Source organism: Paraburkholderia sp. SIMBA_053, from assembly GCF_046534895.1.
Taxonomy (GTDB): Bacteria; Pseudomonadota; Gammaproteobacteria; order Burkholderiales; family Burkholderiaceae; genus Paraburkholderia; species Paraburkholderia caledonica.
The window spans coordinates 400677-516019 of sequence record NZ_JAWRXU010000004.1 but is presented as its reverse complement, the minus strand read 5'-3'; the positions used below and the strand labels follow the sequence as shown (position 1 = coordinate 516019).

The following is a 115343-nucleotide window of genomic DNA, read 5'->3' as shown; positions in this document are numbered from 1 at the left end:
CAGCTTTCGCCGTTGGGCTTGCGGAAGCCTTGGCTGCCAGACTCGCGCCGCCGTCTTCACCGCCGCCACCACAGGCGCTCAAAAGATAGCTACCGGCAAGGGCCGTCAGGCCTCCAAGAAATTGTCGTCGTTTTACCATGTTTGTTTTTCCCACTGTCGAGAAAGTCTCGATAAAAAAGCCGAAGATGAGTTTTTGAAGTTCAGCAGAGTTGTTTTTAACAGCTCTTATTAATTCGTTGTGCTTAACGATCCAGAATGACGTGTCATATCGCCAGCAACCGCTGTAATTGCAATCACATTGCCAAAGACAACGTGGACTAACATGCTCAGGCAAACAGACAAAGCTGCGCCTATCGCGATGCGCTCGACGCCGCGATACTTAATGAACCATCTGGAACGACCCTGCGGCACATTCGCCGCTGGAACACGTCGCATTGCCGCGCAAACGTTTAACCAGGAGAACGCAACTGACTGCATTGCTCGGAAAGTTGTTCGCTTCCATGCCGCGACAGGGGTAAATCGTACCCGCTTATGTCGGGTAGGTCACACGGAAAATAGTCGTTTTCGGCCAAAAAGCACGATCCTTTCCGTGAACTTCGCATTTCGCAAAAATTTCTGCTTTCTGATGATGATCGGAAGATTAGATGGATAGCACGTCGGGCAAGCTGACCCCGGTAAGAAGTTTCGTTTTCCATCTTCCTTGCAGTAATACTTTCCCAATCAACCGAGCGACGCGAGAGAGACGGGAAATTTGTTCTTAAATCAGACGATTACAGCCCGAAGAACATCATGGTTCGGTTTGCACACGGATGGAAATTTCCTCTTTCAATCTTCGTAAGAAATTTCCTTTCTCGTGGTTTACGCTATTCCGCTTTGATTTCCGGGCGCTCGGGACGAAACGGCCGCCCAAGGCAATGCTTAGCCGGGAGGTGTGGCGACTCACTTTACGAAGGATCTGACGCAGCCAAAATATCCCCGATGTCCAGTCACCGCGCCGCGATTTAGATTTAACGCAGTAGTAATCCAGATTAATTCATCAAGCGTCTAGTTTTAATCTCGGACACTGATCCGCGCGAAATCAAATCATGACGATCCCTGCCCTGACCTTTTCGAAATCGCGCTGATCTTTAGCGCATCGTCACGTGTAAACAGCGTGTAGACACCACGGCGATGTCAGCCCAGGCGCTGTACCGCGCCTCGCGAACTTTGTGCAGGGGAAAGCACGCTGCATATAAAGGCCGGGCTCGTCCGCTGGCCCGCCGTTCAACGACATTGCAGAGCGCACAGGCTGGCGCGTGAACATGCTGGTGGCGAGCACGACCCAGAAAGAGTAGCCAGACAAGACACGTTAGCCGGTTCGCCAAGTTCGCGAAATTGAATGTGCGCGCAACCAGCCGTCAGACGCAGCAACTACTCGGCTACAAGCCAACAAGAGCCAACTTGCCCGCCGAGATAAATCTCGCAGAAGATTTCACAAGCCACGACAATGCAGCGCGAAGCCTTGCGACACAGCCGACAGCACGCGGCTAAAGCTCTGCAATGAATGGCAGACGAGCACTACACGAGGCCTGTCTTTGAGTGCGCCACCACACGTAGAGGGCCATCACGCAGCGGTAGTGTTGAGCGTCCGGAGCGGATGAGACCGGACACCTCGATCGCCGCGACCATTTCTCCTTGCACCGCGGCTGATCACAAGCTACCTTCCTTGTAAGTACTCTGCTGACTATCGGATAGTGTCCGCGAATCGATACCGCAAGCATCACCTTGCTCCGTTGTCGGCGATTCTGTTCAGCGCCCTGGCGGGCCTGTCGCCGCACGCGCACGCACAGGAATTCTCGCTGCTGGCCGGACCGCTCTTTAGTGCGGGCACGAATACCTATTCATGGAGCGCCAATTATCGCGAGGGCTTGGGACGATACGCGGCATGGAGTTTTTCATGGCTCAACGAAGGCCATCTGCCCAACCATCATCGCGACGGACAGGCACTCCAGGCGTGGGGACGCCTGCCGTTATGGAACGACCGGCTCGAGCTGTCGGCGGGCGCCGGGCCATACCGGTACTTCGACACGACCGCGGCGAGCGCCGGAGGCGACTATTCAAACACTCACGGCTGGGGCGTATTGGGGAGTCTGCGCGCCGCCTACTACTTCGACCGACGCTGGATCGCCCAGGCGCAATTGAACTACGTGCATGCGTTCGGCGGCCCGGACACCACCGCGTTAATGTTCGGCGTCGGTTATCAACTCGAGGCGTCGGGTGAGCCGGGGCCGCGTCAACGGCCGGTGTCGCGGACGTCGAATGTCACCGGTAATGAACTCACCATCCTGTTTGGCAGAACGATCCTCAACAGCAACGAGTCGGAATCGAGCAGCGCAGGAAGTCTTGAATATCGGCGGGGATTGTGGCGCTATGTCGACGTGAGCGCGTCATACATCCACGAAGGCGGGCATATTCAATCGCGCCGCGACGGTGTAGCGGCGCAACTGTGGGCTACTCGCGCATTCTTTGGCGACCGCCTCGCATTGTCGGCCGGCGTTGGTCCGTACGTCGCGATCAAGCAGACCGACAACGTCCCGCAAGACCGCACGGGCGACGGTCGCGTATCGGCGCTCTTCGCCGTGTCGGCGAGCTATCGCTTCGGATCTCGCTGGCTCGCTCGTGTCAGCTGGAACCGCATAGTGACTCGTTACAACCGCGATACGGATCTGATCGAGGGCGGTATCGGCGTGCGGTTTTGAGGGCTTGTACGAAGCAGTCAGCGAAGCCAGGCCGCTTCATACATGGATGCGCAATCCCGACGGACTACCGCGACATCATGTTCATGCTGACGTTATGCATGACCCACATCGTGCCGCCGATCAGGAACAATGCGGCTAATGCCGTATAACCGAGCGCCATGACGTTCCAGCGTTGTCCGGCCGACATGTCGATGTGCAGGAAAAACACCAGGTGCACGACGATCTGCACGAAGGCGAGAATCGATAACGCGATCATTGCCGTCTGCGCCGGGAAAGTGCCGCGCATTACGAGCCCGAAGGCAGCGGCGGTCAACACCACGGACAGCAGGAATCCGCCAACATAGCCGCGCATGCTGCCGTTGCCGTGCTGCGCCGGAACTGATTGCATATGAGCCATTTACAGCACGCTCCCGAGGTAGACAAAGGAAAAGACGCAGATCCACACGATGTCGAGGAAATGCCAAAAAAGACTTAGGCACGTGAGACGCGTGATCTGGCGTTCCGACATTTTCGGACTCCGCATGATCTGCACGGCCAGCACCGCCATCCATACGAGGCCCACCGTAACGTGCAGTCCGTGCGTGCCCACCAGCGTGAAGAACGACGACAGAAACGCACTGCGGGAAGGTCCTGCGCCTTCGGCGATCAGGTGCGAGAACTCGCGCATTTCCAGAAAGAGAAACGCAAGACCGAGCACGAAGGTCACCGCAAGCCAGCCCAGGACGGAGGCGGACTTACCGCGCCGGGCGCCTAGCATGGCGAAGCCGTAGCTGATGCTGCTCAACAGCAGCGCGGCAGTCTCCACCGCGACGCCGCCGATGTCGAACAGATCCTTGCCCGACGGGCCGCCCGCGAACTGATGCGACATAACCGCAAACACGGCGAATAGCGATGCGAACAGCACGCAGTCGGTCATCAGATACAGCCAGAAGCCGAACACCGTATCCGACGAACCGTGGTCATCGTGTGCGCCGTGGTGCGTCACGGAGATTGTTTTCTGCGACATCGATCAGGCCTCCACAGCTTCGAATTCGCGGCTCTGCACCGCAGCGGCCGCAGGGCCACGCTTACTTTCGATTTCCCGCACGGTGTCGGCGGAGATGTAATAGCCGTCGTTGTCGCCAAAGCTGCGTGCAATCAGCGTGGCCACAATAGCCAGCAGTGCCGCGACAGCGAGCCAGGTGATGTGCCAGACGCCGGCAAAGCCAAGCACGAGACTGAACAAACCGATGAGCAACCCTGCACTGGTATTGGACGGCATGTGAATGTCCTGATATGCCTGATTGGCCGGCGCTTTCGCGAGTCCGCTTGTCGTCTCCTTCATGTGAGCGTATGCGTCGAGTTCGCGCACCGTCGGAATGATGGCGAAGTTATAGACCGGCGGCGGCGACGCGGTCGCCCATTCGAGAGTACGGCCGTTCCAGGGGTCGCCCGTTACGTCGCGGTACTCGGGTTTATTGCGGTTCGCCACGCTGACCCATACTTGCGCTACCTGGAAAACCACGCCGACCGCGATCAGAGCTACTCCGCATGCAGCGGCAATCATCCACGGATGCCACGCCGGGTTGTCGTAGTGGTTCAGACGTCGAGTCACACCCATGAAGCCCAGCACGTAGAGCGGCATGAACGAAGCATAGAAGCCCACGAACCAGCACCAGAACGCGCACTTGCCGAGCTTCTCGTTCAGCTTGAAACCGAACGCTTTCGGGAACCAGTAGTGGAACCCTGCGAGGTAGCCGAAAACCACGCCGCCAATGATCGCGTTGTGAAAGTGTGCAATCAGAAAGAGGCTGTTATGCAGCACGAAGTCCGCGCCGGGAATCGCCATCATCACACCGGTCATGCCGCCGATAGTGAAAGTGATCATGAAACCGATCGTCCACAACACAGGCGCGGAAAACTCGAGTCGCCCGCGGTAGATCGTGAACAGCCAGTTGAAGATCTTCACACCGGTTGGAATGGCAATGACCATTGTCATAATGCCGAAGAATGCATTGACGTCCGCACCCGAGCCCATCGTGAAGAAGTGATGCAGCCAGACGAGAAACGCGAGGACCATGATTGCGCACGTTGCATAGACCATCGTCCGGTAGCCGAACAACGGCTTCTTCGAAAAGGTGGCAATGACTTCCGAATAAATGCCGAATGCGGGCAACACCAGAATGTAGACCTCGGGGTGGCCCCATGCCCAGATCAGATTCAGGTACAGCATTGCGTTGCCGCCTGCTTCGTTCGTGAAGAAGTGCATGCCCATGTAGCGGTCGAGCCCGAGCAGCGCCAAGGCCACCGTGAGAATCGGGAACGTGGCCATGATCAGCACGTTCGAACAGAGCGCCGTCCACGTGAACACCGGCATTTTCATCAGCGTCATGCCGGGCGCGCGCATCCGCACAATCGTCACGAAGAAGTTGATGGCCGTAATCAGTGTGCCCACACCTGACAGTTGCAAACTCCATATGTAGTAGTCCACCCCGACGCCCGGACTGAATTTCAACTCCGACAATGGCGGATACGCGAGCCAGCCGACCTGCGCGAATTCGCCGATCACGAGCGACAGATTCATCAGGATCGCGCTAATCGCGGTCATCCAGAAACTGAGCGAATTGAGGAATGGAAACGCGACATCGCGCGCTCCGATCTGCAGCGGCACCACCAGATTGAACAGGCCGACCATCAGCGCCATTGCCATGAAAAAGATCATGATGACGCCGTGAGCCGTAAAGATCTGATCGTAATGGTGCGGCGGAAGATAGCCTGGAGAGTGATACGCCAGAGCGAGCTGAAGACGCATCATGACCGCGTCGACGAAGCCGCGCACGAGCATCAGCACCGCGACCACGATATACATGACGCCGATCTTCTTGTGATCGACGCTAGTCAGCCACTCGTGCCAGAGCCATTTCCATTTGTGGAGCCGGGTCAGTGTCGCGACCACGGCGAGCACCATGACGATCATGAGAGCGCCCGCCCCCATGATGATGGGCCGATCGAACGGGATCGCGGAGAGTGTCAGATTTCCGAGCATATGCTAACCCCTTGTGCGGCAATTGCTGTTCTGCAAATCGAGAACATTGCCGTTGTTGTACTTTGCAATGATGTTCGTGAAGACCTTCGGGTCCACCGTCGAGAAATAGCCGACCGGCTCCTTCTCGCTCGGTTGCGCCACCGAGTTGTACTCGTTCATATCGAGCCGGCGCGGCGAGGCCTTCACTTTTTCCACCCACGCATCGAACTGAGCGGGCGTGACGGCGAGCGCGCGGAACTTCATGTCGGAAAAACCTTTACCGCTGAAGTTGGCGGAGATACCGGCGTAATCGCCGGCATGGTCGGCTATCAGATGAAGTTGCGTCTGCATGCCCGCCATTGCGTAGATCTGGCTTCCGAGTTGCGGAATGAAAAACGAATTCATCACGGAATCGGATGTGACCTTGAAATCAACCGGTGTACCCACGGGGAACGCAAGCTGGTTGACCGAAGCAACGCCGAGTTCCGGGTAGATGAAAAGCCACTTCCAGTCGAGCGCCACGACCTCGACCTTGATCGGCTTGACCGCCGATTCGATGGGCCGGTATGGGTCGAGTTCGTGCGTGGTATTCCACGTCAGAATTCCGAGGAACAGAATAATCAGAGTAGGAACGGTCCACACCACCGTTTCGATCGCGGTGGAATGCGCCCACTTTGGTGCATAGGTCGCGCTACGGTTGCTTGCGCGGTAACGCCAGGCAAACACCAGGATCATGACGATCACCGGCACGACGACGATCAGCATGGCCATCGTCGCCGTACTGATCAGCGACTTTTCGGCCACACCCACGCTGCCCTTTGGATCGAGCACGTCGAGATTGCTGCACCCCGCAAGACACGCGACGAGTCCAGCCCCCACGGGTACCAACACCCGTTCAATGGTTTTCTTATTCACCATATCTGCCTGATTTCCATGGACCGATCTGGAACGCTACACAATGTTATCGCCATGAAGACCAGACCAATTACTTCATGCGCGGTCGGATTTTAAGAGCGCCCACCGGCCTGGAACATGATCTCGGACAAGCTAAATCAAACAATGTCCGCATCGGCATTCGATGCACGTGCGCATGCACATGCGCAATAGTCGCGAGTGAATGTATTTCTGATCTGCGTCAAGTATTACGCGCCCGCGGCGGCTCGATTCGCCGCGTCGTCAATCGCAAAGACACCAAGGGAAAGAGGCCATGACGGCCTGACAGGCGCCGCTTATTCAACGGCGTGATGGAGATATTGCCGAAGCCGGATCAGGTCGTTGCGCGCTCCACGATCTGGAAGCCCACGTCGGTTACTTTGTTCTGCTCGGTGCCGGCCAGCCGGTCCAGCAGGCAGCGCGCCGCGGTGAGCCCGATCCGTGTGCCGTCGACGTGCACGGAGGTGAGCTCGGGCGTCGTCTCGGTCGCGAACTCCAGATCGCCGAAGCCGCAGATCGCGAGCTGCGACGGCACGCTTAGTCCCAATTGTCTGGCCGCGCTCAACGTTCCAATGGCGAGCAGGTCCGACCCGCAAAAGACCGCGTCGATATCGGGGGACTGCTCGACGAGCCGAGGCAATGCCGCCTTGCCGAGTGCAACCGAACTAGGCGGCGCGACGAGTACTTCTGCGATGTCGCGAATGCCCCCCTGCGCGAGCCGCTCACAAAAGCCACGGCGACGCGCGAGCGCCCGTTGGTCGTTTGCCGACACGAGCCCGGGCTTGCGCACGTTCCTTTGCAGGAAGTGCTCGGCCACCGCGACGCCGATCCGGTAATGCGAGAAACCGACCAGCATGTCGATAGGCTGATCCGTCATGTCCCATGTTTCGACGATCGGAATGCCGACGTTCGCAAGCCGCTCGCGCAAGGAGTCGGTGTGCGCGACGCCGGTCAGCAGCACGCCTTCGGGCCGCCGGCTCAGCACTGCGTCGAGCAACGCCTCTTCACTCGAATCGTCGTAGCCGCTCAAGGCGAGCAGCACCTGGTAGCCCGCGCGCGACATCGTCTCGCTGAAGACCTGAATCGTTTCCGAGAACAGCGAGTGGGCGATGGTCGGCACGATCGCGGCAATCAGCCGGGAGCGCGACGACGACAAGCCGCCCGCAAGCCGGTTCGGCACATAGCCGAGCTTTTGCACGACCTGGCGCACGCGTTCGAGTGTTTCGGGCGCGACCGTCGCAGGACTGTTGAAGACGCGCGATACCGTGATCGGGGAGACACCCGCTTGCGCCGCGACGTCGGTGATTCGCAGGCCTTTCGGGCCGCCGCGCATGCGTCTGGCGGGCGCCACCGCGTCGGGCAGATCGGCGTCGGCGGCAGCGGCAGCGGGCGGTTTCTGATTCGGCATGAGTGCTGACGGAAGTTAATGGATCGCGCGCCGTATTCTAAACTGGCTGAACCACGCCGACTTTCGCTAAATGTCGGCTGCCCGAACGCGGCTCGGTCAGACGCGCCGCATGTCAAAGCGTCGTCGCACAGCCTACTCGGTCACGGGGACAGCATGCTGCGCCCCGCGTGCGCCTCTTTCGCGGCGCAAGATCAACAGCGTAATGACGGCGAACACGAGCAGACAGGTCGCGGGAATCAGCATCGGCGCCTTCACGCTGCCCGTTGTCTGCCGAACCCACGGCACGAGATTCTGCGCGATGAAGCCGCCGATATTGCCGAGCGAATTGATCGCAGCGATGCCGGCTGCAGCACGCGCGCCGAACAGGAATTTGGGCGGCAAGGTCCAGAAGCACGGAATCAGCAGATACATGCACGGCGCGCCAAAGCACAACGCGATGAATCGCAGCGTGTTGGTCGGCAGAAACACCGCGCTCAGAAAACACACGACACCCAGCAGAGCCGAAACCAGCATCGCGACGATTGCGCGATTGCCGGCACCGCGCAACCTGGAAGGCAGCCACGCGAGCACGATGGTCGCCATCAGCCATGGAATGATGTTCAGCAGCCCGTTCGTCGTATTACTCACGCCGAAGCCTTTCACCAGCGTCGGCAACCAGTAACTCACGCCGTAAACCGAGATGGACAGCATCATGTAGTAGAGCGCCATGCCGATCACGCGCGGCTCGGTCAGCACGCTGAGCAGCGAGCCGTGCGTCGCGACGCCCGATTTGATCTGCGCGCTTTCGGCGTCGAGCGTGTGCGTGAGCCACTCTTTCTCGTCGGCGGAAAGAAACTTCGCTTGTTTCGGCGACGACGGCAGCAGGTACAGCACGACGACCGTCAATAGAACCGACGGCAGCCCCGTGACGATGAACACCAGTTGCCAGCCATGCAGCCCTGCAATCCCGCCCTTGTCGAGCAGCCAGCCGCAGATCGGCGCGCCGACCATATTGCCGAGACTGCTGCCCACCGTGAAATAGCCGAGCATACGCACACGATGCCGCGCCGGAAACCACAGCGTGAGGTAATAGATCACACCAGGATACAAACCGGCTTCCGATGCGCCGAGCAGAAAGCGCAGCACGTAGAACATCGTGGCGTTCTGCGTGAAAGCGAGCAGTATCGTCACGACGCCCCACGTGAACATGATGCGCGCCATCCAGCGCGGCGCGCCGTACTTGTGCAGCATCACGTTGCTCGGCACTTCGAAAATGAGGTAGCCGATAAAGAACAGCGACGCGCCGAGCCCATAAGCAACCTCGGAAAGTCCGAGGCTTCCGAGCATTTGCAGCTTGGCAAAGCTGATATTGGAGCGGTCGATATAAGCGACCAGATAGAGCAGCCCCAGCAGCGGCATCAGGCGCAGCGCAAGGCGGTTGATCAGGCGCGATTCGGCGATTGCCAGTGTCGTGGTGCTCACAGCGTCTCCTCCGGCCGCGTTCGATGCGCGGACCTGTGTCCTGCGATAGATCAAGCGTGAATGACGTGTACTCAGGCGTCGCAGCGGCTCATTGGCGTTGTGCGCGCCATTGCGCATAAGCGGCCATGGTCTCTTCATTGGGCGGGTACGTGCCGCGCAACGGCCGGCCTTCGTCGATCCGTTGAGCGATGAACGCCTCGAGCTGTTCCTGCTCGGCCGCATCGCGCGCGACATCGGCGGCCATCTCGCGCGGCACGATAACGACGCCGTCCACATCCGCGACGACGATATCGCCCGGATAAACCGGCACGCCGCCACAGGCAATCGGCACATTCATATCGACCGCATGATGTTTCGCGAGATTCAGCGGCGCGCTCGCGCCCGCGCACCAGATCGGCAAGCCCAATGCCGCGATGGTCCCGCTATCGCGCACCGGGCCGTCCGACACCATGCCCGCGACGCCGCGCTTAGCGAGGCGCAGCGCGAGAATCGAGCCCACCGACGCCACCGAGCGCTCGCCGCGGCAGTCCTGCACGAGCACGCTGCCGACAGGCGCGGTCTCGACTGCCTTGCGTTGCGGATGGTCCGGGTCCTGAAACACGCCGACGTGATCGAGGTCTTCGCGCGCCGGGATATTGCGCAACGTGAACGCGGGCCCCACCAGATTCGGCGTGCCTGGCGCCGGCTTGGCGAGCGGCGCGACACCTTGCAAAAACACGTTGCGCAAACCGCGCTTGAAGAGTTGCGTGGTCAACGTGGCCGTGCTCACGTGTCTCAGTTGTTCGAGCGTCGCTTCGCTCACGACGATTTCGGATGCGGTCATCTCAGGGCTCCGGTTTGATTAGTGAATTTCGGGTTCGCTGCTCTTCGCACCCGGCGCATCGTGTGTGGTCGGCGCGCTTGGCGCGGCCGCTGTTTTCACCGGCTCTTCGAGAAAGTCGAAATCGCAACCCTTATTCGCCTGCAATACATGCAGTTGATGCATCACGCCGAAGCCGCGTTCGAAGGGAAGCTTCGGCGGCTGCCATGCGGCCTTGCGAGCACTCAGTTCTTCATCGCTCACTTCCAGATGCAGACGCCGCGCGGCCACGTCGAGTTGGATCATGTCGCCGTCCTTCACGAGAGCAAGCGGGCCGCCGACAAACGACTCCGGCGCCACATGCAACACACACGCGCCATAACTGGTGCCGCTCATGCGCGCGTCGGAAATACGCACCATGTCGCGCACGCCCTGCTTCAACAGCTTCTGCGGAATCGGCAGTTGGCCCCATTCGGGCATGCCGGGCGCGCCGACGGGACCCGCGTGCTGAAGCACGATCACCGAATCGGCGGTGATGTCGAGGTCCTCCATGTCGATGCGCGCCGCCATATCCGCGTAGTCCTTGAACACCACGGCGCGGCCGCGATGATTCAGCAGATGTGCCTCCATCGCCGCGGGCTTGATGACGGCGCCGTCCGGCGCAAGGTTGCCGGTCAATACCGCGAGGCCGTCGCTCGCCACCACAGGATTGCCGCGCTTGCGGATCACGTCGTCATTGAAAATTTCAGCACCCGCGATGTTCTCGCCGAGGGTCGAACCGTTGACGGTCATCTGCGAGCCGTCGATCAGATCGCCGAGTTCCAGCAGCAACGCGCGCAGGCCGCCGGCATAGAAGAAGTCTTCCATCAGATACTGACCCGACGGGCGCAGATTGCCGATCACCGGCGTGATGCGCGAAAGCTCGTCGAACCTTGCCGTCGTCAGGTCGATACCGGCGCGGCGCGCGACCGCCACGAGATGCACGATCGCGTTGGTCGAACCCGACATGGCCAGCACGGTGGTCACGGCGTTATCGAATGATTTCGCGGTGAGAATGTCCGACGGCTTCACATCGGTCCACACCATTTCGACGATGCGCTGGCCCGTTAGCGACGCGAACTGCGCATGCCGCGAATCGACCGCGGGAATCGACGAAAATCCGGGCAACGTAAGGCCGAGTGCTTCGGCAGCGCTCGTCATGGTCGACGCGGTGCCCATCGTCATGCAGTGCCCAGGCGAGCGCGCGATGCCGCTCTCAATGCCCTTCCACTCGTCTTCCGTGATCTTGCCCGCGCGCAATTCGGCCCAGTACTTCCACGTGTCCGACCCGCTGCCGAGCGTGCGGCCGTTCCAGTTGCCTCGCAGCATCGGGCCGGCGGGCAGAAAGATCGACGGCAGGTTCATGCTGATTGCGCCCATCAACAGGCCGGGCGTGGTCTTGTCGCAGCCGCCCATCAGCACGCAGCCGTCGAACGGATACGACTTCAGGATTTCCTCGGTCTCCATCGCGAGGAAGTTGCGGTACAGCATCGTGGTCGGTTTCTGGAACGGCTCGGCGAGCGTCATGACCGGCATCTCGACCGGGAAGCCGCCGGCCTGCCAGATGCCGCGCTTGACCTCCTCCACGCGTTGCTTGAAATGCGTGTGACACGAGTTGATCTCGCTCCACGTGTTGACGACGGCGATCACCGGCTTGCCCATGTAATCGGACGCGTGATAGCCCATTTGCGCAGTGCGCGACCGATGGCCGAACGACCGAAGGTCGTTGACGCCATACCAGCGATAGCTGCGCAGCTGTTCCGAGGTTTTGCGGTTCGCCACTGATGTCTCCATGGTAACGCTACCATCACGCCACACGCACTGCCGACGGGTGGAGCTTTTCGGGATGAATGCGATGGTAGCGATACCATCGTCGCCTGTCGCTCAGGGATATCACCGACACGACGCACGGCTCAGTGATTGACGGCGAAAAGCGATCGGAATAGCATTGTTCCATCGGACGAGTATCAGTTCTATCTGATAGAACCCAACGGAGACGGACATATGCCTCGCAATAGTGAAACTGTGCGCGCGCCGCAAGGCGTCACGGCCAGTGGAATCGACGTTCTGGATCGTGCGGCGTCGATTCTCTTCGCCTTTCGCCGCGACGACGAACCGCTCACGCTAACGCAGCTGTCCGAGCGCACGGGACTCTACAAGAGCACCCTCTCGCGGCTTGCGCAGGCGCTTTGCCATCACCAGCTTCTGATTCGCCGCGACGACGGCCGCTTCTGGATCGGGTCCGCGGCAATACATCTAAGCGCCGTCTACGAGGCCGGCTTCGATCTGCGCGACGTCCTGCTGCCCGCGATGAAGGAACTCAGCGCGGAAACCGGCGAGGCCGTTTCGTTTCATGTGCGCGAGCGCGATCACCGCGTGTGCCTCTACCGCATCGCATCGCGTCATTCGATTCGCGCGGAAGTGCAGCAAGGCGACACTCAGCCGCTCGAACGCGGCGCGGGCGGACGCGTGCTGCTTGCGTTCGCAGGCGAACCGGGCGAGCCGTACGAAACGGTCCGCTCCCGCTACGTCTATCTGTCGATGGGCGAACGCGATCGCGAAACGTCGGGCATCTCGGCCCCCGTGTTCCGCGTCGGTCAGGAACTGGTCGGCGCGCTCGGCATTGTCGGGCCGTCCGCGCGCATGGGCATGGAGCAAATGGAGCGCTACCGCCCGCGCCTGCTGGAATTCGCGGCGCGCGTGACGAAGGCGCTAGGCGGCGACCCCGAGCCTTTGCTCGAAGCGGCTTCACTTGACGCGGCCCCTGCAAACGCGCCACTTGAGCAACAGTCATTCGACGACGGGCATTCCGGCGCCTCGGGACGGACTCAGGCGAACGAGAAGGCCTAGGTAGTCACGCGAAAAATCCCGTCATACCGCATTTTATTTCGGAGTACATAGATGATCATCGACATTCACGGTCATTACACGACCGCGCCGAAAGCGCTCGAGGCGTGGCGTAACCGCCAGATCGCCGCGCTGGGCAACCCCACCGACGCGCCCAAGCCGTCCGAGTTGCAGATCAGCGACGACGAGTTGCGCGAGTCGATTGAGACGAACCAGTTGCGCCTGATGCGCGAACGCGGGCTCGACCTCACAGTGTTCAGCCCGCGCGCCAGTTTCATGGCGCATCACATCGGCAACTTCGACGTGTCGAGCACGTGGGCCGCGATCTGCAACGAACTGTGCTATCGCGTAAGCCAGTTGTTCCCCGAGCATTTCATTCCCGCCGCGATGCTGCCGCAGAGTCCCGGCGTGGACGTGGCCACCTGCATTCCCGAACTTGTGAAGTGCGTCGAACAGTACGGCAATGTCGCGATCAATCTGAATCCTGACCCGTCAGGCGGCCACTGGACGAGCCCGCCGCTCTCCGATCGCTACTGGTATCCGATCTACGAGAAGATGGTCGAATACGACATCCCGGCGATGGTCCACGTGAGCACGAGCTGCAACGCGTGCTTTCACACCACGGGCGCGCACTACCTGAACGCGGACACCACGGCTTTCATGCAGTGCCTCACATCGGACCTGTTCCGCGATTTCCCGACGTTGCGTTTCGTGATTCCCCACGGCGGCGGCGCGGTGCCGTACCACTGGGGACGCTTTCGCGGCCTCGCGCAGGAAATGAAGAAGCCGCTGCTCGAAGAGCATCTGCTCAAGAACATTTTCTTCGACACCTGCGTGTATCACCAGCCGGGCATCGACCTGCTCACGAACGTAATTCCCGTCGACAACATTCTGTTCGCGAGCGAGATGATCGGCGCGGTGCGCGGCATCGACCCGCAAACGGGCCACTACTTCGACGACACGAAGCGCTACGTCGAGGCAGCGGCCATGAATCCGGAACAGCGCCACCAGATCTACGAAGGCAACGCGCGGCGCGTCTATCCGCGCCTCGATGCCGCACTCAAAGCACAAGGACGTTGAACATGTACGAACTCGGAGTGGTTTATCGCAACATCGCGCGTGCGGACAGCAGCGTCGCCGACGGCCTCGGCGCTCTCGGCAGCGCCACCGTTCACGAAGCCATGGGACGCGTGGGTCTGATGAAGCCGTACATGCGCCCGATCTATGCAGGCGCGCCGGTGAGCGGCACCGCCGTCACGGTGCTGCTGCATCCCGGCGACAACTGGATGATGCACGTTGCAGCCGAGCAGATTCAACCCGGCGACATCGTAGTGGCAGCCGTCACGGCCGACTGCACCGACGGCTATTTCGGCGACCTTCTGGCAACGAGCTTCAAGGCACGCGGCGCACGGGCGCTCATCATCGATGCGGGCGTGCGCGACGTGAGCGTGCTTACCGAAATGGGCTTTCCCGTGTGGAGCAAGGCGATCTCGGCGAAGGGCACCATCAAGGCGACGCTTGGCTCGGTCAACATTCCGGTGATTTGCGCGGGCGCGCTCGTCACACCGGGCGACGTGGTCGTCGCGGATCAGGACGGCGTGGTCGTGGTGCCGTCGGCGAAAGCACAAGACACGCTCGATAAAGCCACCGCACGCGAGGCTAACGAAGGGCAGAAGCGGGAAAAGCTTGCCTCGGGCGTGCTCGGCCTCGACATGTATCAGATGCGCGAGCCGTTGAAACAGTTGGGTTTGCGCTACGTCGACTGAGTATGACGTTGGGCTTTCGCCGGCCCAACGCGGCGAGGGAGCGGTCAATTCTTGCTCCCACGTATTTTCACGGTTCACTTCGCACAGGCTGTTTTCCGCAGTCGACGATGACAGCCTGCCTGTGCTGCTGCTCATGTCATTGCTGACCGGCTTCGCGCTCGTGAAATTCGCGAGGCTCTTTCCGGAGTTCCTGTATGCCTCAGTCATTCCAACAATTCACCGGCCGCATCGCGATTATCGGCTTCGGCGAAGTCGGCCCCATCTTTGCGCGCGCATTCACGGAAGCGGGCCATACGGTTCGCGCGTTCGACGTCAAGCTGCAAGACGCGGCCACGCGCGGCGCAATCATCGAGCGCGGTGAGAAAAGCGGCGCCCAGATCGCTGACGATCTTGCGTCCGCACTGCGCGATGCGCAGCTCGTGTTCTCCGCAGTCACCGCGAGCCAGGCCGAAGCCGTCGCCAGCGCCGCCGCCGCGCATCTCAAGGCGGGCCAGGTGTTCATCGACCTCAATTCGGTGTCGCCCGCGGTCAAGCAGCGCAATAGCGTGGCGATTCAGCAAAGCGGCGCCGATTACGTGGAAGCCGCGGTCATGGCGCCCGTGCCGCCGCAAGGCATCCGGGTGCCGATGCTGCTCGGCGGACGCGTCGCCGCGCAAACGGCCGAGCTTCTCAACGGACTAGGCATGCGCTCCGAAGCAGTGGCTGAGGAAGTCGGGCTCGCGTCGGCAATCAAGCTGTGCCGCAGCATCATGATCAAGGGCATGGAAGCACTGTGCGTTCAGTCGATGCTCGCCGCGCATCAATTCGATGTAGACGGGCGCGTGCTGGCTTCGCTAGCGGCCACTTTTCCGGGTGTGGGCTGGGACAACGGCTACGAAGCGTATCTGATCGGACGAGTGGTCGAGCACGGTCAGCGGCGCTCGGAGGAAATGCGTGAAGCCGCGCTGATGCTGGACGGTCTCGGCATGTCGAGCGCGCTCGCAACCGCCGTCGCTGATGTGCAGGAGCAACTCGCCGCGCGCGCCGCGCCGCTCGTCGAGGCAATCGACAAGAAAGGCAGCCTGTCGGAATGGCGGACACTGTTGAAGCCCGCGTAAGCAGTCGCGGTTGACCTGAAGCTGCCCGCTCGTTGCCCTGCCCTCGCCGCTCTTTTCTTTTAGTGTCGCGGCGCCGGACCGGGCTTTAATCGCTGTCGACAGAGCGAGCCATTCGTCCAACCCGACGCTTAGTTGTCGGGATGGCTCGCAACAAAACTGACAAACGCGTTGTAAGGCAGATTGAGTGTCACGCCGTCTATCATCAGGCCATATGTCGCGTTGCCGCTATCGAGCACGTAGTACATCACCGACTGGACGTTCTTCGTTTTTCTCGCCTGATAGTAGGTCGCATAGCGCGAGCTGATGTAATCCGCGCGATAGGCCTGAGTCTTCTCCGGTCCGGTGTTCCACTCCGTGAGCAGAAACGGCGCACCGTACCGCGCTTTACAGTACGCGGGCAGATCGAAGCCGGGGCCGGATCCGTCGGAGCCGATATCGAAGATGTCGCCGTACACCTCGTAGTTGTGCCACGTCGTGAGGTCCCAGCGTACCGTCGGATAACCGCTTGTGCCGTCCGGCTGCGTGCCGTCCCACAACGCGTCGGCCGCGCCGACGTCGGCGACGCAGAAGTTGATTCCACACTTCGCCGAGGGCTGCGCCGATTTCACGCCGTCTATCATGCCGCGCATGACACCGCGCATGATCGGCCAGTTGCCGTTGTTGAAGTCGACGGCCTTCGTCCCCGCATTGGTCGAGTCGAGAATGATCGCGGGATCTCGGGTCAACTCGTTGCCGCACTCGTACATGACCACGCCATACGGCGCGAGCGCGGCAGCGACCGTCGCGCCGCACGAATGTCCCCGGGCGTACGCCACTGACTCGCTTGCAAAGAGCACGTTGCTCCAGTCCCGCACACCGATGTCGATCAGCACGAACAGCGTCAACCCTGCTGCCTGAAAAGCCTGCGCGAGACTGACCACCGCGCCGAGCTGCGTCGGGTCGTCGGTGGCGCCGACGCGATAGGTCGAACATCCCATGTTCGTCATGATCGACACGACTTGCGCGGGCGTGTAGCGATAATCGTAATGCCCGTTAATGCCATGGAACGTGCCGCTAGTAGCCGCCACGGAAATGCGCGGATCGGTACAAGGCAGCCATTGCTCAATGTCGTTGCACACATAGAACTGGCCGCCCGTTGCCCTGTACCACAGCTTGCCGCCGTACCACAGCAACAGCGAGACATTCGATGTCACGCCGACCGCTGCGTTGTTGCGCAGCACGACACCATTTGCGACGCTCCAGACCGCGCCCACTTTGTCGATGATGTACGACGCGCCGGGAATCGTCGTACCGTCAGCCGAGGTGCCGCCAAGGCGCGGATCGTTGCACGCGAACCAGTTGGAGCCGTTCCAGCCGTAGAACTGGCCGCCGGTTCCCTCGTGATAGATGCCGCCGCCGTACCAGAGCAGCAAAGACACGTTGTACGTATTGCCGGCGCGTACGCTATTCCGGAAGACCGATCCGCCGACGAGCGTCCAGACCGCCGCCTGGTTGTCGGTGATCGACACGGCGGGTGGGACCAACGTGCCGTCCGCCGATGCAGGCGTGCCGTGGTTCGACGCGCCACCGTTGCTGTTCGACCCCGACGACCCGCCCTTCGAGCCCGTCGACGTCGCGCTGGTCTGCGTGCTCGGGCTCCCTGTTGTCGCCGGCGCTCCGTTGCTGCCTGTGCCGCTCGAACCGGGCGTCGCGCTGCTGGTCACCCCGGCATTGGCTGTGCCCCCGGCACTTCCGCCCGAGCCACCGCCGCAGGCGCTCAACATATAACTGCTGCCGACAGCCGTCAGCAAGCCGAGAAACTCACGTCGTTTAACCATGGCAAGGCAATCCAGCGCCGGGGCGCGCCCAAAAAAATCCGCGATCAGGGGATGTGGGATGCGTGTCCGGGAGGAGCGCCGATTTCCTTCGACATCCTTATCTATGGCGTTCGCGCCAATAAGGGAACGCCACGAGAAATGGGGCTCGGTAATTTCTTCCCGTCGCCTGCTTCAGGCGATGCAACTCATGTCTGGATGTCGGCAATAAATAGCCGCTTGCGTAGGGTGCGTATGAAAAAAACGTTGAGCGTGAGAGGCATGCCAAAGCGGCAGGCATTTGCCACCTGCCGACACATCCGCCAAAAGCGGCATCGTCAGGCGCAAATTGATGTGATTATTACGGCGTGTCAGCCAAGCGCGCTGCTAAGCTGATTTCAGCCAGTTACGTCAGACGATGCGTCGTTAGCCAGCCGCAACTGTTTACCGCCGCAGACGAATATCGGACTGATACCGAGGAGGCATCCATGTCGTTTCGGTTACCGCTATCGCCGGTTGAAAATTCGACTTGCCGAGTCATTGGCCCATCGCATCGCTCGATCGCGATCGCCATCGCACTCGCACTTGTGGGAGTCTCTTCGGCTACCGTCGCCCTCGCAGGTGGCGTATTACCGCAAGGTGGTCAATTCGTCAGCGGGCAAGGCTCCATTAACGCAAGCGGCAATAACCTGGTCGTGACGCAGCCCGGCTCGACGCGCGGCGTGATCGACTGGCGCAGCTTTTCAATCGGCAAGGACAATGCCGTCACGTTCCAGAACGGCTCGGGCGCAACGCTCAATCGCGTGACGGGCGGCTCGCTCTCCGTAATCCTTGGAAAGCTCAGCGCGACAGGCGACCTCTATCTGATCAACCCGCAAGGAATCGTCGTTGGGCCGTCCGGCGTCGTGAGCACGGGTGGACGCTTTCTCGCATCGACGCTGGATGTCTGCAACTGCGCGTTCATGAACGGCGGCTCGCTGACGTTCTCCGGCGACTCGAATGCGAGCGTCGTCAATCTGGGCAAAATCAGTTCGATTGGCGGCGACGTATTTCTGATCGCCCGGCAAGCTGTCGTCAACGCAGGCACCGTCGAAGCACCGAACGGGACAGCGGAATTCGGTGTAGGCGCAAAACTGTTGCTGCAGGATTCGTCGAGCAGCAAGCAGCTTTTCGTGCAAACCGGCAGCAACGGCACGATTGCGAACGTGGGGCCTGTGCAGGCCGCGCAGATCAACCTGCAGGCCGCGGATGGCAACATCTACGCGCTCGCGGGCGGCGGCACACGCACACGCGCAACCGGCACCGCAACACGCGACGGCCACGTCTGGCTGGTCGCCGATACGGGCGGGGTCACGCAGGGCGGCACGATCTCCGCCTTCAATGCGAATGGCAGCGGCGGCATTGTCGATACACAGGCGCGTGTGCTTTCGTTCGTCCCCGGCGCACAAGTGCTAGCGTCGCAATGGAACGTAACGGCTCCCGCTTTTACGATCGACCAGCCGGCCGCCGGAGCACTTCGGCGCAGCCTCGACGCGGGGACATCGGTGAACGTAACGACGACGGGCGCGAACGGCGCATCCGGCGATCTAAGCGTCGCTTCGGGCATCAGTTGGCAAGGCCCTGCCGCCCTATCGCTCGCGGCCTACCGCGATGTGTCGATTGCTCCCGGCGTCATCCTCAAGAACTCGGGCTCCGGCAATCTGACGTTGCGCGCGGACGCGTCGGGCATCGACAACAGCGGCAGCGTCGTCAATCACGGCACGCTCGACTGGTCCGCGAGTACCGGCATCGTCAGCGTGCTATACGACATGAACGGCAGTTACAGCCCCGGCACAGTACTTACCAACAGCGCGTGGACGGCCGCGCCATACAGCGGTCTATTGACCCAGGCGACAGCCTATAGACTGATCAATTCGCTGAGCGACCTGCAGCAGATCTCGACGGATCTCGCCGGCAACTACGCGCTTGGCAAAGACATCGACGCAAGCGCGACCTCGGGCTTCCCGCCTCCGTTCCCGTTTACACCGATCGGCGACGGCGCGACGCCGTTCTCCGGTCAGTTCGACGGCATGGGGCATGCAATCAATGGACTCTCACTGTCGAGCACGGTGCTCGTCACGCCCGGCTCCATGACCGGCGGTCCCGATCAGCGCGCAGCCGGCCTGTTCGGTGTGATCGGCGCGGCGGGCGTCGTGCGTCATGTGGACGTGAATGGGAAGATCAATAATCAGCAGGGCTACGGTTCGTACGGCATGCTGGCCGGGTTCAACTACGGACTCGTCACTTACGTACGCACTAGCGGATCCGCTTCCGCGTTTGGAGGCTACAGCTACACCTCCAGCACCGGCGGGCTGGTCGGGTACAACTATGGCACGATCACGCGCTCGGGCAGCAACGTGGATGTCTCCGCCGAAGGCACGCTCGGCGGACTGGTCGGAATCAACGCGGGGACGATCCGGCAGTCGTATGCAACGGGAGCAGTGGCCGCGCAGGCGCATACGGGCGGAGGCGGAGGACTGGTCGGCAGCAACTCGGGACTCATCTCGCAGTCATACGCGACCGGACAGGTGTCGTTCCAGCCGAACTATTGCGGCGGCGGAAACGGCTCGCAGTGTTCGGACGGCAGTGCCGCGCTGGTTCAAAGAAACGACGGCACGATCGAGCAGTCGTTCGCCACCGGCAAAGTCGTACAGAACATAAATCCGACGCTCGGCCCGCCTCCGCTCGGCGTTGCAAGCACCAACAACGGCACCATTGCGGGCGACGTTTACTGGGACACTCAGACCACCCTGGCAACGCGCGATGTTTATAGCGGGACGGGCACCTCGGCAGCGAAGGGGTTGACCACGGCACAGATGAGCATGCCGTCGAGCTTCGGTCCCACCTACGACTTCAGCTCCACTGGCGCGTGGGCGATGCCTGCGGGCGCGACGCATCCGGTGTTGCGATGGCAGGGTGCCCAGTAGTTGCCCAGTAGATAGCGTCTGTCATTTGTGAACCACGATTCGCAAGCGGATTAAGCGCAATGACAAATACGCCCACTAGTGCAAACGCTATTCTGGTTTCGGATCGTCTCATCGCGCTTCCGGTTCGTTAGCTTCACGAACGATCTGGCGTGCTCACTGTTCGCGGCGCGTCTTGCTCTACCCTCGCACCCGTCGGGACGTCCCGAGGATAGAACAGGACGACAAGCCGCGCTATTGGACCAAAGGCTCATTGTTTGCCGCGGTGCCGCCGCATACTCTAGTGAATCATCAACCGAGGCTGTGGCGGCGCGCGCGGAGAGATTGCAATGACGAAGCACCAAAGCAAACAGGACGACCCGGTTAAGCGTGAGAAGTTATCCAACAAGGAATATCTGCGCGAACTCACGCCAATGCAGGTCGAACTGGTGAAGCTGCAGGAATGGGTCGTACAAACGGGGCAAAAGATCTGCATCGTTTTTGAGGGGCGCGACGGCGCCGGCAAGGGCGGCACGATCAAGGCAATCACCGAAAGAGTGAGTCCGCGTGTATTCCGCGTGGTCGCATTGCCCGCACCCACGGACCGCGAGAAAAGCCAGATGTACGTGCAACGCTACCTGCCTCACCTGCCTGCAGCCGGAGAAATAGTGATCTTCGATCGCAGCTGGTACAACCGTGCAGGCGTTGAGCGGGTAATGGGTTTTTGCACCGAAAACGAAGCCGTGAGCTTTCTCAAGGCGGTGCCGCTCGTGGAACGTGCAATCGTTCATTCGGGGATTATTCTGCTTAAATACTGGCTCGAAGTCAGTGAAGAAGAACAGACTCGCCGTCTGCAAGCTCGCATCACCGACGGGCGTAAAGTCTGGAAACTCTCCGGCATGGATTTGAAGTCTTATAGCCGGTGGTACGACTATTCGCGTGCGCGCGACGCAATGTTCGAAGCGTCCGACACCGATTTCGCCCCATGGTTTGTCGCGGTATCCAACGACAAGCGGCGTGCGCGACTCAATATTATTAGCGATCTGCTACAAAAGATTCCCTATAAGGCGATTGCGCGCGAAAAGGTCACCCTACCGGCCCGGCAAAAGCCGAACGGTTACAAGGAGCCCGACTATCCATTCAAATACGTGGCCGAACGATTCTGACCGCGCCGATTGCGTTGCTCTTCTTGCGCATCAAAGCGCGGTGCTGTCACTGAAATTGAACAACTCGCCGGACGCGGCGCGCAGATACCTGCGTATCGTCACGCCCGGGTGCGTTCGATCCGCTATTTCCTGAGTATTTTCCACGGTCCGCTGCCAGTCTTGCAGACAGTTGGTGTCCAACTTTGTGTCTGCCCTTTCGCATTTGCGACGAGCGTCGTGGTGCGGCACGTCCGGTCCCCTTTCGTCGACGTGTCGTGCGGCGTAATGGTGCCATTGATCACAACCGGGTTACCGGTTCCTGCGTTACTCCACGGAACAACCTCGCCGTCTTTCTTTTCCAGCGCCTTTTGCGCGGCGTCGTTGAGCGCCTTGCGATCAGCTTCTCTCATGAAGCTGATCGGCGTGTTTTTCAGGAAGTTCAAATTCGAAGCGACGCTGCCCGCGCTCACGGCAAGCAGCGCAACTCCAGTCAGGCAACGTACGAACAGGTGAGCAAGCGAACGCGACGGTCGCATCCGGGCAAGTGCGGGGCGCCCGGTTACTGAAGGAGACGGCTCGAAACGCACCGGCTGAAAGAAACAGGCAACCGCAGCCGGAACCGGATCCGCGGCGATCGCACGAACCCGCGAGTCGCCGCTCATCTGTCTGTTCATCTCGTTCTCCTCGTTGCTGCCAAACTGCATTGAGTGGATATCATGTACTGACTTGCTGAAGCGGCGATGTCGCGGCACACCAGAATATGCAGCGCCAATAGCCTGCGTCGCTCGAGTACTTTTTGGCGCCTTTTCCGTTACGAACCTTGCCGCTTCAGTCCGGTTTACTCACGACCGTCTTGACCGCTTGTTCCGTGTCGCGGTGGGGATCTTTCGAGTCTGCCGCGCGGCCTGATTCGAATTCGTCTACAACGTCTGCCACCGAATACCGGCGTCCAATCGGACCAACGCGTGCCTCCAGATTCTCGGCGCGGAGTATGTCGCGCGCCTCAGCGTGCGCGCCGACTATCCGCAGATCTATCCCTTCAGCCTTTAGTGCGCCATGCAGCGCGGCCAGCATGCGCGCTCCTGAAAGATCGACCACGGGCGACGTCGACAGATCGCATATCACGAGCTTGATCGGCTCGCTGACTTCGTGGACTTTTGCCCATACGGTCTGACGCACGTGCTCGATATTGAAGTACAGCAGCGACGCCGCAACCCGAAACACAAGCACATGCGCAATAGATTCGTTGTCGGCATGACGCTGGATATCCGAAAAGCGCCGGGTTCCGCGAATGCGGCCAAGAAACGCAACATGCGGGCGTGCGGCCCGCCTGATAATCAGCAGCATCGATACGAGAACGGCGACGATCACGCCCTTCAGAATGCCGAGCATCAGAACCGCTGCAAATGCGACAAACGAGACGGCAAACTCATAGCGACTCACGCGCCAGAGATGACGAATCTCTTTCACGTCGACCAGTCCCTTGACCGCGACCATCACAATTGCCGCGAGAACCACGGTCGGCAAGTTCCTGAGCAGTTCGGTCAGAAACATCAGACACAAGGCGATCGTCAACGATGCAAATACGAGCGCCAGCGGTGTTCGTGCACCGGCCTTGTCGTTCACGGAAGACTGGGACAGTCCACCGGCAACCGGATAGCCCTGAAACAGCCCGGCGGCCAGATTCGCCGCGCCGAGGCCCAGCAATTCCTGACGGGCGTCGATCTCATAACCATGGGCTTGTGCGAGCGCACGCGCAGCAGAGACGCTCTCGACGTAAGACAGCAGCAAGCAGGCAAATGCGAGCGAAACGATGCCGTCGACGTCTCGCACGCGCAGCGTCGGCAGATGGAATTCGGGCAGTCCTCGCGGCAAGGCGCCTACCACAGAGAAGCTGTGCGCCGCCAATGAAGTAACGGAAACAATAATGGTCGACACGATAACGACCGCGAGGGCGACCGGCCTGCCCGGCAGGTATTTTTCGCCCAACACTAGAACGGCGATGCAGACGAGACCGAAAATCAGCACCGTCAGCGAAGTAGTAGGCATCTGCCCAACGAGAACAATGAGACGTTCGAAAAATGACTCACCCCCTCCTTTCGTGCCCAAAAGTTTCGGAAGCTGGGTCAACGCGATGGTTAGCGCAGCGCCCGCCTTGAAGCCCACGAGTATTGTTTCGCTGATGAAGTTGACAAGCGAACTCAGACGCAGCAGCCACGCAATGCAGCACATGCCTGCAATCAATAAGGCAGTCAGCGCGGCGATCGACGCCCAGCGAGCGGGATCGCCATCCGCCATGCCTGCAATGGTCAGACCGACCAGCATCGAAATAGCCGACGTCGGGCCGATGGCGAGTTGCCGCGACGACCCGAAAAGCGCGTAGCACACGCCGCCCACGAGATAGCAATAGATGCCGAATTGCGGCGGCAAGCCGGCAAGCGACGCATAAGCCAATGACACGGGAATGCCATACGCGGCTAACGTGACGCCGGCAATCGCGTCCTTCTTTAGCCACTTTGGCTGATAGGAAGCGAGCCATTGTGCAGGCGGAAAGACCGAGCGCCAACCGCTGGGCGCGGCCGCATCCGTCGCCCGGCCAGCGGCGCGCACTTTATTGGTCACGAAAGTTTTCCTCCAGTGCGAGAGCCGGCGAGCAGCACGTCTCACGCAACTGAGAAAGCTGCATTAGCGCTACTGGCAGCGCGCATGACCGTACTCACAATCAAGCGTAAGCCGCTGATCAAAGACCTGGAATCGGACTTTGGTCCTAAGCGAATTGCGGGTTCTGCTACCTGACATTGCGGTCACGGTGGCCGCGTGCGAACGGGGCGTAAATGCAACATCACGGCGAATGCATGACCAGAGGCTGATGGCGGGCCGATGTGGCGTCGAAACCTGGCCGAATAGGACCATGGTCTCATTGTGTGCGCCGGCATCTGAACGCAATCATCAAGAGACGCGCCGCTACCGGCACATAGCCCGACAGAGGAGGTGCTGTGAACACACTAAGGAAGTGCTCCGTGTACGGTTTCGCCGTTTGCATACTACTAGGCTCCGGCGCGCCGCAGGCCAAACCGATTGCCTATCCAGCCAAAGGACAAAGCGCCCAGAAGCAGCAGGAGGACGACGGTGCCTGCTATTCCTGGGCGAAGAACAACACGGGTGTCGACCCCACTGCGGTCGCCAACGCTCCGCCGCCGCCATCGGGCCCCGCAGTGGGCGGTGGCGAGCGCGTTCAGGGTGCCGCGCGGGGCGCCGCCGGTGGCGCAGTGATCGGTGCGATTGGCGGAGATGCCGGGAAAGGCGCGGCCGTCGGCGCAGCGGCGGGCACCATGGTCGGCGGTGCCAGAGCGCGGCAGAACAGGCGTGCAGCGCAAGCTTCCGGCCAGGCGCAATCTCAAGGCGCCATGGATACATTCAACCGCGCATATGCCGCATGTATGGAAGGGCGAGGCTACACCATCAAATGAATCGCGCCTGGTGATCGCGCTGCGCACATGCCTGTGCGTGACGCCGTCGCCGCGCGATTCGCGCGGCGGCCCCCGGTCGGACACTCGAGGAGATCAGCAATGAACACCACAAAGCTCGTAATCGTCGCGCTGGCTGCGGCCTTTTCACATGGAGTACTCGCCGATACGACGCCGAAGTACGACGTGACGAGAGAGCCGGGCAAGGTTTCCGTGACTGGAACAGTCAAGACAAAATCGACCATCGTCGGCATTGAAGCCGATACCCGGACTGTCTGGCTAAAAGACTCCAAAGGGAAGATCGTGCAAGTCACAGTTGGAGAAGAAGCGAAGAACTTCGACCAGTTGAAGCTCGGCGATACGGTCGCAGCCGAGTACACGCAAGCACTCACCTTGAGCCTGAAGAAGAGTACCGGACCCGCGACAGTCAGCCAGAGTGAAACGCTCAACCGCGCACCAGAAGGCGCAAAACCCGGAGGCTCGGCCGCCCGTGCAATCACGGTGATGGCCAATGTGGTCGCCCTGAACCCGCAGACCAGAACGGTGACGCTGAAGGGTCCGCAGGGCAATTCGGTCGATATCGTGGTAGAAGATCCTGAACAGTTCAAGCGCGTCAAGAAAGGGGATCAGGTAGAAGTCGTCTACAACGAAGCCGTCGCCATATCGGTGGAGCCGCAGCAGATTAGCAAATAAGGCTGGCTCAAAGTCACGAGAACGAATGTGCGCGCTCCGCCGTGTTGCGGAGCTGCGCGCGCTGATTGATTGAGGGGACCGCACTAGCCTCAGGTCGGCGACGCCTAGATTTTATTTCGGATTACCGATAGAAATAAGAACCGACGCCTCTCACTGTTTTTCGTGCATCGGAGAAGCTTCTCCTAAACCCCGACAGATCGGACATGTGCGCCGACATTGTCCGCTCACGCCATGGTGCGCCCGTTAGTTACTGCGCAGCGCCGATCCCATTTGCCTTTGCATCGCGGCATGACCCGCACGCCGCGTCAGGCGGCATTCATGACTACGTCAATCGGGTCCGCCTGTGCAAAGTGCTAGGATGCATTATCGAGCTTACAAACCACGGTACGCATATGGCGCATTACGCACGCAAAGCAACGTTGGCGGCATCCATCGACGAGCTTCGGCCAGCACCCGGCGAGACGGCTGCGCTCACCGACGTTTTGCGCCATTGGCGAGCCTTTGCGAGAATGACAGAGGCGTTGCAAGACAATGCCCCTCTCGCAACCATCCTCGACGAGGCGGCCAAATGCGCCGCCCTCGGCTGCAATGCGCCAATGTCAAAGGTGCTCGAAGTCGAAGGAGACGGCGACACGCTGGTCGTCAGGGGACAATACGGCATGGGCGCAGACGTGATTGGCCGCTCTGCGGGGGCCGTTCAAGCGTGGAATCCAGCCGGCGAGGCACTCACCAATGCGAAGCCGGTGGTCGAGCCAGACGTTCGGCTACGTCCCCAGGATAAGGTCCCGGCCATTCTTATCGAGCACCAGGTCGTTACGTCCGTCAACCTTCCTCTCATCAATCGCAGCGGCGCCTACGGGATTCTCGAGGTGGACTTTCGCGAGCCGACGCACATCGGGGCATTGGAGATGTCGTTTCTCGCGTCGGTGGCGAGTGCACTTTCGGAGAGTATCGAGAAGTACCGGACGCGCTCCATGCTCACCGCCGATCGCGATGCCAAGGTAGACCTGTTAAGGGAGCAGCAGCACCGCATACGTAACAACTTTCAACTCATCGTTGCAATGCTTCAACGCAATGGCGCGCTAGCCAAAGATCCGCATGTGCGCGATAGCTTCAAGCAAGTCGAGCGCCGCGTCTTCGCCATGGCTTCGCTGTACAACCATCTGCTCGGGCTAGGCGATCATGGCGAACTGGTCGATCTCGGGCGATACCTTGCGTCGATGGCCGACAGCTTCCACGACTTTTACGGCTTGCGCGAGAGCGGTATCACGCTTGAGATCAATCTCGTATCGGGCATCTCCGTGACTCTGGACACGTGTACCGCAATCGGAACGGTGGTGAACGAACTCGTTGCAAACGCGGTAGAACATGCTTTCGCCGGGACTTCCGGGCAGCTGACAATAAGTTTGACGCGAAACCCGTCGGGCGGGTACACCATCTGCGTAGCCGATAATGGACGCGGCTTGCTCCCGAGCGCTCTTGAACACATCGGCCTGCGTACGAGTCGCAGGATACTGTCGAGCATCGGCGGGCAACTTCACCACCGCTCGCAACCCGCTCCCGGAACTGCGTGGGATTTAACGCTTCCGGAATAGGTGCTAACTGCAGGCGCATTGGTAAATATGCCGGTCACGCGGACGGCGCTGCAGCGAATGGTCTCACTGCACAGGGCTTACTCCACGCGCGCGCCGCACCGTATGAATGGCGAAGAATGCCCGATCAGGACTTTCCGCGGCCGGTCTTGCCCTGAAGTTCGTCAATGCGTCGAGACGCTTCTGCCTTCGTCAGCGAGCCGTCGAACGGCTCTTTTGCTTCTTCGCACAGCGTCTTCAAGTACGAGGCCTGAGCGCCCGTCATCGGTTCTTCGCCCGTGACCCAGTCGTCCGGATCTTTCTCGGCATTGGACGTGGGATGCACCTTCGGATTGTCGTCGCCAGACCCGGCGTTCAACGTCGATTCATCTTCCGTTTGTGCGATTTTCTTTTCCGTCATATTGAATTGCTCCGTCATGTTGCGCGACGCCGACGTGGCCCGCCTGCAATCGCGACCGTCGTAACGGTCTCAAGACCTGAGCAATTCGCATGCCTTTTAGAGTGGCCGCAGCATTTTTGACGACGCGGCGCCGGTCGCGCGCCATGCCGCGACGGCCCCCCGAAACGCAGGCTGCGCGAACGCGGCAGCGTCAGCCGCGTGCCGGACGGTCAGCTGCGACTGCGGAGAATATTTCGTCGAGGTTGGCGTTTGCGATCTGCCGAGCGATGGTCGGCAAGTCGCCCGAGTCAGGCGTGCCGATTAACGCATACGCAAGTTCGTTCTGCCGCCAGGACACAACGGTCATGCCGTCTACCTTCTTCTGCGCAATCGACTCGTCGGGCCGCGGATCCTTGATTACGCAAAGGGCGACGGGCACGCCGCGCTCGGGCAGGTACACAATCTGCACAAGCGGCTTGCCGTCATAACGCAAGCGCTCAACCGACTTGAACGCCAGTCCTGCCGGCCGCAGATCCGGAACGCGCAAGCGAATGCCGTCGACGTTGCGAATTGCGTCGATCTTGTCGACCGCCGCCGTTCGATCCGGCGCGACACTCTCAACGGTGTCACGCGTGTACATCCGTTGATAATCCGCGGCGACGCTGACCCACGACCGCCTGTCGACGCTCGCAGTCGTCGCCGCGCCGTTGCTGAACGCGCCCGGCAGGCGCGCGTTCAATTGTTGTACGAGGCCCACGCAGAACGCTCCAGCAACGAAAGCCGCGGCAAGCCACAAAAGGCTTGGAGAGCGTCGTGCCGGCTGTCTCGCCGCGAAACCGGTTCTTTCTTGTGCGGCACTGGCCATTGCCTCGACGCGTCGCCGAAGTTCATCCGGCACCGGTGGCAGCTTCTGCCTCGCGAATGCCTCCCGATAAGGAAGCCGCGACGCACGCAGCAATTCCACGGTGCGTCTCAGATCGACCGATTCGGCCAGCGCCTGCTCGACCGATGCAGCATCGGCAGCGCTCAGTTCGCCGTCGGCATATGCGATCAGTAGGCTGTCGTCGAGCTTCATTGGACGGTACGCAAAGGGAGGAAATGAGGATTGAGCAGGCTCGGGATCACGAAACTTACGTTTTCAAGCGGACATCTATGATAACCGCAGCAGGAAGGCCCATCGATCACGACCGTTAAGGCATAGATCCACTCATGCAAAATCAATGCGCGCCTGCGTGCGCTGCCGACTCTTCCTTCATGCGGCGGCCAAACGACTCGGCATAGGTAGCCGAGCGCGCTGCAAGCAGCGGATCCGACGACGGCGCGATGCCGTTGGGCAGGATCGTCGGGTCGAAAATGATATCGCGGCACGGGCCGTCTATCTGCGCTTGCGCTCGATCGATCACGAGAGTGCCCACGTCGATTCGCATTCGATCGGGCGACTGCGCCCATTGCCGTGTGGAGTCGTCGGTCGTGTCACCCGGCAACGCGACGTTCAGCATCAGGTGCCAGCGCAACGGACCGCTGCGCAGATGCTTCATCAGATCGTACGCGAGGAAGTCGGGATCGCGCAGACGGCCTGCATCAGCGGGACGATATAGATTTTCCGGCACCACTTCCCAACGCACGAAGCGGTGCACGCCCTCTCCATTTACAGCCTCGAACGCGCTAATGCCGTAGTACGTCGCGTTGTCGTAGCCTGACGAGGGCGGATGCCGCTCGAGATACCGGCCGAACGCGCGGGCCTCCGGATGGCTATCGAGAAACGCCTGCATCTTCGCAGGGTTAGCGCGGCCCGTCCCCGGATCGCGCGCATCCGCCTCAAGCTGCTCGAACAAAGCCTGAGGCGTGCGTACGGCGAATACAGGGACTGAATTCATCGCAAGACGCCATTCTTCGCCGTGCGGTAGGAGGACGCGCAGCGCGAAACTGCGCACCTGGGCGGCGCCATCGCTCTGCCCGGGATCGCTGCCAGGTATCGATAGCCGACCGACAACTGGATACTGGCCGTGCGCGAACACGCTCGCGCGCGACAGTAGTGTCCCTGCCCCGTCGCTCACGAAATGCCCCGTCACGCAAACGCCCTTCGCGTGGTTTCGCCGGAAACCGGGATGCGGTGTGGTTGTCGCCTGGAATGCATCGACGATGCGCGCCGGGCCGAGCCGCGGTGAAAACCATCCGGCGCACCAGACGAACAGCGCAGCGAGCGTCGCCGGTATGGCGAGTACGGCGAACCAGCGCAATGCATACAGGACATGCCGGTGGCGGTGCCGCCACTCGTGCAAGCGATCATCGTTCATTGGCATCGGAGAGTGCCCGAAGCCGCGGCACCATGCCCGGTAGTGAAACGGGCAAACCCTCGACATCTGCTGTTGACATGATTGACTGGCGAAAAGCTGAGGCCTGCCGGGCGGCGCGCGAACCGCAAACTGCGCGCTTATTGCCAGCAGACGAAAGTTCGCGGATTGTACAGCGTAGGCCAGACGTTCGCTCACAGGCGCTGCGCACCTTGCGCCGTGTTTCCGAAATCGGTACGGCACCACTAGCCTACGTTGCAGAGCCTCGCCACGCGCTACTTATAGAACACATACTCGGCTAGATAAGGCGAGCTACCAGCCTCACCCGCCGCCGAACACGGCGCGGCAGGCGCCACGCCACCCACGGTCTTGACGCGCTGCACGTACCGCACCGCGGACAGCATGCCGCTCCCCGCCGTGCTATGCGTTTCCAGCAGGAGTTGCGGCACGCTCGCTTTCGTATCGCTCGGCAACTGTGCGATTGCATGCCCAACGATACGGCTGCCGTCGCTCGCTTGCCATGAAGGCCCCGCTGCGTGATTGACTACGGCGTGGCCACTCTTGTCGTATAGCGTCGCCAGCGGGCTTTTGAATACCCATTGCAGACGATGCTGCGCGTCGAACTCGCACGTGTACGTCTGCACTCCCGATGCAGTCAACGCCATGAGACGCTCGCCGGCTGGGGGATCGATGGAAGACGACGAACGGCTTGCAGGCGTCGACGCGCAGGCGGTCAGTGTCAGCACACCCACAAATGTCACGCCGCCCCATTGCAGAACTTTTCTGAACATGGATCTTCCTCGAACAAACGCCAGGACGCTCGCACCGCGGCAAATGCAAGGTGAATCTCGCGCTGAACACTCGCAGAGCCGGATGCTCCGGTCAAATAAAGCGGAACGGTCGCTCCAACTTGCCGATCATGACCGTCCATTCATAACAGTCGACGCAGCACGACTATTCCACAACACGCTGAAATTCCTTAAACGGACGATCTATAAACTTGTTGTCATGCAATGGAATAAAACTGTCGCCTCAGGTGTCGCGCCGAGCCATACCGCTCGTCGGTGTCTCCCGGAAAATCGGATCGGACCTAACGAACATGTTGAAAGCGATTCATATTGGTATCCTTCAATACCGACCGTCTTGCACATGATTCATGCCTCGCCCCAAAAACAGCACGGGTGTGCACGCCGCGCTATCAGGCGAGGGCTAAGATTGCAGCCGTAGTACCCGCGCGGCGGACCTTTCGCGTGGGCTTGTCAAGCCGTTCGAACCGGCGGCAGCCGTTCCGCATAACGCCGCCGTACGTCATGGCCCCGCATTCAGGAGTTTTTCTTCCATCATTGGAGGTAGTAAGTGAAGAAGCTAACGACTGCTTTTGGCGCACCTGTTGTAGACAATCAGAATGTTCAAACAGCCGGGCCGCGCGGCCCCGCATTGCTTCAAGATGTGTGGTTCCTCGAAAAGCTCGCGCATTTCGACCGCGAAGTGATTCCCGAGCGGCGTATGCACGCCAAGGGGTCGGGCGCATATGGCACCTTCACTGTTACGCATGACATCACCAGATATACACGCGCGAAGATCTTCTCGCAGATCGGCAAGAAGACCGACCTGTTCGCGCGTTTTTCAACGGTTGCCGGCGAGCGCGGTGCCGCCGACGCCGAACGCGATATTCGCGGCTTTGCAGTGAAGTTCTATACCGACGAAGGCAACTGGGATCTGGTCGGCAACAATACGCCGGTTTTCTTCTTGCGCGATCCGCTCAAGTTCCCCGACCTGAATCACGCGATCAAACGCGATCCGCGTTCGGGCCTGCGCAGCGCCGAAAGCAATTGGGACTTCTGGACGCAATTGCCCGAAGCGCTGCATCAGATCACGATCGTGATGAGCGATCGCGGCATTCCCAAGTCTTTCCGACATATGCACGGCTTCGGCAGCCACACGTTCAGCTTCATTAACGCGGACAAGGAACGCTTCTGGGTCAAGTTTCATCTGTACACACAACAAGGCATCCAGAACCTGACCGACGCCGAAGCGACCGCCCTTGTGGGCGTGGATCGGGAAAGCTCGCATCGCGACCTGTACGAAGCAATAGAGCGCAATGAACACCCGAAGTGGACAATGTTCGTGCAGGTCATGCCCGAGCAGGATGCCGCAAAGACGTCATTCAACCCGTTCGATCTCACCAAGGTCTGGTCGAAAAAAGAGTATCCGCTGATCGAAGTGGGCGTGATGGAATTGAACCGCAATGCGGACAATCATTTCGCCGAAGTCGAACAGTCCGCGTTCAACCCCGCGAACGTCGTTCCGGGCATCAGCTTTTCTCCGGACAAGATGCTGCAAGGCCGCCTGTTCTCATACGGCGACGCGCAGCGCTATCGGCTCGGCGTGAATCACAGCCTGATTCCGGTCAATGCGCCGAGGTGCCCGACACACAGCTACCATCGCGATGGATCGATGCGCGTGGACAACAACATGGGCGGCACGACGCCGTACAACCCGAATACGCGCGGCGAATGGCTCGATCAGCCGGATTTCAGCGAGCCGCCGCTTTCGCTTGAAGGAGCCGCGGATCACTGGAACCATCGGGTCGACGAAGACTACTTCTCGCAGCCAGGCGCGCTTTTCCGTCTGATGTCGCCGGAGCAGAAGCAGGCGCTCTTCGACAACACTGCACGCGCAATGGCGGGCGTGTCAGACCCGATTCAAAAGCTGCACATCGAGCACTGCACGAAAGCCGATCCGGCATACGGTCAGGGAGTCGCGGCGGCTATCGAGTCGGCAAGCAGAGCGAGTCCGACGCCTAATCGCGGGTTGTGATGTAACGTCACGCTAACTAGCAGTCGGCAAACCGGTTGTTATGCGATCGCTGCGAGCCTTTACGAAAAGCTCGCAGCGATCGATCATGGAATCAAGCCTCGTCATTCTTCCGCGCAATGGCAAGCTCGATCGAATCGAGCAGCACTTCCTCAGCGAAAGGCTTTCGAAGAAATCCCACCGCACCGTCGCGCATAGCCCGTTCGACCGTCTGCCCGTCGCCATGCGCCGACATGAATACCACGGGTATTGATCGGTGGTCCGCATTCAATCGACGTTGGACTTCCAGTCCCGGCATGCCACGCATCCTGACGTCCAGCAATACGCAAAGTGCATCGTCAATCAGCGGCGACGCGAGAAACTCCTCGCCGGAAGAGAAAGCCAACGTGCTGTAACCCACGGCTTTAAGAAGATTGCCGACGCCGCTCCGTATGGAGGCGTCATCGTCAACGATGCACACAAAACTCATAGCTGCCACCACTCCAATGCCGTTACCAGGAGGCCACGGCTTCAACCACAGTCAGACTGCGTCGTGCGACCACACCCAAACCGCGCTCGGGCACGGTTTCCGATTTCGCGAGAAACGCCGCCTTGCGCGACAACGCCTCGTTCGCCTCCCGGGATGCGTACAGCTTGCGCAGCGCGTATTCCCGGGTACTTTCGAGCAAAAAATATTCCTTCGTGTTGCTGCCGCCAGTGGTGTTCACGAAGCTCTTCGACGCGAGGCCGACGATCGCTTCCGTGACCTCGTTGCACGACAGTTGACCGAAGGCGGCGACAGCGCATGCCGCTTCCAGTGAAAAACGCGCTGGAAAAACACCAAGCCGTTGCAACACGAGTTTCTCGAAGTCACTCAGCAATTCATGACCCCAATCGAGCGATGCCTCCAGGGTCTGCTGACGGCGCGGCGCGGTACGGCGCCCACCGGTCAGAAACTGGAACCGGTCGTCGAGTTCGAATATGAGCCTGCCGATGCCGAACACTGCTGCGCGCGCCGCCGCCAGTTCGATAGCGAGCGGTACACCGTCGAGCCGACGGCAGATTGTAGCGATCATCTCGAGACTGCAACGGTCGCTGATTGCGGCGGCATTGAACGCGCTCAATTGCGCAAGGAAGAGCTTCACCGAACTGCATGCGAGGATGGCATGCAGCCCCGCGCCCACTGCGGGCGTCTCCATTGGATCGACCCAATGCGTAATTTCGCCTCTCGTTCGGAGCGGCTCGCGACTGGTCGCAAGAAGCCGCACATCGGCGCTTGCCTGCACCAGTACGTCACAAACGGTCGCTGCCGACTCAATGACATGCTCGCAGTTATCCAGCAGAACGAGCAGCTTGCGGCCCTGGACGGCCGCAGCCAGATCTTTTAACTCAGGAGCGTCGCCATTGACGGCTGCTATACCCAACGCTTCTGCCACCCTGCTGACGATGCTCTGCGCCCTTGCGACCGATGCCAAAGGCACGAAACACACTTCCATGCCAGCTGCATCCGCGATTGACCGCGCGACTGCGATACCCAGTTGCGTCTTGCCGATGCCGCCCGGGCCCACCAGCGTAACGATAGGCCCCGCAGTAAGCGCCCGCGCGAGTTCCGCGGTCGTGCTGTCGCGGCCAATCAAAGGCCCGTGCATCGCCGGCAAACTGTTCAGACGACCGGCCTCAACGCGAGGCGTCGGCGCAGACGCGGGCACTTCCACAGATTCGTCTGTCTCGACCGCGAGGGTCAGGCGATAACCTCTTCCGGGAATCGTGCGGATAGCCTGCCTGTCTTCGCCGAAAATCTTGCGCAAGGCGGACAGTTGCACATGGATGTTATTTTCCCCAACCACCGACTTCGACCACACGTGCTCGAAGATCTCGTCTTTCGTAACGGTTGCGCCGCGGGCCCGGATCAGCAGTTCGAGAATGCCGAACGCGCGCGCTCCCAGCGGTACCAATTCTGCACCGAGATAGACCTCGCGCATTTCCAGCGACACTGTTATTCGACCGATTTTGATCATGCGGGATTCACGTCTGGTTGATTAGCGGGACGGCGAAGCCATAGCTTTCATAGCTTTCGCAACCTTGCCCACGAGGCCGTGACGAGGCCAGCGCCGGTTAAGTCATGGTAATGGGAGGCGTCAGCCGAAACCACTATCCATAGGGATACGGCAGTCACCGCTTCGGCAGGCTGCCGCATCCTTCCCGCTGCCCGACTGCGCGCCACGGGCTCTTTCACGTGGCTCGTCATGGTTTACGCGCGCTTACTCACACCTTCGTATGAGACCGTCATGCTTGCGGATGCTCGACGCGAGTCGTGGCCGCGCGAAACAGAAAGCCGGCGCCACGCATCGGCCGCCCACGTGCAAATAAACAATTGGCCGTGCAGGAACGAAAGCCCGCATGTGCGACGGTCGACATACTGGCCACCATCATCCGACTTGCTGCTCTGGCCACACGGCCTGTTGCGGCTTCCTTTTGGGGAGAACACGACATGGCCGCCCGCCGAGCAATGCAAATTCGTCCCGGCTATCGCCTTGCAGCCGTTGCGGCGGGCCTTCTGATTTCGGCGTGGTGTGTCACGAGTAGCCACTGCGCACCGGACTTGCGCAAAGCGCTCGAACAGACTGACCGAGACACCCGGCTGCCGCTCGAACGCATCGCGCTCGAAGCCGCCGGATCGGACACACCGCAGCGAGCGTCCGTGATGCAGGCGCACTCCCCGTTTCCAACATCGGGATCGTTGGCCGCTTCGAGCCGCCTGCCAGTCGCGTGCGACGCAGGCAAGCGGGAGACTGGCGTGCGAATCTGAAACGGACGGGCGTTTGCACAATTGCCGCGTCAGGCGGCGTGCCATGCTGCGCCCATGCCCTCTACAAAAATGGCGGGAACTGGTGATGGCAAAGAAGAAGCAGATCCGTATCTACAGCGAACCCGCCGGCGGCTGGGGTGCGCTCAAAGCAACCGGCGAGGCATTGGCATTGCAGGGCGTCGCGATATCGGGCGCGAAGACGTTGCTGCGAATGAATCAGCCCGAAGGCTTCGACTGCCCCGGCTGCGCGTGGCCCGATCCCAAGCACACATCGTCGTTCGAGTTCTGTGAAAACGGCGCGAAAGCAGTGGCGTGGGAAGCCACCGTAAATCGCTGCACACCGGCGTTCTTCGCAGCGCATAGCGTTTCGGAGCTGAGCGCCTGGGACGATTACGACCTCGAAATGGCCGGCCGCCTGACACATCCAATGGTGTACGACCGGGCGTCTGACCGTTATGTGCCGATCGAATGGAGCGACGCATTCGCGCTCGTCGCGAAGCATCTGAACGGTCTCGACCATCCCGATCAGGCGGACTTCTATACGTCGGGGCGTGCGTCCAACGAAGCGGCGTTTCTCTATCAGATCTTCGTGCGCGAATTCGGCACGAACAATTTCCCCGACTGCTCGAACATGTGCCACGAAGCAACGAGCGTCGGGTTGCCTCAATCGATCGGCGTCGGCAAAGGCACTGTGCTGCTCGAGGACTTCGAGCATGCGGATGCGATCTTTATCTTCGGTCAGAATCCCGGCACCAACAGCCCGCGCATGATGAGCGATCTGCATAGCGCCTCGCGGCGCGGCGCGAAAATCGTCTCGTTCAATCCGTTCCGCGAACGGGCGCTGGAGCGCTTCGCGGCGCCCCAGGATCCCGTGGAAATGGCGACGCTCGGCTCCACGCAGATCAGTTCGTTTCTCTATCAGGTCCGCGTGGGCGGCGACGTCGCCGCGCTCAAAGGCATGATGAAAGCGCTCATCGAGGCCGACGATGTAGCGCTCGCCGCGGACCGGCCCCGTGTACTCGACATTGAGTTCATCGAAGGACACACACACGGCTTCGACGACCTCGCCGCCGATCTGCGCGCCACCGGGTGGGATCTCATCGTCCAGCAAAGCGGTCTGTCGCGCGACGATATTCAGAACGCCGCCAACATCTACATGAGCGCGAAGAATGTGATCCTCGTGTATGGCATGGGGCTGACACAGCATCATCGCGGCACGGAGAATGTCCAGCAGGTCGCGAATCTCGCGCTGTTGCGCGGCAATATCGGCCGCCCCGGCGCGGGCGTGTGCCCGGTGCGCGGACATTCGAACGTGCAGGGCAATCGCACCGTCGGGATCACGGAGAAGCCGTCGGCGGCGTTGATCGACGGCGTCGAGCGAGCGTTCGGTTTCCGGCCGCCCGCAGACCACGGCCACGACGTGATCGCCACGATCGATTCGATGATGCGCGGCGACGCGAAAGTCTTCGTCGCACTGGGTGGAAACTTCGCCGCGGCGGTGCCCGATTGGGTGCGCGTGCAGGCCGCGATGCGCAAACTCGACCTGACCGTACACATCGCGACGAAACTCAATCGCAGCCATCTCGTGCATGGCAAGGAAGCGTTGATCCTGCCGTGCCTTGGCCGCACCGAGATCGATATTCAGGCAGACGGACCGCAGTCGATTACCGTCGAAGACTCCATGTCGATGGTGCATGCTTCAGGTGGCCGGAACGAGCCAGCCTCGCCGCATCTGAAAAGCGAACCGGCGATTGTCGCGGGCATTGCACGCGCGACTCTCGGGTCCGGCTCACACGTCGACTGGGAACACCTTGTCGCGAGCTATGACCGCATCCGCGAGAAGATCGAGATCGTCTATCCGATGTTCCAGGCATACAACGAACGCATTCGCGTGCCAGGCGGTTTTCATCTTGCATCGACTGCCCGGGAGCGGGTCTGGGCGACGCCCAACGGCCGGGCCAACTTCCTGGTTTTCAAAGGACTCGACGAAGATCCGGCACACCACGATCCCGACGCGCTATGGCTCACCACGATGCGCAGTCACGATCAGTACAACACCACGCTCTATTCGCACTCGGACCGCTATCGCGGCGTCTTCGGGCAACGCGATGTCGTCTTCATGAACCCGCGTGAATTGCGCAAGCGCAACCTGCATCCGGGCGAACGCGTCGATGTATGGGCCTTGTCGACCGACGGAATCGAGCGCGTGATTCGAAGCTTCAAGGTCGTCGAATACTCGCTGCCCGACGGCTGCTGCGGCGCCTATTATCCGGAGGCGAACCCTCTCGTTCCACTGTACGCATTCGACCCGCAAAGCCGTACGCCGTCCTACAAGTCCGTGCCGGTGAAGATCTCGCGCGCCGCGGCCGTTGGCGGCGACTCTTCCCACCATGCGGCCGTTCTCGATACTGCGAGGGTTCATCATGCATCTGAGTGACGTGCTCGATCTGTCACGTGCGCAGTTCGCGATGACAGCCATCTTTCACATCCTGTGGCCGATTCTCACCATCAGCCTGTCCGCATTCCTGGTCCTGATCGAGGCACTGTGGCTGCGCACCGGCAAATTCTCCTATTACCGCCAGGCGCGCTTCTGGAGCAAGCTTCTGGTGCTCAACTTTGCGGTCGGCGTGGTCAGCGGCATTCCGATGGAGTTTCAGTTCGGCACGAACTGGGCGGGCTTTTCGCGCTATAGCGGACAGTTCTTCGGCAACATTCTCGGCTTCGAGGGCGCGATGGCCTTCATGCTCGAAGCGGGCTTCATCGGCGTGATGGTGCTCGGATGGGGACGCGTGCCGCGCGGCGTGCATCTGTTCGCTACCTCGATGGTCGCGCTCGGTTCGAGTATCTCGGCGTTCTGGATCATGGTTGCCAATTCGTGGATGCAGACACCCGCGGGCGTAACGGTCGAGAACGGCAAGATCATCGTCACCGACTATGCCGCCGCGATCTTCAATCCGGATATGGTTTGGGGCGTCACCCACATGTGGGTCGCGGCGATCGAAACCGGCATGTTCGTGATCGCGGGCATTTCCGCATGGAATCTGTTCAAGCGCCGCCATCCGGAATTCTTCGCGCAATCGTTCAAGATCGCATTGCTCGTGCTCGTATTTGCAGCGCCGATCCAGATCTGGCTAGGCGATTCGAGCGGCGGCAGCGTGTTCAAGACTCAGCCGGCCAAGGGCGCGGCAATCGAAGGACATTGGGTCACCAATGCGCCCGGCACCGGCGCGTCGTGGTCGCTGCTCGCGTGGCCGAACAAGGCGGCACAGCGCAATGACTGGTCGATTGAAATTCCGGGCATGTTGAGCATTCTCGGCACCCATTCGCTGCACGGCCAGGTGAAGGGGCTCAAGGACTTCGCGCCCGACGACCAGCCGCCGATGCTTCCGCTGCTTTACTACGCGTTCCGAGTGATGGCGGGCATCGGCTTCCTCTTCATGGTGCTCGCATTCTGGACCGCGTACGTTCTGCGCAAGACGCGCGGCAATCTCGAACAGTTGCTCGCGCGACGCAAACTGTTGCTTGCATGGGTGCTATGTATCCCGCTGCCTTACGTGGCCGTCGAGGCCGGCTGGATCGTGCGCGAAGTGGGACGCCAGCCTTGGGTCGTCTACGGTCTGCTGCGCACGAAAGACGCCGTTTCCACCGTGTCGGCTTCGTCGGTAACGTTGAGCATGGTTATGTTCTTCGCCTTCTACGTGGTTCTGCTGCTGACTTTTTTCGTACTGGCGCGCAACTGGCTGCGAACCGGCCCCGATCTCAGCGTGAATCCGCAGTCCGCTGCGCCAGCAGAGCGCGACACGGCAGTCACCGAGTACTAAACCACTTCATTGCGAGGCCCTCCAATGGACAGCTCGACTCACACGATGCTCGCGATCACATGGTTCGGCGTGATCGGTCTCATGCTCGTGTTCTATGTCATCGCCGACGGCTTCGACCTCGGCATCGGAATACTCAGCCTGCTGCGCAAGCGGCGCGAAGATCACGATGTGATGGTGCAGACAATCGGCTCGGTATGGGACGCCAACGAGACCTGGCTCGTCGTGCTGGGCGGCGCACTGTTTGGCGCTTTTCCCGAGGCCTATGCGCTTCTTCTGCAGGATCTCTATTTGCCCATCATGCTGCTGATCGCGGGTCTCATCATGCGCGGCGCGGCAATCGAATTCAGGCACAGCGTGAGCCACGGTCCGCTCTGGGACAAGGTATTCGGAGTCGGCAGCCTCGTCGCCGCTATCGCGCAGGGCATCGTGCTCGGCAAAGTCATTACGGGTCTCACGCCCGGCGGTTTGAGCGACGTGTTCGTCGTGGTGTCGGCAGTCGGCGTGGTGGCCGGCTATTCGTTGCTCGGCTCGACCTATCTGGTCAACAAGACGGTCGGCACGATCGAACAATGGTCGCGCCGGCTTGCATTGCTCAGCGCGTTCGTCACTGTGGCAGCCGCCGTGATTCTGACCGTTGCCACCTGGTTTGTCAGCGACGTGGGGCACGTCCGCTGGAGTCAACCAGGCGTGTTCCACGTACTCGTCATGCTGGGGCTCGCTGCCGCCGTTGCCTTCGCGTTCATCGTGGCCGCGCTGTATCTGGGCAGTTCGCGCGGACCGTTCCGCGGCGCTGTCGTGCTGTTCGTACTGTCATTCACCGGTCTCGCAATCAGCCTCTTTCCCGACTTCGTGCCAGGCAAGCTCGGCATCGTGGAAAGCGCCTCGAACACGTCGACGCTGGTATTCATGCTGATCGGGATTGGCTTTCTGTTCCCGGTGATGATTGGCTATAACCTCTACCAGTACTATATTTTCCGGGGCAAGGTCGTGACCGGATCACATGCGGGCGACTAGCGCAACTTGCTTCGCCTGATACCTCGCCGATGCGAGGAAACTGAGCCGGCTTCGTGCCGGCTTTGTTGCATGCGATCACGCCTCAAGGGCAGTGTTCAGGACGGTACACAGAATCATCGCGCCAGCGTTGAGCGGCGCGGGCCGGCACGGACGCGGCTTGTAAATTGCATCGCCGCGCTTGATCGCCCGTCCGCTCATCGCACACACGCCGGCAACGCGTGCATGGCTCATGTGCCAGACCTGGTCGCCATATGAGCAGTGCGTCGAGTCGCGCCACGCCAGCGTCGCGGTGGACGGCGAAGGCCGGTCGATCACGCGGACCTGGACTTCGCGGTGGTGTCCCTTGACCGACGCGCGGCGATCCCACTGTGCGTTGTGCGTAAGAGCCGCCACGAACTCGTGGTCGTCCAAATCCGTGTCGCCCGACAGCGCGGACAGCAAGCCGAGTGTGCGCAGCCACGGGTCCGTGTAGTTCGCTTTGTCCAGCATGATGACACTCCTCTATCAGGTGAATCAGCCGATCAGCGGGCACCGTTCTTCGTTCGATATCGCAGCGCCCGAACCTGCCAGCACGTCATTCAAAATTCTCATGTCGCTATGCGCGTACGCTCTGCTGCCGTCGCTGCACGCAACCTCATTGCCATCAGCGTCAACTGCCTCAAGAGCTTGTTGGTTGTAAGGCATCGCGAAGAAATGCATGGGCGTGCCTGACTGCCGCAAGAAGGCTTCACTGACTTCCAGAAACGCATGGATCTGCTTAGCGATCGACATTCTTTTTCATCCTCCAGCAATACGGGGTCTCTCCAACCAGCCGTTTGAATACGGTCGTAAAGTGAGCTTGCGAGCGGAAACCACAGCTGAGCGCCACGTCGAGAACGTTGTGGCGCGAGTTGAGAAGAAGCTGCTGTGCGTGTTCGATCCGCCGACGCAACAGATATTCGTGAGGTCGCATGCCGGTCGCACGGCGGAATTGCGAGGCGAAATGCATGCGGGTGAGGCCCGTGCTGTTGGCAATGTCCGCGAGTCCGATGGGCTCCGACAAATGGGCGTCGACGTATTCGATCGCGCGACTCAGCCGCCACGGCGGCAGTGCGCTTGCTTCCCGCGATTTGCGTTCCACCACAGTGAAGTGACGCGCAATGACACGGGAAACGATCGCGAGACTGACGCTGTCGGTAAAAAGCTTGCCGAGCGTTGCGTCGTCCGACTGCGATACGGCTAGCGCCTGTGCGAGACGTTCAAGAGCGGGATCGCGCACCAGCTTCGGATCGTCGATGCGTAATTCGCCTTTGTGCGGACGGCCGAACGTGTCCTCGAAACACTCGCCCAGAACCTGCTGGGAGACGAATAGGTGCAGCACGTCTGCGGCAGAGTCGAACACCGCGCCGCATGGCACGTCGGGAGCGGTAATCTGAATGGCCCCAGCAGTGACGCGTCCGCGAACCAAGATTTGCCCCGCGTGAGAGAAAGTCAGCGACGTGCATTTCAGATTCATCGCAATACAATGATGCGCGGTATTGCCGTGATTGACTACCTCGATCCGCTCGCTGTCGTTACGTATCCACCGCGATACGACAATAGCGTTTTTCTGCGGCGTGTTCTCGTCGCATTCATCGCCGGGACAGCGCCATTGACGCTCGCTGCCGATCGAACTCACCCTTCTTTTATGGATGACATCCACGGCGGACAAAGACATCGAACTGGTCATGATCGGTCATCCAGAATAAGTGATGTGATAGTGCGAATTGGAATGAATGCTGCAGTGACGACAAGGTAACGCACCGCAAATACGCCCACTAGCCCTACATAAGGTTGAGTCAAATGACCAATGGTTCGGTCGACTCATCTGCAGGTTTAATTGCGCAACGGGCGTGCGGGCGCGGCCCTGGGCCGTGCGTCGCGTGCACCGGGGTTCTGGCGTGTCAGGAAAGAAAGCATTGCCGCGCTTTTTTCTAAAGCGAAGCGGATATATGACCTATACGCGCGTATAACGCGGATCGTCTTCGGGGCGAAACAGCGCTCCGTGACGAATAAAGTCGAAAGCGCTGCCTGTTCAGTTACGCGAGCCGCGCGCCGCCGGACTAGCGGTACTTTGCGGCGCTTTTACGCCGAGTGCTTCGGCCTTCAAGACGAACTCCGCAAGCGAACGTGCACCCATTTTGCGCATGGCTTGCCCGCGATGGATCTTCACAGTGATCTCGCTCAGGTTCATCTCGCCCGCTATTTGCTTGTTCATCAGCCCGGCCGCGACGAACGCCATCACTTCGCGTTCTCGCGCGGTCAGCGATTCATAAGAACGGCGCAGATCGTCGACGACCCGGTTGGCTTCGCGCCGCTCCTGATCGCGCGCGAGCGCGTGCGTGACCGCATCGAGCATGTCCTGGTCGCGAAACGGCTTCGCCAGAAAATCCATTGCGCCAGCCTTCATGGCTTTCACGGTCATTGCAATGTCGCCGTGCGCCGTCATGAAAACGATCGGCAAGCCCAGTTTGCTCGCCGCGATCTGCTCCTGGACCGCGAGTCCGCTTTGGCCTTTGAGGCGAACATCGAGAATCAGGCAACTGGGCACGTCGGGCATCTCGAAGGCAAGGAATTCCTGCGCGCTGGCGAAGGTTTGCACGGCTAGCCCCACCGAACGCAGCAACATGCTGACAGCGCCGCGCATCGACTCGTCGTCGTCCACGACGTAGACCATCGTTGCGGCGGCACCGTCGGGCTGATCCCGGCTCGTATTGCTACTGCTCATGACATCTCCCATCGTCGATCGGCAGGATGAACTGCAGCAGCGCGCCGCCTGTCGCCGGCGACTCCGCCCAGATACGGCCGCCGTGAGCCTCGACTATCGAGCGGCAAATCGACAGTCCCATGCCCATGCCTTCGGACTTCGTCGTAAAGAACGTGCTGAACATGCGGTCCGCATTGTCCTCGCTGATGCCCGTACCCGAATCCTGCACGCTCACGAGCGCATGGCCGGGGTCGAACATACCTGTGGCGATACGGAGCTTTCGCGGGCCGCTCACGTCGGCCATTGCCTGCACGCTGTTCATTAGCAGGTTGATCAAGACCTGCTGCAATTCCACGCGGTCGCAACACGCTTCCGGTGACGGCTCGTCCAGGTCCCATTGCACTTCGACTGCATGCCACTCGAACTCGCGCCGCATCAATTCCGCGGATTCCGTGACGATGGCGTTCAGCGCGACCGGTGCAGGAACACTGTCGCGCTTTTTGGCCATTGCCCGGATTCGCTGGATGATCTCACCGGCACGTTTTGCGTCCCGGACAATCTGCGTGACGGATCGCGTGGCTTCGTCCAGTTCGGGCGTCGGTCTGTTCAGCCACCGCAACGCTGCGCCGCCGCATGCCACGACGGCCGCAATCGGCTGCGTGACTTCGTGTGCAATCGACGCCGCGAGTTCGCCGAGCATGGTGATCCGGGTCACGTGGGCAAGTTCGGCGCTCGAGCGCGCGAGTGCTTCCTGAGCGAGCGTGGTTTCGGTGATATCCATCAGCGCACCGACATATTCCGTGCCGCCGGATTGCGGCCTGGTCAAATGAGCAACGTAGTGCACATATTTGACGGAGCCGTCGGGCATTGCAAGGCGGTACTTGACATCGACTAGTGCCGCGCCGACTTTCGCCTGTTCAAAAGCGCCACGAACCGTCGCGACGTCGGCGGGATGGGTCCGTGCGAGGATCGCGTCGAAGGACGGGACGACCTCCCGGCTGTATTCGAAGATCCGGTAGGACTCGTCCGACCACCACATCGACGCGTCGGGAAAATGCGTGGCAATACTGCCTGTGCGGCTCAAACGCTGGGTGTCGGCGAGGAATGCCTCACTGCGTTCCAGTGCCTGCTCGGCCTGCTTGCGGTCCTCGATGTCGGTATTGACGCCATACCAGCGCAAGATCGCACCGGCTTCGTCGCGCAGCGGCTCCGCACCGAGGTGCATCCACCGATAGGCGCCGGTGCCGGTGCGGATCCGGGACACGTTCTCGAACGACGCTCCGGTTGCGATTGCCGAGCGCCAGGCGCTCTGCATCTGCGGCAAATCGGCCGGATGCACGATCGCCGACCAGACATCCGCGCCGCTCCCGCCCTCTTCCAGCGTCACGCCCATGTCGGTCCAGCGGCGGTTGATGAACGTGAGCGTGCCGTCGCCGGATGAACTCCAGACCATGCCGGGAATCGCGTCGATGGTGGCGCGCAGCTCTTCCTGCTGACGCTGGACCCGTGCCTCCATCTCCTTGCGGCGGGTTATGTCGTTGTTCGTGGCGAGCACTGCACGAGGTGTGCCGGTCGCGTCGCGCCAGAGCGCCGCGCGGGTCGAAACGGCGACCACTCGGCCGTCGCGTCGAACGCGCTGAAGCTCGCCATGCCAGCGATTGGTGCGCAGCAGTTCGTCCTTGATGTCTTCGGGCGAAACCGGAAAAGAAGTCTGTGTCAGTTGATGAATCGACTGGCCGAGCGCCTGTTGCGCAGTCCAGCCATACAAGGCTTCCGCGCCGTGGTTCCAGAACGTGATGCGGTCGTTCATGTCGTGAACGACGATCGCGTCATGAGCGAGGTTGAGCAGCTGGATCTGCTCCTGCAGCGTCGTTGCGGCGGCCTGGTTCCTCAGACTGAGGACCGACGTGGTGCCGATCGCGACCAGGCTCACGAGGCAGCGCGCGGCCGCACCGTTCAGATAGCCGCCTTCATGCGACATCACGAATCCGAGCAGCGTGAGCGCCACGCAGCCCCAGGTGGTCGCGACAGTGACCGCGCGATTGTTGGTCGACGCGACGAGCAGCACCACCACCACGTAAAGGACGGCGATGGCGATATCGAGCGGGGTGAGCGCGTCGATCAGGAACACGACCAGCGCTATGAGCGCGGCGAGCGCCATGGGGATGCTGGTGTCGCGGTTCGCGGCGAGTAGAACGCTTGGGTAAGTTTTCATGGCGGCGGATCAACGCGCTACCAGGTGAAAACCAGGCGTGACGAGGCTGACAACCATGGACATAGGACTTTTTGGAACGGGCGTTCGTGAACGAATACCGGCAGCCTGTCCGTCACCGGTCAGCCGGCGCGGCTGTCCGGGCACATGATACTCAGATCTACCGGAACCAATACCTTTCAAATCTGATGGCATCATGCGCGAGCCCGCGTCAAAGGTGCTACTTATTTTTCCTTAAACGTTGCACGACGAGTTGCCGTCGTAGAACCGCAAACCGTCGTGGAAGCCATATTCCACGGCGGTTTGCGGGCATCATGCCAAGGCGGGAGGACGCCTCAATGGTGGCCGAAGTCCTTGCGCGCGATCGGCACAGTACGGACCTTCGTGTACTGGAAGACAGGCATCGCCTTGACGGCGTCGCGGGTCGCGCCCGCCCACACCAGCTTGCCGTTCACGTAGTCCAGTTGCGACATGGGAATCGCGACATCGTGCACCGACACGCCAAGGAACTGATGTGCCGCAACGATTGCAAACGACGCGGCGTTATCAGGCGCGATGATGATGTCGTGCAGCGCGCCCACTTTCTCGCCGTTGTCGTTGTAGATGCTCTTGCCCAGCAAACTCTTCTTGGCGCTCCAGCCTTCAATGATCAATTGAGCCTGCTCGACGCTGATGCCGATGGGTTGCGCGCCCGCCACCTGTGCGCTCGCGGATTGACACATAGCACCGAAGGTCGATGCCGCCACGAATACCAGTGCCCACTTGAGCTTCATATTGTTTCTCCAAAAGACCAACCGGTTGAAAATGCCCGCTCGCTGCCTACCCATTCGCACGCTCGCAGCCGCGTGACGGCTCGAATGCATTGCGCTGTCCCGGAGTTTGGCGTCATTTCGGCCGGCCTGTTTTCGAATTCGCACGGCGTCGGCTGCATAGTCGCTCAACCGCCCCTGCGGGCGCCCCTTCTCCCGGTCAATCCACGCTTCGTGGCTGCAGCGTCACGGTGCAGGTCATTCCCATGGCAAGCTTGATATCCGCAGGAATCCGGTCGAGATGTACCCGCACTGGAACCCGCTGTGCGAGCCGCACCCAGGTGAAGATCGGGTTGACGTCGGCAAGCAGATCGCTGCCGGTCGGGTTGTCGCGGTCGGCTATACCGCTTGCCAGACTTTCCACATGGCCCTGGATCTCCTTTCCGCCCGACATCAGTCGCACCAACGCCCGGTCGCCGACATGGACCTTCGGCAGCTTGGTTTCTTCGAAATAGCCGTACACCCAGAAGGAATGCGAGTCGATCAGCGCCATGCGCGCCGTACCGGCTGTGGCGAAGTCGCCGGGATACAGATTCAGATTGGTGATGAAGCCATCCGAAGGCGCTCGAACCTCGCTGCGCGCGAGGTTCAACGCCGCCGTCTGCCGCGCGACCCCGGCTGCCTTATACGCGGCCTGAGCGGCGTCATACGCGGCTGCGTCGGCGGCGAAAGACGAGCCCGACTGCCTCGCAAGCGAAGCCGAATCGGCCCGGCTTTCGTCGGAGATGACATCGCCGGCCAGATTAGCCCGGCGCGCGGCCTGCGCACGCTTCATCGCAAAACTGGATTCGCTGGCGGCCATCTGCGCCTTCGCTTGCGCGACCTGAGCCTCGGCTCTCAGCAGGTCGGCGTCGGCTTGCGCCAGCGCATAGTGGAATCGCGCCGGATCCAGAATGAACAGAATGTCGCCTTTGCGTACCCACTGATTGTCCTTGACCCGCACCTCGGCGACGAGGCCGGAGACGTCGGTGGCGACCTGCACCACGTTCGCCCGTACCCTGCCGTCGCGCGTCCACGGAGAAAACATGTAGTCGAGCCATAACAGGCGGACCAGCACGACCGCCACGGCGAGAGCCGTGAGCGTAAACACCGCGCGTAAGATCGATTGCTTGTTTATCGTCATTTGTAGGGGTCGGCGGTCGTTGATTTCATGGTCTCTCCCAGGCTAGCGTTCATCGCCATAAAAGCAGCGACGCGCCGCTGAACATGGCGGCGAACAGCGCGACGCGGAACAGGCTGGGGTGCCACGTATAGCGATATAGCCCCAGCTTCGCCAGAATCAGGTCGATCACGACGAAGCTCACCGCGCACACCGCGAGGATCGGCAGCAGTCCGGGCAGCAGCAGGGAAAAGAAATCAATCTCGCCCGGCACGTTGCGCTCCTTCAAAAGCGGAACCGGTCTGCTCCGGCGTGTATCCGCCGCCTAGCTCCTTCATCAGCAGCGCCCAGGCGTCGAGTTGCCCGGCCTGGATGTTCGCGAGGTTTTCTTCCTGCTGTAGCTGAACGTTCTGTGCCGCCAGCACGTTCAGGAATTCGGAGATGCCGCTGCGATAGCCGGCGTCGGCGAGCCGGAACGAGCGACGCGACGACTCCAGCGTGCTTTGAATCGATGCCTGCTGCTGCGCCAGCGAGCGCAACGCCACGACCTGCACGGCGACAGCCTGCATCGCGTTCACGACACTCTGGTTGTAGGCGTCGACTGCGGCGTCGCGAGACGCGACGGCCACGCCATACTGGCCCCGCCGGCGTCCACCGTCGAAGATCGGCAGTGAGATTGCCGCTCCGACGCCATGGCCGACACCGTTGCTGTCGATGAAATTGAAGAAGCCGCCGAAGGTCGCAGCCGAGCCGAGCGACGCGGTCGCTATCAGGTTGATGTCCGGATAGAAGTCGGCATGGGCGGCGTCGATGCCTTTGTCCGCGCCCAACACTCGCCAGCGCGCGGCAACGACGTCCGGCCGGTGCCCGATCAGTTCGGCCGGCAGCGATGCCGGCAGCGCAACCGGTACGCTCAGCGCCAGCGCGGGCCGGCGCAGTGCCTCGCCGTAGCCGGGGCCCTTGCCCGCCAGACCGGCAATCTGGATGCGACTCAACGCGAGTTGCTGCTCCGCCTGCTGTACCCGCGTGGTGCTGGTCTGGAACTGCGTCGCAGCCTGGCTCACTTCCAGCTGGCTGCCGACGCCCGCGCGCCAGCGGCGGGTCGCAATGTCGAGCGTGCGCTGCTGTTCCTCCTGGACCGCGCGATAAACGTCGAGCAGCGCGTATTGCAGCGATAGATGCACATAACTGCGTACCACCGCGGTCTGCAATTCGATTTCGGCGAAGCGCGCGTCCGCGGCAGCAGCCCGCACGTTGTCGAGCGCGCCCTCGCGCAACGCCCGTGTCTTGCCCCATAGATCGAGGTCGAACGACAGGTCCGCCTGAACGCTGTTGCTCCACACGGTTGTTCCGCCGGGCGGCGCAGGCGTCGTGTAGCGCGCGTAACGCCTGCGCTCGAAAGTGCCGCCAGCGTTGAGTTGTGGCAGTTCGTCGGCACCGGCGATCTGCGCCTGATAGCGCGCCGCCTCGGCCCGCTCTTCGACCGTGCGCAAGCCGGGGTTGCCGGCGGTGGCGTCTCGCACGAGCGCGTCGAGTTGCGGGTCGTTCCAGCGCTGCCACCAGCGATCGGTTGGCCAGTTCGCGTCATGTTGCGTAGCGCTCAGCGCGGCGCCCGGATCGAGTGATGCGGGATCGATCATCGACTCGCGCGTATGGATGCCGCCGCTGTTGATGCATCCGCTCAGCAGCAGCGCAGACGCAAGCGCCACGACCGGCGAGCGGCATGCCGCGCCAAACGACAGGCAGCGCGCCGTCATGCTGGCTTACCCACGTTGTGCCAGAAGGACAACGTACCGTCCTGCAAGGTCAGTTCGGTGATATGCAGCAGTGCGCGCATCCGGCAGCGCGTGAGCATCGCCGCATCGACCGTGATGTTCGGCACAAGCGGGAGCGCTTCGAGCGCTTCCACGGTCGCGGCGAGCGCGGCATCTGCGGCCTGCGGCGAGCACTGCGCGAATACATTGGCGGTTGCCGTTAGCCACGCCTGCTGGACAGCGGGCCACTTCGCCGGCAGCGTTTCGCCGAGTTTGGCCGTGTCGAGCCGCACTTGAATCATCGCCCGGCCGATTTCGAGCGCTGCGAACGCCCAGCCGATCAGCCGGCTGCGATCCACACGGGCATCCGCGGGCGCCGACGCGATCTCGACGATGAAATCGCGCAGGTTCAATTCAAAAGTGAAAAGCAGGTCGTCCAGTGCACCGTCGCGCGCGCCCGTCGCGACCAGCGCGCGTATCTGCTTCAGATACTGAGCCGTGATCCAGTCTCCCGCACGCGGCACAATGACTGAGAACGCAACAGCCGCAGTGCCGATGCCGACGAGCAACGCAAACCCGGTGTCGAGATAAGCGCTCGGGTTATAAACGGTGGGATTCGAAATATTCACGATGAAGCAGAAATACAGACTGAAGCCGAGCCCGAGAATCGCGGTTTTTGGAAACGTATTCAGGTAACTGCCCACCATCACGAAAATCGCAATCGACAGGGCGAGCAATTCAAAAGTGTCGAAGTGCGGTAACAGAAGGAAGTTGAATGCGAAGCCGGCCGCCCAGCCGAGCAGGCAACCGACGAAAATCTGCCGACTCGCAATCGTCGGATTGGGCACTAGCGCGAACAGCGAACTGGTGATGGCGACCGCGACAATCGCGCTCGATCCGCCGAGCCAGCCGGACGCGAGCCACGCCGCCGCGACCACCGACACCGCAGCGGCAGCGCGCACGCCGGCAATCAGCGCGGCGACGCGATTAGCGGTTGCACGTGTGCGGCCAAAACCGCCGAGCGCCTGAATTACCGATTGCGGCCACGGGCGCCCGTCCGTCGTGCGTATCTGCAGATAGCTGCTGCACAACACACGAAGGTCGGCAATCGAGAAAAACAACGCGGCCCCAGTGGTCGCAACGAACTGCCGTTGATGCGGCGACAGGTCCGCCAGCGACGCGAGCGTCCCGCTCAGCCGCGCGGGCAGAGCCTGCTCGAACGCGGCGAGCCGGCTGCACAATGCCTGCACCTGGTCGAGCGTGACGATCTGCGGTTGAACCGGGTCCGGCACGATGGCGAGCAACGCGTCGATCAGTTCGTCGACCGCGGCCACGGCTCGCGGATGCGCGTTAGCCGAAGCGCGCGTTTTCAGTTGATGCAGCGCGTGAATCCACGCGACCATGTCGAGAAAGCTTCGATCGAGCGCCAGCAAGACTTGGTGTTGGAGCCGGATCGACGGATCCTCGAATAACGCGCCGCTGCGCAGGCTTTCGATACCGGCCCGCTCGCCGATCAGATCGACAAACGGTTTGAACCCGGCGCTTGCGGACGCCCGTCCAAGCATTGTGTGCAGCGCTTCGAACAATTCGGAAAAGTTTTTGCTGCCCGCCGCAAGGAGCGCCGGCGTGACCCGCCGGGGGAACACGAGCGCGCTCACCAGGCAGGCACTGATTACGCCGATCACGACTTCGCTGACCGTGAACACGACGTTGTCGAACACGCCATACGGGTTGGACCAGGCCGGCATCGCCGTGATGGCCGTGCCGTATCCCGTCAGGACGAAACCGTACGACTGGAAGTTGCGATAGTACGACGCACCGAAAACGCAGACGCCGATCCACGTTGCCAACGCAAGAAAGAACAGCAGCGGCTGCTGCGGAAACAGCGCGACGATCACGAGGCCGGCAAAGCTGCCGCACACCATACCGAGGCCGCGATAAAAGCCTCGCGCGATGACCATGCCGCTCTGCTGATGCATCATGACGATGACGCACGAGACCATTGCCGTGCCGGGCGCGCGAAGCTCGAGTCGCATGCATAGCCCCATTGCAAGCGTCACCGCGACCGCAACCTTGGCGATATGCAAGAAGCGCGGCCCGTCGTCTTTCAAGTACGCCGTCAACTCGTCCCGCCATCGCGGGAGAACGACGCTGTCCGTCTGCACATTCATGGCTTGTTCTTCGGGCGTGGGCTTCGGGAGCGTTGATTTTCCGCGCGGCCCTGACTAGCGCCGCGCCGGGCCATATCACGCATCTAGCTTGCGATAGACGGACCGCCGCGATTTGCGCAAATGCACTCTTTTTGTCTATGCGACGTTCAAGAGAAAGCGGCCGGTAGCGGCCGCTTTCATGTGACGCCTGTTACGCGTACGGCTAGCGCAGATTGGTCCGTGCCAGCTCGACGATCTCGTCGCCCCGGCCGTTCAGGATCGCGCGCATCATGTACAGACTGAAGCCCTTTGCCTGCGCGAGCTCGATTGTTGGCGGCATGGCGAGTTCGTGTTTGGAGACGACGACGTCGACCAACGCCGGCCCAGGATGCGCAAACGCCTGCCGCAACGCGCCCGCTACGTCTTCCGATTCCTCGACGCGAATGCTGAAGATGCCGGCGCCCTTCGCGATTGCCGCGAAATCGGTCTTGCTCAGATCGACGTTCGTGTCGAGATAACCGCTCGCCTTGAGTTCCATCGAAACGAATCCAAGCAGGCTATTGTTGAACACCACGACCTTGATCGGCAGATCGAGCTGGCGGGCGGTGAGCAGATCGCCCAGCATCATGGACAATCCGCCGTCGCCCGAGAGCGAGACCACCTGCCGCCCAGGGTTCGCGCCTTGCGCGCCCAGCGCCTGCGGCATGGCGTTCGCCATGGACCCGTGGTTGAACGAACCGTGCAACTGGCGCTTGCCGTTCATGGTCAGGTAGCGGGCGGACCAGACCGTGGGCGTGCCGACGTCGGCTGTGAAGATGGCGTCGTCGCTCGCGGTCTCGTCGATCATCTTCGCCAGGTATTGCGGATGGATCGGGCGGCCCGCGCCGGAAGGCGTCGCCAGATCGTCGAGACCCTTGCGTGCCGACGCATAGTGCTTGCGGGCGTTTTCCAGGAAGCCACGGTCCGCTTTACGTTGCAGCCTGGGTAGCGTGGCGGCTACGGTTTCCTTCACGGTACCAACGAGTCCGAGTGCAAGCGGCGCCCGGTGTCCGAGTTGCGAGCCCTTCCAGTCGATCTGGATGACCTTCGCGTCAGCCGGATAGAACGGACGATAGGGAAAGTCGCAGCCAAGCAACAGTAGCGTGTCGCACGACATCATCGCGTGATAGCCCGAACTGAAGCCGATCAGCCCCGTCATGCCGACATCGTAGGGATTGTCGTATTCGATGAACTGCTTGCCGCGCAGCGCATGAACCACCGGGGCGCCGAGCGTGTCGGCCAGTGCGACGACTTCGTCGTGCGCACCTTGCACGCCGCTGCCGCACATGATCGTCACCGCGTCGGAATCATTAAGCATTTGCGCAAGCCGGTCCAGATCCGCCTCGGCCGGGAGGATGCGCGCCGGTGCACTGTCGACCCACGCAGGTGTTTCCGTCGGCCCTTCGCTCAGCGCGACATCGCCGGGCAAGACGATGACGGCCACGCCGCGTTCCTCGATCGCGGTGCGCATTGCGCGCGCCAGCACACGCGGAAACTGGGACGCGGACGAGACCAGCTCGACGTAATGGCTGCATTCCTTGAACAATTCCTGCGGATGGGTCTCCTGGAAGTAGCCAGTGCCGATTTCCGTCGACGGAATGTGCGCCGCAATGGCGAGCACCGGCTGATGATTGCGATGGCAATCGAACAAACCGTTGATCAGATGCAGGTTGCCCGGTCCGCAACTGCCCGCGCATACGGCGAGACGCCCGCTCGAAGCCGCGTCCGCGCCGGCCGCGAAGGCGGCCGCTTCCTCGTGACGCGTGTGCATCCAGCGGATCGAGCCAATCTGGTCGAGGCTGTAGGCCAGCCCATTCAGACTGTCGCCGGTCACGCCCCAAATCCGCTCGACGCCTGCCGCGGCGAGACTGCCCGCAAGATATGCGGCGATCGTGTTGCTAGCCATATTTGACTCCTTTCTCGCAAGATGAAGATCGACTGGGCGCCGAACTCGAACGCGCGTCCGGACCGACGCGAATGCGCCCCCGCGTGCGGAGGCAAATGCTTTCAGACCTGTCCAACATTATGTGAGTTACGGCCAGATGTCCTGAAACGCATCTAAAAACTACTTAATTACCCGGGCAGAATTGTGTCTGCCGCCCGGCGGCACGAGGCCCCACCTATACCTCCGGATTAGATGGCTGAATGCATTGATGATCCTGGCACCCGTTTGTGGTGATGGTGCGCGCTTGCTGCCAAACGTATTGTTCTCTCAACGGGCGACATTGAATGCCCGGCTCAATCTGATCGGGAGGCGAAGCGGTTATGGACAGAATCTTCAGCATGCGCGTGTTCTCGCGAGTCGCGGAGACCGGCAACTTCAGCGCAGTGGCAAAACATATGGACTGCAGCGCCGGCAACATTTCGCGCGCGGTGGTATCGCTCGAAGAACATCTGCACACGCGGCTCCTGCAAAGAACGACACGCAGCGTGTCGCTGACGGAATGCGGCGAACGCTACTACCACCGTTGCAAGAAGATTCTGGCGGATCTCGACGCGGCCGAGGCGGAAGCGAGCAATGCGCACACCCTGCCACGCGGCAGATTGCGCGTTCACGCCGTTCCGGATATTGGGCTGAAACAACTGACGTCGACGATCGTCGAATATCGCGAGGCATTCCCGGCTGTCTCCGTGGACCTGAAACTGCTGCCGCGCATGGCCAATTTGATCGAAGACGATTTCGACGTGTCGATCGTATCGGCGTCGACGTTGCCGGACTCTCGCAATATCAGCAAGCTGATCGGGCAGTGCGAACGCATTCTCGTGGCCGCGCCCGAATATCTCGCACGGCATCCCATCGCCGCAGAGAAAGACCTCGCAAATCACACGCTCATGCAAGTCAGCTCCGCGTTCGACGCGCCGCCGGAGTGGCCAGCGGACACGGCCGGCAATGCAGTCGGTACGGAGCTGGCCGGGCATTTCATCGTCAACAATATGCAGGCGCTTCGGATCGCATTGCTCGAAGGCGCGGGCGTGGGTGCGGTGCCGACTTATTCGGTCGCGGAAGACATCAAGGAAGGCAAGCTCGTTCAACTCTTCCCCGGTTATCCACTGGAAAACGTGAATGTGTTCGCTATTTATCCGTCGCGCCAGTACGTCGATGCGAAGGTCAAAACGTTCGTTGAATTTCTCACCACCTCGTTGCGGCAGAAACTGGATGTGCAGGCTGCACGCTTGCAGCCGGGGCGGCCGGTGCAGACCGTTAGCGGGCAACAATACGCCGCGTTGCAGTAAGTCGGCGTGATGCCGACAACCTGCGCCTGAAGTATCGAAGCGGACGTATCGAAGCGGACGTATCGAAGGCGAGGCGGAATCCAGACTTCAACCGGAAGCGGCCTACACGTTCGCGCGCTCTCCTTTCGCGGACAAGTCCGGGCGGCGCGCCGGGTCGAATACCTGGCGAACGTAGCTCGACATGGCGACCGATCCGGCAACTGCGATCAATACTGGAATCATGAACTCTGGCGACGGCCGGGTGAACTCGAAGATCAATGCGATTGCCGTCAACGGAACGCGCATCGACGTCGCAAGAAACGCCGCCGCTCCGATCACAGCGAACGCGCCCAACGGCGCACCAGGCCACCACGCCGACCAGACACTGCCCAGCACGATGGCGAACAATGCGCCGTTGCACAAGCCGGGCGTCAGCAGTCCGCCTGCCGCGCCGGCGCGCAGACTCGTCCACGTTATCAGCACGCGAAGCACGAGCAGAACAGCGGCGAACTGCAACGTGAGCGAGCCGTCGAACCCTACCTGCGCCGGTCCCTTGCCGTTACCCAGCAACAGCGGGAACTTGATGGCGAGCAACCCGATGCAGAGAAAGTTAACCGCGCACAGCAGCACCAGTCTGCTATCGCGCGGCGCGCGGACGCGCGCATGGTCGGTGAGCTTTGTGAACTGCCAGGCCGCGAGGCCAATAAGCGGTCCCGCCAGCGCCGACCAGACGATCAACGAAGCGGTGCACGCGTAATGCGGCACGTCGTATTGTGGAAAGTCGCCGAGACCGGCTCGCGCGATGAACCCCGCGATCGCCGAAGTGACGACAGCCGGCACAACGGCTCGCCAGCCGATAGTGAAAAGCAAGCCTTCCAGCACATAAACCGCACCCGCGACCGGCACGTTGTAGACGGCGGCCAGGCCCGCGCCGGCGCCACACGCGACCATGATTCTGGATTCGGCCACCGTGAGTCCGGCGAACGACGTCAGTCTGCCCGCCAGCATCGCGCCGATTTCGCGAGGCGCGACTTCCCGCCCCAACGGCGAGCCCAGCGCGACGGTCACAATCTGCAGCAATGCGTGGCAGACAGTCGCAAAAACGGGCATGCGCGGATCGTCGCTCCTCACCGCTCGCGCGATGCTCACCAACGGTCTGCACCAGCGATAGACCGCCCACCAGCCGACACCCGCGACCAGCCCGCAGAGCGCGAGCATTTCCACTCGCCGTGAGCGGCTCGCAGCCGTCACGCCCTGTTGAAAGCTCTCCTTGCTGAAGATCGTTTCGACGCTGTAGCCGTAGGCGACATGCTGAACCGTATGCAACAGCGCGGCGAGACCCAGCCCGGCCACGCCGCCGGCTACCCCGATCAGAACCACTACTGCGGCCCAGCGCAACGAATGCCCCATGGAGCGCGATTCAGGTAGTGGATGCATGTGGATGGTTCGAGATAAAGGATTCAGAAACCGGCGTGCGTGCCGGTTAAATAGAGGCCCATTCTACCGATGCGGTTGTGATGCAGCCTGTAGAAAACGCACTGAATCTTCGTATAGGAACGCCTGGAAAAGTACCGTTGATTGCTGCGTCGGCGCTCAACCTTCCAGCGCCATCTGAAGCCGGGCTTCGAGAAACTGCACGAGCGCACGCACCTTGCTCGAATGACGTCGATTCGGCAGGTACGCCGCATACACGATTGCGTCGCCCTGATGAGGGCTTGCATCGAAGTTTTCGAAGAGTCGCATCAAACGTCCCGCACGAATCTCGTCGCCGACGAGCCATTCCGGCAGTAACGCCACCCCCCGTCCTGCAAGAACCGCTTCGTGAAGGATATCGAGGCTGTTGGATAGCAGATGGCCTCGCACCTCGACACGCTCTTCGACGCGCCCTTCAACCGACTCGCGCCGGAAGGTCCACACCTGCCGCGAACGATAGCCGCCGCCGTATGCAATTCGAAGGCACTCGTGCGAGGCGAGCGCGTCTGGAGTCGGCGGGGTGCCGCAACGGGCCAGATAGTCGTGGCTCGCTACGACATAACGCGGGTTGTCCGTCAGTTTGCGCACGATCAGGTTGGCGTCGCGATCGGGCAGACCGATGCGAATCGCGACGTCGATCCGGTCGAGCGCGAGGTCGGAGAAGTGATCCGCAACGACGACGTCGAGAAACACGCGAGGATTGGCGCACAGAAACGCCGCGAGGTGCGGGGCAAGCCGCAACCGGCTGTAGGTGGACGGCACCGATATGCGCAGCGCCCCCACCGGCGAGGCGCCGCTGTCGAACACGCTCTCGTCCGCCTCGGCCAGATCGTCGAGCACCTTGCCCACCTGTTCCACATAAGCAATGCCGGCGTCCGTCAGGCTCACCTTGCGCGGCGTGCGAGTCAGCAAAGCAGTGCCTAACGAGGCTTCGAGTGAATCCATGAGGCGCGTAACCGACGAGGTCGCCACTCCAAGACGCTGTGCCGCCTTCGAAAAGCCGCCCGCATCGGCAACTTCGAGCAATGTGGTGAGAGCGAGGAGTTTATCCATATTTGAGCCAATCGACGTTTCATTGCGCCCAGCGCAACGCGAGATTGCATTTTAGGCCCATTCCGCCACCACTGCGCAACGCCTATGCTGCATTCCTACCATCGTGAGAGGTGCAACATGCAAACCGTCGATATCGAGGTCAATTACGACTTCATTTGCCCGTGGTGCTGGATCGGTCAACGCAACCTTGCCGCCGCTCTCGCGGATTCGGGCCTGGCTCACGCGGTTTCGATCCGCTATGTGCCGTTCGAATTGAATCCGTCGATGCCGGTCGCAGGAATGGACCGGCGCGCCTATCGCAGCAGGAAGTTCGGTAGCTGGGCGCATTCGCAGGCAATGGACGCGCAGGTCGCGGCCGCCGGACTGACAGCCGGCGCGCACTTCGACTACAGCCGGGTGTTGCTGACACCGAACACGCGTCTCGCGCATCGTCTGATGCAGTTCGCCCAGGACCGCGACCAACCGAACACGACAGCGGCGCTCTACGAGGCCATCTACCGCGCCTATTTTTTCGAAGGACGCGACATCGGCCCGCTCGACACGCTTGCTGCAATTGCCGCCGCGCATACCTTCGACGAACAGGCGGTGCGCGCGTATCTGCTGTCGAACGCAGGCGAAGAGCAGATCGACGCTGCGCGCGCTCGGGCCGACACACTCGGCATACAGGCAGTGCCGACCACCGTGATCGAAGGCGAAACAGTGAGCGGCGCACAGCCAGCCGCCGTCTTCGCGCATGCGCTGCGATCCGCGGCGCTGAGGAGCGCAGCATGAGTTCCGCTTCCGGACTTCGCGCCGTGATCATTGGTGGTTCGCTCGGCGGTCTGCTGACGGCCGCAACGTTGCGCGCGGTGGGTTGGCACGTGGACGTGTTCGAGACGTCGCCGAATGAACTCGAAAGCCGCGGCGGCGGCGTTGTGCTGCAGCCCGACGTACTGGAGGCGCTCCACTTTGCCGGCGTCGAATTGCCCGACCCGCCCGGCGTCGCTTCGGGCGAGCGCATCTATCTCGACCGGCATGACGACATTGTCGAGAAGCTGCACATGCCGCAGATGCAGACGTCGTGGAGTCTGCTGTATCGCGCAATGAAGAACGCACTGCCGGCTGAACATCTTCATGCTGGCGAAGCCTTCGTCAACTATCGCGTGCAGGGCGAGCAAACCATCGCGCTCTTTGAAAGCGGCCGCCATGAAGAGGCGGATCTGCTGATCGGCGCCGACGGTATCCGCTCGACGGTGAGAGGCCGCCTGCTGCCTGAAGTGGTGCCCGCGTACGCAGGTTATGTCGCCTGGCGTGGACTCGTCCAGGAACGCGATCTGCCGGTTCACGCGGCCGACATGCTGCGTGAGCGCTTTTCGTTCCAGCATGGCGACGGCCATTCGGCGCTGTCGTACCTGATACCCGGCGACGATGATTCGACGGTGGCCGGAGAGCGTCGCTGGAACTGGGTCTGGTACCGCAAATACAGCCGCGCGCAGCTAGACGCGCTGCTCATGGACCGTGACGGCGTGGCGCGGTCGTTCTCGTTGCCACCTGGCTCGACGAAGCGTGCGGACATCGCCCAGTTGCGGGACGACGCGAGGCTCATGATGGGCTCGACATTCCGCGCGCTGATCGATGCGACCGACGAGCCGTTCATGCAGCCCATCGTCGATCTGCGCGCTCCGCAGATGGTCTTCGGCCGCGCCCTGCTGCTCGGCGACGCCGCTTCGGTGCCGCGTCCGCATACTGCGGGCAGCACGGCAAAGGCCGCTTCCAATGCACACGCGCTGGCGCTCGCGCTGCGCTCGGCACAGCAAAGCGGCGACTCGATCGATTCGGCGCTCAAGCGTTGGGAGACCCAGCAATTAGAGCGCGGCAGGCGCATGACGGAGCTGGGCATATCGCTTGGCAACCGGCTAATGAACATCTCGCGCTGATTTTCGCTTTCCCTATTTCGTTACCCCAGTTCAAGGAGCTGTCATGTCAACCGAGGCATCTGTTGCCACTCCCGGCACGAGTACCGTCAAACTAACGCGATCGCTGATCGCGCTGTTCGCATTCTGCTGCGGCGCGATCGTCGCCAACCTTTATTACGCTCAGCCGATCACCGAGCTGATCGCCCCGGACATTCACATGTCCTCCAATACGGCGAGTCTGATCGTGTCGTTGACCCAGATCGGCTACGCGCTCGGCCTGTTCTTTCTCGTGCCGCTCGGGGATCTGCTCGAGAACCGCAAGCTGATGATTACGACCGCGCTCGTGTCCATCGCGAGTCTGGGTGCCGCGGCGTTCGCGCATCAGCCGGGCTGGTTCCTCGGTATCTCGCTGCTGGTCGGCTTCAGTTCCGTAGCCGTGCAGATCCTCATTCCGCTTGCCGCCCATCTTGCGCCCGACGAATCGCGCGGCAAGGTAGTCGGCACGATCATGAGCGGCTTGCTGCTCGGCATCCTGCTGTCCCGTCCGATCTCCAGCGTGATAGCCGGTCATTTCGGCTGGCGCGCCGTGTTCGGCTCCGCCGCCGTTCTCATGGCACTGGTGACTGGCGTGCTTGCACTGACCATTCCGCGCCGCCAGCCGGAACATAAGGCCACCTACTTCGAGTTGATCGGCTCGCTTGCGCATCTGCTGCGCACCATGCCCGTTCTGCGTCACCGTTCGTTGTACCAAGGGCTGATGTTTGCTTCGTTCAGCCTGTTCTGGACCGCCATTCCCGTCGAGTTGACGCGGCATTTCGGGCTGTCGCAAACGGCAATCGGCATCTTCGCGCTAGTCGGCGCAATCGGCGCGACGTCCGCACCGGTCGCAGGACGCCTTGCCGATGCCGGGCACACGGTCCGCGCCACGTTGATCGCACTCGTGGTCGGCGCGCTTGCCTATACGCCGGCCTTGATCCATCCGGCGTGGGGCGTGTTCGGCCTCGTCGCGACGGGAATCATTCTGGACTTTGCCGTGCAGATGAACATGGTGTTGGGTCAACGCGAGATCTACGCGTTACACGCAGCGAGCAGGAACCGTCTGAACGCGCTGTATATGACGAGCATCTTCGTCGGCGGCGCTTCCGGTTCCGCACTCGCAAGCCCGCTGTATCAGCACGGCGGCTGGCCGCTGGTCGCGGCAGTGGCCACGGCCTTCCCCGTCGTCGCATTGATTCATTACCTCGTCATCGGACGGCCGCACGCCGCACGCAACGCATAAGCCGATCTTGCAGAGATGCGAGTTGCCGCCGGGCCGAGCGCACATGCCGACCGGCTTAACAAAAATTCAGCGCGATTTCAGGAATAAGCGCGGCACTGCGAATACGCTACTGCGTGCAGTGCCGCGTCTGAGCAACACCCGATCGTGCAAAAGGAATAGAACATGTCTTCCCAATCGTCCCTGCTGAACAGCTACGACCTGAATGGCCTGAGCCTGCCTAATCGCGTGGTCATGGCGCCCATGACGCGTTCGCGCGCACCCGTGCGTGGGCTGCCAAACGAAATGATGGCGCAATACTACGCACAGCGCGCGTCGGCCGGACTGATCATTACCGAAGCGACGAATGTCAGTCCCGCGTCGGCTGCATTCGAACTCACGCCGGGCATCATGACCGCTGAGCAGATCGAAGGCTGGCGCATGGTCACGAGCCGCGTGCATGCCGCCGGCGGTCGCATCTTCATGCAGCTCTGGCACGTCGGGCGTGTCAGTTCATTCACGCTGCTCGAAGGCGACGTGCCGCTGTCGCCCTCCGGCGTGAATGACGACCTGGAACGCTTGCAGGTGTGGGCGCAATTGCAGAACGGCCACTACACGCGCATTCATGCGACGCCGTCGCGCGCGATGTCGCTGCAGGAAGTCAGATTCGCGATCGATGCGTTCAGGCAAGGCGCGGTCAACGCGATCGCCGCAGGATTCGACGGTGTGGAAGTGCACGCGGCAAATGGTTATTTGCCGCATCAGTTCCTCTCGTCCACAACCAATACCCGCGACGACCGCTACGGCGGATCGATTGCAAAGCGGGCCAATTTCCTGCGCGATGTACTGACGGAAATCGGCACGGCGGTTCCGCTGAACAAGGTCGGCGTGCGCATCTCCCCGTACGCGCATTACAACAACGTTCGCGACACCAACCCCGACGGCACCTACGACTACGTCGGCGCGATGCTCGACGAATTTGGCGTCGCGTATGTGCATGCGGCTGATACGAACGGCTGGAGCGGCGCACCGGACTTGCCGCGCATTATCGAACGCACTCGCAAGGTTTTCGACGGCACGTTGATGGTCAACGGCGGCATTGACATCGACCGGGCCGACGCGTTGATCCGCGCTGGCGACGCCGATCTCGTCGCGTTCGGCCGCGCCTACATTGCGAACCCGGATCTCGTCGCGCGGATTGCATCGGCAACACCGCTCGCGGCGCCGAAATCGGCCGGCTGGTATGGCGGCGGCGAGAGCGGCTATATCGACTATCCGTTCGGCAGCAGCGCCGGCCACGGTGCGCGACCCGGTGCTGCTGAAGCCTGACAGCGCATCTATCAGGGTATGCGCCAACGCATACGCTAAGGCATCCGAAGTTTTGCAATCAATCCATTTGAAAAGGGCGTGTGAATGACTCCAGGACCCAGATTGCTGTGGGGAACCGGCGGGGCCGTCGTGGCCGTGCTGGCTATCGCCGCGGCCTTGATGTGGAAGCCGGCCATCGCGCCGGTCAGTGCGCCGCCAGTTGCATCGTTCGACGCACAGACGAAGCTCGCCGGCGCGCGCGTGGTGGCGCTAGGCGATTGCATCGTCTGCCACACCGCCAGGGGCGGCCAGCCGTTCGCAGGCGGCCTGCCACTCGCGACGCCCTTCGGCACGATCTACTCGACGAACATTACGCCCGACGTCGACACGGGTATCGGCAACTGGTCTCTTGAAGCATTCACGCGCGCGATGCGCCACGGCGTCGCCCGTGACGGGCATCTGCTCTACCCCGCGTTTCCTTATATTCACTTTACCCGCATGTCGGACGGAGACATTTCGGCCGCCTACGCGTATCTGATGACGCGCGAGCCGGTGAAGGAAAACGCGCCGGCCAACGAGCTGATCTTTCCTTTGAACTTCAGGCCTCTGCTCGCTTTCTGGAACATCTTGTTCCTGCGCCCCGGCCCCGAAGCGGCGGACGCAACCAAAGATGCGCAGTGGAATCGCGGCAAGCTCCTCGTCGATGGCCTGGGTCACTGCGCGTCGTGCCACTCCCCGCTCAATCCTATCGGCGGAGAAAAGGCGGGCCACGCGTTCGACGGTGGCATCGTGGACGGATGGGAAGCCCCCGCGCTCAATGCTCTGGGTGCTGCGCCCAAGCCCTGGACGCAGGGGCAACTGGTGACCTACCTGCGCACCGGCCGGGCCCGCGAGCATGGCGCCGCAGCCGGGCCGATGCTGCCCGTCACGCGCGATCTGGCCACCGTGCCGGAGCAGGATGTGCAGGCTATCGCCACCTACATCCTGTCGATCCAGAAGCCGCGGCCCGCCGATGCAAGGCCGGTGGTCACCACGTCGCTTCCAGCCGAAGCGCAAAGGGGCGCCGTGCTGTTCGCTGCGTCGTGCGCGCAATGCCATGGTCCGCAAGCGCCGATGCAATCCATCGGAGAGCGCCCGAGTCTCGCGCTCAGCACGGCCGTCAATGCCTCGACGCCGCGCAACGCGATCCAGATGATCCTTGGCGGCATCGACTGGCATGGCGAAGATGCACTCAACTACATGCCCGCCTTCGCACAGATTTACAACAACAGGCAGGTCGCCGACCTGGCGTCGTACATTCGCGCGACCTACTCGCAGCGCGGCCCGTGGGACGACGTCGAAGAGTCGGTAGCTAAAGTCAGAAAGGAGAACGACGCGCGATGATCACCCTAACCGTCAATGGCGTGCAGCACTCGCTCGATATCGATCCGTCCACCCCGTTGCTGTATGCGCTGCGTAACGACCTGCATCTGCATGGCGCAAAGTTCGGCTGCGGGCTCGGACAATGCGGAGCCTGCACGGTTATCGTGGGCGATCAGGCCGTGTTTTCGTGCCTGATTCCGGTCTCGTCGATCGGTGCGCGGCCGGTTCGCACCATCGAGAGCCTCGGCACCGTCGAGCACCCCGGAGCGTTGCAGAAGTCGTTCATCGATCACCAGGCGGCGCAGTGCGGCTACTGCATCGCAGGCATGATCATGCGCGCGCAGGCTCTGCTCGATCGCAACCCGCGGCCGACCGAGCGCGAAATGCTCGAGCACATGGAGCCCAACCTTTGCCGTTGCGGCACGCACCTGCGAATCCTCGCCGCGATCCGAGAGGTTGCGCATCTGCCCGCCGGCGGCACGCTCACGAACGAACCGTTACACACGGCGAGCCGCGGAGGCGCGCAATGAGCGGCAACGACGAAAAGATCGATGAAACGCGCCGCCGCTTCATGATGTCCGGCGCGCTGATGGTGAGCTTCAGCATGTTGCCGGGCGTCAAGGCAATGGCGCAGGAAGTGATCGCCGACGAAGGCGCCGCCGTACATATCGGCAAGGCAACGCAAGCGCTCGCAGGCAGCCTGAAGACCAACCCGTATCTCGACGCCTGGATCAGGATCGACGCGGCGGGCAAGGTGACCGTACATACAGGCAAGGTGGAACTCGGCACCGGCGTGCGCACCGCGCTGTTGCAGGTCGCGGCGGAAGAACTGGACATGGCACCTTCGCTGATCACGTTTCTGACAGCCGATACCGGCGCGTCGCCGGACGAAGGCCTCACCGCCGGCAGCCACACGATCGCCGATAGCGGCAGCGCACTGTTGAACGCCGCAGCCCAGGTGCGCGGTCTGCTGGTCGACGCGGCAGCGACGCACTTCGGCGTGCAGAGCGGCGAACTGATCGCCCGCAACGCAGTGATCAAAGCGCCGGATGGCCGCGCCATGACGTATGGCGAAGCGGTCCGTCTTGTGGATCTGCATCGGGTGGCTACGCCGACTTCACCGCTGAAGGACCCGGCGAAGTTCGACGTGATCGGCACCTCGCTGCAGCGGCTGGATATTCCCGCGAAGGTCACCGGCCTCCCAAGCTATGTCCAGGACATGACGATGCCCGGCATGCTGCACGCACGCGTCGTCATGCCGCCCGTCTATGAGGCGAAACTGCTGGAGACCAACGCGCCCGAGATTCTGAAGATGCCGGGAGTGGTCAAGGTGGTTCGCAACGGCAGCATGCTCGCCGTGGTTGCGAAAGGTGAATGGCAGGCCGTGCAAGCACAGCGAGCGCTGTCGGCGGGTTCCAGATGGACTGCCGGCCGCAGTTTGCCCGATCCGTCTACGGTGCATCGCGACCTGAAGCAGATTTCAACCGAACACATCGAGATCGCCAACGTTCATACGCCGGCCGGAACGCCGGCCAAAACATTGAGCGCGAAGTACAGCAAGCGCTACATGATGCACGGCTCGATTGGACCGTCGTGCGCGGTGGCGCTGTATAAAGACGGCGCGATGACCGTCTGGACGCATTCGCAAGGCGTGTATCCGCTGCGCGACGGGCTCGCCGAAATGCTGTCGATGCCAAAGGAAAAGATTCGCTGCATCCATGTCGAGGGGTCCGGCTGCTACGGCCATAACGGCGCCGACGACGTGGCCGCGCACGCGGCGTTGATCGCACGCGAGATGGACGGCGCACCCGTGCGCGTACAGTGGATGCGCGAGCAGGAACACACGTGGGATCACTTCACGCCTGCAATGGTCACAGAGGTCAGCGCGTCGCTCGATGCGGGCGGCACTATCGTCGACTGGAATTACTCGCTGTGGAGCAGTTCCCACAATGAACGTATCGTCAACGCGGGGCGGCTCATTCCCGCGCAGATGCTGGAAAAACCGTTCGCGCCGGCGCCGTCGGTGCCGATGGTGCAACCCGAAGGCGGCGGCGACCGCAATGCGATTCCGCTCTACGCATTCCCCAACATGCATGTGATGAACAACTTCTCGCCGACCATGCCGCTGCACACTTCGGCCATGCGTTCGCTGGGCGCGCACATGAATGTGTTCTCGATCGAAGCCACCATGGACGAACTCGCCGCGGCCGCTGGCGCCGATCCGGTGGCGTTCCGGCTCAAGCATATGCAAGATCCGCGCGCCCGTGACGTGATCGAGCTAGCCGCGCGTCGCTTCGGCTGGCCCCGACCGCCGCGCAAGCGAAATCACGGCGTGGGCTTTGCGTTCGGGAAGTACAAAAATCTGATGGCGTATGTCGCGATCGCCGTCGAGGTATCGGTCGTGCCCGAGACCGGCCAGGTCAGGCTCGAACATGCGGAGGTAGCCGTGGACTCGGGCCAGATCGTGAATCCTGATGGCATCCGCAACCAGATCGAAGGCGGCGTCATTCAATCGGCGAGCTGGACACTTTACGAGGAGCTGCAGTTCGATACATCGAGAATTCGCAGTTTCGACTGGAGCAGCTACCCCATTCTGCGGTACTCGGCGGCGCCGCACAGCGTCAACGTGCATTTAATCGACCGGCCGGGCGCGCCGTTTCTCGGCGCGGCAGAAGCATCGATGGGTCCGACCGCGGGCGCGATCGCCAATGCGTTATTCGATGCGACCGGCAAGCGGCTGCGCGACATGCCGTTGGCCGGAGAGAGTTTGCGTCGGCAGATCGACGCCTAGAACATTCACCACCGGCACGGCGTTGCGCGCTGGATGGTGCAGCAGTGGCCGACACGATCGCCTGACGCACTGCACGTTATCTGCTGAACGACCGGCGGCTCACTACTAAACGTGACCGCCCGCTAGTTCACGGAAAGGCGCTTAGGGCGACGGAAGCGTCGGCAGAAGACTCAAACGTCTTCCTGCCGCAATGCGCCTGCTATCCAGCGTTCCTCCGACGCTTTGAGATGCGTCCGCATCGCCGTCTGCGCCGCGATCGGATCGCCCGACTGCAGCGCTTTCAGGATTTCTTCGTGCTCCCTTACCGCGACCGACCACGTTTCGGTGCTTTCTGAGTGGTCACGAATTGCCGCAGCGATCGGGTCATGGCGGCTATCGAACATTTCGGCAACGAAGCGGCTCAGCACTGAATTGCCCGCCGTCTCCGCGATCAGCATATGAAACTGCCGGTCCGCATCGACTGGCGACTTTCCGGCAGATGCGAGGCGTTTCATTCGCTCGACCGTGCGTCGCAGCCTGTCGAGCGTGGCCGCCGAAAGTTTGCCGGCGGCCAGTACGATCACTGTCCCTTCTATTGCCGCTCTGGCCTGCATTAATTCGGACGGACTTTCGCCCAGAGCCGGCACCGCGTTGTCACCGCCCTCGTCCGGAGCGCGCACGTACACGCCCGACCCCATCCGTATCTCGATCTGGCCGCCGATTTCGAGCGCAATCAATGCTTCGCGCAATGAAGGGCGTGAGACACCCAGCGTATTGGCAAGCTCGCGCTCGGGCGGAAGACGTGCGCCAGGCGCCAGTTCGTCCTTTCGAATGAGAGAAAGGATCTGCGTGGCCACAGATTGGTAAAGCCGCTTTGGTTCAGTTTGCTTCATTGTTAAAAATGTCCTGTCGACGAGCCGCGAAACGGACCGCAGCAAAGTCTAGCATGGGGCCTGATGGCCTCGGCAGGCCAAGCAACAGCATCGCCGCCGGGGTTTTCCCTACTGGAATGAACAGTTCTGAAATTCTACATTGGCTTGACCAAACAGCCGTTTGTGCGTTTTAATCTGCCCAAATTGGACTGACCGCTAGCCCGGCTTTCGACGGGTCGAACGGTGAAGTTCTGAACATATTGGAGACGGGATTGACAGAAGCGACCACGCAGCGGAGGCCGGGCCGTGAGCCCGATGTGCCGGCACCTCGGGAAATCCTGCAACTCAAGGGTGTAAGCAAGCGATTCCCCGGTGTCGTGGCGCTCGATGGCATCGATCTCGATCTGCGCTCCGGAGAGGTACACGCCGTCTGCGGAGAGAACGGCGCGGGCAAATCGACGCTGATGAAAATCATCAGCGGCCAATATCACGCGGACGACGGCGTCATTTGCTACGAGGGCAAGCCGGTACAGTTCGCCTCCACCTCGGACGCGCAGGCTGCAGGCATCGCGATCATCCACCAGGAGTTGAACCTGGTGCCGCACCTGTCGGTCGCGGAGAACATCTACCTTGCGCGCGAACCCAAGCGCGGCCCGTTCGTCGACTACCGCACGCTGAACGCCAACGCGCAGCGCTGCCTGCAGCGCATCGGACTGAACGTGTCGCCAACCACATTGGTCGGCGCCCTCTCGATTGCGCAGCAGCAGATGGTGGAGATCGCAAAGGCGCTCTCGCTGGATGCACGTGTGCTCATCATGGACGAGCCCACGTCGTCGCTGACCGAATCCGAGACGGTTCAACTCTTTCGCATCATCCGCGAACTGCGCGCCGACGGCGTAGCGATTCTCTACATCTCGCATCGGCTCGACGAGATGGCGGAGATCGTGGATCGCGTCACCGTGTTGCGCGATGGCCGCCATATCGCAACGAGCGATTTCGCATCGACCACTATCAACGAAATCGTGGCCCGGATGGTGGGACGCGCGCTCGACGACGCCTATCCGCCACGCGAGTCGGTTCCGACGGAACAGGTCCTGATGCGGGTGCGCGATCTGCAGCGGACCGACACGTTCGGCCCGCTCTCGTTCGACCTGCGCAAGGGCGAGATTCTCGGTTTCGCGGGCCTGATGGGCGCGGGGCGCACCGAAGTCGCCCGCGCGATCTTCGGCGCGGAGCGGCTCGACTCCGGCTCGATCCAGCTGGGCGACACGCCCGTGACGATCCGCTCGCCGCGCGAGGCTATTCGCCACGGGATCGCCTACCTGTCGGAGGACCGGAAGAAAGACGGCCTCGCACTGTCGATGCCGGTGGCCGCAAACATCACGCTGTCTAATGTCCGCGCTATATCGTCGCGTGGCTTCCTGCGTTTTTCGGAAGAGACGGCTATTGCCGAGCGCTACGTTCGCGAACTCGCGATCCGTACACCGACGGTGAAGCAGATCGCACGGAATCTTTCTGGCGGCAACCAGCAGAAGATTGTTATCAGCAAATGGTTGTACCGCGGCTCGCGCATCCTCTTTTTCGATGAGCCGACGCGAGGCATCGACGTCGGCGCGAAGTACGCCATTTACAAGCTGATGGACCGGCTGGCCGCGGACGGAGTCGGCGTTGTCCTGATCAGTTCCGAGTTGCCCGAACTGCTCGGCATGACCGATCGCATCGCCGTGTTTCACGAGGGGCTCATTACCGCGGTACTCGAGACCAGACAGACCAGTCAGGAGGAGATCTTGCACTACGCATCCGGGAGAAGTCATGCTTGAAATTACATCGGGCCGCACGCAGGCCCTGGACAAACAGGCACGACAGCGCCGTCGCGATCTGATACAGAAATTCGCCGCGCTGGGTAGCCTCGTAGTACTGATCGTCGCATTTTCGCTCACCAGCGCTGCATTTTTCTCCGTCGGCAACCTGATGACGGTGGCGCTGCAGGTCACGTCCATTGCGTATCTCGGCGTGGCCGCAACGTGCGTCATCATCACCGGCGGCATCGACCTGTCGGTTGGATCGGTGCTGGCGCTGGCGGGTGTTGCGGCCGCCCTGCTCGTCAAGGCCGGCGTACCGGTACCCGTCGCGATGGCGGGCGGCATGCTCGTCGGCGCCGCCTGCGGCTGGGTCAACGGCATCTGCGTGACGCGCATGGGGCTGCCTCCGTTCATCGCAACCTTGGGCATGATGCTCGTTGCTCGCGGTCTCGCGCTGCAGATCACAGGCGCAAGACCCGTCTCCGGACTCGGCGACGCCTTTGGCGAACTGGGCAACGGCGCCCTCTTCAAGGTCTCTCATATCGGCGCTGACGGCTTTCCCGACACGGTCTTCCCAGGCATTCCCTATCCCGTCGTCATCATGGTGATTTTATTCGTGGCGGTTTCTGTTCTGCTGTCGCGAACCTCGCTCGGCCGTCACATCTACGCGGTGGGATCGAACGCTGAAGCCGCGCGGCTTTCCGGCGTCAACGTGCAGGGCGTCAAGCTCTTCACCTATGTGCTGTCCGGATTGCTGGCAGGCGCTACCGGTTGCGTACTGATGTCGCGCCTCGTCACCGCCCAGCCGAACGAAGGCGTGATGTACGAACTCGACGCCATTGCAAGCGCAGTGATCGGCGGCACGTCATTGATGGGCGGCGTCGGCACGATCTCCGGCACCGCCATCGGCGCATTCGTGATCGGCGTGCTGCGCAACGGCCTGAACATGAACGGTGTATCGAGCTTTATCCAGCAGATCATCATCGGTGTCGTGATTCTCGGCACTGTATGGATCGACCAACTCCGAAACCGGAAGTTGTAATCAGAAGACGAAGTCCAGACCACAATCAAGGAGCGAGACATGAAAAAGGTATCCGTGCTGGCTGCGGCCGCAGCAATGTGTGCAATGTTCAGCGCGTATGCGCAGGCGGCGGGCGGCGAAATTGCAGTAATCGTGAAGACGGCGAACTCCAACTACTGGCAGAACGTGCAGAAAGGCGCGACCGCCGCGATGGCCGACGCGAAGGGCTACACGATGACCTTCCAGGGTCCCGCAGCCGAATCCGCCATCGCCGATGAAGTCAACATGGTCGAGAATGCCGTGAACCGGCATGTCGCGGGCATCGTGCTGGCGCCGTCCGACCCCGATGCACTCGTTCCCGCCATGAAGAAAGCGTGGGAAGCCCATATTCCTGTCGTGCTGATCGACTCGACGGTGTCCGATGCCGGCAAGCAGTACTACCAGTCGTTCCTCTCTACCGACAACGTGAAAGCCGGCGAACTCTGCGCGAAGGCCATGATCGACCGGGTTGGACAGACTGGCAAGGTCGCGGTCATGTCGTACGTGCCGGGTGCAGGCTCGGAAGTGGGCCGTGTCGGCGGCTTCCGCAAGTACATCGCGGCGCATTCGAAGCTGCAACTGGTGGGTCCGTTCTACTCGCAGTCGCAGATGGCAAATGCCCTGAATCAGACGACCGACGTGCTGTCTGCCAATCCCGACCTGAAGGGCATATTCGGCGCGAACGAGCCGACCGCCGTGGGGATGGGACGCGCTCTTCAGCAGTCCGGAAAAGGCGGCAAGGTCATTGCAATCGGCTTCGACGGCAATCAGGACCTGCAAGGCTTCGTTCGTGACGGCACGATTCAGGCCATTGCGGTTCAAAGCTCTTATCAGATGGGCTACAAGGGCATCCAGACCCTCGTCAACGTCATTGAACGCAAGCCCGTTTCGAAGCAGGTGGACACGGGCGTCATGATGGTCGAGAAACAGAACCTCGACTCGTCCGAAGCAAAGAACGTTCTCTATTGACGAACGGGCCGGCGCAGCGGTTTTTAGAAGCCGTTCGCCGGCATCTTCTCCATTCAGACACGCCTCCATGAAAGCTTTTGCAACTCACGCGCTGCCGCGAAGCGGGCTGGCGATGACCACACTCGGCCTCGGTTGCTCGCAACTGGGCGGCCTCTACAAGCCCATGTCGACCGCCGAGGCCAATGCGCTCCTCGAGTGGGCGTGGGACGCCGGTATCCGCTACTTTGACACTGCGCCGTTCTACGGCTATACGCTTTCGGAACGGCGCGTCGGACAATCGCTGCAGATGCGCGAGCGCGAACGCTACGTACTGAGCACCAAGGTCGGGCGGCTCATGCGGCCCGACGACACGGTGCAGCCAGGCGATGACAACTGGGCGCAACCCCTGCCCTTCCGGCCTCGTTTCGACTATACGTTCGACGGCATCATGCGCTCGTACGAGGATAGCCAGCAACGTCTCGGCATGCAGACGATCGACATCCTCTATGTTCACGACATCGGCGCGGCGACGCACGGCGATGCGCATTCACGCTACTGGGAGCAGCTGACACGTGGCGGCGGCTTTCGGGCTCTCGCGGAACTGCGAGACTCGCATGCCGTTTCCGCGATCGGACTCGGCGTGAACGAATGGCAGGTCGCAGTCGATTCGATGCAGGAAGCGGATCTCGACCTCGTCATGCTGGCGGGCCGCTATACGCTGCTCGAACAGGAAGCGCTCTCGCCATTACTCGACCAATGTGTGAGTAACGGCGTGCGGATCGTCGCTGGCGGCGTATTCAATTCCGGCGTGCTCGTGGGCAACGGCAAGTTCAACTACGCCGATGCGCCGCCCGAAGTGGCGCGGAAAGTCGCGCGTTTTGCCGACGCCTGCGCGAAGTTCGAGGTTCCGCTCGCTGCAGCCGCGCTCCAGTTTCCGTTGGCCCACCCGGCTGTCGTGTCGTGCGTGGTCGGTGCGCGCAGTATCGAGCAGTTGCAAAAGAACATCGCATGGCTTGAAACGCCAGTTCCGCCAGAGCTGTGGCAGGCCTTGCAGCACGAAGGGCTGATAGCCGGATCGGCTCCGGTTCCCGAGGCCCGCCGTTTCTTCACAACCGATCAGCCGTCCGGCGATCGACAAGCCCAATAAAGGATGCCAATGCTCAGCGTCATTTGTGAATCGCCCGGCGTGCTGCGCCGCGAAGACCGCGAACCACCTCGCCGCGCAGACGGCGAAGTACTTTTGCGCGTTAGCCGCGTGGGTATTTGCGGCACGGACATGCACATCTACTCGGGGAATCAGCCTTACCTGCAATACCCGCGGGTGATGGGACATGAACTATCGGCCATCGTCGCCGAGGCGGACCCCGGCGCGCACGTCGCGCCCGGCGACGCCGTCTATGTGATGCCCTACCTGTCGTGCGGACAGTGCATTGCCTGCAGGCAGGGGAAAACCAATTGCTGCGTCAACATCAAGGTTCTCGGTGTACATCGTGACGGCGCGTTGACTGAATACCTGTCGGTGCCCGCGCAGTTCGTGCACAAGGCAGACGGGGTGACACTGGACCAGGCAGCGATGCTCGAGTTTCTCGCGATCGGCGCACACGCGGTCCGGCGCGCCGACGTGTCAGCCGGTCAGCGGGTTCTCGTCGTGGGCGCGGGGCCGATCGGCATGGCGGCCATGCTGTTTGCGAACCTGCGCGGCGGGCAGGTCTCGTGCCTGGACACGCGCGCGGATCGTCTTGCGTTCTGCCGCGAGCACATTGCGGTTTCGACAGTTCAGATCGGTCCGAACGACGTGCAAGAACTTGCGGCGCTCACGGACGGCGAGTTCTTCGACGTAGTGTTCGATGCAACCGGCAACGTCAATGCAATGAACCGCGGCTTTGAGTTCATCGCCCACGGCGGCAAGTACGTGCTGATTTCAATCGTGCCCGGCCAGATCACGTTTTCCGATCCGGAGTTTCACAAGCGCGAAGCGACCTTGCTCGGCAGCCGCAATGCGACCGCGGAAGACTTCGAGACGGTTCTTGAAGCGATGCGCGCAGGCCGCATTCCCGACAAGGCGCTCAATACTGACCGCATGAGCCTGGCCGACGTGCCTACCGAGTTTCCGAAACTGATGGAGCCTGGGCGGACCGTCGTGAAGGCACTGGTCGAGTGTTGACTGGGTTCGCTGCTGTTGTTCGAGGCGGGCGGACGTGCTGTTTCAGATCGTACGCCGCCCGGTCTTAATGTGGTTCGAGAGAAACGGTGAATCAACGCCGCACGTCGTCGGCGCTTACCTGCGCAGTCAGGCCTTTGAACGCATTCCGGCGCATCCACATACTATTTTGCTCACGAATATCCCCTCGCGCGCTGCAGGGAAACGGAATGCGGCGGACTAAGACACGCGTGACCAGGCTCGGAAACACGGAATTGATCGGGCATTCGCATTGATGGCGCGACGTGCGAACCGTCTGTACGGTAGCGAACGCTCGAAAACTTTCGTTTCGCCTACCATCCTGTCTGATGCTTCTTCACACGTCCCCCGGGAGCAATGATGGAAAGCACATCGAGCATGGTTCGACAGGAGCCTGGCGCTGACAACCCGCGCCAACAGGAACCCTCCCCTGAACGGCTGCTCCAGCTGGGCATGGGGTTCTGGGCGTCCAAAACCTTATTGTCCGCAGTCGAACTCGGTGTGTTCTCTTGCCTCGCGACCGGACCTCGCGACGCTGCGGAGCTCACTGAGGCTCTCGGACTGCATCCCAGATCGGCCCTTGATTTTCTTGACGCGCTGGTCGCATTGAATCTGCTGGAACGCGAAGACGGCAAGTACCGCAATACGCCTGACGCCGGGCTCTTTCTGGACATGGCCAAGCCCAGCTACGTAGGTGGATTGCTGGAAATGGCCAACGCGCGCCTGTATCCGTTCTGGGGCTCTTTGACGGAAGCCCTCCGCACGGGGCTGCCCCAGAACGAGGCGAAAGGGGGCGGCAATCCCTTCGATGCCATGTATAGCGACGAACACAAACTACGGGGTTTTCTCCGGGCGATGAGCGGGGTCAGCCTGGGCGCGGCCAAGGCGATTGCGCAACAATTCCCGTGGCAAAACTACAGGACTTTCATTGACATCGGCGCCGCCCAAGGCGCCTTACCTGTACAGGTCGCGCTCGCCCATCCTCACTTGCGCGGCGGCGGCTTCGATCTGCCCATAGTGGGCCCTGTGTTCGAAGAGTACGTAGCATCGCACGGCCTTCAGGAGCGGCTGAATTTCTATCCGGGCGACTTCTTCAGGGATTCCTGTCCGGCGGCCGATGTGCTCGTGATGGGGCACATCCTCCACGACTGGGATCTCGGGCAGAAGCTCGAGCTCCTCGCGAAGTGCTACGCGTCGCTACCGCCCGGCGGTTGTCTGATCGTCTACGACGCGGTAATCGACGATGACCGCAGGCGCAATGCCTTTGGCCTGCTGATGAGCCTGAACATGCTTATCGAGACGCCGGGCGGTTTCGACTATACCGGTGCGCAGTGTCGCGAATGGATGCAGCAAGTCGGCTTTACACAGGTACGCGTCGAGCCACTTGCCGGCCCCGATTCAATGGTGATTGGAACCAAATAGAAACTTGCCGCGAGATTCGCACGCATTCTCAGGGGCGAAAGAGACGCCACTGTACTGGTCTGGACCGCTGGCGCGTTGCACGGGACATGCCGTCGTCCGCAACGTCGGATCAAGGACGCGCTCGATGGCTTCACACGGCAAAGGAAAAAACTGCCAGCCTTCCTGCGCGAGAGCCGGGCACCAAAGACTGCAGAGATCCGCGCAAATATTCCCAATCAAAAGTCAATCACAGCAGTGCGCGTGGCCGGCGCCGCCAGTATTTTGGCGCGTGCACGACGACTCACTGGCTTGCGTTTTCGTTAGTCTCGCCTAACGTTTAGCTTACGTATTTCAGCAAGGGGGAAACTGAAACGCACTACTGAATATTAGGAAGCATCGGTTCTGCTGTTTGGACTTAAGGCTTGGCTGTCGGTTGCGCGCGATCCGGTCAAGCTTTGCGGCGTAGATTTTTTGCTTCAGCATTGCGTTGAGCAACCAATAAAAGCATGCGCGCCATGCTCTCGGGGGATTATGAGAGGAGAGACCGCAATGAACACGATGTCAGTTCCCATTGCGCAGCTTTCGAGAAGATTAGCATTCATCCTGCTGATCTGGAGCACCCACGTATTTGCAAGCGTTTCCCTAAGTCCTACGTTACCGGGTGCCGCGATACAGAACAGCACGGTACTGCTTGTCGCGCTTCCTATCAAAAATTTTGGCGATACGGACGCTGATAATGTCGTGATTCGTAGCGTCGTACTCCTGGGCGGATATCTCCAGAGCCCGGCTCGTTTACCTGTATCGCTCGGCACCATTGCGTCGGGCGAGCGGGGAGTGCTTAATTTGAGCTTCATTGTGCGGAAGCTCGACCCAGCAAAAAGCTACAAGGTGCTCATCGAAGGGCAATATGGTGGTCGAACTGCCGGCGGGGCGCATCACGGCAATAATCGCGACGATCGGCGAGAGAATGGAAAAGATAGGGACGATAGGGACGAAAGGGGTAAGGGCGAGCGTGATCACGAATTTCATTTTGTAGTTGATGTGCAATTACCGCCGCCCGCACCGGGTTCGGACACTTCCTCTAGCAACCGTGGTCCCACCCATGCAACGCAGGGGCCCTATCCGCTGCTGCCACAGCCGCCGCAAACTGAGAGCAATGAAGACCGCGCACCGACGCCGATCGGATCCCCAAGCTTTCTGTTCCCTCATACGGCCACCGACACCGGCCCAAAAGCGCTGCAACTAACGTCTTATCCGGGGACATCACCTGACGGAGCGGTAGGTTTCATCGTCAACACGAACGCGAACGGAATTGCAGATCGTTTCCCACCGGACCCGAGCGCCGTTGGGTCTGGAATTTCATCGAATCTGGTCCTGGCTACCGCGAACCTGTATCTCAAGTACTCAACTGACGGTGGATCAACATTTACGACCGTTTCCAATTTCTCAACCGTATTCGGCGATCAGCCGGACGGCGGGTACTGCTGCGATCAGGTGGTTCACTACATCCCGAGCATCGATCGTTTGGTCTGGCTGATCCAGACTAACCAGCCCAAAGATTCGGCAGGAAAGCCGACCGGTGGGAACCGGTTGCGGATAGCCTGGGCGAGACCCGCCGATGTTGCCGCCAACTTCAACACAGCCTGGACATGGTTCGATGTCACTTCAAACTTTCTCGGATTGGGCAGTGATTGGCTGGACTATCCTGATCTGTCGACGTCGGATGGCTACCTCTACGCGTCAGTGGACGATGTGACAGCGGGCGGGCTTGTCGTCATGCGCATCTCCTACAAAGATTTGCAGCTTCCCGCCGGCAATATTGTGACCTGGGACTTTACCGCTCCAAAAAATGCAAAGTCAGCGGTAGCTTCTCACCTGACTCAAAATGCGACGGGCACGATGTATTGGGCGGGCCATGACGACAATAGTCACTTGCGAGTGTTCAGTTGGGCAGATGGATCGAACCGCTATTTCTGGAGCGCGCCAAAGCCGCACAATAGTTACGCGAGTGCGGACTACACTTCGAAGGCGCCGGACGGCCAGTATTGGTATGCTCCGCGACCGAAGGGGGATAACATCACCAGCGCAGTTCATCGACCGGGCGAGTTGTGGTTCGCCTGGACGGCAGCGCGCGACACAACGTTCGCCCAGCCGTATGTGATCATCGCAAAACTGAGCGATAGCAGCTTCGATGTCACCAGCGAGCTTGAGGTCTGGAACTCAAACAACGCTTACGCCTATCCTGCGCTTGCTGCCAACTCCACGACATCGGAAGTCGCTATTTCGTTGATGTGGGGGGGCGGAGACAAATTCTACTTGAATCATGCCGTCGGATTCCTCGGCGACTTCGTGGTCTGGATCACCACCTCCAGTGACGTGACCTTCTCGCTCAACACGGCAGGAACAACGGGTTGCGACGACGCATCCGGCGGTGCAGTAAAGGGACGCTGTACACGTTCGGGTGACTACCTGTCGCTCCGTAGGGTTGGAAACTCGAGCGGGCTGTTTAGCACCCTGGGTTACGAGATCAAGCTCGTCGATCCAACGCGCTCGACCGACTGCGCGACGGCTCCCGGCTGTCGGCAAGACGTTCGTTACGTTGAGTTCGGGCGGCCTAGGGACGTACATGGTGGAGGCGACCTCATTCCGTAAAAAGCGATTGGCCCTTGCGTAGAAGCCCGACGTTCCAAAAGCTTTAGTGCGGTCTCGCGATTGTTCGCTTGACGGGGGCCGCCCCTGTCGACCTCCAAAATAGAAGATGCCTCAACCAGCCCGTTGGGAAGTCGCGGCGACGGTAATCAGCGCGCGCGGAGGACACTGGACTCTCCGGTCCGATGCATTCTTCGAAGCGACCATTCGCCGCCTGAAGATATCAGTGCCGAATGACCGCTTTCTGGGCCTCGTCCAAAGTTGGATACCAATGATCCCCTCCAACATCGCGAGTTGAAAACGAGAAATAACGGATGAGTAGGACACGCCGACTAGGCGAGGTGCCGGGTGCGTCCGAAACTCGTGGCGTCGACCGACATCGAGCGCAACCACATAAGTCCCAATTTTGCCCCCACATAACGGACAATCCGATCCTAGATCGCCTTGGCGTATAACTTAGTTATCCCTATCGCAAGAACTTTCGCCTGCGCGCCTTTAAACAAGTTGACACACCCAGCAGGTCCAAGGCCGCACGCCTCAAAACGGCACCCGGCACAGCGTGATAGTCCCGGCACCCGACGTGTCCCCGGCGCAAGCACGACAATGAGGCGATATGCACAACATAAAGTATTTCGAGTCCAATCGCCATACCACTTGGCTCGAGGCGTTCTTCGACCTGATTTTTGCGGTGGCGATCGCTGACGTAACGCATATCTTGAGCCACACGCGCGAGGGTCATCTCGACCCACTCCAGTTCTGGAAATTCGTCCTGATTTTCATACCTTTGTGGTGGATCTGGGCCAGCCACACGATGTATGCCAATCGGTTCGATGCCGATGACCGGAAGCATCGGCTGGCAACCCTGTTCATCATGTTCCTGCTGATTATCATCTCAGGCCTGATCGACCGACGATTCCTGGCCAGCTTCGAGGCCATCGTCGTCTGCTACGTGGGTTCGAAATACATCGTCGCCATGATGTATTTCGTGTCGAAAGACCGGCACAAGAAAAGCGAGGGACTCACAACGGCAGTTGGCTGGGTGATCGTCGCCGGCACCACCATCAGCCTCGCTTCGATCCTGTTCCCGGCGCCACAGCGATATGTCGTGTTTTACCTTGGAATACTGTTCGATCTGGTTGTGTTCATCTTTTTTTTGCCCCGTCGTCTCCAGGTCATCCCAGTGCATACCGAACACCTGATCGAGCGTGTGGGCCTGCTCACGATCATCCTGCTGGGAGAGTCCGTTAGCAGCCTGTCCACCGGACTGGCCAACATCAGCTGGACTGTGGAGAGGCTGCTGACCGCCGCCACCGGCTTCGTGATGATATCGGGCATCTGGTGGGTCTACTTTGACAGCTTTCACCTGCTGACCAAACAGAAGATCACGACCGGCCATTCGGTCCTGTACTCGCACTTTTTCGTCTTCATCGGCCTGTCGATTCTGGCCAGCCTGATCCGGCACGCCACCCTGGACGACATGGTGGTATCCGATTTCCGCGTATTGTCGGTGATCGGCGCGGTCTGCTTTTTCATTGGCAAGCAGTACGGCTATTTTATGGAGCGTCCCGAGCTGCGGCCCCAACTGGTCGTCAACACCCTGGTCGTCTTCGTGTTGGCCGGGTTTGCCCTGCTATTGCCCAGAACCGGTTACATCCTGCTTGGTCTTACCGCCGCGGTGATTTGTTACGCTTTCCTCAGCCTCAGATACCTGAACGTCCGGCCCTGATGCCCCGACTGATCGCGCGGAATTCGACAGGGGCCGACTTTGCCATGATGGTCGAATGCATCGGGCGCTCCGAGGCCGGACGGTCACATGCTGAGACATTAATGGCTCTCTTCGTGCTTCCCAGATAGAGACGAAATACCTTTGCTTCGGCTTAATTATCTTTTGCTCACGTATCCACATGCCAACCTGAAAGCACGCACGAGCACTAATATGAATGGCCGCGAATGGCAATGTGAGGATAGCTCCGTGAACGCATCGGTTATCTCGGCTCTGGCTGCACTTGTCGGCGCTGCGATTGGCGGCCTGACTTCGGTTCTTGCTTCATGGCTGACCCAACGCACCCAGGTTCGCGCGGAATGGTTGGCGCATGACCGCGTCCGCCGGCAGGAACTCTACAAGGAGTTCATCGAAGAAGCGACGAAGTGCTACGTTGACGCGCTGCAACACGGCGAGCCGGACCTGCATGCACTCGCCAACCTCTATGCGAAGATCAGCCGCATGCGGGTCCAGTCGTCGCGTAAAGTCGCGGATGAAGCCGATCTTATCGGACGCAAGATCGTCGACACTTACCTCGCGCCGGACAAGACCTTCGTCGAGTTGCGTCAGATGATCGCGGACGGCTCGATCGACATCCTCGGCAACTTCGGCGAAGTGTGCCGCGCGGAATTCGAGTCGCTGCGCGCGCAGCAGTTCTGAAACCTGCTCACGCCCCGTTCAACGCGGCGTGAGTTCGACAGGTGGATCGGCGCGATAGCCGCCGCCGAGCGCCTTCGTCAGTGCGATCTCCTCACCGAGCATCTGACCGTTGAGCGTGAGCAGCGCGACCTGTTCCGCGATCACCGGCTGACGTGCCTCGAGCGCCGCCACTCGGCTCGCCAACCCTCGTTGATAGTGAGCTTCGACGCTGTCTCGCGCGAACGCAACGAATTCGATCCGCTGCTTCTGCAACTGCGCCTCCGCATCGAGGGCCTGCAGACGGCTGCCCGTCTGCGCGACATCCCGCACCGCGTTCAGAACAGCCTGGTTGTACTGCTCGATCAACAGGTTGCTGCCCTCGCGTGCACCGCTCAGATTCGCGTTGAGCCGGCCGCCATCGAAGATCGGCAGAGTCAGGCCCGGAATCAGGTTGATCTGCTGGCTCGCATGCGTGAACAGGTCGGCAAGGTGCAACGCGTTGAAGCCGAAGAAAGCCTTGATGTCGAAGCTTGGATAGAATGCCGCCCTAGCCGCGTCGATCCGGTGGAACGATGCCTCGACATACCAGCGCATGGCCTGCAGATCGGGCCGCCGGGCTAGCAGTTCATAAGAGAGCGTCGCCGGTAGGGCCGCCTGCGAGCCCGGCAACGCAACAGGATTGATGACGGGCAAGCCATCGGGGCCCGCGCCGATCAGCGCGCGCAATGATTCGCGCAACTGCCTGATCTGCGCTTGCGCCGAGACGATCTGCCGTTCGATGCCCAGTTGCTGCGCGCGGGCTTCTTCGAGCCGGGTCCTGGCTTCGAGGCCGCGCGCCGTGCGTGCTTCGTGCGCCTGCACTGTGAACACCGCTACCTCGTGCAACTCGTTCAGCAGATCAATGAGTTGATAAGTCGTCTGGATGCCGTAGTAAAGCTGCGCGACGTCGGTCGAGATTTCGAGTTCGACAGCGGACGTCTCGGCCAGCCGCGCATTGCTCACGCCGACCGACGCCGCGATCTGCGCGCGCTGCTTGCCCCAGATGTCGACGTCCAGACTTGCGCCCACTCCGACGATGCCCTCGGTGTACCAGGGGCCTGTCAGCCCCAGCGCCGGTACGTTCATCGCAAATGGGCCGAGAAAGCCGTTCGCCGATACATGTTCGCGATCCAGCGACGCCAGCGCGACCATCTGAAGGCTCGATCCCGTCCTGACAAGCTCGACATCCGACCTGGCCTGCGCGACGCGTGTGCGCGCAATCACCATGGTCGGCGCGTCGCTCAGCGCCTGCTCGATCAGCGCGTCAAGCTGCACATCGTGATAGCGCGTCCACCAGCGGGCGGAGGGCCAGCCATCGCGCGCGAGGTGGATGTCATCAGCAAGATTGATCTGCTCGGGCGCGATCTCGGCATAGGGCGTGCCATTATGATGAATCAGTGCGCAACCCGGCAGCACCGACGACAACCACGCGACGCATAAGAAGCATCGACGCCATCGCCAACCACGCAAACCCGTTCGCGTATTCATGTGCGTATGGCCTGTGATGGCGGCGCCGCGACGGCTGCCTCGACGCGCCAGTCTGGCAGCCCCGCGACCTGCCGCGACAAGTCTTGTGCGGCGTCGAAGAGCGGCTTGTCGGCCGGTTCGATGGCTGGCGCAGCGATCTCAATGCGCCGCGGCGCCTGCGCATCGGGTGGGTTGGCCGCAAGCTCATCCGCATACCGGTTGAGTTCGACGCAGACCTGTTTCTGGGCCGTGCGCACTGCGTCGACAGTGTGCGGGCTTGACGATCCCGCTTGCGCCGCGAGCGTGCTGCGCAAAGCATCGCCAGCGAGCATGATCTCGCGGCCCTGCGCGAGAACAGTTTGCGCGCGCAGCGTAAGCTCGCCCTGCTCCCCTTCCTGCCAGGCGGGCTCGAGCGCGACGCGCGACAGCGTCGCTTCGACATCGGCCAGCACGGCCCACGCCTGCAACTGCCGCTGCGCATCGCTCAACGGATCCTGTTGGTCGGCGCCCGCCTGGGGAACACGCAATTGCGCGGCAATGGCACGCAGCATCGTGGCGAGTTTGTGCCGCAGCACGTCGCCCTCGCCCTCGCGCCAGAACGACATTTGCACGAAGGTCGCCACGCCGACACCCAGCAGAATGCCTACCATCCGGTCGCGGATATCGGTGAGGTTCGTGGTTGGGCTGAACTGATCGAGCAACGCGAGCGAGAAGGTGAACATCAGCTGAACGCCGGCGTAGCTGATGCGCTCCGAACCCGCCGAGATCCACGCCGCAAATGCGGCAACGGGCAGCGCCATCAGCAGCAAACCGACGATATCCTCCAGATGCGGAACGACGAACACGACCATGAAAAGCGCCAGCGCACTGCCGACGGCGGCTCCGGCCAGCCGCAGCAACGCACGCTGAGTCGATGCGCCGAGGCTCGGCAGCGCGACGATCAGACAGGTCAGCATGATCGTGTGAATGCCCTGCCAGTCAACGGCGTTGTAGAACACGTAGCAGACCAGCACGGCAAGCAGCGTCTTCAGCGAAAAGCGCATGTACGCTGGATTGGTCCATGCGTCCGGCGCGACCATGGGCTCGCTCGCGGGCGGCTTGCCGGGTTCGGCACCGCTTGCAACCCGATCGGCGAATGCGCGCAGCGCCCGTTGCAACTCGCCTGCGGCGGGAATGGCGTCGGCGGCAGCCCGTTCTTGAGGTGTTGCCGTGCTCACGTAACGATACGGCTCGCCTGACATTACCGCCTCGTCGAGCGCGCGGCAGTTGACGCGCAGCTCGCGCAACGCAGCCAGTTGCCGGGCTGTCGCTCCCGGCCAGTCAGGCGGCAGTTCACTCGCGCCGCGATAAAGGCGCGATACGGTCGCGATGCACGCCAGTTGCAACGCCTGATGCTCGCGATAGTGGGCATCGCGCATCGTCGTGAATCGCAGCAGCTTTTGCAGCGTCACCGCGTCTCGCTGGACGGCCGCCAGCGTGATCGGCGGAGTATGCGTCGTGCCGTCGATCAGTTGCGTGAGGCGCGTTTGCAGCGCCGTCAGTTGCCGATGGATTTCCGCCTTGAGTTGCAGTTGAGGCTCGGCAGGCAGCAGCAGCGTGTTGACCACGAGCGTCAGCGCGATCGGATAGTTGACGGCAACCCACACCCATAACACGGCCCGGATCAGGAGCTCCGCCTGATCGGTCCGGTCCACGAAGCTCTGCACGTAGATCACAACGATCGCGACGATGAAGAACACGACGCCGATCCTGAGCACGCGAAGCAGGTACACACTGCAAAAAAACAGCAGGCTCGCGATGACGATGCGCAGCAACGGGTAGTCGAAGGTGAACTTCAGCAGCAGGATTGACAGACCGATGGCGAGTGTCGACCCGACCATGAACATCAGGCCAACCAGCCGCGTGAGCACCACGTTCGACTGCGTGACGTAAAACACCACCAGCAGCGAAAGCGCGAGTTCGGGTACTTCAAGCGTCATCGACGCGACGATCACGATCGCGCTCGTCAGCACGCAGCGCAACATCACGTTGAGCCGCCCGGGAAATGGAGCAAGCTCGCGCTTCAGGAAATCGCCGGTATCGCGCAGCAATACGGGCATGGCGAGCAGGTATTCGGCGGCGGCCATGGACGCTCCTCAGCGGGCTTGGCCGTCGTTGCCGCGCCGGGGGTGCAGCACAGCCACCGCCGATGTCCCGACGCGAAACAGTTCGGGGTTCGGCTTGTCGACGCGGATCTTCACCGGGAAACGCTGCGCCACGTGCACCCAGTTAAGCGTGCGTTGAATTCGCGGCAACCCGCCCGGCAAGGCCAAGCCGCCTTCATCGGGCGCGACGCCGTAGCTGATCGAATCGACGGTCCCCTGGAAGCGCTGGCCCGTATCGCTCATCAGGTAGACCGTTGCGGGTGTGCCCGTACGGATGTCCTTGAGTTCCGTCTCGCGAAAGTTCGCAACCACGTACCAGTGGCGCGTGTCGATCAGCGTGAAGACGGGTTTGAGCACCGACGCGAACTGCCCCGTCGAACTCTTCAACGACACGATGCGTCCGTCGAACGGTGCTCGCACCGTCGCAAATTCGAGGTTCAAGTCGGCGATCGCGATTTCCGCCATGACAGCGGCACGTTGCGCGACCAGCGCGTCGACGCCGCTTACAGCTGCTGCCGCCTGCTGCGCCTGCAGTTGCGCGGCGCTGAGTTCGGCCTGCGTTGCGCGTTGCGCGGCGCGTGCGCGGTCGACCTCCTCCGCGGATACGTAACCATGTGACAGCAGCGGCTCAATACGTCGCAGCGTGTCAGACGCCTGGGTCGCGGCGGCTCTTGCGCGCTCGACAGCCGCGCGCACCGACTGCGCGTTGTACTGCTGCGCATTGACCGTGCGCTGGGTCAGCTCGATCTGACGGTCGAGCGCGACGAGGGATGCCTTGCCCCGTGCCAGCACATCCTGATACGGTCGCGGATCGATGCGAAACAGTAGATCGCCCTGCTTCACTGCCTGGTTGTCGCGCACCGCCAGCTCGACGATGCGCCCATTCACCTCGGGCACGACGTCGATCGTATCCGCGTAGACATAGGCGTCGTCGGTGCGTGGCTCGCGGTCCAACTGACGTATGACAAAAATCAGCAGTAACAACGTCACCACGACCAGTATGATGGCCGGCCATGCCTGCTTCTTTGTCTTGCCGGCATTCGTTGCCATTGTATCCACCTGAAGGAGATTCAATGTTGAAACAACATCAGCCAAACAGCGAGTGCGATGAACGTGACGAGAGTGGGATACACGACTGCTGAAGGTCCCAGCGGATGGTCGATTTGTAGACGCTTGAGAACGAGAAAGATGACGATCGTGAGCACAACACCCGCGGCGATACAGAACAGCCAGTCCGGAAAGTACGCACCGAGCACGCCAATGGATGGTGCGTTTGTGCACCCCGACACAGGAATGGCCGCAATCCCGGCTATGCCGATTGCGCGCCACGGACTTCCGCTTCTGGCCAGTGGCATGTGATCGCTCCAAAGTCGTCGTTTTGTTCGGATCGATGTCACGCTTTGCAGCTTCGCAGACGTATCCCGCCTGATCTGCCGGAATTCTGAAAGCGAACGGGAACTCGAATTAGCGAAAACCTGACCAATGTGTCACGTCCGCGAACTCAACATTGGCAGGCCGGTTCTCTCTTGAGGTTTCTTACCCGGCCGGTGATTGGGAGGAAGTTGACGATCACGTCCGACCTGCCCAAAGCGCCCACCGCGTCAAAGGCACGTTCTACCTCCCTATGGCCGGACCGATGTATCGACATTCGCGCAAACGGTGTCGATAAACAGATATTAGTTCGACCTTCATCCGATTTCACGACACGGAATAAATAGCCATGTGCCGTGCGCTGCATGTGGATGGTCGGCACGGATGCAGCCATATCATTGCTGGCTGGTGACGGCCCTCATACACCAGCGATGCAGACACACGCCTCGAGCCGATGCCGGGAGCGCACGCGTAAGCAGTACGCGATGAACCGCTTGCGTCTCGCGACCGACCGTCTCATGCATGCCGGGTCAGATGTTGAGAGGGATCTCGCCACGCGGTGGCTAACGGCGTGGGCTGGGGCCATTGGCGAGCTTCAATTTTCTGCCGTGGTTAAAGGACGCTTCGGGAGACGAAAAGAAGGGGCGACCGACCGAAATCGCGAGGGGAAGTTTTTGACACCTCCCGAGCGGCAGCTTCACAACAATTTGATTTCGCCGCGATCCGCCGAAAGTAAATACACACTGGAGAACTACCCCGCTGGATATGCCTACATCCTCAAGTGGGTCATGAACCCACTTAGCCGCAACCTTAGTCGTGTAAGCGGTGAGGGCTTAGCTACTTCAGTGCATCGCGAAGTTCCGGCACCAGCGTGAACAGATCGCCCACCAGAGAATAATCCGCAACGCTGAAAATCGGCGCTTCCGGGTCCTTGTTGATCGCGACGATCACCTTGCTGTCCTTCATCCCTGCCAGATGCTGGATCGCGCCCGAGATGCCGACCGCTACATAAAGTTGCGGCGCGACGATCTTGCCGGTCTGGCCGACCTGATAGTCGTTAGGCACAAAGCCCGCGTCCACTGCTGCACGCGATGCACCCAGCGCCGCATTCAGCTTGTCGGCCAGCGGCTCGAGAACCCTGGTGTAGTTCTCGCCGTTGCCCAGGCCGCGCCCGCCCGAAACGATGATCTTCGCCGACGTCAGTTCCGGACGATCCAGCTTCGTCACTTCACGGCTGACGAACTGCGAGATGCCCGCGTCCGCGGCTGCTTCGATCTTCTCCACCGTCGCGCTGCCGCCTTCGGCTGCAACCGCGTCGAAGCCCGTCGTGCGTACGGTAATGACCTTGATCGGATCGGCCGACTGCACCGTCGCGATCGCGTTGCCCGCATAGATCGGGCGCTCGAACGTGTCCGGGGAATCGACCGCCGTGATATCGCTGATCTGCGCGACGTCGAGCTTCGCTGCAATACGCGGCGCGATGTTCTTGCCGTAGGCGGTGGCCGGCGCGAAGATGTGCGAGTAGTCCTTTGCAATGTTCAGCACCGTCGCTTCGACGTTTTCAGCGAGCCCTTCGGCCAGTTGCGGCGCGTCGGCCAGCAACACTTTGGAAACACCGGCGATCTTCGCCGCCGCATCCGCTGCAGCCTGCGCATTCTGACCTGCGACCAGCACATGAATATCGCCGCCGACTTTCTGCGCCGCTGCGATCGTATTCAGCGTAGCGCCCTTGATCGACGTGTTGTCGTGTTCTGCTATTACAAGATTCACCAGATTCGTCATTTCATTCGTCTCCGTGCGCTGCTCACAGCACCTTGGCTTCGGTCTTCAGCTTCTCGACCAGCGTCTTCACATCCGGCACCTTCACACCGGCGGAGCGTTTCGGCGGCTCGACAACCTTCAGCGTCTTAAGGCGCGGCGTGACATCCACACCGAGGTCTTCCGGCTTGATCGTTTCGAGCGGCTTTTTCTTCGCCTTCATGATGTTCGGCAGCGTCACATAGCGCGGCTCGTTCAGGCGCAGGTCGGTAGTGACCACTGCGGGCAGCGTGAGCGACAGCGTTTCGGCACCGCCGTCCACTTCGCGCGACACGGTAGCCTTGCCGTCGGCCACGACCACTTTCGACGCGAACGTTGCCTGCGGCAGGTTAGCCAGCGCGGCAAGCATCTGACCGGTCTGATTCGAATCGTCGTCGATGGCCTGCTTGCCGAGAATCACCAGTTGCGGCTGCTCCTTGTCGACGAGCGCCTTGAGCAGCTTGGCGACCGCCAGCGGCTGCAGTTCTTCCGACGACTCGATCAGGATCGCGCGGTCCGCACCGATGGCGAGCGCCGTGCGCAGCGTTTCCTGCGATTGCGCGACACCGGCCGACACGGCGATCACCTCGGTCGCCACACCGGCTTCTTTCAGACGCACGGCTTCTTCAACCGCGATTTCGTCGAACGGATTCATCGACATCTTCACGTTCGCAATGTCGACGCCCGTGCCGTCCGACTTGACTCGGACCTTCACGTTGTAATCGACCACTCGCTTGACTGGCACCAGGATTTTCATACCGTCTCCTTCGAATACGTCGACGACGCGTGCGCCGCCATTGGCGAACGGATCATGTCTGCCGCGCGCTCAGCGAGCATGAGCACCGTCGCATTAGTGTTGGTCGAGGTTATCGACGGCATCACCGAGCCGTCGACGACGCGCAGGCCTGTCGTTCCGCGCACCCGCATTTCAGAATCGACAACGCTCATTTCGTCCTCGCCCATCCGACACGTGCCAACCGCGTGGTACACAGTCGAGCCATTGTCACGCACGTATTGCAATAGCGCTTCGTCGGTGTCGGCCTGACGGCCCGGTACGGTTTCATCGACGATATAACGGGCGACCTCGGGTTGAGCGAAGATCCGCCGGCCAATCTTGAGTCCTTCCACCATCGTGTTGCGGTCGAGTTCACTGCTCAGGTATGACGGTGCAATGGTCGGCGCTGCCGTGATCTCGCTGCTGGTGATGTGCACATGTCCACGGCTCTCCGGGCGCATCTGCCAGACGCCGCACGAGACACCGGGCTCCGACTCGAGCACGCCGATCCGTCCCTCGGCAAAGCTGCCGGGCGCGATCACGAACTGCACGTCCGGACGGGTGGCGAGGCGCGTCTGCGCAAAGCCGCCGACCAGAGCCGCACTATAGGTCAATACGCCGGTCCCTGACACGACGTAGCGCATCATCTCGCGCACGAGCGCAAGTCCGTGCGCGCGCTCGTTCGCGGTACCGGCACCGCGCACTCTATAGCCGAGCCGAACGACATAGTGGTCCTGCAAATTGTTGCCCACGCCAGGCAACGCGATCCGTGTTTTAACGCCTGCATTGTCCAGCACAGCCTTGTCGCCGATGCCACTCATTTCGAGCAGCCTCGGCGTGCCGACCACACCCGCGCTCAGAATCACCTCGCGGGTCGCGCGGATCTGCACCGGAATGCCCGCGCCCGTCGTCCCATTGATGCCGCTCACATGCGTGCCGTTCATCTCGAGCGTAGACACCTGAAGGCCGGTCACTACCGTAAGGTTCGGGCGCGCCATTGCCGGCCGTAGATAACCGCGCGCTGCGCTCGACCGGCGACGTCCGTCGCGCGTTTGCTGGTAGTACCAGATCGACGGACCGCGCGTGTCGCTGTTCGGATCATCGACGAAATCGAGACCCGTCCTCTGGGCGGCCTCGACGACCGCACCGCAAATCTCCGGCGGGTTCTTCACGCGGCTGACCTGAATCGGACCGTGCGTGCCTCGTTGCGGGCTGCTGCCCTCGGTCCACGTTTCCGAGCGGCTGTAAAACGGCAGACAGTTTTTGAAGTTCCAGCCATTCGCACCCGACTGCTCCCAGCTATCGATATCCTCCGCAAACGGGCGCACATACAGCAGGCCGTTGATGGCACTGGAGCCGCCGAGCCCGCGTCCGCGTGGAAACAGGATGGCACGGCCACTCGTCCCGGCGTCGGCCTCAGTGCGATAGCGCCATGTCACAGTGGGATGATCGAGCAATCGCACGAAGCCTGCCGGCACATGGATGAACGGGTGACGATCGCGCTCGCCGGCCTCGACCAGAATCACCTTGATGGCTGGATCTTCGGTCAGACGGTTTGCGAGCACGCAGCCCGCCGTCCCCGCGCCGACGATCACATAATCCGCTGTGTACGATTTCATGACTTCGCTCCGGCAGCGGCTAATTCGCGACCTTCCAGTGCTGCGATCTCCTCCTCGCCGAAGCCGTATTCGGCAAGTACTTCAGCCGTATGTTGTCCGAGCGTAGGCGGCGGACGGCGGTAGGCGACGGGGCTGCCGTGAAAATTCACCGGACTCGCGATGTTCGTTACCCTACCCGCGACCGGATGCTCGATCTCGACAACCGCATGGTTGTGCGAGATCTGCGGGTCCTGCGTCAGCGCGGTGTGATAGTCCTGCACGATCGCGCATGGCACGTCCGCGGCGCTAAGATGCGCTACCCAATATTCCGCGGTATGCAGCAGAAATTGCTCCTCGAGGATCACGTCGAGTGCATGCCGATTCGCAGTTCGCGCGGTGTTGCCGATAAAGCGTTCATCGCTCAGCAATTCTTCGCGGCCCAGCGCGCGGCAAAGGTTCTGCCAGAATTTCTCGGTGAAGCAGGCTGCAAAGAAATAACGGCCATCGGAGCCCTGATAGTTGCGGTACGGCACCATCGTTGGATGACCGCTGCCGAGACGCTCCGGCGCTTTGCCGCTTCTCAGCGTCTCGCCGTCGCGCGGGATGGTGCTGAACAGCGCAGCTGAGAGCAGCGACGTATCAATGCGCTGGCCTTCGCCATGCCGTTCGCGATGTAGCAACGCGGCCGAGATCCCGAACGCGAGCAGCGCCGCCGCGCCGAAGTCCGGCAACGGCGCACCGAGCCGGACTGGATTGCCGCCAGCTTCGCCGGTCATGTCCATGAGACCGGCCACTGCCTGCACGATCGGATCGTTCGCGGGCCATGCGGCGTAGGGACCGCTTTGTCCGAACGCCGACACGCTGGCGTAGACGATCTTAGGATTGCGCGCCTTGACGGCCGCGTAGCCGATGCCCAGCCGATCCACCGTGCCCGGCCGAAAGTTCTCCACGACAACATCCGCCTGCTCCGCCATGCGCAAAAACGCATCACGCCCTTTCGGCGACTTCAGATCGAGGCGGATGCTGCGCTTGTTGCGGTTTTGCGAGAGGAACTGGACGCTTTCGCCCTGGACGAATTGATTGCCCAGTTTGCGCGAGAGGTCACCCGCCATTGGCTCCTCGACTTTGACCACGTCCGCGCCGAGGTCAGCAAGCAGCACAGTGCCGACCGGACCAGCGGTCATGACGGTGAGATCGAGAATACGGTAACCCGACAACGGGCCGACTTGTTTCTTATCCATGATGTGCCGCCTGCAAATGCGATGCGTCCGTAAGTTCGGCCCGCGGGTAATCGAGCACGTCGAAGGCGAGACGGAACGGGTCGGCCTCACCACGCGTGATGGTCAACGCATGGCCGAAACCGGCATCGTCGCGCTCGGGAAAGTCGGTGCGGTAGTGGCTGCTGCGCGACTCGCGCCGCTCGATACACGCCTGCAAGATGACTTCGGCAGTGGTCGCCATGTTGTCGATCGTCAACGCATCGATCGCTTGTGGCGGCGAGGCAGCGCCACCCGCCGCGAACTGTGCGCGCGCCTCGCGAACAGCGGCTAACGCGATGTTCAGACCACTCTCCGTCTTCTCGACGAGGCAATGCGCTTGCATCGCCGCGCGCAGATCGGCGGCGATACGTTGAGCGTCGAATGAGGCGTTCGGCTTTAGCGCTGTTCCGAGGCGCGTTGCGAGCGGCGCTACGTCGGGCTTCCCCGGCGCACCACTGTCGCGCGCAAACGCGGCCGCGCCGACGCCTGCGCGATGTCCGAAAACCTGACCTTCGGCAAGCGAGTTGCCGCCCGGGCGATCCGGGCCGCGCACGCCGCCAGCGAGCTCCCCTACTACGAACAGCCCGTCGATGGTCGACATCGCGTCGGTGTTCGTCATCCGCACGCCACCGTTCAGGCATTGGAACGCAATCCCGACGTCGAGCAGATCGCGCTTCGGGTCGAGTCCCTTCGCGCGCATCCAGCGCAGGGTGTTCGGAATAGTGGCCGCCAACCGCTCGTCCGGAATATCGGCGAACGAGAAGTGCACCGCACCGCGTTCCGTACCTCTGCCCTGAGCGATTTCCGTTGCGATCGCGATATCGATGTAGCGCGATTCATTCGAGATCGTGAACGGGAACACTTTCTCGTCCATCGCGGCTTCAGGCGTCACGCTTGCCGGCAGGTAGTCTGCCAGGAACTCATGACCGTCGCGATTGAGCATCCTCGGATGCAGAATGAAGCAGGACTTGCTGAAGAGTTGCACGTAAGGGTGCACCATCGCCGGCCCGAACTGGTGAAACTCCATGTTCACAAGTTCGGCGCCATGGCGGAAGCAGATGGCCTGGCCGTCACCGGTCATTTCCGCTGTCGAGACCTGCTGCGAGAACAGACCGTGCGCGCCGCCGGTGCCAAGCACAACGGCGCTCGCGGAAACCACCAGCAGCCGCCGCGATGCAAGGTCCATCGCGACCACGCCGCTTGCGCGTCCACTTGTATCACGCAAAAGGTCGATGAGTGCCGCTGGCTGACGCGTCTCGACTCCGAGCTTCCTCGCTTCGTCCGCGAGCGCGCTTACGAAGGCCTTGCCAGTTTCCCCCTTCACGCCCAGCGCACGCGCATACGTGCCGAAGTCGCTGCGGATGAGTTTATAGCCCTCGTTGACCCGGTCGAACGGCACGCCGAGCTTGATCAGGTCAGCAATGCGCTTCGGTGCGTCCTCCGCCAGCACGCGCACCAACTCGCGGTCGATAAAGCCGCCCGCCGGACGCATCGTGTCTTCGTAATGCACCGTGGCGCTGTCGTCGGCGCTGCCATAGCCAGCCGCTCCCATGCTCATGATTTCGCTTGCGCCGTGCACGGTGCTACCGCCCTGCCCGACCGGCGCCTTTGCCAGCACGAGGACCTTCGCACCAGCCTGTGCCGCCGACACGGCTGCACGCGAAGCCGCGCCACCACCGCCAACCACGACTACGTCGGCTTGCGCGTAGTCGACGCCAAAGCCGAGTTTTTCCAATGTCTGAACTGCCGTCACGTCTGTCTCCGCTTACGATTTAAGCGCGCGCGCCACGATGTTGCGCTGGATTTGATTGGTGCCACCGAAGATCTGGAACATCTTGGCTTCGCGGTAATGGCGCTGCATCGCGTATTCGGCGGAGTAGCCATTGGCGCCCATGATCTGGATGCCGTCAGTGGCGACCTGCACGTATGTATCCGATGCCAGGTACTTCGCCTGTGACGACTCGACGTCGCACGTTTCGCCTTCGTCGAGCAGTTTGGCCGCGCGAAACGCCATCATGCGAGCAGCATCGACGCGAGTCTGCATGTCGGCGAGCAGGTGCGACACCGCCTGGAAATCGATGATCGACTGCCCAAACTGCTTGCGATCGTTCGCATACCAGCGTGCAAGATCGATCGCCGCCTGAGCGCCGCCCACACACATCGCCGACAAAGCGATGCGCTCCTTTGAGAGCACCGTGGTGAGTTTCTTCCAGCCCACGTGCAAGCCGCCCACAATCATTTCTGCGGGAACACGGACGCCGTCGTACACCACTTCGCAGGTGCGAATGGCGTGGCCGCCAAGCAGGTCGATCGGATTGATCGTCAGGCCTCTTGATTCTTTAGGTACCAGAAAGAGGCTGATCCCGTCGTGCTTCTTCGCTTCTGGATTGGTGCGCACAGCGGTCAAGATATAGTCGGCCTGCATCGCGCCGGAAATCCACATCTTGGTGCCGTCCAATATGAAGTCGTTTCCGTCAGCCACGCCGCGCGTCGTCAGCGAGGCAGCATCGGAGCCGGAGCCGTTTTCGCTCAGGGCGAAGGCGAGAAAGGCACGACCTTCAGCAAGCTTCGGCAACACATCGCCCTTGATATTGTCCGGCGCGAAACGAGCCAGCGCGCCGCCCACCATGTTCACGTTCGCATTCCAGAAGCGCGCAAGCGCAATCGTGTGATAGGCGACGATCTCCAGATAAGCGGCCATGTCAAGATAGCCACCGACGCCGCCGTACTCCTCGGGCAGCGTGATGCCGAACCAGCCCTGTTCCGCGGCCACCTTCACGAGTTCCTCGGGGAAGCGCTTCTCTTCGTCGCACTGGCGGACATACTCCGGCGACGCATGGCGCGTCAGCACGCGATTCACTGAATCGCGGAATTCGAATTGATCGGCGTTCAGATACGGTTTAAGGTCGCGCCGGTTGACGAGATTGCTTGCGTATTCGGGATTCACTGTGTCTCCTCCTTGTCCGATCAGGACACCTTGCGTTGCGCCAGGACTTCTTCTGCCTGCCCGAGCGGAATGGCACGCAACATTTGCGAACGCGACTTCGCCCCCGTCATCAGAAACGCGAGATCCGAGCCGCTGAGAATGAAACGCGCGCCTTTCTGCACGTAGGCGGTCATCAGCGCTTCGTCGTACACGCCGCCCACTCCCGGTACCTTGCCGTGCCGGTGGCATGCGGCGCACACGGCGTCGATGGCGGCCGCCACACGCGTATGGCCAAGTTGTCCAGTGATACCCAGATCCGCCGCAAGGTCGGTCGTGCCGACCAGCAGCACGTCGATGCCCGGCACCGCCGCGATCGCGTCGGCGTTCTCGAGGCCTTCGCGGGTTTCTATCATTGCCACCACGAGCACCTCGTCGTTGATCGCCCGAACCACATCGGCGATCGGGAGAGCCTGGAATCCGACCTGCGGCAGCATGCCCGGGATCGACCGACCGCCCGCCGGCGGGAAGCGGCACATATTGGCGATCTGCATGGCCTGTTCGGGCGTACTGACGTGCGGCACCACGATGCCCATCGCGCCGGTATCGAGCAGTCGTGTGGCGTGGAACGGCTCATGGCCCGGCACGCGGATGATCGGCGTCACACCGCCCACCAGAGCCGCCGCGCAGATCTGCGCGGCGGTGTCGATGTCCATGGAGTTATGTTCCATATCGATGAACAGCCAGTCGAAGCCGGCCGTTTGCGCGATCTGCGCGATGTCGACCGTGCGAGCCTGGCGCAGCCCCATGCCGAGTGCCAATTCACCTGCGGCCAATTGTGCTTTTGCGTGGTTCTTGATGGTTTGCATGATGGATTCCATTCAGGCGGTTGCGTCGAGCGGCTCGTCGTTAGCCAGTTCGAGATTGATAAATTTGGTGTCCAGGTAGTCGCGGATCGCGTTCGGACCACCTTCACGTCCAAACCCGCTGTCCTTACTGCCGCCGAATGGCGTCTCCGCCGTCGACGCCACGAACGTGTTCACACCGACGACGCCGGCCTGCAAGCGCTCGGTTGTTTCCAGCGTGTTGCGCATCGAGCGCGTAAAGACATAGGCCGCAAGCGCGAATGGCAGCCGGTTCGCCTCGGTGATGACTTCGTCCATCGTCGTGAACCGGTTGAGAGTGCCGACCGGGCCGAACGGCTCGTCGTTCATCAGGTCAATGTGCGGCGCGGGGTTAGCAATGAGTGTCGGCTCGTAGAACCAGCCACGGCCAAATTGCGATGGACGGCGGCCACCGCACAGCACGCTGGCGCCTTCACTCACGGCTTCGTCGACGAGGCGTTCGATCGCCTCGCGGCGCTTCGACGTGGTCAGCGGACCGAGGTCGGTGTTCTGCTGCAGCGGATCGCCGACGCGTAGCGCCGTCGAGCGCTCGACCAGCGCTTTCACAGTCTTGTCGAAAATCGATTCGTGGATATAGAACCGCGTCGGCGACGCGCAAACCTGGCCCGCATTGCGGAACTTGCCCAGCGATGCGAGATGCGCGAAAGCATCAATGTCTGCGTCGCGATGCACGATCACGGGCGCATGGCCGCCGAGTTCCATCGTGACCTTTTTGAGCGTCTTCGCGGACATCTCGACGATCTGACGACCGATGGGCACCGAGCCGGTGAAGCTGATCTTCGCCACGCGTGGATCGGCCATGACCGTCGGCGTAATTGCGTCGGCTTTGCCGATCACCAGATTGACCGCGCCCTCGGGGAACCCGGCGTCGACGAAGCAGCGCACCAGTCCCATCGTCGCACCGGCCGCTTCGTTTGACGGCCGGATCACGATCGCATTGCCCGCGGCCAGCGCCGGTCCCATCTTGCGGGCCAGCAGCAGCAACGGGAAATTCCACGGTGTAAAGGCGGCGACCACACCGAGCGGCTCGTAATGCATCAGATACCGTCCGCCCTTGACGCGGCTTTCGTATGACATGCCGAACACGCGCCGTGCTTCGTCGGCGAACCAGTCGATCGACTCAGCTGACGCGTTAGCTTCCCCAGTGGCCTGGGCGATCGGCTTGCCGGTTTCCAGTGCCACGATTCGTGCGAGCTGCGGCGCGCGTTCGCGGATGAGCGTTGCGGCTCGGCGCAGCAGTGCTGTGCGCTCCCACGGTGTGAGCTTGCGCATTGCGGCTGAAGCCTCGGTCGCGGCATCGATGGCCTCTGTGACCTGCGCCGGCGTGGCCAGCGGCATATAGCCCAGCCGCTCTTCGGTCGCCGGATTGATCGAGACCTGCCCGTTGTCAGCCGTCGCAGACTGCCAGCGACCGGCGATCAGCATGCCGTGCTCGCGGTAGTGCCCTTGTAGTTCCATTGCCTCCTCCTGATAAGTATCACGGACCACCCACCTTCCAGGTGCTTTCCCGGTGTTTCAGTGCATGCACTCTTTTTCTTATATCAACACCTTGACAGCTAAGTGTCAACACTTTTAGAGTGTGTGTCAGCGAAATACGATCCGTCGCATGCACTTGCGAAACCGACGGATCGCCAAAAAGAACGCCGCGGCGCCGCCGAACGCGTCATGCAGTCCTCCCTTTCCTATGGAGCGAGACAAAATGAGTTCGTATTCCCGTCGTACCTTTCTGCAAACCCTTGGAGCAGCCGCGGTGGCGACAACCGGGACCGGTTTGTTTCCATCGCTGGCCAGCGCCCAGACTGCGCGGTTCAAGCTGAAGTACGCGAACAACCTGGCGCTGTCCCATCCGCTCAATGTCCGCGCAAAAGAAGCGGCGGACGCCATCAGGAAAGAAACCGGCGGCCGCGTCGACTTGCAGATTTTCCCGAACGGTCAGATGGGAACGGATACAGATATGCTGTCGCAGGTCCGTTCGGGGGCCATCGACTTTCTCACTCAAGGTGGCGTGGTGCTGTCGACGCTCGTGCCGGTCTCCGCGATCAACGGCATCGGCTTCGCGTTCAAGGACTACAACCAGGTGTGGGCGGCGATGGACGGCGACCTCGGCAGCTACATCCGCAGGGCGGTTTCGAAGGTGGGGCTCATCGCGATGGAAAAACCGTGGGACAACGGCTTTCGCCATCTCACGAGTTCGGTCAAGCCGGTGCTGAGTCCGACCGACCTCAAGGGCCTGAAGATCCGTGTGCCGGTCAGCCCTCTTTGGACCTCGATGTTCAAGGCGCTCGACGCGTCGCCAACCAGCATTAACTTCAGCGAAGCCTATTCGGCATTGCAAACCAAGGTGGTCGACGCGGAAGAAAACCCGCTCGCGCTGATCGAAACCGGCCGCTTCTATGAAGTCCAGAAGTACTGCTCGTTGACCGGCCATATCTGGGACGGCTTCTGGTTCCTTGCCAACGCGCGTTCGTGGGGCAACCTGCCGCCGGACTTGCAGACCATTGTGGCAAAACACCTGAATGCGGCCGCGGTGGCTGAACGGGCGGACGTCGCCGCACTGAGCACATCGCTCGTCGAAACGTTGCGATCGCACGGTATGGCGTTCAACAAGCCCGACATCCAGCCGTTCCGCGCCTCGCTGCAAAAGGCCGGCTTCTATGACCAGTGGCGCAAGAAATACGGCGATGAAGCCTGGGCGTTGCTCGAGAAGTACACGCAGAAGCTCGCATGAGCGCGGACCACCGAAGAGTTTCTGGAGAACGAGTCATGACTTCCCGAGTTCATCCCGAGCAGGTGTTCGCCCACGACATGGGCGCGCCGAAGGAACGACATGCGGCATCGAAGGTCGTGCGTGTCGGCAGCACACTCGATACGGCCATCAAGTGGATCACCGAAGTGCCCGCTGCGTTGCTGCTGGTGGCCGAAGTGGTGCTGCTCCTCACCAACGTTTTCTGCCGCTACGTGTTGCAGGATCCGTTGATCTGGGGTGACGAACTTGCGTCGATCCTGTTCATCTGGCTGTCGATGCTGGGCGCAGTGGTGGCGTTGCGCCGCGGCGAACATATGCGACTGACGATGTTTGTCGACAGAATGTCCCCGCAAAATCGTGCGTTTGCGGAGACGGTCGGAAATTTCATCGTGATGACTTTCGTGCTGCTGCTGGTTCGACCGGCAACCGACTGGGCGATGAACGAATGGATCATCAGCACGCCGGCGCTTGAGCTGCCCAATACCATTCCCGCGGCCGCGATTCCCGTGGCGGCTGCGCTGATGCTCGTGCTCGCCATTACGCGGTTGCTCGAGCGCTCGTCGCTTCGCGATTGCCTGAAGGCTTTCGCGCTCGTGGCCGGTGTTGCCATTGCGCTTTACATCGCACGGCAAGCGCTCGCGCCACTGACCGCGGTGAGTCTGGTCCTGTTTTTCGCCGTCGGCGTGATCACGATCATCTGTCTCGGTGTGCCGATCATGGTCGCATTCGGCGTGTGTACGTTTGCTTATCTCGCAACCGTCACGGGCGCACCGTTGACCATTGTCGTGAGCACGATGAATCAGGGAATGTCCAGCCTGATCCTGCTCGCCGTCCCGCTGTTCATCCTGCTGGGCGCACTAATGGAAGCGATGGGACTTGCCGAAGCGATGATCCGTTTCCTCGCTTCGCTGATCGGACACAAGCGTGGCGGCCTCGCCTACGTGCTAATCGGCGCTATGTACCTCGTATCCGGCATCTCCGGCTCGAAGGTGGCGGATATGGCCGCGCTCGCGCCCGGCCTGTTCCCGGAAATGAAAAAGCGCGGCGCAAACGAAGGCGACCTGGTCGCCATGCTCAGTTCGGCGGCTGCCATGTCGGAAACCATTCCGCCCAGCCTCGTGCTGATAACGATCGGTTCGGTGACGGGAGTTTCGATCGCGGCGCTGTTCACAGGCGGCTTCATGCCCGCCGTGGTCGGCGCGGTAGCGCTCGCGGCAGTGGTCTGGTTCAAGAGCCGCAGGGAAAGCCTGCAAGGCGTGCAACGGGCCTCCTGGGGCGAGGTCGGCCGCGCATTCCTGATCTCGCTGCCTGCGCTCGCGCTGCCCTTCGTGATTCGGGCGGCCGTGGTGGAAGGCATCGCGACGGCGACGGAGGTGGCGACAATCGGCGTGGCTTACACCTGTGTGGTGGGTTTGCTACTCTATCGCCGCTTCGACTGGAGCCGGCTCTATCCTATTCTGGTGGAAGCGGCGTCGCTGTCCGGCGCGATTCTGATCATCATCGGGTGTGCGACCGCGATGGGATGGGCGCTCACGCAGTCAGGCTTCTCCGCGCAACTCGCCTCTATGATGATGGCTGCGCCGGGGGGCAAGCTCGGCTTCCTGGCGATCTCCGCGATTACGTTCGTGATGCTCGGCAGCTTTCTTGAAGGGATCCCGGCCATCGTATTATTCGGGCCGCTACTGTTCCCGATCGCGCGCGCGATGGGCATCTCGGACGTGCACTATGCAATGGTCGTGGTGTTCGCGATGGGACTGGGCCTGTTCGCGCCCCCGCTCGGCCTTGGCTTTTATGCGGCGTGCGCGGTCAGCAAGGTCGACCCGTCCGCCGCGATGCGCCGCGTTTGGCCGTATCTGGGGGCATTGGCGGCAGCCCTCGTCGTGATAGTGCTGGTTCCATGGGTATCAGTAGGTTTTCTGTACGTAAAATAGGTAGCAAAAATGGCACAGATAAGGCAATCGTCATGAAAAGCGCGCTCAATGGTGCACAGAACAGCAAGGTGAACGCCCGCGCACCGGAGGTGATTACGTCGAAACTCGACGACATCCGCGATCAGGTGCGCGCCATGATCCAGCGGGGGGAGTTGCGCCCCGGTGAACGCGTGAACGAGCAGGCGCTCGCCAACCAGATCGGCGTCGGCCGTAATTCGGCGCGTGAGGCGCTACGCTCGCTCGAACAGGCGGGGCTCGTTCGCATTGTGCCGAACCGGGGCGCGGAAGTGCGGCGGCTGTCGCTAGAAGAGGCAATGGACCTCTACGAAATCCGCGCCGGACTCGCACGCACGGCGGGACGCCTCGCCGCGCTGCGCCTGACGACCGACGAGGAGCATCTGCTCGGGCTCCTCCTTGACCAGATGGACGCGGCCGTGGCCGAGCGCGATAGCCGTCAGTATCAGACCCTGAACACCGAGTTCCACCGTCAGTTAATGGCGGCGACCAAAAATCCGCGGCTGATCACGATCAATCAGGCCGTCGAAGACGAGCTGACGCTCTACATTCACAAGGGCGTGTATTCATTCACGCAGATGCAGCGCTCCTCGAAAGAACACCGCGAACTTTTCGAGGCGCTGCTCGCGGGTCAAGCCGACGCGGCTGCGGAGGCTTTCGAGAACCACGTGCAGACGGGAAAGAAGCGCATGCTCGACACTGTGTCCACGAGCTCGTCCGAACGTTAATGAAGTGGAGCAGCTTGTTGAAAACCATTGTCTTTCTGGACCGCGCGACGCTGTCGGCCGATCTACCGGATTTTCCGTTTCCGCATCGCTGGATCGAATATCCGTCTACGACGCCGGAACTTGTTGTGGAGCGTTGCCGCGATGCGCATATCGTCGTGACCAACAAGGTTCCACTGTCGGGCGATGTGCTCGAGCAGTTGCCGCATCTGGAACTGATCGGCGTGCCGGCCGCGGGCGTCAATCATCTGGATATCGAAACATGTCGCAAACGGGGCATCGGCATCGTCGCGTGTCCGGGTTATTCGACGATTTCCGTGCCCGAGCACGCGTTCGCGTTGATGCTCGCGCTCCGCCGCAACCTGATGCCTTACTGGCACGATGTTTATGCTGGCGGATGGAGCGGATCACCCACCTTCTACGCCGAACTGCATCCGATCCAGGATCTGCACGGATCGACGCTCGGTATCGTCGGTGCGGGTCACGTTGGAAAGCGTCTTGCCGAACTGGCCGGCGCGTTCGGCATGCGGGTACTGTTCGCGGAGCGCAAGCGCGCGAGGTGCGTGCGCGACGGCTATGTCGCTTTCGACGAGGTGCTGCGTGAGGCCGATACGATCAGCCTGCATTGCCCGCTTACCGACGAAACGCGGCATCTGTTCGGGCTCGCCGAATTCGAGCGAATGAAGCGCAGCGCGTCACTCGTGAACGCCGCACGCGGCGGTATTGTCGACGAGGGGGCGCTGATTGAGGCGCTCGACCGCAAGCTGATCGCGAATGCCGCGCTCGACGTCCTCGAGCAGGAACCGCCCGCGGCCGATCATCCGCTGCTGTCCCGCGCGCGCACCGATCTGATCGTGACGCCGCATGTTGCATGGCGGACACAGGTGGCCATGACGCGGCTCGTCACGCAACTCGCACGAGGCATCGAAGATGCATTACGCGGAGCGTCAGCTGCCCGAGTAAATCGGGCCCTGTCCACCCGGTGTGAATTGCTGGAATGCCTCGCTGTGCAACGGAGCCGGCGCCGCTTGTGGCCGCGGCGCTGAAGCCGTTGCCGGCTCGCGCAGCGTAAGCGCGCTGTCCGCGGTGATCGGCACGCTGGGCTTGGCGAGGAGTTCGGTCTTTCGCATCGATCCCACCGATGTTCCGAAGTAGTAGCCGATGATGCTGATCCACGCCGTACCCAAAGCCCCGACGACGACGTTGACGAGATCCTTGTTCGTGCCTGGCAGCGGCTGAAAGGCCATCAGCAGCAGAATGCCGAAGAAGCCGGCGGTGACCGCCATCGCAAGGACTTTGGGTACCCAGTCCTTGGTGCTGACACCCATTGCGCGCGCGTCGGCCCGATCGGCAGCCTGAATACGCGCCATATCGCTTTCATGCGCGAGGCTCGCCTGCGCGGCAGTAACCATCAACTGTTGGAGCTGCAACGAGTTTGCGTTCTCGGCTTGCCGGACCTTCTCGAGTGCGCTGGGATCGTTCAACGCGAGTTCCACGACGCCGGGGTCGCTCGGCGTGCCGAGCGCATGCGCAATGATCGCGGCGGCGGCGGTCACGCCCACACCGATTGGACCACCCACGAGGCCCGCGAGAAGCGGTGCGCTGCTGCCGATGTTCGACGCTACTTTAGACCAGTCCATCATGCTGCTCCCAGGAGAAGATTAGCGGCCATTCTTTCGGTCCATCCACGGCTGAAATTGGGCCATGCATGCAGGTTGCGCAGGTAACGCAAGCGGTAAGCGGCGAAGCGCATGACGAACTTCAGCGGGTCCGCGCTTTTGACTGCATCGAGTGTGTCCGGGCCGAACTTGCCGTCTTCTTTCGCGCCGGCAGCTTTTTGCATCCACAACACCACCAGGCCGCCGTTGTAATTGGCGTCGAAGATCTGGAAGGCAACGCGCGGGTCGAGCTCGTCGAGATGCAGCGGGTCCCAGTACTTCTGTTTGGCAATCTGTCTGGCGGTATCGAGCGGCAGGTCTTTCATGGCGCCCGCATAGCCCGCGCTGCGTGCCACGCGCGCCGTGACTCCCCACATCGTTTCACCGCCAGGGTCATGCGGATTGAAGGAGTAACCGCCCTCACTACCAATCAGGGCCCTGAACGCATCGTCGAAACTGTCCATCGAACATCTCCCATTCAACCAGGTGTATTACTGCAACGGGTAGGTACTGCGGGACTAAGCCATCTTCATGGCCGGGTATTCGTTACGCGGTTTGCAACGCAAGCGAGGCGGGCGGAATCGCAACAGGCCTGACTCCGTCATTGGGCTTCGACGGGTCTGGGCGATCGCCTCCCTGCGCCGCTCTGGCGAGCCGCGCCAGATGACTTTCGCGCACCGACAAAGTCCCGGCGTCGAGTTGCAACGCTTGAGCGTATTTGCGCGACGCGCCGGACAGATCGCCCTTGCGATCCAGTGCCCGGCCCCATTCCGCGTAGGAGGGCGCCAGATCTGGGCGAAGTGCGACGGCGCGCGAGAGTTTTTCGATGGCTTCGTCGTAGCGGCCTACAGTGACGAGTGCTTCGCCCCAATCGTGCAGGTTGTCGACAGAGTCTGACTTCATTCGGTCTGCCTGCCTGAACGCATCGAGGGCTTCGGAATAGCGATTCGCGTGCAACAGCACGTCGCCAAGAAGACGCAAGTTTTCCGCCGTCTTCGATTTCTCGCTCGCGCCGGCTCGCAAGGCTTCAAGTGCGTCATCGATGCGATGCTGCTGTTCGAGTGCAATGCCAAGGCTTGCGTGCAGCACCGCTGAATGCTGGTACAAGGTCAACGCCTCACGTGTCTGCTGCTCTGCCTCTTTGGACAGCCCCTGATCGGCAAGCAGCCACGCTTTGCCGGCGAGCGCCCATTCGCCCTGCTCGGAGGCGGGCAGGGCGAGCACTTCGTCGTAGATCGCGACGATCTCGCCGTAGTCGCATTGCGCGAGCGAACACCTGGTTTTCTGCACTTGCGAGTAGAGATGACTAGCGAGAATATTCGGCTCCGCAAGACGCATGGCTTTGACTGCGATGTCGTGTACGAACCTCTCCAGATCGCGTCCTTCGAACGACACGGTGCTTTCGCGGGAATTAAACGGACCGCCTTCAATCTGCACATGCGCCACGTAAAAATCCGCGCTGCCGTCGACCTTTGTGATGCCGACATGAACGACCACGTCCGTGCGCTTGATGACGCCTTTGATGAAGCGCACGGTGGTTGCATACGACATCTCCTGACCGGGTATCTGAATGTCCGGTTGAGCGTCGTTGTCTGTCATCGTGTCGTGCGGAATCGACTCGGCGTCCTGACCGATGGCTCGCATCGAAGACATGATGCGTTCCGCGAGAAAGTGCGATGTATAGCCGCGTTCCACCAGCGACTGCGGCGTTTCGACGGGCGGCACCAGCAATTGCCGCGTGAGTACGCCGCGCACCACAAGGCAGAAAAAACCGATGGTGAGCACCGCGAAAACCCACGGCAAAACATACGGCCACAATTGTTTCGGGCCTCGTCCGATGAAGCCGGCGGCCCGCAATCCGAACGGCACCAATCCCACCGGGAAGTCGCGCCTTGCCGTATGGCGCTTTGAACGGCCGCCCACGCGAAAAGGCCGGCTCCGCCAGTTCACTGGTCGACGTTGGCTCTGCACACTCGACATGACGCACCTCGATTCAACGGATGTTGGTAAGTGCACGACTGGGTGGTGTTTATTACGCATCGACCGTGCCATTGCGCCCAGTACCTTATGTAGCGGGCGTGCAGAGGACCGCGCTGCATGCGGGCGCGGAATTGTGTTGCGTGGTGGCCAACGAATGTCGCGCGTGAGTTTGCTGACGGGAGACAGGTAGTGGGAGGAGGCGGGAATGAGGCTGGCAGACTTGCACGCCAGCATTCAGTCCGGTCGTGAGACCGCAGGTCGTCACGCCAGTCGAGCGACGTCGCTACTGCTGCGGTGATGCTTCCACAAGGCTTTTGAGTCGCAGGACTGCCGTATCCGATTCAGACTGAATCCGCGCGCGCAGCACGGACCAGTTCAATATCGCAAACCATAACGACGGCGCGCGATAAGTGAAGTCACGTTCAAAACGGGTTCCGCTCACGGTCGACGTCAGCGAATAAGTGACTGTGCCGGCCGATCTGCCGTCGATCTTGCCTGTTATCACCCATTTGCTCGGCCGAACACGTGCAGCGACTGTCCACACAACGCGGCCGCGCCTCCCCGCCACCCTGAACTCCTCCGTCACCTGCTCGCCCACATCGAGGGAATGGTCCACCGATCCGCTGACCGCGAGCGATGACGGATGCCAGAGGGGCCAGTGAGCCGGCGTCGTGACATAGTCGAACACTACCGAGGGCGGGCGCTGTATCGACGCAACGGTAACGATGCGCGTATCGAACTCGATCCGCCGCGGCAATGGGAAAAAGAGCACCGCAATCGCGACAAGCACCGCCAATATTGCGGTAACGAACCGTGTACGCGTTTTCATAGCGCCTCGTGCCGTTCGCTGTAACAGGCGAAGCTATTTTACGGCGGAGTAGTAGGCACGACGATTGGCACGTCCCGATGCCCGCCCCAAGGGAAATCCCTGCCCTATTGTTCCCATTGAGTGGGAATATCATTTTTGAAATTCGAGAATCGTCTGGCATTCTGCGTTCTTGATAGGTCGTGGGCCGCGTAATCGTGAACGTTGAACAGGGTGTGACAGGGGCTGAACGCGTGTTGCTGGTGCTGGCCGCGCTCGCCAGTCACGGCAAGGCGATGTCGGTCAAGGATCTGCTGGCCGTAACCGGGCTTGCGCAGAGCACGCTGTACCGTCAGATCGCGCTGCTCAAGCGCTGGGGTTTCGTCGCCGAAAACGCCGGGTACTACGCGCCCGGTCCGATCAGCTTGCAACTCGCGCTTGGCTTCGATGTGAATTCACTGCTCGTCGAAGCGAGCCGCAGTGAGATGCAGCAGCTCGCGCGCGCGTCGCAGGAAAGCATTGGGCTGGTGGTCGCGGTCAGGCATCAGGTGATGTGTCTTGAGATGGTCGACAGCCAGCATTCGTTGCGCTGCTCGTTCGAGAAAGGCCGTGCCGTGCCTCTCAAAGCGGGTGCCTCGGCGAAATGCCTGTTGGCATTCATGGGCAGCAGGGCGCGCGCCGAAGTGCTCGACATCGTGTTCGACAACGACCCCGTCGGCCGCGCCGCGATCGAAGTAGAACTTCAACAGATTCGAGCCCAGGGTTACGCCGTCAGCGACAGCGAAGTCGACCCGGGCGTGTGGGGCGTCAGCGCCCCGATCTTTCATCACAGTGGACGCGGCACCGGTAGCGGCGCGTCGATCACGTTGATGGCGCCATCGACGCGCGCCATCGGACGAGAAACCCAATTCATCGACGGGACGCTACGTACGGCCCGCGCCATTTCCGAGCATATGCAAACCGACTAACGGGACGAAGCGTTTTCAATTTCGCCCTTCAATTCGGGTCTCGACTTAACCGCACGACTTGATAAAACCACAAGGAGCCTACTCCATGAAGCTGCAACGACTGTTGTCCCTCGCATGCATCTCGTTCGCCGTGACGTTTGGCGGATTTTCCGGCGCGGCGTCAGCACAAACGCCGGATGTACTGAACGTTGCCACCGACGCCACTTTCCCGCCAATGGAGTACACCGAGAACGGCGCGCGCACCGGCTTCGACGTCGACCTCATGAATGCCCTCGCGAAAGCAATGGGAAAACGCGTGCAATGGACCGACATTGACTTCAAAGGGCTGATTCCAGGTCTGATCGCGCATCGTTTCGACGCTGCGATCTCCGGCATCTACATTACCGACGAGCGAGCGAAAGTGGTCGACTTCACCGATTCGTACTACGCGGGGGGTCTGGCCGTGCTGGTCAAAAGCGATTCACCGGTCAAGACGGTAACCGATCTGAACGGCAAGAAAGTCTCAGTGCAGGTGGGCACGAAGTCGGTGAATTTCCTGCGCGATAACTTCCCGCAAATCAATCGCGTCGAGGTCGAGAAGAACCAGGAAATGTTCGACCTGGTAGGCATCGGCCGTGCCGACGCCGCTGTGACGGGTAAGCCAGCCGCGTATCAAGTTGCGAAAACGCGCGCCGGCTTCCGCGTACTCGACAAAACGCTGACAACTGAAGCCTACGGCATCGCCGTGCGCAAAGACGAGCCGCAGTTGAAGGCAGACCTCAACACCGCGCTCGCCAGGATCAAGGCTGACGGCACGTATGCGGCGATCGTCAAGAAGTGGTTCGGCGCGAGTGCTCAATAAACGGCCGGACAAACCAAATGGAACTTGACTTCTCGCCGGTGATTGCCGGTTGGCCGGACATCATGCACGGCGCGATAGTGACGGTCGAAGTGACCGCCGCGTCGCTCGCGCTCAGTTGCGTGCTTGGTCTGTTGATCGGCATCGGCCGGCTCACGCCGCAGCGGCGCATCGTGTACGGGTTCTGCACCGCGTACCTGACGTTTTTCCGCGGCACGCCGTTGCTTGTGCAACTCTTCCTGCTGTTTTTCGGCCTCCCGCAATTCGGCATTCTGCTGCCGGCGTTTTTGTGCGGCATGCTGGGGCTCGGTCTGTATTCGGCGGCCTACGTATCCGAGATCGTGCGCGGCGCGATTCAGTCAGTCGATCGCGGGCAGATGGAAGCGGCGCGTTCGATCGGCATGTCGTCCGGGCAGGCGATGCGCGCGATCATTCTGCCGCAGGCGATCGTGCGCATGATCCCGCCGCTCGGCAACGAATTCATTGCGTTGATCAAGAACTCGGCGCTGGTGTCGTTGCTGACAATCGACGATCTGATGCATGAAGGCCAGAAGATCATCAGCGTGTCCTATCGTTCGCTAGAGGTGTATCTCGCCATCGCGCTGGTGTATCTGGTGTTGACACAGGCGACTAATTACGCGCTGCATCGCGTCGAACGCCGCTTGCGTGCTGGAGGAATGGTGCAATGAATACCGTGGCCAAAGTCAATGAGCCTATCGTCAGCATTCGCGGGCTGACCAAATCGTTCGGCTCGCATACCGTGCTCAACGGCATCGATTTCGATATCCATCCGCAGCAGGTCGTGGTGGTGATCGGGCCGAGCGGCTCGGGCAAGAGTACATTTCTACGCTGCTGTAACGGACTCGAACAGGCAGAACGCGGCACGATCGACATTTGTGGGCATCGGCTAGTCGACCAGGGTGCGATGCTCAAGGAGCGTTCGCTGAATGCGCTGCGCACCGAGGTCGGCATGGTGTTTCAGTCGTTCAATCTGTTTCCGCACCTGTCGGTGCTGCATAACATTACCGTGGGTCCGCGCATGTTGCGTGGCGCCAGCAAGGCGCAGGCCGAAGCGGCTGCGATCGCGTTGCTGGAGAAAGTCGGGCTCGCGCACAAGGCGGATGTGATGCCGGCGAGTCTGTCGGGCGGTCAGAAACAACGGGTTGCGATTGCTCGCGCGCTAGCGATGCAGCCACGGGTCATGCTGTTCGACGAGCCGACGTCTGCCCTCGATCCCGAACTGGTCGGCGAAGTGCTGCAAGTGATGAAACTGCTCGCGAGCGAAGGCATGACGATGGTGGTCGTCACGCACGAAATGGGCTTCGCGAAGGAAGTGGCCGACGTGGTGGTCGTGATGGACGGCGGTGTGATCGTCGAAGCAGGACCGCCCGCGGAAATTTTCTCTGCGCCATCGCAGCCGCGCACACGCGCATTCCTGCAGGCGGTGTTGTCACGCGCATGAGAGTCCCATTTGATGGCAAGGTGTGGGCAGGCCGTTCCGACGACGGCGAGCCCGGCGACACGCGGCGTGTTTTCAATCAGGTGACGCCGTTCGGTAGCGCGCAGCAGGTGCAGCGCGATGTGCCGGTGATCGTGGGCTTCAGTTCTGATGAAGGAGTGCGCCGCAATCAAGGCAGGATCGGCGCAGCGCATGCGCCCAAGGAATTGCGCCGTGTGCTGGCAGGCTTGCCGGCCAAAGCGGCGATCGCCGCGCTTGCCGACGCAGGCGATGTGGTGTGCGATGACGGCGACCTCGAAGCCGCGCAGGCGGAACTGGCCCACGTCGTCAGCGAGGTGCTGGCGGGCGGCGGACGCCCGTTGGTGTTCGGCGGCGGTCATGAGGTCGCGTGGGGCACGTATAGCGGTTTACGACTGCATCAGCAGCGTGAAGCCGGGAATAATGCCACGCCACTCATATCGCGCAAGCTGCTGATCATCAACTTCGACGCTCACTTCGATCTGCGTCAGAAGCGTCCTGCGAATTCCGGAACGCCGTTCGATCAGATCGCGCTTGACTGTGAGGAACGAGGGGTGTCGTTCAACTATGTGTGCTTCGGCATCAGCGATCTCGGCAATACAGCGTCGCTATTCGCGCATGCGGAGCGACTCGGCGTGCGCTACGTGTTAGACGTCGATATGCAGGAAACGCAACTGCCGCAGCGTCTAAACGAGCTTCAGAAGTTGCTGGACGCGGCGGATGACGTATATCTGACAATCGATCTCGACGTGTTGCCGGCCGCCACGGCGCCGGGGGTGTCGGCACCGGCTGCGCTGGGCGTACCGCTATCGGTGGTTGAAGCGATGGTGCTGCGCGTGCGGGCTTCGGGCAAGCTCCGCGCGTCGGATATCGCAGAGTACAACCCGACGCTCGATCAGGACAGACGCACCGCGAGAGCGGCCGCGCGACTCGCGTACCGGTTGCTTTGAATCATGCATCGCGCTTGACGTCCATGAGGCAGGCGCGCTCGCAACTAGGCAAACACTTTGTCGTTTCCTGGGCACTAACGGCTTATCCATTTGACGCCGCGGCAGTAAACTGTGAGTCATGGCTTCTGCAGGAGGACATCATGCGTCTCGTCGACTGGAACATTCAGTGGGGACGCGGTGTAGACGGCCGCGTCGACCTCGCCCGCATTGTGCGCGAGGCAAAGGCGCTGTGCGATTTCGACATCCTGTGCCTTCAGGAAGTCACGCGCGGCTTTCATGAGGGACAGGCGCAGGGCGGATTGGCAGGCGGCCCCTCTGCTGATCAGTTCGCCGAACTCGCCGCGTTGCTGCCGGGCGCGACGGTGGTCGATGCGATCGGTTCCGATCTTCAGCCTATCGGGGCAGCACGACAGCGGCGTCAGTTCGGCAATGCAATCGTGAGCCGACTGCCTGTCAGGCAGGTGCTGCGTCGTTCGCTCCCGTGGCCGGCCGACCCCGCCAAGCCGTCGATGCTGCGTGTCGCTCTCGAAGCCGTTATCGAAACCGATATTGGCCCGCTGCGCGCCATCAGCACTCATCTTGAGTTCTACTCCGAAGCACAGCGGCTGGCGCAAGTGACGAGGCTGCACGAATTGCATCAGGAAGCGTGCGACCATGCGCGCCGTCCCGCGCAAGCGGAAAAACTGGACAGTCCGTTCGCCGACACTGCACGTCCTATGTCTGCCATCGTGTGCGGCGATTTTAACAGCGCGTTCGAAGGTTCTGCTTATTGCAGGATGCTGGATCCGATTTCTGGCGCGCCCGCCTTCGTCGACGCATGGGCCTGCGCGCACCCCGGTGCCCCGCGGGCTGCCACAGTCGGTCTGTATGATCACGAGCAATGGTCCGACGGGCCGTTCGCATGCGATTTTGTTTTCGTCACCGAAGATCTGAAGCCGCGCATCGTGGATTGTGACGTGGACCAGAATAGCCGTTCGTCCGATCATCAACCGCTGTGGCTCGAATTGCGCTGATCCGCGAAGACGGACCAAGGCAACAAGTGCCGAACCCCGCGGCACCCTTCGAGTAGCCGCCCTACGACTCGAGCGAACCGCTAAAAACTGACCGACTGCAGCTAGCGGCGCACAGCGAATCTCGGCCGGTCACGATTCCTCAGTGGTTGTCGTCATCGTCACGACCGTCGCGGTCAAGACCGTAGCGACGGTTGTCGCGGCAATCCCAGCGATGATGGCCCGGTAGCCCGGCAATCTTGCGAATCCGGAGACCATCGGCGACATACAGGGCACCGTCACGCGCGAACGCGAGGCCCCGTGGCTGCATGAGCATAGCCTGAATGGCGAGACCTCCGTCACCCGAGTAGCCCGCCGTACCCGTGCCGGCGATAGTCTCAATGGTTCCCGTCTCCCGGTCTACCTGCCGCACGCGGTAATTGGCGCTATCGCTGATGGTTAGGTTTCCTGCGCAATCGGCCGCAATATGCGAGGGATAGTTAAGTAGCGCCTGTGTGGCAGGCTGTCCATCACCGTTGTAGCCCGCCTGAAAAGCTACTCCTGTCGTCCCCGGATAGACCCCCGCGACTGTCGTAAATGTTTGACGCTGTCTGTCGAGTTCGCGAACGGTGTCAAGACCAGCGTCGGCAAAGAACATGTCGTTGCGCCGGTTGAACGCCGTCGTGATGTAGTAGAGGAAGCCGGCTTCCGCCGCGGGGCCGCTGGCCGGACCCGCTCCATTTATGCCACCGCCCACCACTGTCGCGATGATGCCGGTGCGTCGATCGACGCGCCGAATGCGCTGGTTGCCAGAATCGCTGATGACGAGGTTTCCGTCGCGATCGAAGGCGATGTCCGTCGCGTTGATCAACGCAGCACTTGCCGGTCCTCCGTCTCCGGAGAACCCACGTTGGCTTCCTCCGGCAACCGTGTGAATCGTCAGCGTGTGATGATCGACGCGCAAGATGCGGCTGGTCGACCCATAATCGGCGATATATACATCGTCGTCTGGTCCGACCGCTACACCTTGTGGATAGTCGAGGTTTGTCGCTGTTGCTTTCAACCCATCGCCGTTATAGGCCGTTTGACCGGTGCCCGCGAAGGTGGTGATGATCCCGGTGGCGTGGTCGATACGCCGGACCACATGGTTCACCGGTTCGGCAACAAACAGGTTGCCGTGGTGGTCGACAGACAGACCCTCTGGAGCAATGAGTGCTGATGTAGCCTGCCCCCCGTCGCCAGCGTACCCTTGCACCCCAGTGCCAGCGATCGTGACTATTGTTTGAGATTGCGCCCATGCTGCATAAGGTACGGCAAGCAGCATGATCCAGGCAGACTGAATAAGCCTTGCACGAATGGAATATTTCATCGCTGACCTCCCTAAGGTGAACAGCTGAAACGATTCTCACCGAAGCATTTGCTTCATGGCGAGGTCCATGCGCTTGCCGCCAGGCGTTCGCCATCTATTGACCAGCTGCCCATGCCGAGCCACAGGCGTCCGTTTTGACTGCCGGCGGCGCATTGCGCCCGCGCGGGCCGAGGTAGTTTGGAGATGTCGGTCCCACATTCCGCGCGAGACGCGGAATGGCTGACGACGACTGCAGAGCTGACCTGACACGCGTTGGTCGTAGTGTCTGAAGAATAGACACCGGCGTCGCCGATGCATGCCTATACCTATGCTTTTTGCGCCTTCTCGGTGCGAAGCATTATTCAGTTCTGGTTGAAAAACAATCAAGCCCTAGACCAATTATCACAAGGCCCTGCTGAATAGAGAATGCATCCGGTTCGCAGCGCTCCGTGGCCACCGAGCAACTCAAAACCGATTCTCACCACACCTACACATCCGGAGAACACTCATGTCCCGCGCTTTCCCGTTCGTTTCGCAAGTCGGTGCCGCTTTCGCTGCTTCGGCCGTCATGCTGTTTGCCGCCGCATTGCCTGCGACCGCAGCCGCGACGTCCGCTCCTGACGACCACCTCGTAAAGCCGCAAACGTTGATTGTCGATCACACGCTTCCGAAGAAGCAGCTCGATGCGCAGATTCGCGCCGCTCGGACTTACGATACCTTCTGGACCACCGGCGACGAAGCGCAGGCCCGCGCCGCGCTGGCGGAGAACTTCACGGATCGCACGTTGCCGCCCGGCCGGCCCCAAGGCATCGCCGGGCCGCTCGCAGCATCCAGTGCATTCCATGCGGCCGTGCCCGACGTTAAGGCGTCGGTCGAGCAGATGATCGTGGCCGGCGATCGCGTCGTGACGCATCTGCATTTCACCGGTCACTTCACCGGCACCTTCAACGGCACTCAGGGCACAGGCCAAACAGTCGATTTCATCGCGACAGACATTTACCGCATTCGCGACGGCAAGATCACGGACAACTGGCATCTCGAAGACAATCTGACCTTCCTGCAGCAACTCGGCGTCGTCGCGAAGTAGTCACCGGTACGCAACGAGGTTGAGCAAGCCCGAAGCAACCCCGCGAGGCGTTCACCGAACGTCAAGGTTGGCGACCCACTTGCTGTTCCGCGCGGGTTCGCTGCGCCTGCGCGTCCATCAGCAGGCGATACGACGCGTAGTACTTGTAGATGTTTCGCACGTACGTGGTTGTCTCAATTCCAATCTTCTCTGCCACCACGATCTCGACGTTGTTGAACCAGACGTCCGGGTTGAGGCCGCGGGCTGCGGCCTCCTTGCGCATCTTCGCGATGCTTCCGGGTCCGGCGTTATAGCTCGCGAAGGCGAACAGCGGGCGGTCCACCTCGGAGAAGTGCGCGTCCTGGAAGTAACGCGTCATGAGTCGATCGAGATACTTGGCGCCGGCATGGATATTCGACTCCGCTATCCGGATGTCGCCGACATTAAGTTCCTTACCCGTGGCCGGCATTAATTGCATGATGCCGACGGCTCCCACGCGGCTCTTGGCCTGCTGATCGAGCTGCGACTCCTGATAACCCTGGGCCGCGAGCATGAGCGGATCGAAGCCGTATTGCTGGCCGTACTTCGCGAATAAGGCCACCGTCTGATTGAAGCGATTGAGTTCGGCACTCTCAGCATTGTTATGGATCTGCTTGATGCCTTGCATATACTGTTTGAGGCGAACCTCAGCGACGCTTTGCTTCGTGATGAAATTGTCGTAAAAATCGCTGATCACAGCTTTGAGCTTGGGACTCTGTTTGCGGATAGCCCAACCCACATAGCCTCCCTCACGCACTGACATGTTGTCGTGCACCTTCACATTCGGCAGCATCTGCGCCCACATCCGCGCCTTCCAGTCGTCCACCACCAGGATCTGAAGCAGACCGACGTTCAGCATCTCCATCGCATCCTCGTCCTCGAGCGCATCCGGCAACAGCACAAGCCGCATCGGCGGCTTACCGGCTTTCTGGAAGCGGCCGTTAAGTGCACTCAGACTTTCGTAGTAGCTACTGGAGCGGCGCACGTGAACCGTCTTTCCGCTTAGATCGTCGAGCTTCGACAATTCCGGCGATTTCGGCCCTGTCAGTACCAGCTCACGCGTTGGCTTGAGGGCGCGCGCCGTGACGAAGTCGGCCTGTTTCAGACGCTCGTCGGTGACGGTCAGGTTGCCAACGGCGATATCGCCCATGCCGCTGTTGAGGCCGGGTAGCAGCCGATCGCGTGTCGTCGGAATCATGAACACGGTGATCGGGCGCTTGTCGAGTCTATCGGCGTAGGTCTTGTTGACGTACCGTTCGAAATCGCGCACGAAATCTGCGCTCAATCCTCGTTCACGTCCCCGGTCATTGAAATACAGCGTACGACTAAAAGGTACGAGCACGCGGATCACGCGGCGTTCGAGCATTGCGTCGAAATCGCCGCGCCACGGCTTGTTTGTCAGATCGATCCGGCGCGGCGGGCTCGCAGGCACCGGTTTGGAAGGCACGGACGGCGACGACGCAGCCGAAGCCTTGGTTGCCGGTCCAGCTGCGGCGCAAACCGTACTCCACGCGCACAGCGCAAAGAGGCCTGCCACCGTCCAGAAACGAGCAGAACGCATGATGTACACCGTTGCGGTTCCGGGCCGCCGCGTCAGCGCTAGCCCATGTTGACCGTCGTCCTGCGGGGCGGTCGATTCGAGCGGGAAGCTCTTTAAGCACTGCACTCCGGCTCATTTACAGCATAGTTGCCTGCGAAAACGGTTCAAGGTTTATCGCGGCTTTGAAAGCGGTGAATACGGCAGTAGTTTCAAGCTGATGGCAATATCGGTTTCTGCCGGCTGGCTTCGCGCTGTTCTTTATCGCTCATGATTGGCTTTCACCAGTTCTGCGTCGGCGTCGCCAGCTTCAAGACCATCGACACGAGAGATTCCGTGATCGGAAGGGACGCCATACTTCGCGCGCTGCGGTGTCCCCACCCTCACGCATAGCGCCATTCAAAACCCTTTTCGACGCGCCGCACAGTCCCCGCCGATGTCTCGGCAAAATGCGCGGCAAACACCGTCGCGCCCGTGTCCGCTGCATGTGCGAGCAGACGCTCGCGTGAAGCGCGGGCCTGCTCCTGATCGAGACAGAACATTGAATTCCATTCGGGCCGATGCACTTGCACCGCGCTGTGCATCACGTCGCCGGAAAAGAGCGCTGTCTCGCCACGTGAACGAAGCTCGATGGCCATGTGACCGATGCTATGGCCGAAAGTCGGCAGGAAGCGGATGCCGTCGAGAATCTCCGCACCTGCATCCGGCACGGCACGCGCCTGACCGGCCTCGATGACCGGGAGCACACTGTCCTCGTACACCATCCGCCGCGATGCGCCTTCCGGGGTAGCGAAGAAGTCGCGTTCGCGCTCGCCGAACACGTAGGTCGCGTTCGGAAACACGGGCGTCCAGCGACCGTCCTGCCAATGCGTATTCCAGCCGACGTGATCGACGTGCAGATGTGTGAGCAGCACGTAGTCGATATCCTCGCGCCAGAAGCCGGCCGATTCGAAGCGTTCGAGCACGGGATTATCGAGCTTGTCGAAGAGCGCGCTGAACGGCCGGGACTTGCCATTGCCGATGCCCGTATCGACGACCATCGTCACACCGCCGACTTCCACGACCCACAGATGCGTTTTCAACGGCACTCGCGCGTTAGTGAGATCCAGACTTTCAGTGGCGAAGCGTTCCTCGAGCTCGCGACCATCTTCATCGCTCCACGCCGGGAATAACAGGTTCGGCGCGAGCGCGAAGCCGGTTTCATCGACCCGCGTGATGGTCGCGGCGCCGACGTGATGGACTTGTGAGGCGGGTTTCATGGCAATCCGTTCTCTTCGGTTCGAATGCAGGTTTTAGTATGTGTGTCAGTGCGCGTTTCACTCAGCCGTCGCAGCGCGAACGCGCCGGGTCGCCACTGCATAGAGTAACGCGCTGACGAGCGCCGACACGCCACCGACCAGCGCCAGCGCGCTTCCAAGGCTCGTTCCCGTGTGTCCCAGCCGTTCGTTCAGATAGCCAACCGACAGCGGCCCCACGCCGCCGCTGATCGCATTGGTCATGAAGACGAGCAGCGCCAGGGAACGGCCGCGCATGCGGTTCGGCACGGCGATTTGCAATGGCACGGGTGCGAGACCGATTGCGATGCTGGCGGTAAAAGCGCTGACGCCATAGAGCACGATGGCAAGGCTGCTGCTCGCGACTAGCGGCATCGCGATCGCGGCGGGCACCAGCAAGGCAACGGCGCACGCGGAGAAGCCGAGCACTTTGCGCAAGGTGGTGTCGTCGGTGACGCGCGTTGCGAGCATTCCCGCGCATGCCACCCCTAGAATACCGCCGACCATGTACGCAGGCGCCGCCATCTGTCCAACGGCTTTCGGTGCGAGGTGGAAATGGCGCATCAGCAAGGTCGGGAACCATGCGGCATGCGAGTAGAACAGCGTGATCAGCGCGACGTAGGCCGCAAAGTAAGGCAAGCAGAAGCGATTACGCACGAACAGCTCGGCGAGCACGTCGCGCAGCGACGGCATCTCGTTCTGCGCATGCGCTCCACGCATGCTGGTTTCGAGCCGCGCCGGTTCGCGAACCGTGAACGCGACGAGCGCGGCCAGCAGAATGCCGGGCAATCCCACGGCAACAAACACCGCTTGCCACGGCGCAAAGCCGTGTGCGCTGAGCCACGCGCTGCCGTCGCCCGCAGCTGCCGCCGACAACAACATACCGCCGCCGAACAGCGCAGCGCCGCCGCCTACATACGGCCCGAGCATGAACACGCTACTCGCGCGTGCGACGCGGCGCGGCGCAAAGATGTCGCTGAAGATCGACAGCGCCGCGGGACTCAAGGCGGCCTCGGCAACCGCCGTTCCGGCGCGGGCGAGCAGCAGTTCCGTGAAGTTGGTCGCGAAGCCGCACGCCATTGTCGAAATCGCCCAGATCGCGATGCACGCGGCGATCAGTTTCACGCGGTTGCCGCGATCGACGAGCCTCGCGACGAACACGCCTGCCGTTGCGTAGCACATCGTGAATGAAAATCCTTGCAGCAGGCCGATCTGCGTATCGGTGAGCGCGAGTGACTGCTTGATCGGCTGTACGAGGATGCTGACGACCTGGCGGTCCAGATACGAAAATGCGAAACAGACGAAGAACAGCAGCACGACATACACGGGATGGCGCACGCTATCGAAAGACCCGGTATGTGCAACGACATCGGCGGGCTGGGTTGAAACAGGGTGAACATTCATGCGCGGTCTCCGGCGTTGATGGACTTGGCTCAATCTGCGTTGACTCGTG

At 61.3% G+C, this 115343-nt stretch carries 96 protein-coding genes (2 of these 96 cut by a window edge); 43 read left to right on the top strand and 53 right to left on the bottom strand.

The features are described from left to right. A protein-coding gene (locus SB753_RS17360) for a hypothetical protein (protein WP_027804709.1) crosses the window boundary here: on the bottom strand, window positions 1-139 show its start. 1184 nt of this gene lie to the left of the window's left edge; the window shows 139 of its 1323 coding nt (coding positions 1-139); it begins with the start codon at window positions 137-139; its stop codon lies off the left edge, out of view. Window positions 140-1733: 1594 nt separating this feature from the next. Here SB753_RS17360 and SB753_RS17355 point away from each other — a divergent pair. Beyond that, window positions 1734-2738 (top strand): hypothetical protein, encoded by a 1005-nt coding sequence (locus SB753_RS17355; RefSeq protein WP_410800973.1) that lies wholly within the window; start codon window positions 1734-1736, stop codon window positions 2736-2738. Window positions 2739-2802: 64 nt separating this feature from the next. Here SB753_RS17355 and cyoD read toward each other — a convergent pair whose 3' ends face one another. The 8 genes from cyoD to araD form a co-directional block, all read right to left on the bottom strand. Then, entirely contained in the window at window positions 2803-3135 is a 333-nt protein-coding gene (cyoD, locus tag SB753_RS17350) for a cytochrome o ubiquinol oxidase subunit IV (RefSeq protein ID WP_087754341.1), read from the bottom strand. Next, complete coding sequence (cyoC, locus tag SB753_RS17345; RefSeq protein ID WP_410800971.1) at window positions 3136-3744, bottom strand: cytochrome o ubiquinol oxidase subunit III; 609 nt, start codon at window positions 3742-3744, stop codon at window positions 3136-3138. Between the two features lie 3 nt (window positions 3745-3747). After that, a complete protein-coding gene (gene cyoB, locus SB753_RS17340) occupies window positions 3748-5763 on the bottom strand; it encodes a cytochrome o ubiquinol oxidase subunit I (protein WP_410800969.1) in 2016 nt (671 codons plus the stop codon). Between the two features lie 3 nt (window positions 5764-5766). Continuing rightward, entirely contained in the window at window positions 5767-6660 is an 894-nt protein-coding gene (cyoA, locus tag SB753_RS17335) for a ubiquinol oxidase subunit II (RefSeq protein ID WP_088175372.1), read from the bottom strand. A gap of 349 nt (window positions 6661-7009) precedes the next feature. Next, a complete protein-coding gene (locus SB753_RS17330; protein ID WP_410800967.1) occupies window positions 7010-8083 on the bottom strand; it encodes a LacI family DNA-binding transcriptional regulator in 1074 nt (357 codons plus the stop codon). 132 nt (window positions 8084-8215) lie between these two features. Then, window positions 8216-9544: an MFS transporter gene (locus SB753_RS17325; protein ID WP_410800965.1), complete on the bottom strand. Its 1329-nt coding sequence runs from the start codon at window positions 9542-9544 to the stop codon at window positions 8216-8218. Window positions 9545-9632: 88 nt separating this feature from the next. After that, window positions 9633-10367: a ribonuclease activity regulator RraA gene (locus SB753_RS17320; protein ID WP_020068470.1), complete on the bottom strand. Its 735-nt coding sequence runs from the start codon at window positions 10365-10367 to the stop codon at window positions 9633-9635. A gap of 18 nt (window positions 10368-10385) precedes the next feature. Beyond that, window positions 10386-12176, bottom strand: a complete 1791-nt coding sequence (araD, locus tag SB753_RS17315; protein WP_310069554.1) for an L-arabinonate dehydratase — start codon at window positions 12174-12176, stop codon at window positions 10386-10388. Between the two features lie 210 nt (window positions 12177-12386). Here araD and SB753_RS17310 point away from each other — a divergent pair, with 210 nt between their 5' ends. The 4 genes from SB753_RS17310 (at window position 12387) to SB753_RS17295 (ending at window position 16092) form a co-directional block, all read left to right on the top strand. Then, window positions 12387-13232 (top strand): IclR family transcriptional regulator, encoded by an 846-nt coding sequence (locus SB753_RS17310; RefSeq protein ID WP_410800963.1) that lies wholly within the window; start codon window positions 12387-12389, stop codon window positions 13230-13232. Between the two features lie 51 nt (window positions 13233-13283). Then, window positions 13284-14309, top strand: a complete 1026-nt coding sequence (locus SB753_RS17305; protein WP_408485483.1) for an amidohydrolase family protein — start codon at window positions 13284-13286, stop codon at window positions 14307-14309. A gap of 2 nt (window positions 14310-14311) precedes the next feature. Beyond that, complete coding sequence (ligK, locus tag SB753_RS17300; protein WP_410800961.1) at window positions 14312-14995, top strand: 4-carboxy-4-hydroxy-2-oxoadipate aldolase/oxaloacetate decarboxylase; 684 nt, start codon at window positions 14312-14314, stop codon at window positions 14993-14995. Between the two features lie 194 nt (window positions 14996-15189). Then, the gene (locus SB753_RS17295; protein ID WP_410800959.1) at window positions 15190-16092 is read left to right on the top strand and encodes a DUF1932 domain-containing protein; all 903 of its coding nucleotides are present in this window, start codon (window positions 15190-15192) and stop codon (window positions 16090-16092) included. Window positions 16093-16220: 128 nt separating this feature from the next. Here the strand turns inward: SB753_RS17295 and SB753_RS17290 are convergent, their stop codons facing one another. Continuing rightward, the gene (locus tag SB753_RS17290; RefSeq protein ID WP_410800957.1) at window positions 16221-17909 is read right to left on the bottom strand and encodes a hypothetical protein; all 1689 of its coding nucleotides are present in this window, start codon (window positions 17907-17909) and stop codon (window positions 16221-16223) included. A 464-nt stretch (window positions 17910-18373) separates the two neighbouring features. Between SB753_RS17290 and SB753_RS17285 the strand changes: the two genes are divergently transcribed. Both SB753_RS17285 and ppk2 read left to right on the top strand, forming a co-directional pair. Continuing rightward, window positions 18374-20851 (top strand): filamentous hemagglutinin N-terminal domain-containing protein, encoded by a 2478-nt coding sequence (locus tag SB753_RS17285; protein ID WP_410800955.1) that lies wholly within the window; start codon window positions 18374-18376, stop codon window positions 20849-20851. Between the two features lie 326 nt (window positions 20852-21177). After that, window positions 21178-21993: a polyphosphate kinase 2 gene (ppk2, locus tag SB753_RS17280; RefSeq protein ID WP_087754353.1), complete on the top strand. Its 816-nt coding sequence runs from the start codon at window positions 21178-21180 to the stop codon at window positions 21991-21993. A gap of 122 nt (window positions 21994-22115) precedes the next feature. Here the strand turns inward: ppk2 and SB753_RS17275 are convergent, their stop codons facing one another. After that, window positions 22116-22442, bottom strand: coding sequence for an RT0821/Lpp0805 family surface protein (locus tag SB753_RS17275; protein WP_408415185.1), 327 nt, complete (start codon window positions 22440-22442; stop codon window positions 22116-22118). Window positions 22443-22800: 358 nt separating this feature from the next. Then, entirely contained in the window at window positions 22801-24594 is a 1794-nt protein-coding gene (locus SB753_RS17270; protein ID WP_410800953.1) for a SulP family inorganic anion transporter, read from the bottom strand. 398 nt (window positions 24595-24992) lie between these two features. On the opposite strand from SB753_RS17270, the gene SB753_RS17265 reads away from it, so the two are divergent. From SB753_RS17265 to SB753_RS17255, 3 genes are all read left to right on the top strand, one after another. Beyond that, the gene (locus tag SB753_RS17265) at window positions 24993-25442 is read left to right on the top strand and encodes a glycine zipper family protein (protein ID WP_392394728.1); all 450 of its coding nucleotides are present in this window, start codon (window positions 24993-24995) and stop codon (window positions 25440-25442) included. Between the two features lie 99 nt (window positions 25443-25541). Next, on the top strand, window positions 25542-26132 hold the full coding sequence (locus tag SB753_RS17260; protein WP_020068457.1) for a hypothetical protein: 591 nt from the start codon (window positions 25542-25544) through the stop codon (window positions 26130-26132). Window positions 26133-26524: 392 nt separating this feature from the next. Further along, a complete protein-coding gene (locus SB753_RS17255; RefSeq protein ID WP_410800951.1) occupies window positions 26525-27727 on the top strand; it encodes a sensor histidine kinase in 1203 nt (400 codons plus the stop codon). Window positions 27728-27851: 124 nt separating this feature from the next. On the opposite strand, the gene SB753_RS17250 is transcribed toward SB753_RS17255, so the two are convergent. The 4 genes from SB753_RS17250 to SB753_RS17235 form a co-directional block, all read right to left on the bottom strand. Continuing rightward, window positions 27852-28124 (bottom strand): DUF3072 domain-containing protein, encoded by a 273-nt coding sequence (locus SB753_RS17250; protein WP_410800949.1) that lies wholly within the window; start codon window positions 28122-28124, stop codon window positions 27852-27854. 190 nt (window positions 28125-28314) lie between these two features. Beyond that, window positions 28315-29178, bottom strand: a complete 864-nt coding sequence (locus SB753_RS17245; protein ID WP_410800947.1) for an anti-sigma factor family protein — start codon at window positions 29176-29178, stop codon at window positions 28315-28317. A 142-nt stretch (window positions 29179-29320) separates the two neighbouring features. Then, complete coding sequence (locus SB753_RS17240; protein ID WP_410800945.1) at window positions 29321-30400, bottom strand: catalase family peroxidase; 1080 nt, start codon at window positions 30398-30400, stop codon at window positions 29321-29323. Between the two features lie 272 nt (window positions 30401-30672). Continuing rightward, entirely contained in the window at window positions 30673-31188 is a 516-nt protein-coding gene (locus SB753_RS17235; protein WP_410800943.1) for a DUF3455 domain-containing protein, read from the bottom strand. A 565-nt stretch (window positions 31189-31753) separates the two neighbouring features. Between SB753_RS17235 and SB753_RS17230 the strand changes: the two genes are divergently transcribed. Continuing rightward, on the top strand, window positions 31754-33217 hold the full coding sequence (locus SB753_RS17230; protein WP_020068451.1) for a catalase: 1464 nt from the start codon (window positions 31754-31756) through the stop codon (window positions 33215-33217). Window positions 33218-33308: 91 nt separating this feature from the next. Here SB753_RS17230 and SB753_RS17225 read toward each other — a convergent pair whose 3' ends face one another. Continuing rightward, the gene (locus tag SB753_RS17225) at window positions 33309-33683 is read right to left on the bottom strand and encodes a response regulator transcription factor (RefSeq protein ID WP_020068450.1); all 375 of its coding nucleotides are present in this window, start codon (window positions 33681-33683) and stop codon (window positions 33309-33311) included. A 22-nt stretch (window positions 33684-33705) separates the two neighbouring features. Then, window positions 33706-35211, bottom strand: a complete 1506-nt coding sequence (locus SB753_RS17220) for an ATP-binding protein (RefSeq protein WP_410800941.1) — start codon at window positions 35209-35211, stop codon at window positions 33706-33708. A 473-nt stretch (window positions 35212-35684) separates the two neighbouring features. On the opposite strand from SB753_RS17220, the gene SB753_RS17215 reads away from it, so the two are divergent. The 4 genes from SB753_RS17215 (at window position 35685) to SB753_RS17200 (ending at window position 40837) form a co-directional block, all read left to right on the top strand. After that, complete coding sequence (locus SB753_RS17215; protein ID WP_354460713.1) at window positions 35685-36002, top strand: hypothetical protein; 318 nt, start codon at window positions 35685-35687, stop codon at window positions 36000-36002. A gap of 85 nt (window positions 36003-36087) precedes the next feature. Next, window positions 36088-38439, top strand: coding sequence for an FdhF/YdeP family oxidoreductase (locus SB753_RS17210; RefSeq protein WP_410800939.1), 2352 nt, complete (start codon window positions 36088-36090; stop codon window positions 38437-38439). Then, complete coding sequence (locus SB753_RS17205) at window positions 38426-39823, top strand: cytochrome ubiquinol oxidase subunit I (protein WP_408199256.1); 1398 nt, start codon at window positions 38426-38428, stop codon at window positions 39821-39823. The genes SB753_RS17210 and SB753_RS17205 overlap by 14 nt, the downstream gene beginning before the upstream one ends. 24 nt (window positions 39824-39847) lie before the next feature. Then, entirely contained in the window at window positions 39848-40837 is a 990-nt protein-coding gene (locus SB753_RS17200) for a cytochrome d ubiquinol oxidase subunit II (protein ID WP_410800937.1), read from the top strand. Window positions 40838-40912: 75 nt separating this feature from the next. On the opposite strand, the gene SB753_RS17195 is transcribed toward SB753_RS17200, so the two are convergent. The 11 genes from SB753_RS17195 to poxB all read right to left on the bottom strand — a co-directional run bounded on the left by SB753_RS17195 (window position 40913) and on the right by poxB (window position 53531). Then, entirely contained in the window at window positions 40913-41326 is a 414-nt protein-coding gene (locus SB753_RS17195) for a DUF3331 domain-containing protein (protein ID WP_310069502.1), read from the bottom strand. Window positions 41327-41350: 24 nt separating this feature from the next. Beyond that, window positions 41351-41608: a hypothetical protein gene (locus tag SB753_RS17190; protein ID WP_310069500.1), complete on the bottom strand. Its 258-nt coding sequence runs from the start codon at window positions 41606-41608 to the stop codon at window positions 41351-41353. Beyond that, window positions 41595-42545 carry a helix-turn-helix domain-containing protein gene (locus SB753_RS17185; RefSeq protein WP_410800935.1) on the bottom strand — a complete coding sequence of 317 codons (951 nt, stop codon included), beginning with the start codon at window positions 42543-42545 and terminating at the stop codon, window positions 41595-41597. The genes SB753_RS17190 and SB753_RS17185 overlap by 14 nt, the downstream gene beginning before the upstream one ends. A 345-nt stretch (window positions 42546-42890) precedes the next feature. After that, window positions 42891-43583 carry a response regulator transcription factor gene (locus SB753_RS17180; RefSeq protein WP_020068442.1) on the bottom strand — a complete coding sequence of 231 codons (693 nt, stop codon included), beginning with the start codon at window positions 43581-43583 and terminating at the stop codon, window positions 42891-42893. After that, a complete protein-coding gene (locus SB753_RS17175) occupies window positions 43573-45777 on the bottom strand; it encodes a PAS domain S-box protein (protein WP_392394458.1) in 2205 nt (734 codons plus the stop codon). The genes SB753_RS17180 and SB753_RS17175 overlap by 11 nt, the downstream gene beginning before the upstream one ends. Window positions 45778-46109: 332 nt before the next feature. Further along, on the bottom strand, window positions 46110-46547 hold the full coding sequence (locus SB753_RS17170; RefSeq protein WP_020068440.1) for a PRC-barrel domain-containing protein: 438 nt from the start codon (window positions 46545-46547) through the stop codon (window positions 46110-46112). Window positions 46548-46743: 196 nt separating this feature from the next. Further along, window positions 46744-47706 carry a biotin/lipoyl-binding protein gene (locus tag SB753_RS17165; protein ID WP_410800932.1) on the bottom strand — a complete coding sequence of 321 codons (963 nt, stop codon included), beginning with the start codon at window positions 47704-47706 and terminating at the stop codon, window positions 46744-46746. A 49-nt stretch (window positions 47707-47755) separates the two neighbouring features. Beyond that, entirely contained in the window at window positions 47756-47971 is a 216-nt protein-coding gene (locus SB753_RS17160) for a DUF1656 domain-containing protein (protein ID WP_251031296.1), read from the bottom strand. After that, complete coding sequence (locus SB753_RS17155) at window positions 47940-49439, bottom strand: efflux transporter outer membrane subunit (protein WP_410800930.1); 1500 nt, start codon at window positions 49437-49439, stop codon at window positions 47940-47942. Before SB753_RS17155 ends, SB753_RS17160 begins: the two co-directional genes overlap by 32 nt. Next, window positions 49436-51607, bottom strand: a complete 2172-nt coding sequence (locus SB753_RS17150) for an FUSC family protein (RefSeq protein ID WP_410800928.1) — start codon at window positions 51605-51607, stop codon at window positions 49436-49438. Before SB753_RS17150 ends, SB753_RS17155 begins: the two co-directional genes overlap by 4 nt. A gap of 202 nt (window positions 51608-51809) precedes the next feature. Continuing rightward, a complete protein-coding gene (poxB, locus tag SB753_RS17145) occupies window positions 51810-53531 on the bottom strand; it encodes a ubiquinone-dependent pyruvate dehydrogenase (RefSeq protein ID WP_410800926.1) in 1722 nt (573 codons plus the stop codon). 359 nt (window positions 53532-53890) lie between these two features. On the opposite strand from poxB, the gene SB753_RS17140 reads away from it, so the two are divergent. Continuing rightward, window positions 53891-54859 carry a LysR family transcriptional regulator gene (locus tag SB753_RS17140; RefSeq protein WP_410800924.1) on the top strand — a complete coding sequence of 323 codons (969 nt, stop codon included), beginning with the start codon at window positions 53891-53893 and terminating at the stop codon, window positions 54857-54859. A gap of 102 nt (window positions 54860-54961) precedes the next feature. Here the strand turns inward: SB753_RS17140 and SB753_RS17135 are convergent, their stop codons facing one another. Together SB753_RS17135 and SB753_RS17130 are read right to left on the bottom strand one after the other, a co-directional pair. Further along, window positions 54962-56275 carry a chloride channel protein gene (locus SB753_RS17135; RefSeq protein WP_410800922.1) on the bottom strand — a complete coding sequence of 438 codons (1314 nt, stop codon included), beginning with the start codon at window positions 56273-56275 and terminating at the stop codon, window positions 54962-54964. A 156-nt stretch (window positions 56276-56431) separates the two neighbouring features. Next, complete coding sequence (locus SB753_RS17130; RefSeq protein WP_088175343.1) at window positions 56432-57364, bottom strand: LysR family transcriptional regulator; 933 nt, start codon at window positions 57362-57364, stop codon at window positions 56432-56434. A gap of 117 nt (window positions 57365-57481) precedes the next feature. On the opposite strand from SB753_RS17130, the gene SB753_RS17125 reads away from it, so the two are divergent. The 7 genes from SB753_RS17125 to SB753_RS17095 all read left to right on the top strand — a co-directional run bounded on the left by SB753_RS17125 (window position 57482) and on the right by SB753_RS17095 (window position 65975). Next, a complete protein-coding gene (locus SB753_RS17125) occupies window positions 57482-58135 on the top strand; it encodes a DsbA family oxidoreductase (RefSeq protein ID WP_410800920.1) in 654 nt (217 codons plus the stop codon). After that, window positions 58132-59280, top strand: a complete 1149-nt coding sequence (locus SB753_RS17120; RefSeq protein WP_410800918.1) for an FAD binding domain-containing protein — start codon at window positions 58132-58134, stop codon at window positions 59278-59280. Before SB753_RS17125 ends, SB753_RS17120 begins: the two co-directional genes overlap by 4 nt. Window positions 59281-59323: 43 nt before the next feature. Next, window positions 59324-60538, top strand: a complete 1215-nt coding sequence (locus SB753_RS17115) for an MFS transporter (RefSeq protein WP_088175340.1) — start codon at window positions 59324-59326, stop codon at window positions 60536-60538. Window positions 60539-60700: 162 nt separating this feature from the next. Next, the gene (locus tag SB753_RS17110) at window positions 60701-61843 is read left to right on the top strand and encodes an alkene reductase (RefSeq protein ID WP_410800916.1); all 1143 of its coding nucleotides are present in this window, start codon (window positions 60701-60703) and stop codon (window positions 61841-61843) included. Window positions 61844-61927: 84 nt separating this feature from the next. After that, a complete protein-coding gene (locus tag SB753_RS17105) occupies window positions 61928-63205 on the top strand; it encodes a c-type cytochrome (protein WP_204522880.1) in 1278 nt (425 codons plus the stop codon). Further along, a complete protein-coding gene (locus SB753_RS17100; protein ID WP_020068430.1) occupies window positions 63202-63714 on the top strand; it encodes a (2Fe-2S)-binding protein in 513 nt (170 codons plus the stop codon). The genes SB753_RS17105 and SB753_RS17100 overlap by 4 nt, the downstream gene beginning before the upstream one ends. Beyond that, on the top strand, window positions 63711-65975 hold the full coding sequence (locus SB753_RS17095; protein ID WP_410800914.1) for a molybdopterin cofactor-binding domain-containing protein: 2265 nt from the start codon (window positions 63711-63713) through the stop codon (window positions 65973-65975). The genes SB753_RS17100 and SB753_RS17095 overlap by 4 nt, the downstream gene beginning before the upstream one ends. Before the next feature lie 170 nt (window positions 65976-66145). Here the strand turns inward: SB753_RS17095 and SB753_RS17090 are convergent, their stop codons facing one another. Continuing rightward, the gene (locus SB753_RS17090; protein ID WP_087754384.1) at window positions 66146-66847 is read right to left on the bottom strand and encodes a FadR/GntR family transcriptional regulator; all 702 of its coding nucleotides are present in this window, start codon (window positions 66845-66847) and stop codon (window positions 66146-66148) included. Window positions 66848-67098: 251 nt separating this feature from the next. On the opposite strand from SB753_RS17090, the gene SB753_RS17085 reads away from it, so the two are divergent. The 9 genes from SB753_RS17085 (at window position 67099) to SB753_RS17045 (ending at window position 79287) form a co-directional block, all read left to right on the top strand. Continuing rightward, the gene (locus SB753_RS17085; protein ID WP_027804701.1) at window positions 67099-68646 is read left to right on the top strand and encodes a sugar ABC transporter ATP-binding protein; all 1548 of its coding nucleotides are present in this window, start codon (window positions 67099-67101) and stop codon (window positions 68644-68646) included. Next, entirely contained in the window at window positions 68639-69670 is a 1032-nt protein-coding gene (locus SB753_RS17080; RefSeq protein WP_020068426.1) for an ABC transporter permease, read from the top strand. Before SB753_RS17085 ends, SB753_RS17080 begins: the two co-directional genes overlap by 8 nt. 39 nt (window positions 69671-69709) lie before the next feature. Next, complete coding sequence (locus SB753_RS17075) at window positions 69710-70657, top strand: ABC transporter substrate-binding protein (RefSeq protein WP_020068425.1); 948 nt, start codon at window positions 69710-69712, stop codon at window positions 70655-70657. 67 nt (window positions 70658-70724) lie between these two features. Then, window positions 70725-71783 carry an aldo/keto reductase gene (locus SB753_RS17070; RefSeq protein ID WP_410800912.1) on the top strand — a complete coding sequence of 353 codons (1059 nt, stop codon included), beginning with the start codon at window positions 70725-70727 and terminating at the stop codon, window positions 71781-71783. Between the two features lie 9 nt (window positions 71784-71792). Next, entirely contained in the window at window positions 71793-72800 is a 1008-nt protein-coding gene (locus SB753_RS17065) for a zinc-binding alcohol dehydrogenase family protein (RefSeq protein ID WP_310069455.1), read from the top strand. Between the two features lie 393 nt (window positions 72801-73193). Next, a complete protein-coding gene (locus SB753_RS17060; protein ID WP_410801062.1) occupies window positions 73194-74237 on the top strand; it encodes a methyltransferase in 1044 nt (347 codons plus the stop codon). A gap of 528 nt (window positions 74238-74765) precedes the next feature. Then, complete coding sequence (locus tag SB753_RS17055) at window positions 74766-76868, top strand: hypothetical protein (protein ID WP_410800910.1); 2103 nt, start codon at window positions 74766-74768, stop codon at window positions 76866-76868. Between the two features lie 610 nt (window positions 76869-77478). After that, a complete protein-coding gene (locus SB753_RS17050) occupies window positions 77479-78591 on the top strand; it encodes a low temperature requirement protein A (RefSeq protein WP_410800908.1) in 1113 nt (370 codons plus the stop codon). Between the two features lie 246 nt (window positions 78592-78837). Then, window positions 78838-79287 (top strand): hypothetical protein, encoded by a 450-nt coding sequence (locus tag SB753_RS17045; protein WP_033379603.1) that lies wholly within the window; start codon window positions 78838-78840, stop codon window positions 79285-79287. Between the two features lie 18 nt (window positions 79288-79305). On the opposite strand, the gene SB753_RS17040 is transcribed toward SB753_RS17045, so the two are convergent. The 12 genes from SB753_RS17040 to SB753_RS16985 form a co-directional block, all read right to left on the bottom strand. Beyond that, window positions 79306-80793 (bottom strand): MdtP family multidrug efflux transporter outer membrane subunit, encoded by a 1488-nt coding sequence (locus SB753_RS17040; RefSeq protein WP_410800906.1) that lies wholly within the window; start codon window positions 80791-80793, stop codon window positions 79306-79308. Beyond that, entirely contained in the window at window positions 80790-82898 is a 2109-nt protein-coding gene (locus SB753_RS17035; protein WP_410800904.1) for an FUSC family protein, read from the bottom strand. The genes SB753_RS17040 and SB753_RS17035 overlap by 4 nt, the downstream gene beginning before the upstream one ends. 9 nt (window positions 82899-82907) lie before the next feature. Continuing rightward, complete coding sequence (mdtN, locus tag SB753_RS17030) at window positions 82908-83966, bottom strand: multidrug transporter subunit MdtN (RefSeq protein ID WP_410800902.1); 1059 nt, start codon at window positions 83964-83966, stop codon at window positions 82908-82910. Between the two features lie 20 nt (window positions 83967-83986). Continuing rightward, on the bottom strand, window positions 83987-84271 hold the full coding sequence (locus SB753_RS17025; RefSeq protein WP_410800900.1) for a YtcA family lipoprotein: 285 nt from the start codon (window positions 84269-84271) through the stop codon (window positions 83987-83989). 853 nt (window positions 84272-85124) lie between these two features. After that, window positions 85125-86060, bottom strand: a complete 936-nt coding sequence (locus SB753_RS17020; RefSeq protein WP_410801060.1) for an electron transfer flavoprotein subunit alpha/FixB family protein — start codon at window positions 86058-86060, stop codon at window positions 85125-85127. A gap of 31 nt (window positions 86061-86091) precedes the next feature. Beyond that, the gene (locus SB753_RS17015) at window positions 86092-86841 is read right to left on the bottom strand and encodes an electron transfer flavoprotein subunit beta/FixA family protein (RefSeq protein ID WP_204522889.1); all 750 of its coding nucleotides are present in this window, start codon (window positions 86839-86841) and stop codon (window positions 86092-86094) included. Further along, window positions 86838-88478 (bottom strand): GMC family oxidoreductase, encoded by a 1641-nt coding sequence (locus SB753_RS17010; protein WP_410800898.1) that lies wholly within the window; start codon window positions 88476-88478, stop codon window positions 86838-86840. Before SB753_RS17010 ends, SB753_RS17015 begins: the two co-directional genes overlap by 4 nt. Beyond that, on the bottom strand, window positions 88475-89698 hold the full coding sequence (locus SB753_RS17005) for a CaiB/BaiF CoA transferase family protein (RefSeq protein ID WP_020068409.1): 1224 nt from the start codon (window positions 89696-89698) through the stop codon (window positions 88475-88477). The genes SB753_RS17010 and SB753_RS17005 overlap by 4 nt, the downstream gene beginning before the upstream one ends. Then, complete coding sequence (locus SB753_RS17000; protein WP_410800896.1) at window positions 89691-91469, bottom strand: FAD-binding protein; 1779 nt, start codon at window positions 91467-91469, stop codon at window positions 89691-89693. Before SB753_RS17000 ends, SB753_RS17005 begins: the two co-directional genes overlap by 8 nt. 12 nt (window positions 91470-91481) lie before the next feature. After that, window positions 91482-92663, bottom strand: coding sequence for an acyl-CoA dehydrogenase family protein (locus SB753_RS16995; protein WP_408163156.1), 1182 nt, complete (start codon window positions 92661-92663; stop codon window positions 91482-91484). Between the two features lie 20 nt (window positions 92664-92683). Continuing rightward, window positions 92684-93508: an HpcH/HpaI aldolase family protein gene (locus SB753_RS16990; RefSeq protein ID WP_051121002.1), complete on the bottom strand. Its 825-nt coding sequence runs from the start codon at window positions 93506-93508 to the stop codon at window positions 92684-92686. Between the two features lie 12 nt (window positions 93509-93520). Beyond that, window positions 93521-95002 carry an NAD-dependent succinate-semialdehyde dehydrogenase gene (locus SB753_RS16985; protein ID WP_410800894.1) on the bottom strand — a complete coding sequence of 494 codons (1482 nt, stop codon included), beginning with the start codon at window positions 95000-95002 and terminating at the stop codon, window positions 93521-93523. 241 nt (window positions 95003-95243) lie between these two features. Between SB753_RS16985 and SB753_RS16980 the strand changes: the two genes are divergently transcribed. The 4 genes from SB753_RS16980 to SB753_RS16965 all read left to right on the top strand — a co-directional run bounded on the left by SB753_RS16980 (window position 95244) and on the right by SB753_RS16965 (window position 100007). After that, entirely contained in the window at window positions 95244-96272 is a 1029-nt protein-coding gene (locus tag SB753_RS16980) for a TRAP transporter substrate-binding protein (RefSeq protein WP_410800892.1), read from the top strand. Between the two features lie 77 nt (window positions 96273-96349). Beyond that, window positions 96350-98221: a TRAP transporter large permease subunit gene (locus SB753_RS16975; protein ID WP_410801058.1), complete on the top strand. Its 1872-nt coding sequence runs from the start codon at window positions 96350-96352 to the stop codon at window positions 98219-98221. A 32-nt stretch (window positions 98222-98253) separates the two neighbouring features. Further along, entirely contained in the window at window positions 98254-98964 is a 711-nt protein-coding gene (locus tag SB753_RS16970; protein WP_410800890.1) for a GntR family transcriptional regulator, read from the top strand. Window positions 98965-98981: 17 nt separating this feature from the next. Beyond that, a complete protein-coding gene (locus SB753_RS16965; RefSeq protein ID WP_410800888.1) occupies window positions 98982-100007 on the top strand; it encodes a D-2-hydroxyacid dehydrogenase in 1026 nt (341 codons plus the stop codon). On the opposite strand, the gene SB753_RS16960 is transcribed toward SB753_RS16965, so the two are convergent. The 4 genes from SB753_RS16960 to SB753_RS16945 form a co-directional block, all read right to left on the bottom strand. Then, the gene (locus tag SB753_RS16960; RefSeq protein ID WP_410801056.1) at window positions 99909-100601 is read right to left on the bottom strand and encodes a hypothetical protein; all 693 of its coding nucleotides are present in this window, start codon (window positions 100599-100601) and stop codon (window positions 99909-99911) included. The two genes, SB753_RS16965 and SB753_RS16960, sit on opposite strands and share 99 nt — an antisense overlap. After that, the gene (locus SB753_RS16955; protein WP_408199205.1) at window positions 100601-101083 is read right to left on the bottom strand and encodes a glycoside hydrolase family 108 protein; all 483 of its coding nucleotides are present in this window, start codon (window positions 101081-101083) and stop codon (window positions 100601-100603) included. The genes SB753_RS16960 and SB753_RS16955 overlap by 1 nt, the downstream gene beginning before the upstream one ends. Window positions 101084-101165: 82 nt before the next feature. Next, window positions 101166-102599 carry a tetratricopeptide repeat protein gene (locus SB753_RS16950; RefSeq protein WP_410800886.1) on the bottom strand — a complete coding sequence of 478 codons (1434 nt, stop codon included), beginning with the start codon at window positions 102597-102599 and terminating at the stop codon, window positions 101166-101168. A gap of 283 nt (window positions 102600-102882) precedes the next feature. Continuing rightward, window positions 102883-103428, bottom strand: coding sequence for an SRPBCC family protein (locus SB753_RS16945; protein WP_410800884.1), 546 nt, complete (start codon window positions 103426-103428; stop codon window positions 102883-102885). A gap of 194 nt (window positions 103429-103622) precedes the next feature. Between SB753_RS16945 and SB753_RS16940 the strand changes: the two genes are divergently transcribed. From SB753_RS16940 to SB753_RS16915, 6 genes are all read left to right on the top strand, one after another. Then, on the top strand, window positions 103623-104372 hold the full coding sequence (locus SB753_RS16940; RefSeq protein ID WP_087753976.1) for an IclR family transcriptional regulator: 750 nt from the start codon (window positions 103623-103625) through the stop codon (window positions 104370-104372). An 85-nt stretch (window positions 104373-104457) separates the two neighbouring features. Continuing rightward, window positions 104458-105213, top strand: a complete 756-nt coding sequence (locus SB753_RS16935; protein WP_087753759.1) for a transporter substrate-binding domain-containing protein — start codon at window positions 104458-104460, stop codon at window positions 105211-105213. A 17-nt stretch (window positions 105214-105230) separates the two neighbouring features. Further along, entirely contained in the window at window positions 105231-105899 is a 669-nt protein-coding gene (locus tag SB753_RS16930; RefSeq protein ID WP_020068394.1) for an amino acid ABC transporter permease, read from the top strand. Continuing rightward, a complete protein-coding gene (locus tag SB753_RS16925) occupies window positions 105896-106672 on the top strand; it encodes an amino acid ABC transporter ATP-binding protein (RefSeq protein WP_020068393.1) in 777 nt (258 codons plus the stop codon). The genes SB753_RS16930 and SB753_RS16925 overlap by 4 nt, the downstream gene beginning before the upstream one ends. Continuing rightward, window positions 106669-107637, top strand: coding sequence for a formimidoylglutamase (gene hutG, locus SB753_RS16920; protein WP_410800882.1), 969 nt, complete (start codon window positions 106669-106671; stop codon window positions 107635-107637). The genes SB753_RS16925 and hutG overlap by 4 nt, the downstream gene beginning before the upstream one ends. 140 nt (window positions 107638-107777) lie before the next feature. Further along, window positions 107778-108650, top strand: a complete 873-nt coding sequence (locus SB753_RS16915; protein WP_410800880.1) for an endonuclease/exonuclease/phosphatase family protein — start codon at window positions 107778-107780, stop codon at window positions 108648-108650. Window positions 108651-108789: 139 nt separating this feature from the next. On the opposite strand, the gene SB753_RS16910 is transcribed toward SB753_RS16915, so the two are convergent. Beyond that, entirely contained in the window at window positions 108790-109995 is a 1206-nt protein-coding gene (locus SB753_RS16910; protein WP_410800878.1) for a sugar ABC transporter ATP-binding protein, read from the bottom strand. Between the two features lie 487 nt (window positions 109996-110482). On the opposite strand from SB753_RS16910, the gene SB753_RS16905 reads away from it, so the two are divergent. Continuing rightward, complete coding sequence (locus tag SB753_RS16905; protein WP_410800876.1) at window positions 110483-111061, top strand: ester cyclase; 579 nt, start codon at window positions 110483-110485, stop codon at window positions 111059-111061. Between the two features lie 61 nt (window positions 111062-111122). Here the strand turns inward: SB753_RS16905 and SB753_RS16900 are convergent, their stop codons facing one another. The 4 genes from SB753_RS16900 to SB753_RS16885 form a co-directional block, all read right to left on the bottom strand. Further along, window positions 111123-112640, bottom strand: a complete 1518-nt coding sequence (locus SB753_RS16900; RefSeq protein WP_410800874.1) for a transglycosylase SLT domain-containing protein — start codon at window positions 112638-112640, stop codon at window positions 111123-111125. A 359-nt stretch (window positions 112641-112999) separates the two neighbouring features. Next, entirely contained in the window at window positions 113000-113875 is an 876-nt protein-coding gene (locus tag SB753_RS16895) for an MBL fold metallo-hydrolase (protein ID WP_410800872.1), read from the bottom strand. A 57-nt stretch (window positions 113876-113932) separates the two neighbouring features. Next, entirely contained in the window at window positions 113933-115294 is a 1362-nt protein-coding gene (locus tag SB753_RS16890) for an MFS transporter (RefSeq protein ID WP_410800870.1), read from the bottom strand. Between the two features lie 29 nt (window positions 115295-115323). Then, a protein-coding gene (locus SB753_RS16885; protein WP_410800868.1) for a succinylglutamate desuccinylase/aspartoacylase family protein crosses the window boundary here: on the bottom strand, window positions 115324-115343 show its final stretch. 997 nt of this gene lie beyond the right edge of the window; the window shows 20 of its 1017 coding nt (coding positions 998-1017); its start codon lies beyond the right edge, outside the window; it ends in the stop codon at window positions 115324-115326.

Bases quoted from the DNA above. Each gene is read 5' to 3' on its own strand.
- cyoD (WP_087754341.1), bottom strand. From the start codon at position 3,135: ATGGCTCATATGCAATCAGTTCCGGCGCAGCACGGCAACGGCAGCATG.
- cyoC (WP_410800971.1), bottom strand. From the start codon at position 3,744: ATGTCGCAGAAAACAATCTCCGTGACGCACCACGGCGCACACGATGAC.
- cyoB (WP_410800969.1), bottom strand. From the start codon at position 5,763: ATGCTCGGAAATCTGACACTCTCCGCGATCCCGTTCGATCGGCCCATC.
- cyoA (WP_088175372.1), bottom strand. From the start codon at position 6,660: ATGGTGAATAAGAAAACCATTGAACGGGTGTTGGTACCCGTGGGGGCT.
- SB753_RS17330 (WP_410800967.1), bottom strand. From the start codon at position 8,083: ATGCCGAATCAGAAACCGCCCGCTGCCGCTGCCGCCGACGCCGATCTG.
- SB753_RS17320 (WP_020068470.1), bottom strand. From the start codon at position 10,367: ATGACCGCATCCGAAATCGTCGTGAGCGAAGCGACGCTCGAACAACTG.
- araD (WP_310069554.1), bottom strand. From the start codon at position 12,176: ATGGAGACATCAGTGGCGAACCGCAAAACCTCGGAACAGCTGCGCAGC.
- SB753_RS17310 (WP_410800963.1), top strand. From the start codon at position 12,387: ATGCCTCGCAATAGTGAAACTGTGCGCGCGCCGCAAGGCGTCACGGCC.
- SB753_RS17305 (WP_408485483.1), top strand. From the start codon at position 13,284: ATGATCATCGACATTCACGGTCATTACACGACCGCGCCGAAAGCGCTC.
- ligK (WP_410800961.1), top strand. From the start codon at position 14,312: ATGTACGAACTCGGAGTGGTTTATCGCAACATCGCGCGTGCGGACAGC.
- SB753_RS17295 (WP_410800959.1), top strand. From the start codon at position 15,190: ATGCCTCAGTCATTCCAACAATTCACCGGCCGCATCGCGATTATCGGC.
- SB753_RS17290 (WP_410800957.1), bottom strand. From the start codon at position 17,909: ATGGTTAAACGACGTGAGTTTCTCGGCTTGCTGACGGCTGTCGGCAGC.
- SB753_RS17285 (WP_410800955.1), top strand. From the start codon at position 18,374: ATGTCGTTTCGGTTACCGCTATCGCCGGTTGAAAATTCGACTTGCCGA.
- ppk2 (WP_087754353.1), top strand. From the start codon at position 21,178: ATGACGAAGCACCAAAGCAAACAGGACGACCCGGTTAAGCGTGAGAAG.
- SB753_RS17260 (WP_020068457.1), top strand. From the start codon at position 25,542: ATGAACACCACAAAGCTCGTAATCGTCGCGCTGGCTGCGGCCTTTTCA.
- SB753_RS17255 (WP_410800951.1), top strand. From the start codon at position 26,525: ATGGCGCATTACGCACGCAAAGCAACGTTGGCGGCATCCATCGACGAG.
- SB753_RS17250 (WP_410800949.1), bottom strand. From the start codon at position 28,124: ATGACGGAAAAGAAAATCGCACAAACGGAAGATGAATCGACGTTGAAC.
- SB753_RS17245 (WP_410800947.1), bottom strand. From the start codon at position 29,178: ATGAAGCTCGACGACAGCCTACTGATCGCATATGCCGACGGCGAACTG.
- SB753_RS17240 (WP_410800945.1), bottom strand. From the start codon at position 30,400: ATGAACGATGATCGCTTGCACGAGTGGCGGCACCGCCACCGGCATGTC.
- SB753_RS17235 (WP_410800943.1), bottom strand. From the start codon at position 31,188: ATGTTCAGAAAAGTTCTGCAATGGGGCGGCGTGACATTTGTGGGTGTG.
- SB753_RS17225 (WP_020068450.1), bottom strand. From the start codon at position 33,683: ATGAGTTTTGTGTGCATCGTTGACGATGACGCCTCCATACGGAGCGGC.
- SB753_RS17220 (WP_410800941.1), bottom strand. From the start codon at position 35,211: ATGATCAAAATCGGTCGAATAACAGTGTCGCTGGAAATGCGCGAGGTC.
- SB753_RS17215 (WP_354460713.1), top strand. From the start codon at position 35,685: ATGGCCGCCCGCCGAGCAATGCAAATTCGTCCCGGCTATCGCCTTGCA.
- SB753_RS17210 (WP_410800939.1), top strand. From the start codon at position 36,088: ATGGCAAAGAAGAAGCAGATCCGTATCTACAGCGAACCCGCCGGCGGC.
- SB753_RS17205 (WP_408199256.1), top strand. From the start codon at position 38,426: ATGCATCTGAGTGACGTGCTCGATCTGTCACGTGCGCAGTTCGCGATG.
- SB753_RS17200 (WP_410800937.1), top strand. From the start codon at position 39,848: ATGGACAGCTCGACTCACACGATGCTCGCGATCACATGGTTCGGCGTG.
- SB753_RS17195 (WP_310069502.1), bottom strand. From the start codon at position 41,326: ATGCTGGACAAAGCGAACTACACGGACCCGTGGCTGCGCACACTCGGC.
- SB753_RS17190 (WP_310069500.1), bottom strand. From the start codon at position 41,608: ATGTCGATCGCTAAGCAGATCCATGCGTTTCTGGAAGTCAGTGAAGCC.
- SB753_RS17185 (WP_410800935.1), bottom strand. From the start codon at position 42,545: ATGACCAGTTCGATGTCTTTGTCCGCCGTGGATGTCATCCATAAAAGA.
- SB753_RS17180 (WP_020068442.1), bottom strand. From the start codon at position 43,583: ATGAGCAGTAGCAATACGAGCCGGGATCAGCCCGACGGTGCCGCCGCA.
- SB753_RS17175 (WP_392394458.1), bottom strand. From the start codon at position 45,777: ATGAAAACTTACCCAAGCGTTCTACTCGCCGCGAACCGCGACACCAGC.
- SB753_RS17170 (WP_020068440.1), bottom strand. From the start codon at position 46,547: ATGAAGCTCAAGTGGGCACTGGTATTCGTGGCGGCATCGACCTTCGGT.
- SB753_RS17165 (WP_410800932.1), bottom strand. From the start codon at position 47,706: ATGACGATAAACAAGCAATCGATCTTACGCGCGGTGTTTACGCTCACG.
- SB753_RS17155 (WP_410800930.1), bottom strand. From the start codon at position 49,439: ATGACGGCGCGCTGCCTGTCGTTTGGCGCGGCATGCCGCTCGCCGGTC.
- SB753_RS17150 (WP_410800928.1), bottom strand. From the start codon at position 51,607: ATGAATGTGCAGACGGACAGCGTCGTTCTCCCGCGATGGCGGGACGAG.
- poxB (WP_410800926.1), bottom strand. From the start codon at position 53,531: ATGGCTAGCAACACGATCGCCGCATATCTTGCGGGCAGTCTCGCCGCG.
- SB753_RS17140 (WP_410800924.1), top strand. From the start codon at position 53,891: ATGGACAGAATCTTCAGCATGCGCGTGTTCTCGCGAGTCGCGGAGACC.
- SB753_RS17135 (WP_410800922.1), bottom strand. From the start codon at position 56,275: ATGCATCCACTACCTGAATCGCGCTCCATGGGGCATTCGTTGCGCTGG.
- SB753_RS17130 (WP_088175343.1), bottom strand. From the start codon at position 57,364: ATGGATAAACTCCTCGCTCTCACCACATTGCTCGAAGTTGCCGATGCG.
- SB753_RS17125 (WP_410800920.1), top strand. From the start codon at position 57,482: ATGCAAACCGTCGATATCGAGGTCAATTACGACTTCATTTGCCCGTGG.
- SB753_RS17120 (WP_410800918.1), top strand. From the start codon at position 58,132: ATGAGTTCCGCTTCCGGACTTCGCGCCGTGATCATTGGTGGTTCGCTC.
- SB753_RS17115 (WP_088175340.1), top strand. From the start codon at position 59,324: ATGTCAACCGAGGCATCTGTTGCCACTCCCGGCACGAGTACCGTCAAA.
- SB753_RS17110 (WP_410800916.1), top strand. From the start codon at position 60,701: ATGTCTTCCCAATCGTCCCTGCTGAACAGCTACGACCTGAATGGCCTG.
- SB753_RS17105 (WP_204522880.1), top strand. From the start codon at position 61,928: ATGACTCCAGGACCCAGATTGCTGTGGGGAACCGGCGGGGCCGTCGTG.
- SB753_RS17100 (WP_020068430.1), top strand. From the start codon at position 63,202: ATGATCACCCTAACCGTCAATGGCGTGCAGCACTCGCTCGATATCGAT.
- SB753_RS17095 (WP_410800914.1), top strand. From the start codon at position 63,711: ATGAGCGGCAACGACGAAAAGATCGATGAAACGCGCCGCCGCTTCATG.
- SB753_RS17090 (WP_087754384.1), bottom strand. From the start codon at position 66,847: ATGAAGCAAACTGAACCAAAGCGGCTTTACCAATCTGTGGCCACGCAG.
- SB753_RS17080 (WP_020068426.1), top strand. From the start codon at position 68,639: ATGCTTGAAATTACATCGGGCCGCACGCAGGCCCTGGACAAACAGGCA.
- SB753_RS17075 (WP_020068425.1), top strand. From the start codon at position 69,710: ATGAAAAAGGTATCCGTGCTGGCTGCGGCCGCAGCAATGTGTGCAATG.
- SB753_RS17070 (WP_410800912.1), top strand. From the start codon at position 70,725: ATGAAAGCTTTTGCAACTCACGCGCTGCCGCGAAGCGGGCTGGCGATG.
- SB753_RS17065 (WP_310069455.1), top strand. From the start codon at position 71,793: ATGCTCAGCGTCATTTGTGAATCGCCCGGCGTGCTGCGCCGCGAAGAC.
- SB753_RS17060 (WP_410801062.1), top strand. From the start codon at position 73,194: ATGGTTCGACAGGAGCCTGGCGCTGACAACCCGCGCCAACAGGAACCC.
- SB753_RS17055 (WP_410800910.1), top strand. From the start codon at position 74,766: ATGAACACGATGTCAGTTCCCATTGCGCAGCTTTCGAGAAGATTAGCA.
- SB753_RS17050 (WP_410800908.1), top strand. From the start codon at position 77,479: ATGCACAACATAAAGTATTTCGAGTCCAATCGCCATACCACTTGGCTC.
- SB753_RS17040 (WP_410800906.1), bottom strand. From the start codon at position 80,793: ATGAATACGCGAACGGGTTTGCGTGGTTGGCGATGGCGTCGATGCTTC.
- SB753_RS17035 (WP_410800904.1), bottom strand. From the start codon at position 82,898: ATGGCCGCCGCCGAATACCTGCTCGCCATGCCCGTATTGCTGCGCGAT.
- mdtN (WP_410800902.1), bottom strand. From the start codon at position 83,966: ATGGCAACGAATGCCGGCAAGACAAAGAAGCAGGCATGGCCGGCCATC.
- SB753_RS17025 (WP_410800900.1), bottom strand. From the start codon at position 84,271: ATGCCACTGGCCAGAAGCGGAAGTCCGTGGCGCGCAATCGGCATAGCC.
- SB753_RS17015 (WP_204522889.1), bottom strand. From the start codon at position 86,841: ATGAAAATCCTGGTGCCAGTCAAGCGAGTGGTCGATTACAACGTGAAG.
- SB753_RS17010 (WP_410800898.1), bottom strand. From the start codon at position 88,478: ATGAAATCGTACACAGCGGATTATGTGATCGTCGGCGCGGGGACGGCG.
- SB753_RS17005 (WP_020068409.1), bottom strand. From the start codon at position 89,698: ATGGATAAGAAACAAGTCGGCCCGTTGTCGGGTTACCGTATTCTCGAT.
- SB753_RS16990 (WP_051121002.1), bottom strand. From the start codon at position 93,508: ATGCAAACCATCAAGAACCACGCAAAAGCACAATTGGCCGCAGGTGAA.
- SB753_RS16985 (WP_410800894.1), bottom strand. From the start codon at position 95,002: ATGGAACTACAAGGGCACTACCGCGAGCACGGCATGCTGATCGCCGGT.
- SB753_RS16980 (WP_410800892.1), top strand. From the start codon at position 95,244: ATGAGTTCGTATTCCCGTCGTACCTTTCTGCAAACCCTTGGAGCAGCC.
- SB753_RS16975 (WP_410801058.1), top strand. From the start codon at position 96,350: ATGGGCGCGCCGAAGGAACGACATGCGGCATCGAAGGTCGTGCGTGTC.
- SB753_RS16970 (WP_410800890.1), top strand. From the start codon at position 98,254: ATGAAAAGCGCGCTCAATGGTGCACAGAACAGCAAGGTGAACGCCCGC.
- SB753_RS16960 (WP_410801056.1), bottom strand. From the start codon at position 100,601: ATGGACTGGTCTAAAGTAGCGTCGAACATCGGCAGCAGCGCACCGCTT.
- SB753_RS16955 (WP_408199205.1), bottom strand. From the start codon at position 101,083: ATGGACAGTTTCGACGATGCGTTCAGGGCCCTGATTGGTAGTGAGGGC.
- SB753_RS16950 (WP_410800886.1), bottom strand. From the start codon at position 102,599: ATGTCGAGTGTGCAGAGCCAACGTCGACCAGTGAACTGGCGGAGCCGG.
- SB753_RS16945 (WP_410800884.1), bottom strand. From the start codon at position 103,428: ATGAAAACGCGTACACGGTTCGTTACCGCAATATTGGCGGTGCTTGTC.
- SB753_RS16935 (WP_087753759.1), top strand. From the start codon at position 104,458: ATGAAGCTGCAACGACTGTTGTCCCTCGCATGCATCTCGTTCGCCGTG.
- SB753_RS16930 (WP_020068394.1), top strand. From the start codon at position 105,231: ATGGAACTTGACTTCTCGCCGGTGATTGCCGGTTGGCCGGACATCATG.
- SB753_RS16925 (WP_020068393.1), top strand. From the start codon at position 105,896: ATGAATACCGTGGCCAAAGTCAATGAGCCTATCGTCAGCATTCGCGGG.
- hutG (WP_410800882.1), top strand. From the start codon at position 106,669: ATGAGAGTCCCATTTGATGGCAAGGTGTGGGCAGGCCGTTCCGACGAC.
- SB753_RS16915 (WP_410800880.1), top strand. From the start codon at position 107,778: ATGCGTCTCGTCGACTGGAACATTCAGTGGGGACGCGGTGTAGACGGC.
- SB753_RS16910 (WP_410800878.1), bottom strand. From the start codon at position 109,995: ATGAAATATTCCATTCGTGCAAGGCTTATTCAGTCTGCCTGGATCATG.
- SB753_RS16905 (WP_410800876.1), top strand. From the start codon at position 110,483: ATGTCCCGCGCTTTCCCGTTCGTTTCGCAAGTCGGTGCCGCTTTCGCT.
- SB753_RS16900 (WP_410800874.1), bottom strand. From the start codon at position 112,640: ATGCGTTCTGCTCGTTTCTGGACGGTGGCAGGCCTCTTTGCGCTGTGC.
- SB753_RS16895 (WP_410800872.1), bottom strand. From the start codon at position 113,875: ATGAAACCCGCCTCACAAGTCCATCACGTCGGCGCCGCGACCATCACG.
- SB753_RS16890 (WP_410800870.1), bottom strand. From the start codon at position 115,294: ATGAATGTTCACCCTGTTTCAACCCAGCCCGCCGATGTCGTTGCACAT.